At 64.1% G+C, this 110,897-nt stretch carries 112 protein-coding genes, 1 tRNA gene and 1 pseudogene (1 of these 114 running past the window's edge); 34 read left to right on the top strand and 80 right to left on the bottom strand.

Translation table 11 applies throughout. From position 1 onward, the window contains the following. The 6 genes from AC0L2O_RS16360 to AC0L2O_RS16335 form a co-directional block, all read right to left on the bottom strand. Nucleotides 1-310: the beginning of an energy transducer TonB family protein gene (locus tag AC0L2O_RS16360; RefSeq protein WP_473370424.1), read on the bottom strand. The gene continues 479 nt to the left of window position 1, outside the view; 310 of the gene's 789 nt are visible here — the first part of the coding sequence; it begins with the start codon at nt 308-310; its stop codon lies off the left edge, out of view. A 10-nt stretch (nt 311-320) separates the two neighbouring features. Next, the gene (gene exbD, locus AC0L2O_RS16355) at nt 321-785 is read right to left on the bottom strand and encodes a TonB system transport protein ExbD (RefSeq protein WP_473370423.1); all 465 of its coding nucleotides are present in this window, start codon (nt 783-785) and stop codon (nt 321-323) included. A 3-nt stretch (nt 786-788) separates the two neighbouring features. Next, the gene (exbB, locus tag AC0L2O_RS16350) at nt 789-1,757 is read right to left on the bottom strand and encodes a tonB-system energizer ExbB (protein WP_473370422.1); all 969 of its coding nucleotides are present in this window, start codon (nt 1,755-1,757) and stop codon (nt 789-791) included. After that, nucleotides 1,754-2,443, bottom strand: a complete 690-nt coding sequence (locus tag AC0L2O_RS16345) for a Fe2+-dependent dioxygenase (RefSeq protein ID WP_473370421.1) — start codon at nt 2,441-2,443, stop codon at nt 1,754-1,756. The genes exbB and AC0L2O_RS16345 overlap by 4 nt, the downstream gene beginning before the upstream one ends. Before the next feature lie 20 nt (nt 2,444-2,463). Further along, a complete protein-coding gene (locus tag AC0L2O_RS16340) occupies nt 2,464-5,025 on the bottom strand; it encodes a TonB-dependent receptor (protein ID WP_473370420.1) in 2,562 nt (853 codons plus the stop codon). A 226-nt stretch (nt 5,026-5,251) separates the two neighbouring features. Further along, nucleotides 5,252-5,491, bottom strand: a complete 240-nt coding sequence (locus tag AC0L2O_RS16335; RefSeq protein WP_409189158.1) for a hypothetical protein — start codon at nt 5,489-5,491, stop codon at nt 5,252-5,254. A gap of 392 nt (nt 5,492-5,883) precedes the next feature. Here AC0L2O_RS16335 and AC0L2O_RS16330 point away from each other — a divergent pair, with 392 nt between their 5' ends. The 3 genes from AC0L2O_RS16330 to AC0L2O_RS16320 all read left to right on the top strand — a co-directional run bounded on the left by AC0L2O_RS16330 (nt 5,884) and on the right by AC0L2O_RS16320 (nt 10,831). After that, on the top strand, nt 5,884-7,056 hold the full coding sequence (locus tag AC0L2O_RS16330) for an efflux RND transporter periplasmic adaptor subunit (RefSeq protein WP_369724519.1): 1,173 nt from the start codon (nt 5,884-5,886) through the stop codon (nt 7,054-7,056). Then, nucleotides 7,053-10,199, top strand: coding sequence for a multidrug efflux RND transporter permease subunit (locus AC0L2O_RS16325; protein ID WP_369724520.1), 3,147 nt, complete (start codon nt 7,053-7,055; stop codon nt 10,197-10,199). The genes AC0L2O_RS16330 and AC0L2O_RS16325 overlap by 4 nt, the downstream gene beginning before the upstream one ends. Nucleotides 10,200-10,267: 68 nt before the next feature. Then, nucleotides 10,268-10,831, top strand: a complete 564-nt coding sequence (locus AC0L2O_RS16320) for an invasion associated locus B family protein (protein WP_369724522.1) — start codon at nt 10,268-10,270, stop codon at nt 10,829-10,831. A 26-nt stretch (nt 10,832-10,857) separates the two neighbouring features. On the opposite strand, the gene AC0L2O_RS16315 is transcribed toward AC0L2O_RS16320, so the two are convergent. From AC0L2O_RS16315 to AC0L2O_RS16285, 7 genes and pseudogenes are all read right to left on the bottom strand, one after another. Continuing rightward, a complete protein-coding gene (locus AC0L2O_RS16315) occupies nt 10,858-11,577 on the bottom strand; it encodes an ABC transporter ATP-binding protein (RefSeq protein ID WP_473370419.1) in 720 nt (239 codons plus the stop codon). Next, nucleotides 11,574-12,341, bottom strand: a complete 768-nt coding sequence (locus AC0L2O_RS16310; protein WP_369724528.1) for an ABC transporter ATP-binding protein — start codon at nt 12,339-12,341, stop codon at nt 11,574-11,576. The genes AC0L2O_RS16315 and AC0L2O_RS16310 overlap by 4 nt, the downstream gene beginning before the upstream one ends. Next, nucleotides 12,331-13,302: a branched-chain amino acid ABC transporter permease gene (locus AC0L2O_RS16305; protein WP_409189162.1), complete on the bottom strand. Its 972-nt coding sequence runs from the start codon at nt 13,300-13,302 to the stop codon at nt 12,331-12,333. Before AC0L2O_RS16305 ends, AC0L2O_RS16310 begins: the two co-directional genes overlap by 11 nt. Beyond that, nucleotides 13,302-14,165 (bottom strand): branched-chain amino acid ABC transporter permease, encoded by an 864-nt coding sequence (locus AC0L2O_RS16300; RefSeq protein ID WP_369724531.1) that lies wholly within the window; start codon nt 14,163-14,165, stop codon nt 13,302-13,304. Before AC0L2O_RS16300 ends, AC0L2O_RS16305 begins: the two co-directional genes overlap by 1 nt. 66 nt (nt 14,166-14,231) lie before the next feature. Continuing rightward, nucleotides 14,232-15,485, bottom strand: a complete 1,254-nt coding sequence (locus AC0L2O_RS16295; RefSeq protein WP_473370418.1) for an ABC transporter substrate-binding protein — start codon at nt 15,483-15,485, stop codon at nt 14,232-14,234. Between the two features lie 131 nt (nt 15,486-15,616). Beyond that, nucleotides 15,617-15,841 (bottom strand): annotated as a pseudogene (locus AC0L2O_RS16290) (DUF1428 domain-containing protein); the annotation flags it as partial. Between the two features lie 65 nt (nt 15,842-15,906). Further along, nucleotides 15,907-15,980, bottom strand: a tRNA-Gln gene (locus tag AC0L2O_RS16285). Between the two features lie 444 nt (nt 15,981-16,424). On the opposite strand from AC0L2O_RS16285, the gene AC0L2O_RS16280 reads away from it, so the two are divergent. Both AC0L2O_RS16280 and AC0L2O_RS16275 read left to right on the top strand, forming a co-directional pair. Next, on the top strand, nt 16,425-17,156 hold the full coding sequence (locus tag AC0L2O_RS16280; RefSeq protein ID WP_369724533.1) for a DUF3750 domain-containing protein: 732 nt from the start codon (nt 16,425-16,427) through the stop codon (nt 17,154-17,156). A 40-nt stretch (nt 17,157-17,196) separates the two neighbouring features. After that, nucleotides 17,197-17,385 carry a hypothetical protein gene (locus AC0L2O_RS16275; RefSeq protein WP_473370417.1) on the top strand — a complete coding sequence of 63 codons (189 nt, stop codon included), beginning with the start codon at nt 17,197-17,199 and terminating at the stop codon, nt 17,383-17,385. Between the two features lie 50 nt (nt 17,386-17,435). Here the strand turns inward: AC0L2O_RS16275 and AC0L2O_RS16270 are convergent, their stop codons facing one another. Continuing rightward, entirely contained in the window at nt 17,436-18,446 is a 1,011-nt protein-coding gene (locus AC0L2O_RS16270; RefSeq protein WP_473370416.1) for a zinc-dependent alcohol dehydrogenase family protein, read from the bottom strand. Nucleotides 18,447-18,526: 80 nt separating this feature from the next. Between AC0L2O_RS16270 and AC0L2O_RS16265 the strand changes: the two genes are divergently transcribed. Continuing rightward, nucleotides 18,527-18,874, top strand: a complete 348-nt coding sequence (locus tag AC0L2O_RS16265; RefSeq protein WP_369724539.1) for a MerR family transcriptional regulator — start codon at nt 18,527-18,529, stop codon at nt 18,872-18,874. Nucleotides 18,875-18,891: 17 nt separating this feature from the next. On the opposite strand, the gene rnz is transcribed toward AC0L2O_RS16265, so the two are convergent. From rnz to AC0L2O_RS16225, 8 genes are all read right to left on the bottom strand, one after another. Beyond that, nucleotides 18,892-19,797 (bottom strand): ribonuclease Z, encoded by a 906-nt coding sequence (gene rnz / locus AC0L2O_RS16260; protein WP_473370415.1) that lies wholly within the window; start codon nt 19,795-19,797, stop codon nt 18,892-18,894. Nucleotides 19,798-20,033: 236 nt separating this feature from the next. After that, entirely contained in the window at nt 20,034-20,531 is a 498-nt protein-coding gene (locus AC0L2O_RS16255; protein ID WP_473370414.1) for a hypothetical protein, read from the bottom strand. 104 nt (nt 20,532-20,635) lie between these two features. After that, the gene (locus AC0L2O_RS16250) at nt 20,636-21,082 is read right to left on the bottom strand and encodes a MaoC family dehydratase (RefSeq protein WP_473370413.1); all 447 of its coding nucleotides are present in this window, start codon (nt 21,080-21,082) and stop codon (nt 20,636-20,638) included. Between the two features lie 481 nt (nt 21,083-21,563). Beyond that, on the bottom strand, nt 21,564-21,986 hold the full coding sequence (locus tag AC0L2O_RS16245) for a hypothetical protein (RefSeq protein ID WP_369724547.1): 423 nt from the start codon (nt 21,984-21,986) through the stop codon (nt 21,564-21,566). 12 nt (nt 21,987-21,998) lie between these two features. Continuing rightward, nucleotides 21,999-22,220, bottom strand: coding sequence for a hypothetical protein (locus AC0L2O_RS16240; protein WP_369724549.1), 222 nt, complete (start codon nt 22,218-22,220; stop codon nt 21,999-22,001). Nucleotides 22,221-22,332: 112 nt separating this feature from the next. Beyond that, nucleotides 22,333-23,151 (bottom strand): lytic murein transglycosylase, encoded by an 819-nt coding sequence (locus AC0L2O_RS16235; protein ID WP_473370412.1) that lies wholly within the window; start codon nt 23,149-23,151, stop codon nt 22,333-22,335. Between the two features lie 128 nt (nt 23,152-23,279). Next, the gene (locus tag AC0L2O_RS16230) at nt 23,280-24,095 is read right to left on the bottom strand and encodes a shikimate dehydrogenase family protein (protein WP_473370411.1); all 816 of its coding nucleotides are present in this window, start codon (nt 24,093-24,095) and stop codon (nt 23,280-23,282) included. After that, entirely contained in the window at nt 24,092-25,951 is a 1,860-nt protein-coding gene (locus tag AC0L2O_RS16225) for a flavin-containing monooxygenase (protein ID WP_473370410.1), read from the bottom strand. Before AC0L2O_RS16225 ends, AC0L2O_RS16230 begins: the two co-directional genes overlap by 4 nt. Before the next feature lie 313 nt (nt 25,952-26,264). Here AC0L2O_RS16225 and AC0L2O_RS16220 point away from each other — a divergent pair, with 313 nt between their 5' ends. Continuing rightward, nucleotides 26,265-27,383 (top strand): glycoside hydrolase family 172 protein, encoded by a 1,119-nt coding sequence (locus AC0L2O_RS16220; protein ID WP_473370409.1) that lies wholly within the window; start codon nt 26,265-26,267, stop codon nt 27,381-27,383. A 103-nt stretch (nt 27,384-27,486) separates the two neighbouring features. Here the strand turns inward: AC0L2O_RS16220 and AC0L2O_RS16215 are convergent, their stop codons facing one another. The 5 genes from AC0L2O_RS16215 to AC0L2O_RS16195 form a co-directional block, all read right to left on the bottom strand. Then, nucleotides 27,487-28,353, bottom strand: coding sequence for an efflux RND transporter periplasmic adaptor subunit (locus AC0L2O_RS16215; RefSeq protein ID WP_409189168.1), 867 nt, complete (start codon nt 28,351-28,353; stop codon nt 27,487-27,489). Beyond that, nucleotides 28,350-28,556 (bottom strand): DUF1656 domain-containing protein, encoded by a 207-nt coding sequence (locus AC0L2O_RS16210; protein WP_409189169.1) that lies wholly within the window; start codon nt 28,554-28,556, stop codon nt 28,350-28,352. Before AC0L2O_RS16210 ends, AC0L2O_RS16215 begins: the two co-directional genes overlap by 4 nt. Beyond that, nucleotides 28,553-30,604 (bottom strand): FUSC family protein, encoded by a 2,052-nt coding sequence (locus AC0L2O_RS16205; protein ID WP_473370408.1) that lies wholly within the window; start codon nt 30,602-30,604, stop codon nt 28,553-28,555. Before AC0L2O_RS16205 ends, AC0L2O_RS16210 begins: the two co-directional genes overlap by 4 nt. Before the next feature lie 179 nt (nt 30,605-30,783). Continuing rightward, nucleotides 30,784-31,695 (bottom strand): amino acid ABC transporter substrate-binding protein, encoded by a 912-nt coding sequence (locus AC0L2O_RS16200; RefSeq protein ID WP_369724561.1) that lies wholly within the window; start codon nt 31,693-31,695, stop codon nt 30,784-30,786. A 169-nt stretch (nt 31,696-31,864) separates the two neighbouring features. After that, a complete protein-coding gene (locus AC0L2O_RS16195; protein WP_409189171.1) occupies nt 31,865-32,284 on the bottom strand; it encodes a nuclear transport factor 2-like protein in 420 nt (139 codons plus the stop codon). A gap of 143 nt (nt 32,285-32,427) precedes the next feature. On the opposite strand from AC0L2O_RS16195, the gene AC0L2O_RS16190 reads away from it, so the two are divergent. Next, nucleotides 32,428-33,669 (top strand): amidohydrolase family protein, encoded by a 1,242-nt coding sequence (locus tag AC0L2O_RS16190; protein WP_473370407.1) that lies wholly within the window; start codon nt 32,428-32,430, stop codon nt 33,667-33,669. Nucleotides 33,670-33,880: 211 nt separating this feature from the next. After that, nucleotides 33,881-34,192: a hypothetical protein gene (locus tag AC0L2O_RS16185; RefSeq protein ID WP_473370495.1), complete on the top strand. Its 312-nt coding sequence runs from the start codon at nt 33,881-33,883 to the stop codon at nt 34,190-34,192. A 12-nt stretch (nt 34,193-34,204) separates the two neighbouring features. On the opposite strand, the gene AC0L2O_RS16180 is transcribed toward AC0L2O_RS16185, so the two are convergent. From AC0L2O_RS16180 to AC0L2O_RS16145, 8 genes are all read right to left on the bottom strand, one after another. Continuing rightward, on the bottom strand, nt 34,205-35,125 hold the full coding sequence (locus AC0L2O_RS16180) for a DUF1932 domain-containing protein (protein ID WP_473370406.1): 921 nt from the start codon (nt 35,123-35,125) through the stop codon (nt 34,205-34,207). Beyond that, on the bottom strand, nt 35,125-35,994 hold the full coding sequence (locus tag AC0L2O_RS16175; protein WP_473370405.1) for an ABC transporter substrate-binding protein: 870 nt from the start codon (nt 35,992-35,994) through the stop codon (nt 35,125-35,127). Before AC0L2O_RS16175 ends, AC0L2O_RS16180 begins: the two co-directional genes overlap by 1 nt. Before the next feature lie 24 nt (nt 35,995-36,018). Beyond that, on the bottom strand, nt 36,019-36,702 hold the full coding sequence (locus AC0L2O_RS16170) for a 4-carboxy-4-hydroxy-2-oxoadipate aldolase/oxaloacetate decarboxylase (protein WP_369724571.1): 684 nt from the start codon (nt 36,700-36,702) through the stop codon (nt 36,019-36,021). Beyond that, nucleotides 36,699-37,412 (bottom strand): PIG-L deacetylase family protein, encoded by a 714-nt coding sequence (locus AC0L2O_RS16165; RefSeq protein WP_473370404.1) that lies wholly within the window; start codon nt 37,410-37,412, stop codon nt 36,699-36,701. The genes AC0L2O_RS16170 and AC0L2O_RS16165 overlap by 4 nt, the downstream gene beginning before the upstream one ends. Before the next feature lie 42 nt (nt 37,413-37,454). Next, entirely contained in the window at nt 37,455-38,756 is a 1,302-nt protein-coding gene (gene dctA, locus AC0L2O_RS16160) for a C4-dicarboxylate transporter DctA (protein WP_473370403.1), read from the bottom strand. Further along, the gene (locus tag AC0L2O_RS16155; RefSeq protein WP_473370402.1) at nt 38,753-39,637 is read right to left on the bottom strand and encodes an amidohydrolase family protein; all 885 of its coding nucleotides are present in this window, start codon (nt 39,635-39,637) and stop codon (nt 38,753-38,755) included. Before AC0L2O_RS16155 ends, dctA begins: the two co-directional genes overlap by 4 nt. Then, the gene (locus AC0L2O_RS16150; protein WP_473370401.1) at nt 39,637-40,593 is read right to left on the bottom strand and encodes an amidohydrolase family protein; all 957 of its coding nucleotides are present in this window, start codon (nt 40,591-40,593) and stop codon (nt 39,637-39,639) included. The genes AC0L2O_RS16155 and AC0L2O_RS16150 overlap by 1 nt, the downstream gene beginning before the upstream one ends. A gap of 71 nt (nt 40,594-40,664) precedes the next feature. Then, nucleotides 40,665-41,372, bottom strand: coding sequence for a TetR/AcrR family transcriptional regulator (locus tag AC0L2O_RS16145; RefSeq protein ID WP_409189179.1), 708 nt, complete (start codon nt 41,370-41,372; stop codon nt 40,665-40,667). Between the two features lie 113 nt (nt 41,373-41,485). Here AC0L2O_RS16145 and AC0L2O_RS16140 point away from each other — a divergent pair, with 113 nt between their 5' ends. Further along, entirely contained in the window at nt 41,486-42,463 is a 978-nt protein-coding gene (locus AC0L2O_RS16140) for a tripartite tricarboxylate transporter substrate binding protein (RefSeq protein WP_369724581.1), read from the top strand. A gap of 47 nt (nt 42,464-42,510) precedes the next feature. On the opposite strand, the gene AC0L2O_RS16135 is transcribed toward AC0L2O_RS16140, so the two are convergent. After that, entirely contained in the window at nt 42,511-43,653 is a 1,143-nt protein-coding gene (locus tag AC0L2O_RS16135; protein ID WP_473370400.1) for a mechanosensitive ion channel family protein, read from the bottom strand. A 125-nt stretch (nt 43,654-43,778) separates the two neighbouring features. On the opposite strand from AC0L2O_RS16135, the gene AC0L2O_RS16130 reads away from it, so the two are divergent. Further along, entirely contained in the window at nt 43,779-45,029 is a 1,251-nt protein-coding gene (locus AC0L2O_RS16130; RefSeq protein WP_473370399.1) for a DUF763 domain-containing protein, read from the top strand. Between the two features lie 35 nt (nt 45,030-45,064). Here AC0L2O_RS16130 and AC0L2O_RS16125 read toward each other — a convergent pair whose 3' ends face one another. The 6 genes from AC0L2O_RS16125 to AC0L2O_RS16100 form a co-directional block, all read right to left on the bottom strand. Next, nucleotides 45,065-45,310 (bottom strand): hypothetical protein, encoded by a 246-nt coding sequence (locus AC0L2O_RS16125; RefSeq protein WP_369724586.1) that lies wholly within the window; start codon nt 45,308-45,310, stop codon nt 45,065-45,067. 35 nt (nt 45,311-45,345) lie between these two features. Further along, nucleotides 45,346-45,609: a hypothetical protein gene (locus tag AC0L2O_RS16120; protein ID WP_473370398.1), complete on the bottom strand. Its 264-nt coding sequence runs from the start codon at nt 45,607-45,609 to the stop codon at nt 45,346-45,348. Between the two features lie 15 nt (nt 45,610-45,624). After that, nucleotides 45,625-45,852, bottom strand: a complete 228-nt coding sequence (locus AC0L2O_RS16115; protein WP_473370397.1) for a hypothetical protein — start codon at nt 45,850-45,852, stop codon at nt 45,625-45,627. 159 nt (nt 45,853-46,011) lie between these two features. Then, nucleotides 46,012-47,283, bottom strand: coding sequence for a cytochrome P450 (locus AC0L2O_RS16110; RefSeq protein WP_473370396.1), 1,272 nt, complete (start codon nt 47,281-47,283; stop codon nt 46,012-46,014). Between the two features lie 75 nt (nt 47,284-47,358). Next, nucleotides 47,359-47,685, bottom strand: a complete 327-nt coding sequence (locus tag AC0L2O_RS16105) for a hypothetical protein (RefSeq protein ID WP_369724592.1) — start codon at nt 47,683-47,685, stop codon at nt 47,359-47,361. 178 nt (nt 47,686-47,863) lie between these two features. Then, nucleotides 47,864-48,637 carry a ferredoxin--NADP reductase gene (locus AC0L2O_RS16100; RefSeq protein WP_369724594.1) on the bottom strand — a complete coding sequence of 258 codons (774 nt, stop codon included), beginning with the start codon at nt 48,635-48,637 and terminating at the stop codon, nt 47,864-47,866. 157 nt (nt 48,638-48,794) lie between these two features. Between AC0L2O_RS16100 and AC0L2O_RS16095 the strand changes: the two genes are divergently transcribed. Continuing rightward, nucleotides 48,795-49,991: an amidohydrolase family protein gene (locus AC0L2O_RS16095; protein ID WP_369724596.1), complete on the top strand. Its 1,197-nt coding sequence runs from the start codon at nt 48,795-48,797 to the stop codon at nt 49,989-49,991. A 118-nt stretch (nt 49,992-50,109) separates the two neighbouring features. On the opposite strand, the gene AC0L2O_RS16090 is transcribed toward AC0L2O_RS16095, so the two are convergent. The 8 genes from AC0L2O_RS16090 to AC0L2O_RS16055 all read right to left on the bottom strand — a co-directional run bounded on the left by AC0L2O_RS16090 (nt 50,110) and on the right by AC0L2O_RS16055 (nt 58,343). Beyond that, nucleotides 50,110-50,565: a MarR family winged helix-turn-helix transcriptional regulator gene (locus tag AC0L2O_RS16090; RefSeq protein ID WP_369724598.1), complete on the bottom strand. Its 456-nt coding sequence runs from the start codon at nt 50,563-50,565 to the stop codon at nt 50,110-50,112. Nucleotides 50,566-50,579: 14 nt separating this feature from the next. Further along, on the bottom strand, nt 50,580-51,284 hold the full coding sequence (locus tag AC0L2O_RS16085; RefSeq protein ID WP_369724600.1) for an ABC transporter ATP-binding protein: 705 nt from the start codon (nt 51,282-51,284) through the stop codon (nt 50,580-50,582). Then, a complete protein-coding gene (locus tag AC0L2O_RS16080) occupies nt 51,281-52,072 on the bottom strand; it encodes an ABC transporter ATP-binding protein (RefSeq protein WP_473370395.1) in 792 nt (263 codons plus the stop codon). The genes AC0L2O_RS16085 and AC0L2O_RS16080 overlap by 4 nt, the downstream gene beginning before the upstream one ends. Continuing rightward, the gene (locus tag AC0L2O_RS16075) at nt 52,069-53,958 is read right to left on the bottom strand and encodes an ABC transporter permease (RefSeq protein ID WP_369724603.1); all 1,890 of its coding nucleotides are present in this window, start codon (nt 53,956-53,958) and stop codon (nt 52,069-52,071) included. Before AC0L2O_RS16075 ends, AC0L2O_RS16080 begins: the two co-directional genes overlap by 4 nt. A gap of 189 nt (nt 53,959-54,147) precedes the next feature. Continuing rightward, nucleotides 54,148-55,350, bottom strand: coding sequence for an ABC transporter substrate-binding protein (locus AC0L2O_RS16070; protein WP_473370394.1), 1,203 nt, complete (start codon nt 55,348-55,350; stop codon nt 54,148-54,150). Between the two features lie 39 nt (nt 55,351-55,389). Beyond that, nucleotides 55,390-55,974: an amino acid synthesis family protein gene (locus AC0L2O_RS16065; protein ID WP_409189185.1), complete on the bottom strand. Its 585-nt coding sequence runs from the start codon at nt 55,972-55,974 to the stop codon at nt 55,390-55,392. A 15-nt stretch (nt 55,975-55,989) separates the two neighbouring features. Then, nucleotides 55,990-56,889: a UPF0280 family protein gene (locus tag AC0L2O_RS16060; protein WP_473370393.1), complete on the bottom strand. Its 900-nt coding sequence runs from the start codon at nt 56,887-56,889 to the stop codon at nt 55,990-55,992. Further along, on the bottom strand, nt 56,886-58,343 hold the full coding sequence (locus tag AC0L2O_RS16055; protein WP_369724611.1) for a 6-hydroxynicotinate reductase: 1,458 nt from the start codon (nt 58,341-58,343) through the stop codon (nt 56,886-56,888). The genes AC0L2O_RS16060 and AC0L2O_RS16055 overlap by 4 nt, the downstream gene beginning before the upstream one ends. Nucleotides 58,344-58,608: 265 nt before the next feature. On the opposite strand from AC0L2O_RS16055, the gene AC0L2O_RS16050 reads away from it, so the two are divergent. Then, the gene (locus tag AC0L2O_RS16050) at nt 58,609-59,091 is read left to right on the top strand and encodes a (2Fe-2S)-binding protein (protein WP_369724613.1); all 483 of its coding nucleotides are present in this window, start codon (nt 58,609-58,611) and stop codon (nt 59,089-59,091) included. Beyond that, nucleotides 59,091-62,618 (top strand): molybdopterin cofactor-binding domain-containing protein, encoded by a 3,528-nt coding sequence (locus AC0L2O_RS16045; RefSeq protein ID WP_473370392.1) that lies wholly within the window; start codon nt 59,091-59,093, stop codon nt 62,616-62,618. Before AC0L2O_RS16050 ends, AC0L2O_RS16045 begins: the two co-directional genes overlap by 1 nt. Here the strand turns inward: AC0L2O_RS16045 and AC0L2O_RS16040 are convergent. Further along, nucleotides 62,615-63,583 carry a catechol 2,3-dioxygenase gene (locus AC0L2O_RS16040; protein ID WP_409189188.1) on the bottom strand — a complete coding sequence of 323 codons (969 nt, stop codon included), beginning with the start codon at nt 63,581-63,583 and terminating at the stop codon, nt 62,615-62,617. The two genes, AC0L2O_RS16045 and AC0L2O_RS16040, sit on opposite strands and share 4 nt — an antisense overlap. A 431-nt stretch (nt 63,584-64,014) precedes the next feature. Between AC0L2O_RS16040 and AC0L2O_RS16035 the strand changes: the two genes are divergently transcribed. From AC0L2O_RS16035 to AC0L2O_RS16025, 3 genes are all read left to right on the top strand, one after another. Then, nucleotides 64,015-65,754 carry an ATP-binding protein gene (locus tag AC0L2O_RS16035; protein WP_409189189.1) on the top strand — a complete coding sequence of 580 codons (1,740 nt, stop codon included), beginning with the start codon at nt 64,015-64,017 and terminating at the stop codon, nt 65,752-65,754. 203 nt (nt 65,755-65,957) lie between these two features. After that, the gene (locus tag AC0L2O_RS16030) at nt 65,958-66,539 is read left to right on the top strand and encodes a peroxidase-related enzyme (RefSeq protein WP_409189190.1); all 582 of its coding nucleotides are present in this window, start codon (nt 65,958-65,960) and stop codon (nt 66,537-66,539) included. A 258-nt stretch (nt 66,540-66,797) separates the two neighbouring features. Then, entirely contained in the window at nt 66,798-67,634 is an 837-nt protein-coding gene (locus tag AC0L2O_RS16025; RefSeq protein WP_473370391.1) for a hypothetical protein, read from the top strand. A 52-nt stretch (nt 67,635-67,686) separates the two neighbouring features. Here AC0L2O_RS16025 and AC0L2O_RS16020 read toward each other — a convergent pair whose 3' ends face one another. Continuing rightward, nucleotides 67,687-67,842 (bottom strand): hypothetical protein, encoded by a 156-nt coding sequence (locus AC0L2O_RS16020; RefSeq protein ID WP_369724622.1) that lies wholly within the window; start codon nt 67,840-67,842, stop codon nt 67,687-67,689. Between the two features lie 135 nt (nt 67,843-67,977). Next, complete coding sequence (locus AC0L2O_RS16015; protein ID WP_369724623.1) at nt 67,978-68,604, bottom strand: ParB-like protein; 627 nt, start codon at nt 68,602-68,604, stop codon at nt 67,978-67,980. Nucleotides 68,605-68,885: 281 nt separating this feature from the next. Between AC0L2O_RS16015 and AC0L2O_RS16010 the strand changes: the two genes are divergently transcribed. The 6 genes from AC0L2O_RS16010 to AC0L2O_RS15985 all read left to right on the top strand — a co-directional run bounded on the left by AC0L2O_RS16010 (nt 68,886) and on the right by AC0L2O_RS15985 (nt 73,672). Continuing rightward, nucleotides 68,886-69,227 carry a hypothetical protein gene (locus AC0L2O_RS16010; protein ID WP_369724625.1) on the top strand — a complete coding sequence of 114 codons (342 nt, stop codon included), beginning with the start codon at nt 68,886-68,888 and terminating at the stop codon, nt 69,225-69,227. 209 nt (nt 69,228-69,436) lie between these two features. Then, nucleotides 69,437-69,724, top strand: a complete 288-nt coding sequence (locus AC0L2O_RS16005) for an acyl carrier protein (protein WP_007592476.1) — start codon at nt 69,437-69,439, stop codon at nt 69,722-69,724. 10 nt (nt 69,725-69,734) lie between these two features. Further along, nucleotides 69,735-70,205, top strand: a complete 471-nt coding sequence (locus AC0L2O_RS16000) for a 3-hydroxyacyl-ACP dehydratase FabZ family protein (protein ID WP_369724628.1) — start codon at nt 69,735-69,737, stop codon at nt 70,203-70,205. After that, nucleotides 70,202-71,410, top strand: coding sequence for a beta-ketoacyl-ACP synthase (locus tag AC0L2O_RS15995; protein ID WP_369724630.1), 1,209 nt, complete (start codon nt 70,202-70,204; stop codon nt 71,408-71,410). The genes AC0L2O_RS16000 and AC0L2O_RS15995 overlap by 4 nt, the downstream gene beginning before the upstream one ends. Before the next feature lie 43 nt (nt 71,411-71,453). Then, a complete protein-coding gene (locus AC0L2O_RS15990) occupies nt 71,454-72,731 on the top strand; it encodes a beta-ketoacyl-ACP synthase (protein WP_473370390.1) in 1,278 nt (425 codons plus the stop codon). Between the two features lie 8 nt (nt 72,732-72,739). Next, nucleotides 72,740-73,672 carry a lipid A biosynthesis lauroyl acyltransferase gene (locus tag AC0L2O_RS15985; protein ID WP_473370389.1) on the top strand — a complete coding sequence of 311 codons (933 nt, stop codon included), beginning with the start codon at nt 72,740-72,742 and terminating at the stop codon, nt 73,670-73,672. A gap of 138 nt (nt 73,673-73,810) precedes the next feature. On the opposite strand, the gene AC0L2O_RS15980 is transcribed toward AC0L2O_RS15985, so the two are convergent. The 12 genes from AC0L2O_RS15980 to AC0L2O_RS15925 all read right to left on the bottom strand — a co-directional run bounded on the left by AC0L2O_RS15980 (nt 73,811) and on the right by AC0L2O_RS15925 (nt 87,986). Continuing rightward, complete coding sequence (locus tag AC0L2O_RS15980; protein WP_473370388.1) at nt 73,811-74,923, bottom strand: polyamine ABC transporter substrate-binding protein; 1,113 nt, start codon at nt 74,921-74,923, stop codon at nt 73,811-73,813. Nucleotides 74,924-74,930: 7 nt separating this feature from the next. After that, nucleotides 74,931-76,112 carry an aminotransferase gene (locus AC0L2O_RS15975; protein ID WP_473370387.1) on the bottom strand — a complete coding sequence of 394 codons (1,182 nt, stop codon included), beginning with the start codon at nt 76,110-76,112 and terminating at the stop codon, nt 74,931-74,933. A gap of 7 nt (nt 76,113-76,119) precedes the next feature. Beyond that, nucleotides 76,120-76,446, bottom strand: coding sequence for a rhodanese-like domain-containing protein (locus tag AC0L2O_RS15970; protein WP_369724635.1), 327 nt, complete (start codon nt 76,444-76,446; stop codon nt 76,120-76,122). A gap of 180 nt (nt 76,447-76,626) precedes the next feature. Further along, nucleotides 76,627-78,555, bottom strand: a complete 1,929-nt coding sequence (locus AC0L2O_RS15965) for a potassium transporter Kup (protein WP_473370386.1) — start codon at nt 78,553-78,555, stop codon at nt 76,627-76,629. Between the two features lie 142 nt (nt 78,556-78,697). Continuing rightward, nucleotides 78,698-80,596, bottom strand: a complete 1,899-nt coding sequence (locus tag AC0L2O_RS15960; RefSeq protein WP_473370385.1) for a potassium transporter Kup — start codon at nt 80,594-80,596, stop codon at nt 78,698-78,700. Nucleotides 80,597-80,769: 173 nt separating this feature from the next. Further along, nucleotides 80,770-81,600: a flagellar motor protein MotB gene (locus AC0L2O_RS15955; protein ID WP_369724637.1), complete on the bottom strand. Its 831-nt coding sequence runs from the start codon at nt 81,598-81,600 to the stop codon at nt 80,770-80,772. A gap of 22 nt (nt 81,601-81,622) precedes the next feature. Beyond that, the gene (locus tag AC0L2O_RS15950) at nt 81,623-82,396 is read right to left on the bottom strand and encodes a motility protein A (RefSeq protein ID WP_369724638.1); all 774 of its coding nucleotides are present in this window, start codon (nt 82,394-82,396) and stop codon (nt 81,623-81,625) included. Between the two features lie 204 nt (nt 82,397-82,600). Further along, on the bottom strand, nt 82,601-83,425 hold the full coding sequence (locus tag AC0L2O_RS15945; RefSeq protein ID WP_473370384.1) for an SDR family NAD(P)-dependent oxidoreductase: 825 nt from the start codon (nt 83,423-83,425) through the stop codon (nt 82,601-82,603). Between the two features lie 15 nt (nt 83,426-83,440). After that, entirely contained in the window at nt 83,441-84,160 is a 720-nt protein-coding gene (locus AC0L2O_RS15940) for an RraA family protein (RefSeq protein ID WP_473370383.1), read from the bottom strand. A 121-nt stretch (nt 84,161-84,281) separates the two neighbouring features. Beyond that, nucleotides 84,282-85,160 carry a CDP-alcohol phosphatidyltransferase family protein gene (locus AC0L2O_RS15935; protein ID WP_409189201.1) on the bottom strand — a complete coding sequence of 293 codons (879 nt, stop codon included), beginning with the start codon at nt 85,158-85,160 and terminating at the stop codon, nt 84,282-84,284. 87 nt (nt 85,161-85,247) lie between these two features. Next, entirely contained in the window at nt 85,248-85,952 is a 705-nt protein-coding gene (locus AC0L2O_RS15930; protein WP_369726793.1) for a phosphatidylserine decarboxylase, read from the bottom strand. Between the two features lie 78 nt (nt 85,953-86,030). Next, nucleotides 86,031-87,986, bottom strand: a complete 1,956-nt coding sequence (locus AC0L2O_RS15925; protein ID WP_473370382.1) for an ABCB family ABC transporter ATP-binding protein/permease — start codon at nt 87,984-87,986, stop codon at nt 86,031-86,033. A 201-nt stretch (nt 87,987-88,187) separates the two neighbouring features. Here AC0L2O_RS15925 and AC0L2O_RS15920 point away from each other — a divergent pair, with 201 nt between their 5' ends. Beyond that, on the top strand, nt 88,188-88,793 hold the full coding sequence (locus AC0L2O_RS15920; protein ID WP_369724645.1) for an LOG family protein: 606 nt from the start codon (nt 88,188-88,190) through the stop codon (nt 88,791-88,793). Between the two features lie 196 nt (nt 88,794-88,989). Here the strand turns inward: AC0L2O_RS15920 and AC0L2O_RS15915 are convergent, their stop codons facing one another. The 4 genes from AC0L2O_RS15915 to cysS form a co-directional block, all read right to left on the bottom strand. Then, nucleotides 88,990-89,367 carry a VOC family protein gene (locus AC0L2O_RS15915; protein ID WP_473370381.1) on the bottom strand — a complete coding sequence of 126 codons (378 nt, stop codon included), beginning with the start codon at nt 89,365-89,367 and terminating at the stop codon, nt 88,990-88,992. A gap of 108 nt (nt 89,368-89,475) precedes the next feature. After that, a complete protein-coding gene (gene cimA, locus AC0L2O_RS15910; protein ID WP_473370380.1) occupies nt 89,476-91,074 on the bottom strand; it encodes a citramalate synthase in 1,599 nt (532 codons plus the stop codon). After that, nucleotides 91,071-91,580, bottom strand: a complete 510-nt coding sequence (locus AC0L2O_RS15905) for a GNAT family N-acetyltransferase (protein ID WP_473370379.1) — start codon at nt 91,578-91,580, stop codon at nt 91,071-91,073. The genes cimA and AC0L2O_RS15905 overlap by 4 nt, the downstream gene beginning before the upstream one ends. After that, the gene (gene cysS, locus AC0L2O_RS15900) at nt 91,580-92,977 is read right to left on the bottom strand and encodes a cysteine--tRNA ligase (RefSeq protein WP_473370378.1); all 1,398 of its coding nucleotides are present in this window, start codon (nt 92,975-92,977) and stop codon (nt 91,580-91,582) included. The genes AC0L2O_RS15905 and cysS overlap by 1 nt, the downstream gene beginning before the upstream one ends. A 291-nt stretch (nt 92,978-93,268) precedes the next feature. Between cysS and AC0L2O_RS15895 the strand changes: the two genes are divergently transcribed. Together AC0L2O_RS15895 and AC0L2O_RS15890 are read left to right on the top strand one after the other, a co-directional pair. Continuing rightward, nucleotides 93,269-93,574: a hypothetical protein gene (locus AC0L2O_RS15895; protein WP_369724654.1), complete on the top strand. Its 306-nt coding sequence runs from the start codon at nt 93,269-93,271 to the stop codon at nt 93,572-93,574. 142 nt (nt 93,575-93,716) lie between these two features. Then, nucleotides 93,717-94,898 carry a DUF2865 domain-containing protein gene (locus AC0L2O_RS15890; RefSeq protein ID WP_473370377.1) on the top strand — a complete coding sequence of 394 codons (1,182 nt, stop codon included), beginning with the start codon at nt 93,717-93,719 and terminating at the stop codon, nt 94,896-94,898. A 174-nt stretch (nt 94,899-95,072) separates the two neighbouring features. Here the strand turns inward: AC0L2O_RS15890 and AC0L2O_RS15885 are convergent, their stop codons facing one another. From AC0L2O_RS15885 to AC0L2O_RS15875, 3 genes are read right to left on the bottom strand one after another with little or no spacing between them, the layout of a single operon-like run. Further along, entirely contained in the window at nt 95,073-96,830 is a 1,758-nt protein-coding gene (locus AC0L2O_RS15885; protein ID WP_473370376.1) for an NAD+ synthase, read from the bottom strand. A 23-nt stretch (nt 96,831-96,853) separates the two neighbouring features. Beyond that, nucleotides 96,854-97,207, bottom strand: a complete 354-nt coding sequence (locus tag AC0L2O_RS15880) for a diacylglycerol kinase (protein WP_369724658.1) — start codon at nt 97,205-97,207, stop codon at nt 96,854-96,856. A gap of 4 nt (nt 97,208-97,211) precedes the next feature. Beyond that, complete coding sequence (locus tag AC0L2O_RS15875; protein ID WP_369724659.1) at nt 97,212-98,600, bottom strand: class II 3-deoxy-7-phosphoheptulonate synthase; 1,389 nt, start codon at nt 98,598-98,600, stop codon at nt 97,212-97,214. A gap of 181 nt (nt 98,601-98,781) precedes the next feature. On the opposite strand from AC0L2O_RS15875, the gene AC0L2O_RS15870 reads away from it, so the two are divergent. After that, a complete protein-coding gene (locus tag AC0L2O_RS15870) occupies nt 98,782-99,678 on the top strand; it encodes an alpha/beta hydrolase family protein (RefSeq protein WP_473370494.1) in 897 nt (298 codons plus the stop codon). A gap of 3 nt (nt 99,679-99,681) precedes the next feature. On the opposite strand, the gene AC0L2O_RS15865 is transcribed toward AC0L2O_RS15870, so the two are convergent. Next, nucleotides 99,682-100,977 (bottom strand): ATP-binding protein, encoded by a 1,296-nt coding sequence (locus AC0L2O_RS15865; RefSeq protein WP_473370375.1) that lies wholly within the window; start codon nt 100,975-100,977, stop codon nt 99,682-99,684. Between the two features lie 8 nt (nt 100,978-100,985). After that, complete coding sequence (locus tag AC0L2O_RS15860) at nt 100,986-101,648, bottom strand: response regulator (protein ID WP_369724665.1); 663 nt, start codon at nt 101,646-101,648, stop codon at nt 100,986-100,988. 221 nt (nt 101,649-101,869) lie between these two features. Here AC0L2O_RS15860 and AC0L2O_RS15855 point away from each other — a divergent pair, with 221 nt between their 5' ends. The 3 genes from AC0L2O_RS15855 to AC0L2O_RS15845 all read left to right on the top strand — a co-directional run bounded on the left by AC0L2O_RS15855 (nt 101,870) and on the right by AC0L2O_RS15845 (nt 103,942). After that, nucleotides 101,870-102,619 (top strand): COG4705 family protein, encoded by a 750-nt coding sequence (locus AC0L2O_RS15855; RefSeq protein WP_473370493.1) that lies wholly within the window; start codon nt 101,870-101,872, stop codon nt 102,617-102,619. A gap of 60 nt (nt 102,620-102,679) precedes the next feature. Continuing rightward, nucleotides 102,680-103,081 (top strand): hypothetical protein, encoded by a 402-nt coding sequence (locus AC0L2O_RS15850; protein WP_473370374.1) that lies wholly within the window; start codon nt 102,680-102,682, stop codon nt 103,079-103,081. A gap of 69 nt (nt 103,082-103,150) precedes the next feature. After that, nucleotides 103,151-103,942, top strand: a complete 792-nt coding sequence (locus AC0L2O_RS15845) for a COG4705 family protein (protein WP_369724669.1) — start codon at nt 103,151-103,153, stop codon at nt 103,940-103,942. An 8-nt stretch (nt 103,943-103,950) separates the two neighbouring features. Here AC0L2O_RS15845 and AC0L2O_RS15840 read toward each other — a convergent pair whose 3' ends face one another. Next, a complete protein-coding gene (locus AC0L2O_RS15840; protein ID WP_369724671.1) occupies nt 103,951-104,214 on the bottom strand; it encodes a hypothetical protein in 264 nt (87 codons plus the stop codon). Between the two features lie 161 nt (nt 104,215-104,375). Next, nucleotides 104,376-104,948, bottom strand: a complete 573-nt coding sequence (locus tag AC0L2O_RS15835) for a hypothetical protein (protein WP_369724673.1) — start codon at nt 104,946-104,948, stop codon at nt 104,376-104,378. A gap of 160 nt (nt 104,949-105,108) precedes the next feature. Between AC0L2O_RS15835 and AC0L2O_RS15830 the strand changes: the two genes are divergently transcribed. Further along, a complete protein-coding gene (locus tag AC0L2O_RS15830) occupies nt 105,109-106,047 on the top strand; it encodes a LysR family transcriptional regulator (protein WP_473370373.1) in 939 nt (312 codons plus the stop codon). A gap of 110 nt (nt 106,048-106,157) precedes the next feature. Then, on the top strand, nt 106,158-107,126 hold the full coding sequence (locus tag AC0L2O_RS15825; RefSeq protein WP_473370372.1) for a helix-turn-helix domain-containing protein: 969 nt from the start codon (nt 106,158-106,160) through the stop codon (nt 107,124-107,126). Nucleotides 107,127-107,171: 45 nt separating this feature from the next. Here AC0L2O_RS15825 and AC0L2O_RS15820 read toward each other — a convergent pair whose 3' ends face one another. From AC0L2O_RS15820 to AC0L2O_RS15805, 4 genes are read right to left on the bottom strand one after another with little or no spacing between them, the layout of a single operon-like run. Beyond that, the gene (locus AC0L2O_RS15820; RefSeq protein ID WP_369724680.1) at nt 107,172-107,753 is read right to left on the bottom strand and encodes a TIGR00645 family protein; all 582 of its coding nucleotides are present in this window, start codon (nt 107,751-107,753) and stop codon (nt 107,172-107,174) included. A gap of 37 nt (nt 107,754-107,790) precedes the next feature. Continuing rightward, a complete protein-coding gene (locus AC0L2O_RS15815; protein WP_473370371.1) occupies nt 107,791-108,429 on the bottom strand; it encodes a TerC family protein in 639 nt (212 codons plus the stop codon). A 6-nt stretch (nt 108,430-108,435) separates the two neighbouring features. Beyond that, nucleotides 108,436-108,789 carry a hypothetical protein gene (locus AC0L2O_RS15810; RefSeq protein ID WP_369724684.1) on the bottom strand — a complete coding sequence of 118 codons (354 nt, stop codon included), beginning with the start codon at nt 108,787-108,789 and terminating at the stop codon, nt 108,436-108,438. Beyond that, entirely contained in the window at nt 108,786-109,262 is a 477-nt protein-coding gene (locus AC0L2O_RS15805) for a tellurite resistance TerB family protein (protein ID WP_409189215.1), read from the bottom strand. The genes AC0L2O_RS15810 and AC0L2O_RS15805 overlap by 4 nt, the downstream gene beginning before the upstream one ends. A 469-nt stretch (nt 109,263-109,731) precedes the next feature. On the opposite strand from AC0L2O_RS15805, the gene AC0L2O_RS15800 reads away from it, so the two are divergent. Together AC0L2O_RS15800 and AC0L2O_RS15795 are read left to right on the top strand one after the other, a co-directional pair. Continuing rightward, nucleotides 109,732-110,115 (top strand): hypothetical protein, encoded by a 384-nt coding sequence (locus AC0L2O_RS15800; protein ID WP_409189216.1) that lies wholly within the window; start codon nt 109,732-109,734, stop codon nt 110,113-110,115. Between the two features lie 228 nt (nt 110,116-110,343). After that, nucleotides 110,344-110,897 (top strand): hypothetical protein (locus AC0L2O_RS15795; protein ID WP_473370370.1); only part of this gene is annotated, 554 nt, incomplete at its 3' end.

Raw genomic sequence — 110,897 nt, 5'->3', positions numbered from 1 at the left:
CTTCGGCTTCCTGGGGTTGATCCTTCGGCAGATCGGTCTCTTTGACCTCGGCCTGCTGCTGCATTTGCTGCGGCTGGAATTGCGAGGCCTCACTGTCCGGGCCGGGCGGCAGATCCGTTTCCGGAAGCTTTGGCGAGGTCATTTCGACGGCATATTCCGCCCCGTTGGCCCCAAGGCCATCGTCTCCGTCGTCACTGCGCAGGTTCGCAAGCGCCAGCGCAGCCCCGCCAAGATGCAGGGCAAGCGCGGCGACAGCGGCCAGAATCCACAGCCGCCGGGATGGTTTCGCCTCGGTTAGAGGATCAGACATCGCGCCGCCATCAGGGCTGGGCTGCCCCTTGCGACGGCGCAGCCGCCGCAGGAGCCGCTTCGAGCGCCACCAGCTTGACCCTAGAATAACCGCCGGCGCGCAGGATTTCCATGACTCCCATCAACTCGCCGTAAGGCACGGCCTTGTCGGCGCGCAGGAACACATATTTGTCCTTGCTCATGTCGGCGATCCCATCGAGCGAGCTGACCAGATCGGTTCGCTTGACCGGATTTTCTCCGATGGCGAGCGTCAGATCGGGCTTGATGCTGACATAGGTCGGCTTGTCCGGCTTCTTCTGCGGCGTTGCGCTCGACGTCGGCAGGTCGATCGGCAGATCGACCGTCGACAACGGTGCTGCGACCATGAAGATGATCAGCAGCACCAGAATGACGTCGATGAACGGCGTGACGTTGATGTCATGCGTCTCGGCGAAGTCGTCGTCGTCGAGATCGTTATCAGCGATCGAAGTGCCCATCGTTTACTCCGCTGCGCGCGAATGCGCGCTGCCGTGGCTGCGGTCGAGATCGCGCGACAACAGCCGCGCCGACGCACCGGAGGCGCGGCTGACGAGTTCGAGATAGCTCTTCGTCATGCGCGCGAAGTGGTTATAGATGATCACCGCGGGAATCGCCGCGACGAGGCCGATCGCGGTGGCGAGCAGCGCTTCGGCAATGCCCGGCGCGACCACGGCGAGGTTCGTGGTCTGCGATTTCGAGATGCCGATGAAGCTGTTCATGATGCCCCAGACCGTGCCGAACAGACCGACGAAGGGCGACGTGGCGCCGATCGTCGCGAGCACGCCCATGCCGAAGCGGATGCGCCGCTGTTCCGCGCGCACGATCTCAGCAAAGCTCGAGGTCGCTCGTTCCTTGATGCCGGTATCGCTGGAGATGCCGGCTGACATCCGCGCCTCACGCAACGCCGCCGCGAGGAAGGACGGCAGGACGCCCTGCTTGGCGCCAATTGCCATCTGCGCTTCCGCGAGCGACCGCGCCTCGGCGATCTTCCTCAGCGCTGACCGCAGCTTGGCCGAGGCGACCGACAGCTCGATCGATTTCGCAATGAAAATTGTCCAGGTCGCGAGCGAGGCGAAGGCAAGCCCGATCATCACCGCCTTCACGATGATGTCCGCCGACATGAACATCACCCAGGGGGACAATTCCTTCATCCCCGGCGCGGTCGATTTTGGCGCCCGGCCGCCTGCGTCGTCGGACGCCGGTGCCACCGCCGGCGCATCGGTCGAGGCCGCGCCCGGCGCGGGCGTCGAGACTACGGGTGCAGCCGCCACCGGTGCTGCCGGCACTACCGCGCTCGGCTGCGAAGCCGCAGCCGGCCGAGGGGCGGCTGCCGCCGGCTGGGTTTGTTGCTGGGCGGAAACAGGGGCTGCGAGCGAGGCCATGAGCATCACGGCTGCGACAAGACTTGCCTGGAATGATGTGATCTTCATACTTCGGCCCAGTAGCGAATGAGGTTGTGATAGATACCCGTCAATTTGACCGTTTCGGGATCGTCACGCCCGAGCCGTGCCACCAGTGCCTGAATGGCGGTGTCGAGGTCAAAGATCATGCTGCGGGCTTGATCGTCCCGTATCATGCTCTGGAGCCAGAAGAAAGATGCAACCCGCGCCCCCCGGGTCACCGGGGTGACGAGATGCAGGCTGGTCGAGGGATAGAGCACGCAGTCCCCGGCTGGCAACTTGACTTGGTGCGAACCGTAGCTGTCCTCGATCACAAGTTCGCCACCATCATACTCCTCCGGCTCGCTGAGGAACAGCGTGACCGACAGGTCTGTGCGGATGCGAAGGCCGGTCAGCCGGTCGCCGCGGATGGCGTTGTCGACATGCAAGCCGAAATGATGGCCGCTGCTCGCCGCGTAACGGTTGAACAGCGGCGGGAAGATCTGGAGCGGGATCGCCGCCGCCAGAAACCGCGGGTTGGATGTCAACGCCGAGACGATGCGGTTGCCGAGTTTTCGCGCGATTTCGCTATCGGGCGGGAGCTGCTCGTTGCGCTTGACCATGGCCGACTGCGCGCCCGCGGTGGAACGGCCATCTTCCCATTCGCTGGCGTCCATGATGCGGCGGAACTCCGCTACATCATTTTTGCTCAGGACGCCTTCTATGCATGTCAGCATGGCACCTCGCTATTGCCCCATCAGTAGCGCGCCGAAAGAACCAGATAGGCGGCGCGTCCGGGGGCCTCCAGCACGAACGGCGTCGCGCTCTGGTACAGCGCGTCGTAGTAACGTTTGTCGAAGATGTTGTTGACGAACAGCTTCACGGTCCAGTGCTTGTCGATCTTCGCCTCGGCGAAGGCGTCGAAGCGCCAGTAGCCGGGGATCGACGTGCCCTGATTCGCCGCGAGCAACGTGCCGCCATAGATTTGCGAGCGATACACCGCCTGCCCGCCAAGCTCCCAGACGTCGGTGAGCTGGTACTTCGTCAACATGCTGAACGACTGATGCGCGACGTTGGCGAGCGGACGCCCGACATTGGTCGCATAGAGCGACGGCTGCGGCGAAGGCGCGAGCGACTTCGTCACCTCCGACTGCATCAGGACGAGACCGCCGAACACGCTCCATTTGTCGGTGATCTTACCGCCGATGCCGAGGTCGATGCCGCGGATGCGGTAGGCGCCGCCGGCCGTGAGACAGGAGATGCTGCCTGTCGTTCCGGTCGGATAGGAACATCCCAGCGCGCTTGCAGCTGCCTGGCTGCTGACATTCTGCGCTTCACGCGCGTTCTCTTTCTCGGTCTGGAACAGCGCCGCGGTCAGCAGCAGATGACGATCGAACAGCTCCCATTTGGTGCCTAGCTCGATCGCCTTGTTCTTCTCCGGTCCGAAGATCTGGGTGTTGGCGCCGTTGAGAACGGGCGAAAGTCCGCCATAGGCCGTGCTCGTGCCGTCAAACTCCGCACCCACCGGATTCGACGACGTTGCGTAGGCCGCATAGACGCTGCCATTCGGCAGCGGCTTCAGGGTCACACCGAGGTTGAAGTTAGGTAGTCCAAACTCGGCGCTCTGGGTGCCGAACGCCTGCGTTGTGCCGATGTTGCCGTAGCCGCTGGTCTTGACGGTGTAGTCGTCGTAGCGGATGCCGCCATTGAGAATGAGGAGATCGCGGTAGTTCGCGCTATCCATCGCATAGACGCTCTTGGTGTCGACCGAAAGATTGGTCGGCGCTCCCAGCATCCGCGGGCTGTCGAACGTGTTGAGGAAAGTGTATTGCGGTGCGAACACGCTGACGCCAGACGTGGAACCCCCCGGGGTGAACGACGGACCGGTCGTGACTTCCGAATTCAGTCCGGCGTACTTGTCGATGAAGGACGTCTCGCGCGAAATCTCGATGCCGCCGAGTGCCGTATGCCTGAAGCCGCCAGTGTCGAACTTGTAGGTCGCCTCGCTCTGGTTGGCGACGACGCTGGTCACCTGATAGCGGCTCTGCGGGTTGGCGGTGACGGTCGCGGCCGAAAGCGGAATGGTGGCGATTGGTGATTCCGCCAACGTTCCGATGTAGTCGTTCACGGAACGCGACACGCGGATCTTGTCGCTGAGCATGAGATCGGGCGTCATGTAGACCTCGGAGTTGATCGTCCCGATGTCCTGCTTGACCTTGAAGAAGTCGCGATTGACGAAGCCGTAGAAATTATTGCGGTTGGAGCCGAAATCCGGAAATGGACCGCCGGCGGTCGAGCTGTAGAGATTGCCCGCAGCCGGAGATCCCGGCCGATAGTACGGCACGCCGAAATCCGGGATGCCGTGCAGGTAGGTGTGGACGTAGTCTGCCGTCACCTTGACCGCATCGACCGGCTTCCAGGTCGTGGCAACGAACGCGCCACTGCGATCATCGGTCACGAAGTCGCGGCCCGCCACGCCCGCGTCCTGGAACAGGCCGCCGGCACGTATCGCCAAAGTCGGGCTGATCACCTGGTTGACGTCGAGCGTCACCCGCTTGGTCTTGTCGGTGCCAAACGAGGTGTCCATGTTGTAGAAGCTCTTCTCCGTCGTCGCCTGCTTGGTGACGATGTTGATCGCACCGCCGGTAGTGCCGCGCCCGGCGAAGGACGAGCCGGGGCCGCGCAAGATCTCGACCTGCTCGGTGAAGAAGTTTTCGCGGACGCTGACGCCGGGATCGCGCACGCCATCGATGAAGATGTCATTGCGGGCATCGAAGCCGCGGATGAAGAAGCGGTCGCCGAAGGCGTTTCCGCCTTCTCCCGTGCCCAAGGTCACACCGGCAGTGCTCAGGATCGCCTGCTTCAGCGTCGTGGCGTTCTTGTCCTCGAGCACTTCCTTGCTCAGCACGGTGATCGACTTCGGCGTGTCGACCAGCTTTTCCGGGAATTTGCCGCCGGCCTGAACGTGATCGACCTTGTACGGTGCGGCGGGATCGGCATACGGATTGCGGTCGGCAGCCGGTGCGCTCGCGTTGACCGCCGGCGTCTGCGCCGCCTGCTGCTGCGCCGCGCGTCGCAGCGCGTTGCGCGCGCGGACCTGGTCGGATGACGGCTTCGAGGCTGCGGGACGTGGACGCTCGACGGGCGCATCGACTGTCACCGGCGGCAAGCTCGACTGCTGCGCCTGCGCCCCGCTCGAGACTGACGCCGCCGCGATCAAGCCCGCGACCGCCGAGACCCTCCTGCCCGAACCGACCGCGGAGTTTTCATCGAACGCTGCGAGCGAACGCAGTGACTTCGGTGCAACCACCTGCCCCATTACAACTTCCCATTTCTTGTTCGCTCATTTGACTTCATTGCGATGAGCGATGGGGGTGTTGGTATCGGCCGCAAAATAGCGGGTCAATGCGAGCAGCCCGCGAGAGCCCTTGAATAGGTCCAGATCAAAGCGATTCTAATCTGAAGTTTGAAATCGTTCTAAGTTGGATTTGGAGTCGTTCTAAAGCAACGCGACGTTTTCATCGGGATGGTCCGTCCTTCGGCCGTTAGTCGCTGCTCGGCGGCTTCATCAGCGAGAACAATTCGTCGATGCTCTGCTGTGCAATTGCGCGTACGCGATCGGTGTTGTCCATGCCGGCGATGTTGACGCCCTTGACGACGGCTTTGATCTCGTCGCGGAAGTCGGTGAGGAAGCGCAAGGGGTCGCGCTGCTCGTTGGCGACGCGGGCGATGAGTCCCGTGATCAGAATCTGACACGCGATCAGCTTGGCGTTCAGCTCGTCCATCTCGCACTCCCGTTGTGGCGGCGTTGATATGAAGGAGAGTGGTTTTGCTGACAACCGAAACGCAGCGCCGCCGGTTTAGAACCGTTCTCGTCAAGGCAAATCTGTCTCTTCTCGGGAAGCGCGTCCGCTCGCTTCGCGCGTTTCTCCGCTCACGCGATCTGCGAGCACTGCCTAAGTTTTGCACGCTGCTCGCTCAGAAAGGAAAAATGCAACGCTGCACACAGTCGCGCCAAACCACTGCCTCCGGGGTGCAAAGCTTTCCAATTGTTTAGTATTCTCAACGGATAGTGCTGTTTACACTGGAACTTGGCGTGTATTATACAAGCCGTCTTGGAACCCTTTGATAGCCCCACAATTCGTTGTTTTGGGCCTACAAGCCGATACGATCAAAAATGAAAAAGTCACGGCCGATCCTGTGGATTGTCATCATCGCAGCCGTGGCCGGAAGCGGCTATTACGGCTGGCAGCGATTCTCGGCGCTTGAGGCCGGCAAAGCCCAGACCGCGCAGAAGGGTCCGCCGCGGGCGCCCGCGGTGCCGGTCAGCGTATCCCCGGTACAGCAGGTTGACTTCCCGGTCTATCTGACCGGGCTCGGTACCGTGCAGGGCTTCAACACCGTACAAGTCCGGACTCGGGTGGACGGCCAGATCGACAAGATCGCCTTCACCGAGGGCCAGATCGTCAAGCAGGGCGATCTCCTGGTCGAGATCGATCCGCGCCCGTTCCAGGCCGTCCTCGATCAAGCCAAGGCGAAAAAGGCGCAGGACGAGGCCAATCTCGCCAACGCCAATCTCGATCTTCAGCGCTACACCAAACTCGGCGAATTCGCGACGCGGCAGCAGACCGACACCCAGCGGTCCACGGTTGCCCAGCTCACCGCCCAGATCGCCGCCGACGAGGCGTCCATCTCCAACGCGCAGACCCAGCTCGACTACACACAGGTCAAGGCGCCGATCACCGGCGTGGCCGGACTGCGTCAGGTCGATATCGGCAACATCGTCAATTCCTCGACCCAGACCGGCATCGTCACCATCGCCCAGGTCGAGCCGATCACTGTGATCTTCACCGCGCCGGAAGATCAGCTTCCCTACATCAGCGAGGGCCAGAAGGCTGGCGAGCTCAAGGTGATCGCGTTCACCACCGACGGCAAGAAGACACTTGCCGAGGGCAAGCTTGCGGTCATCAACAATCAGGTGGACACGAGCAGCGGGACTATTCGGCTCAAGGCGGTGTTCGACAACAAGGAACATACGTTGTGGCCGGGGCAATCGGTGTCGACGCGCCTTCTGGTACGCACTCTGAAGGATGCGATCGTCATTCCCGATGACGGGGTCCAGCATTCGACCAATGGCCTCTACGCCTATACCGTCGGCGCAGACAACAAAGCCGAGGTCCACAAGATCAAGGTCAACTACTCCATCGACGGAAAGTCGGTGGTCGAGGAAGGGCTCAGTGCCGGACAACAAGTGATCACCGGCGGTCAATTCAAGGTGCAGCCCGGAAGCCTCGTCAGCACGGCCGTGGCCAGTTCGGATCCGGCCCAGAACAAGGTTCGACAGGAATGAGCGAAGGCGGGATTTCGGCACCTTTCATCCGTTATCCCATCGGCACTTCGCTGCTGATGGCCGGCATTCTCTTTGTCGGTCTCGTCGCCTATCCCCTGCTGCCCGTCGCGCCGCTGCCGCAGGTCGACTTCCCGACCATCCAGATCACCGCCAATCTGCCGGGCGGCAGCCCGGAGACGATGGCCTCCTCGGTCGCGCAGCCGCTGGAGCGCCAGTTCGCCCAGATTCCCGGCATCGCGCAGATGACCTCGACGAGCTATCTGGGCACCGCGTCGATCACTATCCAGTTCGACCTCAACCGCAGCATCGATGGTGCCGCCAACGACGTGCAGGGCGCCATCAACGCCGCCAGCGGCCAGTTGCCCAAGAACCTGCCCTCGCCGCCGACCTACCGCAAGGTGAACCCGGCGGACTCACCGATCCTGCTGCTGTCGGCGACATCGGACACGCTGCCGCTGACCACGGTCAGCGACTCGATCGACGCCCAGCTTGCCCAACAGATCAGCCAGATCTCCGGCGTGGCGCAGGTGTTCATCGGCGGCCAGCAGAAGCCCTCGGTTCGCGTGCAGATCGATCCGGCAAAACTCGTCGCCAAGGGTCTCTCGCTGGAGGATGTGCGCAGCGCAATCGCGATCACCACGGTCGACAGCCCCAAGGGCAATATCGACGGCGACAAGCGCGCCTACACGATCTACGCCAACGACCAGCTGTTGCAGTCCAAGGACTGGAACGACGTCATCATCGCTTACCGCAACGGCGGACCGTTGCGGATCCGCGATATCGGCCAGGCCGTCACCGGCGCCGAGGATGCGAAGCAGGCGGCCTGGGCCAATGGCAAGCGCGGCGTGTTCCTCGTCGTCTTCAAGCAGCCCGGCGCCAACGTCATCGAGACCGTCGACCGGATCAAGGCGACCCTGCCCCGGCTGGTCGCGGCGATCCCGCCCGCGATCAAGATCGAGGTCATCAGCGACCGCACCACGACCATACGCGCGGCCGTCGAAGACGTGCAGTTCACGCTGCTGCTGACCATCGCTCTCGTCGTCATGGTCATCTTCGTCTTCCTGCGCAGCTTCTGGGCGACCGTCATTCCCGCCATCACGGTTCCGCTGGCGCTGTTGGGCGCCTGCGCGCTGATGTGGGTGTTCGGCTATTCGCTCGACAATCTGTCGCTGATGGCGCTCACCATCGCGGTCGGCTTCGTCGTCGACGACGCCATCGTGATGCTCGAGAACATCACGCGTTACATCGAGGAAGGCGAAAAGCCGCTTGCCGCGGCCTTGAAAGGCTCGAAGGAAATCGGCTTCACCATCGTGTCGATCAGTATCTCGCTGGTCGCGGTGCTGATCCCGCTGCTCCTGATGGGCGGCATCATCGGACGCCTGTTCCGCGAATTCGCCGTCGTGTTGGCGATGACGATCTTCGTCTCGATGTTCGTCTCGCTGACGCTGACGCCGATGATGGCCTCGCGCTTCCTGCGCGCCCATGGCGAGGTGACTCACGGGCGCTTCTACCAATGGAGCGAGCGCGCCTTCGATGCGATGCTGCGCGGCTATGAATCCATTCTGGACCATGCGCTGGCATGGCGGCGCACCACGCTCACGATCTTTTTCGCAACGCTGGCGCTGTCGGTCTACCTCTTCATACTGATCCCGAAGGGGTTCTTCCCGCAGCAGGACGTCGGCCTGATCACCGCCACGTCTGAGGCGTCGCAGGACATTTCTTTCAAGGAGATGGTCAGGCGCCAGGAGAAACTCGGCACCATCATTATGGCTGATCCCGACGTCGCCAGCATCGCCATGGCGATTGGCGGCAGCGGCCGTGCCGGCAACAACGGCAATCTGTTCATTACCCTGAAACCTCGCAATCAGCGCGGAGCTTCGGCCCAGGAGATCATTGCGCGGCTGCGTCCCAAGTTCGACAAGGTAGAAGGCGCGCGCCTCTACATGCAGGCGGCTCAGGACGTTCGGCTCGGGGGCCGGCCGACGCGCACGCAGTTTGAATTCACCTTGCAGGACGCCGACCTCGGGGAACTCAACGAGTGGGCGCCAAAAATCCTCGCCAAAATGCAGACGCTGTCGGAGCTGCGCGACGTCGCGACGGACCAGCAGACACAAGGAACCACGGTTCAGCTCAAAATCAACCGCGATACCGCGTCTCGTTACGGTATCCAGCCCCAACTGATCGACGATACGCTCTATGACGCGTTCGGCCAGCGCCAGGTCGCCCAGTACTTCACGCAGCTCAACAGCTATCACGTGATCCTGGAGATCCTGCCGGAGATGCAGGGCAGTCTGGACAGTCTGAACAAGCTTTATCTCAAGTCGCCGCTGACCGGCGATCAGGTGCCGCTGTCCACATTTGCGACCTGGACCACTGATCCGGTCCGTCCGCTCTCGATCAGTCACCAGGGCCAGTTCCCGGCGATCACGATCAGCTTCAACCTCGCCCAGGGTGTCGCGCTGGGCCAGGCCACGCAAGCCGTGCAGAAGGCGATGGCTGATCTCGGGGCGCCGGCGACGCTCAACTCGAGCTTCCAGGGTACCGCGCAAGCGTTCCAGCAGTCGCTCGGCACCGTACCGCTCCTGATCCTCGCGGCACTGGTCGTGGTCTATCTGATCCTCGGCATCCTCTACGAGAGCTACATCCATCCGATCACGATTTTGTCGACGTTGCCGTCAGCCGGCGTAGGCGCGCTCTTGATCCTGATGGCGGCGGGCTTCGACTTCAGTCTGATTGCGCTGATCGGCATCATTCTGCTGATCGGAATCGTGAAGAAGAACGGCATCATGATGGTCGACTTCGCCATCGCCGCCGAGCGCGACGAGCACAAGACACCGGCGGAATCGATCCGTCAGGCCGCGATCCTACGCTTCCGCCCGATCATGATGACAACGATGGCGGCGCTGCTCGGCGGCGTGCCGCTGATGCTCGGCCACGGCACCGGAGCCGAGATCCGTCAGCCGCTCGGCTATGCCATGGTCGGCGGCCTTATCGTCAGCCAGGCGCTGACCCTGTTCACAACTCCGGTGGTTTATCTCTATCTTGACGAGCTCAGCAATTGGTTCTCCGGCTGGGGCCGTTCCGGTGAGGATGAGGGCCACGACGCCGCCGAGCAAGGGACCGTCAAGGAAGCCGCCGAGTAAGCTTGCGCCGCACCTCCCGCGACGCTACAGCGGCCCTCGGTTCATGTTACTGTGGTTTGGTCATCCTCATGCAATCCAGACTTGTTGCCCTCGCCGCCGTTGCCCTGTTGTCAATCGGCGCGGCGCACGCCCAGCAAAGCTCGAAGAAGAACGCGGCTCCGCCGCCGCTCGCGCAGCCCGCACCTGCTCCGACCCAGCCACAGGCCGATGGCGCAGCGGCGCAACAGCCCGGCTGGATCGCACGCTGCACCAGTGCCAGCCGCGACGCACCGCTCGAATGCGCGATCGAGCAGAACGCGGTGCTGACCAAGACCGGCCAGACCATTGTGCTGATCAATATCCGCATCGCGCCCGACACCCGCACGCCGGTGGCGCTGTTGCAATTGCCGCTCGGTCTCAATCTTCCCGTCGGCGCCAAGCTCCAGGTCGATGAGGGCAAGACGGTCGATCTCCAGATCCAGACCTGCGAGAATCGCGGCTGCTACGCCTCGACCCCGATCGCGCCGGACCTGCTCGCGAGCCTGAAGTCAGGCAAGCAGCTGAAGGTCTCCTTCCAGAACATGGCCAAGGAAACCATCGCGATCCCGATGCCGCTCGGCGATTTTTCTGCGGCCTACGACAAGATCAAGTAGCGAGCTTTGCTTCAGGCGGAGCTCGCTCACCCCACCCCGAGATAAGCCTTCTGCACCTGCGGATCGACCGCGAGCGCGGCGGCAGTGCCGGACAGCACGCTCTTGCCGACCTGGAGGACGGTGGCGAAATCGGAGACCTCCAACGCGAGCTCGATCGACTGCTCGGCGAGCAGGATGGTCAATCCCTCACGATGCAGGCGGCCGAAGGTCTCGTACATGGACTCGACCACCGCCGGGGCCAGGCCGAGCGAGGGCTCGTCCAGCATCAACAGCTTCGGATCGCTCATCAGCGCGCGGCCGACCGCGAGCATCTGCCGCTCGCCCCCGGACATGGTGCCGGCGCGCTGGTTGCGGCGTTCCTTCAGCCGCGGAAAGAACTCGTAGACGCGTTCGAGCAGCGTGGCCTTGCGCGATTTGTCGTGCAGCGGCGTTGCGCCGAGCAACAGGTTGTTCTCGACACTTTGCTGCACGAACAGCCGCCAGCCTTCCGGCGACAGCGCCAGTCCCTTGCGCACGATCGCGAAGGCCTTCTGGCGGGCGATGTCCTCGCCGCGAAAGCTGATCGTGCCGGAATGCACGGGAATGAGGCCGGCGATCGCGTTCAGCGTCGTGGTCTTGCCACCGCCGTTGGAGCCGAGCAGCGCGACAACGCTGCCCGCCGGCACCTCCAGCGACACATCGGAGACGCCGATGAGGTCGCCGTAGCGTACCTCGAGATGTTCGATCCGGAGGAGCGCGCCGCTCATAGGTCCGGTCCGCCCATCAGCTCAACCGGCGTATGGCCCGCGGCAGCTTTCGCTGCGCGGGTGCCGAGATAGGCCGCGATCACGGCGGGGTTGGACGTGACCTCGCGCGGCGATCCGCGTGCGATCTCCTTGCCCTGATGGAATACCATCACGCGGCTTGCAAGCGACATGATCACTTCCATGATGTGCTCGACGATCACGAGCGTGATGCCGGAACGATGGATGTCGCGCACGAGGTCGATCGCAAGCTTCACTTCATGCGCGTTGAGGCCCGCCATGGCCTCGTCCAGCAGCAACAGCTTTGGCTCGGTTGCAAGCGCCCGCGCGATTTCCAGCCGCTTGCGGCCGGGCGTTCCGAGCGAGCGCGCCGGCGCATCCGCAAGCCTGTTCATGCCGACGCGATCCAGCACCGCCCGCGCCCTCGCCTCGGCTTCCCTGCGATGCGAGGTGCGCAGGAACGCACCGATCATGACGTTCTCGATCACCGTCATGCCTTCAAAGGTCTGCGGGACCTGAAAGGTGCGCGCGAGCCCGAGCCCGGCGCGCAGCTCCGGCGCAAAGTCGGTGATATCGCGTCCCTCGAACAGTACCTTGCCCGCGCTGGCTTTCAGATCGCCGGTAAGGCAATTGAAAAAAGTGGATTTGCCGGCGCCGTTCGGCCCGATCAGGCCGAGAATGTCGCCCTGCTCGAGCGTCACGGAGGCGTCGTCCACCGCCTTGAAGCTGCCAAACGCCTTGGTGATCCCGCGCGCCTCAAGGAGCATGGCTTGCTCCCGCGTCAGTCTTGGACTTGGTGCGGCCCGTGACCAGGCTGAGCAGGCCGCCCGGCTGAAAGCGCGCGATCACAACGATGATCGCGCCGTAAAGCACGAAGGTCAGTCCCGCGCCCTTGCCGCCGAGCCAGCTGTTTGAGATTTCCTCCAGCGGCACCAGGATCGCGGCACCCACCAGCGGCCCGAACAACAGCCCTGCTCCGCCCAGCGCGGCCATGATCAGGATCTTGACGGAAATCAAAATGCCGAACCCGGACTCCGGATCGACGAAGCCGAACATCATCGCGTAGAGCGCGCCGGCAACGCTCGTCAGCGCCGCGCTCAGCATGTAGGCATAGAGCTTCGTGCGACTGGCGGGAGCGCCAAGCGAGCGCGCGGCGCGTTCGGAATCCTTGATCGCGCGGAGGTAAAATCCCATCCGGCTGTTGGTCATCCACCACGTGATCAGAAGCGTGATCGCGAGGATGGCAAGGAACAGATAGTAATAAGGCAGCGACGACAGGAACGAGAGATCGAAGATGTTGCGCGGCACGGTCGGACCGGAGAGCCCGACTGCCGCGCCGAGCCAATCGGTGTTGGTCACGATCAGCCGCATCGTCTCGGCGACTGCGATTGTCGCCATGCTGAAATAGTGGCCGGACAAGCGCAGCGTCGGCACGCCGATGATCGCGGCCAAGCCCACGGCGAGCACGATGCCGCCGGGGATTCCGAACAGCGGCGACAGCCCGAACTTGGCATAGGACCCCATCGCGGCGTAGGCGCCGCAGCCAAAGAACACGACATGACCGACCGAGACCTGGCCGGCATAGCCGCCGACAATATTCCAGGCCGAGGCGGCGATCGCATAAAGCAGCACCAGCGCACCGAGGCGCTGCTGGAATGGCGAGGACAGCAGCAGCGGATAGGCGATCACAATGGCTGCCACGGCCGAAAGCCAGATCCAGCGCCGCATCACATCTTCCCCATCAGGCCCTGTGGCCGAAACCAGAGGAAGAACAGGAACAGGACATAGACGACGATGTCCTTGTAGATCGCGCCGATCAGATAGCCGGACAGCGACTCAATCACACCAATCAGGAGGCCGGCGATCAGCGCGCCGGGCACGCTGCCGAATCCGCCGAGCGAAACCGTGACGAAGGCGACGATGCCGAGCGTCTCGCCTACGGTCGGCACGATGTAGAAGAAGTTCGCGATCAGCGCGCCGGCCAGCCCCGTCGCACCGGCCGCGATCGCCCAGGCGATGGCCTGCATGGTGTCGGGCCGGATACCCATCAGCTGCGCGGCGGTTGAGTCCTCCGCCACGGCCAGCATCTTGGAGCCAAGCGAAGTGCGGGTCAGCAACAGGTGCAGGCCAAGTGTGACAAGCAGCGCAACCACGCCCGCGAGCAGCCGCGAGGCCTCGATCCGCAGGCCAGCGACCGCAAAGGTGCCGCCGACGATGTTTTGCGGCATGGACTGGAAGTTGGCGCCGAACCACCAGAACACGGAATAGCGCAGCAGCAGCGCCAGGCCGAAGGTGCCGAGGATCTGCGCCAGCATCGGCCCTTTCATGATGTCCCGGATCAGGACGAAGTAGACGACCACGCCGAGGCTCGCGAGCACCAGCGTCGCCAGCGGCGCGCCGAGGATCGGCCCTGCTCCCATCAGCGTGTAGACGACATAGGCGACGTACATCCCGAGCATGACGAAATCGCCATGCGCGAAATTGACGATGTTCATCATGCCCCACACCAGCGTGAGGCCGGAGGAAAACAGGGCGTAGACGGCGCCAAGCAGAAGCCCGCCGACGATCACCTGCACGAGGACAAAGGACATGAGCCGCTTTGCTCTGATCAACTATTTTGGGAAAGGCGGGGCGTTCGGCCCCGCCCTCGAAAAATCTCACCAGCCCTTGTAGGGCACCACGGGCGCCTTCTGCGCATTGGCCTTCGGCCACACCGAGACGTAATTCTCGCCGTCCTGGAGCTGGATAATGAGGCCGGACGCAAGGGTGTTCTGGCCCTTGTCGTCGAATTTCACGCCCTTGTAGCCCATCATCAATTGCTCGGGCTTCAGGTCCGTCGCCTTCAGCGCGGCCTGGATCTTGGCCGGCTCGGTCGAACCCGCGCGGTCGATCGCATCGGCCAGCACGAAGAAGCCCTGCATCTGGCGTCCGACGGTGTCGTCCATCTCCTCACCGCTCTTCTTCTTGTACATGTCGGCGATGACGGCCGACGGCGAGCCGGCCGGACCCACCGCCCATGACGAGCGGTTGAAGACGCCCTGCGAGATCTTGCCGACCGCCTTGATGAAGGACGGATCGGAATAGCCGGCATCATCCGCAAGCAGGATCGCCGGCTTGTAGTCGAGCGACTGCATGGTCTTGGCGAACAGGATCGCATCCGACGTGTACGAGATCATGATAATCACGTCGGGCTTCTTGTCCTTGAGCTGGAGCACCTGGCCCTGCAAATCGGTCGCGTTGACGGGATAGGCGACGTCGAGCGCGATCGGCTGCCCCTTCTCCTTGAACGCGGTGCTGATGGTGTTGGCAACCGAGGTGCCGTACTCGGTGTTGTCGTGGACCAATGCGATCGCATCGGTCTTGGTGCCGGTCGCCTTCATGTCGGCGAGGAAATCAGTGTAGATCTTGGCAAAATCCGTCGCGATCGGCGTGGTGCGGAAGAACCATTTGAAACCGCGCTCGGTGAGATTGGCGGCGACCGACTCCGAATTCAAATAGGGAATGCCGTACTTCTCGGCGATCGCGCTCGAGGTCAGCGTGATGCCGGACTGGTAGGCGCCGAACACGGCCGCGACCTTGTCTTCCGTGATCAGGCGCAGCGCCTGGTTCTGGCCCGTCGCGGGGTTGCCCTGGTTGTCGGCGAATACGGCCTCGATCTTGGCGCCGCCGAGGCCGGCAAGGCCTGCGTTCTTGGCCAGCGGCAGATTGCCGAGCTCGGGATGAGCGTTGTTGATGATATCCATCGCGACTTCGATCGCCGCCTTGGCGTGCGCGCCGATCGAGGCGGTGCCGCCGGACATCGGCATGATCACGCCGATCTTGACCACCTTGTCCTCGGCGCCTGCGGCAGCGGTGAGCGCAAGCGACATCGCGGCCGCGCAAAGCAGCCTGGTGACGTGCTTCAATGACATGAAATCAGACCTCCCAAAGGGTTTTCCCCGACCAAGATTTTTTTGAAAGCTTTGAGCTAAGCGCCCGCTTCCGTTTGATTTTCCCTGGTCGCACGAGGATGGCATGCCAGCCGATGACCGGCAAGTGACGTGAGCCGCGGGTCGGCCGTCACCTTCTTGTTGAGAGGTCGCGGGTCTCGCGGTCTCGGTAGAGCCAGGAACACACGACGAGCTCGTCTTCCGTCGCCATCAGCGCGCGCGGAAACGAAGTGAGCTCGCCATAAGGAACATCGTCACCGATGCACTCGACGTAATCGAGCGCGCCGTCTTCGCTTCAGACGCACAGCCATTCACGCCAAGGCGTTGTTGGCCTCGATCCTGTCCTTACGCACCGCCAGCACGATGCGGGGCAAATTGCGAATTCGGCGAAGGGGCCCGGAATTGGCTGGGGAACCTGGATTCGAACCAAGACAAACAGAGTCAGAGTCTGTTGTGCTACCGTTACACCATTCCCCAACGGAATAGCCGAGCAGATTCAATGGCTTATTGACCCGTTCGGCTGTGGCCGGAAGCGCGTTTGGCGCAAATCACGGCTCAGGCGTGGCAGCGTTCTACCCGCTCGGCCTTGGGCTGGCAAGCGCTGCGGTGCAAGGGCCTGGTTAAGTCGCCGCGGGTCGGCCACGCCTACTTCATACTGATATGGCGGCCTCGATCACCTTCGTCCCCCATTCCGTCTCGGCGGCGATGTAGGTCATGAACGGCTCTGACTCGAGCGCGGTGGCGACGGCGCCGAGCTCGGCCGTCTTCGGCGTCGGTTCGACCGCGGCATGAAGGCGCGGATCCCGGCCGAGGAGCTTTTCGAAGCTGGACGATCTACGCCCGGGACATCATTGCGCGAGGGCTCTTGAGAATTATATCGCTAAGGTCCCTCTGAATCCTGACCTTCCCTTGAGAAAAGCCGTGCTCACGTTTCTGCTTCTCGTATTCGTACCGATCGGCGTGTCGGCAGCACGGTATTACTGGGTCGGAGATGGTCGCAGCAACTGGCAGACCGCCGACCGATCGAGTGCGGGCCTGTTGCCACCAGCCGGCTCCAATCCCGACGCCCTGATCCGAATTTTCGCTGCGCGCACGGTGCGATGGCGCAGCATCTTTGCTGTCCACACCTGGATCGTCGTCAAGGAAAAGCATGCGGCCAGCTACACCCGCTACGACTACACCGCATGGGGCGAGCCGATCCGAAGCAACGGGTTCGCTCCTGACGGCCGCTGGTTTGGAGCGATGCCGGAGGCGATCGTGGCTGTCGACGGACCACGGGCCGAATTGCTGATTCCCAGGATTCGCGACGTCATCGAAAATTACAAGTTTCGAACCTATGGCGATTACAGCGCCTGGCCGGGTCCGAATTCGAATACATTTGTCCAAGCCGCTTTGGATGCGGTGCCCGAACTTCGCGCGGTGCTGCCACCGACCGCGATCGGAAAGGACTATCCCTATTCGGGGCGATGGATCGGCCTGACCGCCTCTCGCACCGGGTTCTATGCCTCGCTTTCCGGTTATCTCGGATTGACGGTGGGATGGGTGGAAGGTTTCGAAATCAACTTCCTCGGTGCCGTGCTTGGCCTCGATCTCCGGCGCCCCGCCTTGAAACTTCCAGGCCTTGGCCGCCTTGGTTTGGCGGCCGGCGTGTGAGCCCGGTGATGGAAACAGAAGCCCGCAGTGGAGGACGTTGATGCCGACGCCGAAATCGTCGCACGACCTACCCAAATCCGCTGTCAGGAAAGACAAGGCACGCAGTTTGCGCGAAGCTCTCATCGCGGACGCCGATAAGACCGATGTTGCCGGCCGGGACCTTGAGCACGGCGACGGCGGCACCCTGGGCATGCCGACGAAGCCGAGCGATCTCAGCCAGGATGACTAGATGTCGATGCGATCGAAGCGCCATGTGATCGCGGCGAGAGGCCGCCATAGCTACAGCTTCACAACGACCTTGCCGAAATGCGAGCCGGACCGGAGATAGGCATACGCTTCGGGCGCCTCGTCGAAGCCGTAGACCCGATCGACGATCGGGTGGATCGCGTTCCCGGACAGGAAATTATTCATAGCCGCGAAATGTTCGCCCGATCCGACGGTGACACCGATGATGTCGGCATTTGCCCACTGCAGGCGCGCGAGGTCGGGTTTCGGGCCGAACCCCGTCAACACACCGATCTGGATGATCTTGCCGCCCGACGCGACCGATCGTAGCGATCGGTCATAGGTGCCGGGACCGCCGAGCTCGAGGATATGGGTCGCGCCTTCGCCATTCGTGGCCTTCATCAAGGCGGCATCCCAGTTCGGCGTGTCGCGGTAGTTGATGAGGATCGAGCCGCCCAGTGCCCTGGCACGGGCGAGCTTCTCGTCCGAAGAGGATATCACGATCGCACGCGCGCCAACCGCGGCCGCAAACTGCAGCCCGAACAGCGCAACACCACCTGTCCCCTGGACCAGCAGCGTGTCGCCGTTGCCCATCCCGCCGCGTGCGATGAGGCCGTGCCAGGCCGTCACGCCGGCACAGGGCAAGGTCGCGGCTTCAATCGAGGACAGCTGCGCCGGAACGGAGACGAGCGAACTTGCCGGCAGGACGACATACTCGGCCAGCATTCCATCCATCGTGTTGCCACCGAGAGCTGACGGAAGATAGCTCGCCTTGAACGGGCCCGTGACCCAGTCGCGAAAAAACGATGCAGCAACCCGATCGCCGAGTTGCCATTGCAGGACGTCGGAGCCAATGGCGTCAACGATGCCCGCGCCGTCGGAGAGCGGCACGCGGCCGTTGAGCGCGCCCTCACCCGCGCGATCAAGGATCATGAGGTCGCGGTAATTGAGACTTGCCGCTTCGACCCGGATGCGGACCTCACCCTTGTCGGGTTCGGGCTTGCTGACATCGGCTCGCACGACGCCACCGGCACCGGCACCGTCGCTCAAATGGTAGGCTTTCATCGTTGCTCCTCCGTCTATTCACATGGACGAGCACGGTCTGTAAGGTCTGACAGCGTTGTCAGGGTCAAGAGGTTTTTGCGATGAAGATTGGCGAGCTTTCCCGCAGGACGGGAGTCAGCGTGCGAATGCTGCGTTACTACGAGGCCGAAGGACTGCTTGCGCCGCAGCGTACGGATTCCGGTTATCGAGACTACGGTCCGCCTGAAGAGGAAACCGTTCGGCGGATCAAGATGCTCGGTGCGGCCGGGATGACGCTTGAAACGATTCAGCGGTTGCTTCCGTGCGTGAAGAACAACGATCCGCAGTTCACGCCGTGCAACGATCTGCGACGAATACTCGCTCAGCAGGTCAGTCTCATCGACGAACGGATCGAGACGCTCAGCCAAAGCCGGACGATTCTCGCCGGCTTCTTGTCGAGCGTGAACTGATCGAAAGATAACGGCGGCTAGACAACGATATGATCAAAATCGGCAGCGATCCGGCTGTTCGCAAAGATCTTTGTCGCCTCGGTCAATATCTCTTCGTCCGGATAACGTCCCGACAAATGGGTGAGCACGAGTTGCTTGACGCCATTTGCGGCCGCAAGGGAAGCGGCCTCTGCCGCCGTGAGATGGCCGTAGTCCCGCGCGATCGGCGCGTCGCGATCGAGGAAGGTCGCTTCGATCACCAGCATGTCGGCGTCAGCGACATATTCTGATAGCCCCTCGGTGGTTTCAGTGTCGCCGATCACCACAAGTTTCCTGCCGCCGCTTGGCGGCCCGAGAACATCCTCCGGATCGATCGTTCGGCCGCCTTGAATGATGACCGGCCGCCCTTCGGCCAATTCTCCGCGCATCGGACCGTCCGGGACACCAAGCGCCGCGAGAAGATCGGACCGAAGGTGACGGCGAGCCGGAGTTCGGAACGAGAAGCCAAAGCTGTCGGTATCGCGATGGCGTACCGGAAAGCAGTCGATGGTGAATTCGCCGCCGTCGACCACCCGGCCTTCCGCCAGCCCTGCGAACTCCAGCGGGATCGGCGCCCTGCCGGCGCCCCACAGGCCCGCGAGCATTTGGACGACGATATCGAGTGTGCCTGCCCCGCCATGGATGGTCATCACGTCGGCGCTTTGCCGCAACCGCAACGTCGAAAAGAGACCGGGGATGCCGAGCACGTGATCGAGATGACCGTGGGTGAGCAAGATGCGATCGAGACGCCGAAAGCCGGCACCGCTCCGCAGCAACTGACGTTGGGTCCCCTCGCCGCAATCGATCAGGATACGCTTGCCCGCAGCCTCCACCAGAAGGGCTGGATGATTGCGTTCTGCGGAAGGAACGCTGGCCGAAGTCCCAAGAAATGTCAGGGCGAACATGGTCGTCACTTGTTCATCGGGCCGGGCGGTGCTTAGCCCTTTGCAGACTGAGCCTCGATCGCCTGCACCGCAATGCTGGCGACCTGCCGCAGCGCTTCACGGTCCGCGCCTGAGGATGCCATCACGCTGCCCCTCAGGAGCCGACGTCGACCCTCGATCGGACGCCAGATACGATCTACTTTTCTGAACTCAGTTTTGTTCCGCCTTCCCCAATCTTGCGGCAAGTGCGCAGCACCTTACTTCCGGTTCTCCTCGCAGAACTTCAGCGCCGCGAGCGCCTCGCCGGCGCGCGGGACCTGCATCTCGATGCTGTCGTCGTCATCGTCCTCGAAGTCCAGCGTGAGGCGCTTGGCTTTCGACAGCCGTTCCATGATCGATTGATCGTACTCGAAGATGCCGCGCACCGTGGTCTTGTCCATGACCTCCCACTTCGCTTTCTTCATGATGTCGGCATCATCGGTGGCGACGTCCGCCTTGAGGATCTCGCCGACCTTGTCCCACTCCCAGCCGTCATAGATCATCACGATCACGATGGCCTTGTCGGAATAGGTGATCACGACGACGTAGTCGCGGTTCTCGTCGTCCTTGTCCTTATAGCCGCGGCTCGCATTGCAGTGCGTGTCCTGGGTACGCTTCTCGATGGTCCAGTCCCCGACCTTGGATTGTTGTGCGGCCGCAGGCCCGGCGCTCAAGGCGCCCGCGAGCAGCGCAGCAGCAAGAAAGATTTGCTTCATGTCAGCCTCCAGCGTTTTCCCGGGGCGAAGCTGACCACCTCTCCATGCGAGCCGCAAGGGCTCCCACCGGCTCAACCCGGCCAATGCTGAACGGCGCGAACGCCCTACCCGCGTCGCGGCACGATTGCGATCGGGGTGAAGGTATAAACCTCCTCGTCGTTCTGGTTGAACATCGTCCATTTCACCAGCGCGATGCCTTGCGGCTTCGATTTTGACGGCGTCAGGCTCAGGACTTCGCCAACCAGATGCAGTCGGTCATTGGGGCGCACCGGAAGGGTCCAGCGCAGCCCGTCGACACCCGCCCCGATCAGCGGGTGCGGCCCAAAGGGACGAGCCTGGATCGCGAGATTCATGGCGATGGCGGCGGTGTGCCATCCCGATGCAGCCAGCCCCTTGAACAGGGTCTGCTGGGCGGCCTCGTGGTCGAGGTGCATCGGTTGCGGATCGAACTCGGCCGCGAAGCGCTTGATATCCGCCTCGGTGACTTCAACGTCGGGGGATTTGAAGCGCATTCCGACGGTCAGATCATCGAACCACTCGATCCGTGCCATTCTCTTGCCTCGAAATATGCTGCGCCGCCCACGCGATGGGGCCGACGGAACAGACTGGACAGCGGATGTAGCGGTTCGACCGCTCACAGACCAGCCCCGGTTCCCCGCGAAACCCCTTTCCCAAATCCACGAAACACGCCTGAAACAAACGGCCGGCTATTGTCTTGTCAAAAGTAGACAGGGACGGCCAATATGCAATTTCTCCTCAACCTGATCAGCGAGTACGCCTGCTGCCAGCATCTCATCGCCCAGCCGCTTGGGGAGGATGCGCCATGATCGAATTGATCTCAGCCGTGCTCGCGCTTTGCGCCATCGGCGTCTTCGCGGCGCACGCGGTGGATGCCTATCGCACCACGCACTTCTGACCAGCGGGCGCGGCGCCCCAATGCGCTGAAGCGCGGTAACCGTCGTCACCGCGCTCCAAGCCATGGCTTGAGCGCAATCTTCCGGAAAACCGCAGCGGACTGTTCCGGATCGCGCTCTAGAACGGCCGCCGGTAAAAGTGCTCCGAATGCGTTGCCGGCGGAAATCGGTTGGCGAGCGCCAGCGCCCCCTTCTCGTCCGTCTCCAGCGCGATCTTCTGCGCGAGCATCACGTCCCCCGGCACGAGGAAGCCTGACGGGACGAAGCACCATCCCATTGTCGCAATCCCCGCATCGTCGATCTCGTGGACATTGGCCGCGGTGCCGTAGTGAATGCGGTATCGCTTGCCAGTCTCGCAGCCGATGACGTCAAAATGCCGGTGCTGCTCGAATTGTGCGCGCTGCTCGGGCGTCAGCCATTCGGACAAAAGCCGGCGGCCCCGGGCGTCGGGCGTGTTCTCGCCGAAGAAGCGCCGGTAGAGTTCGCGGAGCGCGTGCAGGCGCGCTCGCGCCGGCGCGCGGAGCCTGAATGCCGCGACCATGAGCGGTTCAGATCAACCGCCGACCAGGCGGGGATAGAACAGCGTTTCGTGCGCGGTCGGGTCGAACGATCTGATCCGGGTGACTTCGCCGGGCCCGGTTCGGAGCGCGGCGGTGAAGCCTATTCCGGTCAGCTCCCGAAAGCGCTGTTCGGCCCGCGCCAACGCTTCGGCATTGCCAGGATCAAACTCGTGGCGTGTATCGCCAGTCTGGTCCATCACGATCTGGGTAGCCATGTTGAGTCTCCTCATGCCCAGCCCTGAACTTGATCAAAGCAAACGTCGTGCCGTCGGTTCCCAAAAGCAACAACTTTCTGTAGTGCGGCCCGGTCACGCCTTGCGGAGCCAGTCAGCGCGCCGCAGCTGCCCCGCCACCCTGGTCGATCTGCCGGCCCATCAATGCGATCGCCTTCTGGTAGACGCCCGCCGCGTTCCAGGCCTCAATGGCGGCGAAGTTCGGCTCGCCCGGCTGGTAACCGGCTCCTGCACGCCAGCCATGGGCTTTCAGGAAATTCGCGGTCGAACTCAACGCGTTGGCGGCAACGTCCAGATTGCCCGTCCCGTAGGCCAGGATGTTCTTGGGCATGAACTGGGTCTGGCCGACCTCACCATGCATGGAGCCGCGGGTCGCCCCTGACAGGGTGCCGCGGTCGATCAGTTTCAGCGCCGCATAAAGCTGGTCGGTGAAGAATTCGGGACGGCGGCAGTCATAGGCGAGCGTCGCGATCGACGAGAGCATGTTCTGATTGCCGCCCTGGCTGCCGAATCCGGTCTCCATGCCCCAGATCGCGATCAGCGGCCCCGGCGGCACGCCGTAACGCTGCTCGATCGAGGCGAACATTGCGGCCTGCGACTGCTTCAGGGACCGGCCGCGCGCGACAATGGTGGTGGCCCCGCGCTTGGCCAGGAACTGGTCGAGCGACAGCGAAAAACTGTGCTGGCTGCGATCGGCGCCAATGGTGGCGCTGGCGTAATGGGTCTGCATCAGCGCCGAGATCGCCGCCTGGCCGATGCCCTTGCCCTGTGCCTCGGCGCTGAACTCGCGCTTCCAGCCTTCGAAACCGGCCGGCGAGCTACCGCATTGCGCGGCCTTGGCCGAGGACATCGGGGACAGCATGAGCGCAGTCGCGCCGATTATAGCCGCCGCAACGATCTTGCCCTTGGTCATTCCTGCGTTCCCTTCTCTCGAGTGCGCGACCCGGCTCGCGCGCCGCCATGATCCTACGGCAGCGGCACACGCTCAAGCCCCGACCAGTGCAATCAATGCAAGCAACGCGCTTAAGATGAACCAGAGGCTTATCCCCCGCCCTCCGTCCCGAGCAGGAAATCCACCATGATGCTCTGGTGCTGCCGGTACATGTCGGTGCCGGTCGCCGTAATACAGCCGCGCTTGCGGGCTTCCGCGATGAACGGCGAGGTTTCGGGCTTCGTGATGACGCAGCCGCAATAGGCCGACGGCGCCAGCCGCGTGACATCGACCGGCAGCGGGTCGCTGTCCTTCATTCCGGCGGGCGTGGCGTTGGCGACGAAGTCGAAGCCTGCGGGATCGGTGGTCCCTGCCCGCACGGGCGCCTTGCCGAGCCCGTTGAGCCGGCCGATCAGCGCGTCGCGGCGTTCGACCGCGCTGTCGTGAACGGCGAGCTCGCTCACACCGGCCTCGACCAGGGCCAGCGCGATGGCCGAGCCCGCCCCACCCGCACCGACGAGAAGCGCCCGCATTCCCCGCGGATCGATTCCCTTCGCCCGCGCGGCGCCAAGGAATCCGAGGCCGTCCACCATGTCGCCGTGCCACGCCCCATCGGCGCGCCGGCGCATCAGATTCACGGTGCGCAGAAAATGTGCCCGTTCCGTCGCGCTGGCACAGGCCTGATAGCAGGCAAATTTGTGCGGGATCGTCACCACGATGCCGTCGAGGTTCTTCAACCGGCTCACCACCGCGAGAAAATCAGGCAGATCGGCGCTCGCAATTTGAACCGGAACCAGAATGCCGTCATGACCGCGCGCAGCGAACTCTGCGGAAACGCCAGCAGGCGAACGCACCTGCGCGATGGGATCGCCGACGATGAGATAGAGCCGCGTCGCACCCGTAGGAGCCGGAATCTTGCCGTTCATGCCGGCACTGGAGAGCCGTCGGACTTCGCGTCCGACCCATAGGTCAATTCCAATCCGTCCAAGGTGCCCTCCTTGCGCCATTTGGCGAGCAGCCGGAGGAACGCCATCGGCCCGCGCCAGTATTGGCTATTGCGCGCCGCGATTGGATCGAACACGCCCTCATTGTTGTAATAGCCCGGCGTGCATTCGGCGAGGTAGGTCTGGCGGCCGATTGCGGCCTTCACGACCTCGTCGACCCAGGCATTCTCGGCGGCAAGCGTCGGCTCCAACGTTCTTGCGCCGCGCTTGCGCGCCTCTGCGATGACATAGGCGATGTGCTGCGATTGCTCGTCAATGATGTGCGGAAAATTCGCGCTCTGTCCGGCCTGCACCATCACAATCAGGAAACAGTTCGGAAAGCCGCGGCTGTAGAAGCCGTGCATCGTCTTGACGCCATCGCGCCAGCGCTGGGACAGGCTCATGCCGTCGCGGCCGTAAACCTCGAAACCCATGCGGCGCGCATAATCGGTGCCGACCTCGAAGCCGCTGGCATAGATCAGGCAGTCGAGCTCGTAGCCCTTGCCGTCGACGACGACCGCATTCTCGGTGATGCGTTCGACGCCCCTGCCATTGGTGTCGACGAGATGCACGTTGCGCCGATTGAACGTGTCGAGATATTCATCGTGAAAGCACGGCCGCTTGCAGAAGGCCTTGTACCAGGGCTTGAGCGCGGCCGCGGCTGCCTCGTCCTTCACCACCGCGTCGACACGGGCCCGGATCTCCTCCATCTTGCGATAATCGGCCTGTTCGATCACCTTCAGCGCCTCTTCCATCGAGGTCACCGGTTGTGGCTGGCGCCGCGGCGCGAGCAGTATCTCGCCGAGCAGGCCGGTCCAGCCGTCCTGCACCAAATCCCGTTCGAACGGCTCGCCCGAGATCACCGCGGTGAAATTGTCCATCCGCTCGCGCTGCCAGCCGGGCTTCAGGCTCTCCGCCCACGCGCTGTCGGTCGGCCGGTCGTCGCGCACGCCGATCGCCGACGGCGTGCGCTGGAATACGTAGAGCTCCTTCGCCGCGCGGCCGAGATGCGGCACGCATTGCACGGCGGTGGCGCCGGTGCCGATGATGCCGACGCGCTTGTCGGCAAGACGGTCGAGACCGCCCTCGGCGTTTCCGCCGGTGTAGGCATAATCCCATCGGCTGGTGTGGAAGCTATGGCCTTTGAAGCTCTCGATGCCGGGAATGCCGGGCAGCTTTGGCCGGCTCAACGGGCCTCCGGCGAGGATGACGTAACGCGCGCGGATGCGGTCGCCGCGATCGGTCTCGACCAGCCAGCGTTCCTCCTGCTCCTGCCAGGCCATGCGCGCGATGACGGTCTGAAACAGAGCGCGTTCGTAGAGATCGAAATGGCGGCCGATACGGCGCGAGTGTTGGTAGATCTCGGGAGCCCGCGCATATTTGCGCACCGGCATGTAACCAGTCTCTTCGAGCAAGGGCAGATAGATGTAGCTCTCGGTGTCGCAGGCGGCGCCGGGATAGCGATTCCAGTACCAGGTCCCGCCGAAATCGGCGGCCTTTTCCACGATGCGGAAATCATCGATACCAGCTTCGCGCAGACGCGCGCCGCACAGCAGCCCGCCGAAGCCACCTCCGACGATGAGCACCTCGGTCTGTTCGCTGACCGGCTCGCGCGCAAATCCGGCGTCGGCCCAGGGATCGTCGAGGTAGCGAGCAAAGCCGCCGGTCGCCTCAACATACTGCGCCTTGCCTTCGGAGCGCAGACGCAGGTCGCGCTCGTCGCGATAGCGCGCCCGCAAGGCCTGTATGTCGATGCTGGGCGCGCCGGCTGCGCCGGTCTTGTGTCCTTCCGCTGACATCGATCTCCTCCACGGCGGGCGCTGCTTGGCCCTTACGCTTGCGCCAGTTAGCCCTGAAAAAGTGACGCATGCAATCGCGTCCGCCGCATTTTGCGTGTACCGCGCGCAGCGTTCCGCTGACTTGCACGCAAGTGCAAACGCGAACCCGGCAAAGTGCTCAAATCGGCCGTACGCGAGAAATTCAGGGACTATCGCGCCGGCTGGGCCTCCGCACAATTGCACACGGCCCCTTCACTTGCGCGATCGTCTTCATCTTTTGGTAGATTGGGCAGCGCTATATCCGAGGTATCGCTAACTTCTTGTCGAGGACACGATGGCGTTTTCCGGATTGGGACTGCATCTCGGCAATCTGTCCCGCCTGTCGAATGCGCAGACGCGCTCGATCAGCCCAGAGAACTTGACCGGCGACAAGGGCAAGGGCGGCATGTCCACCGACGGGCCCGCGGCAGCCCAGGCCCGCGATCTCGGGCAAGGCTGGAAGGTCTCGCCCTACGTCGTCATCGAGCCCGGTGCGACGTTCACGCTTGCCGACATCGCGGGCCAGGGCGCGATCCAGCAGATCTGGATGACGCTCGCGCGAGGACGGCTTCGCCATTCGATCCTGCGCGTCTACTGGGACGACCAGGAGCAGCCGAGCGTGGAATGCCCGGCCGGTGACTTCTTCGCCTGTGGGTGGGAGGAGTTTGCGCAGGTGTCGTCGCTGGCGGTCTGTGTCAATCCCGGACGCGCGTTCAACTGCTACTGGGAGATGCCGTTCCGCAAGCGCGCGCGCTTCACGCTGGAGAACCGGAGCGAGGAGGCGCTGACCGTTTATTACCAGATCAACTACACGCTGACCGACGTGCCCGAGGATTGCGCCTATTTCCATGCACAATTCCGCCGTACCAACCCGCTGCCGTACAAGGACGTCTACACTATCCTCGATGGCGTCACCGGGCGCGGCCAATATGTCGGCACCTACATGGCCTGGGGCGTCAACAACAACGGCTGGTGGGGCGAAGGGGAGATCAAGTTCTTCATTGACGGCGACGGCGAATTCCCGACCATCTGCGGCACCGGCACCGAGGACTATATCTGCGGATCGTACAACTTCGATCCCTACGTCGCGCATTCCGGCCGCGGCGCAGTGCAGCAATCCCGCTACCAGGAATTCACCACGCCCTATGCCGGCCTGCCGCAGGTGATCCGCCCGGATGGCGTCTACAAATCGCAGCAACGGTTCGGCATGTACCGATGGCACATCCCGGATCCCATTCGTTTCCAGAGCGATCTGCGCGTGACCATCCAGGCGCTCGGCTGGCGATCGGGCGCCAAGGAGGCAAAATATCTTCCGCTGCAGGACGACATCGCGTCGGTTGCGTTCTGGTACCAGACGCTGCCGGCGGCGCCGTTTCCCACATTGCCCGACGCGGACCATCTCGAAATCGACTAACCCGGACCACGCTCGGCGTGCCCGACCGCGCCTCCGAGGTGGTCTTCACCGATGAGCGCAATCATGCGCGGCGCGACTCCATCAGCTCCCATCACCGCTTCAGCTAGTTCAACACCTCCACCGTCGCGGATCGGCCGGCGACGAGTGCCGTGCCCTCGGGGACGGGATCGAGCGCGATACGCACAGGTACTCGCTGCGCCAACCGCACCCAGCTGAAGGTCGGGTTGACGTTCGCAAGCAGGTTCGCGCCGTCGGCGCGATCACGGTCCTCGATGCCGGCGGCGATGCTCTCGACATGGCCGGTCAGCGTGACCTTCTCGCCCATCAGGCGGATACGCACCTTGTCGCCGATACGAATGCGCGCGAGCTTTGTCTCCTCGAAATAGCCTTCCACGTGCAGGGTGTCGCTGTCGACCAGCGCCATCACGCCCTTGCCCGCCGTGACGTAAGCGCCGGGACGCAAATCCATGTTGGTGATCACGCCGTTGACGGAGGCGCGGACCTCGCTGCGGTCGAGGTTGAGCTGGGCGACCGCACGGTCGGCGACGGCCTGATCGAAAGCGGCCTTGGCTTGGAGCTGGGTCGCGAGCACCTGTTCCTGCCTCTGCTGCGACACCGCGTCAGTGGTCAGCGCACTGTAACGCTTCAAATCGGCATTTGCCTGATCGAGCGTCGCCTGATGACCGGCCACCGCAGCATCGGCCTGCCGCAGCGCCAGCGCAAACCGTTCGCGGTCGATCCGGAACAGCACGTCACCGCGATGGACCTTCTGGTTGTCCTTGACCAGTACTTCCGTCACGAAGCCGGACACGTCAGGCGCAACCTGGACCACATCGGCGCGGACGCGCCCATCGCGTGTCCAGGGGGATTCCATATAGTAGACCCACAGCTCGCGGCCGACCGCGAGCGCGGCGACGACGACAATGACAGTCAGCGCGAGGCGGCCGAACCAGGCGAAATTCCCCTTCATGCGAGATACTCCGAGAGATAGACGACCACGCCGAGAAGGCAGACAAAAATCGAAAAATCGAACAGCGCGCGATGCCAGACCAGCCGGTACAAATCGAAGCGCTGCATGATCCGGCGCAAAATGGCGCTAAGAATGTAAGCGACGATGATCCACAGGAGCAGCGCAGGCACGAGCACACCGTAGATGTCGATCACATATCTCATGCCGCGACACTCTCGCCTGCGCGCGGCCGGTAGGCCGGCGCATCCGGAAACAGCCCGCGCCGGATACCGACGAGGCCGATCAAGGCATCCTCGCGCGCGCTGTCATTGGGATCCCTGACCGCCTGCGCCAGGGCAAGATCGACGTGCCGCAGCAGCTCAGCCGGCATTCCGCCGCCGGCATAGCTCCGGCACGCGATGGCGAGCTGATCCAACATGTCATCGATGGCGGAAATGGTCGATACTGCGAGGCCATAGCGGGCGCGGCGGAGGTCGATGATATTGATCCCGATGCGGAGCTGGACGAGGCTGTCGGCGTCGCGGCGATCGCTCTCCGAGAGGAACGCGATGCGCTGCACCAACAGCCCAAGCCGGTGTAGCATCAGGCCCGCGAACTCCGCGCGGTCGCGCCTGCCGCGCCGTTCGGCGGCCACCGCGATGGTTCTCCAGCTCGACAGCACCAGGCGATTGGCGATCCATTCCGCGCCCACCCCCCGCGCGATCCGCGTCACGAGCTCGGCGATCACGACGCCGACGAAGAAAGCGACCGCTGAATTGGCATAGGACGCAAAGTCCGCGTTGTAAGTCGATTGCAGCGCGAGCAGCGTCGCCGTATTGGCCGCGAGCGCCATGCCCGTCCCGGCCGTTGCCGGCCGCGCGATCAACAAACCATAGAGCAGGAAAGTCGGCGCGAGCGCGACGATCAAGACTTCGATATGGGAGATCGCAGGCACCAGCGCGAACAGATAGACAGCGACGACCACGATGGCGACCAGCGACCACAGGCCAAAGCTGCGGATGAAGCGGGCCGGCTCGTCCTGCGCGGCGAAGAACGAGCAGGCAACGGCGGCCATCATGGGAGCCGACGCGCCGTCCGGCCAGCCGGTCCCGATCCAGAACGCGCAGCAGATCAGGATAGCGATCGCGGCACCGACAGCCGACCACAGGGCGAGGCCGCGGTCGCGATGACGCACGGGCGCGGCGCCGGCTTCGGAGTGAAAGGCGAGATCGAGGGTCGAGACGACGCGGTTCTCTCCGATCGCCCGGGTCAACGCACGACAGTCGCGCGAGAGGTCGACGAGCTCGCGCAACCGCGACAACAGGCTCGTGGTGATGATCCGCTCCCAGGAGGAGCTATCATCGAGCACCGCCTGCCGCTCCGCAATCATGGCGCGGATCCGCTCGGCCGGCTGCCGCGCGCCGATGTCGCTCACGATCCACTGCGCCAGATCGTCCAGAAGCCGCTTCGGCTCGCTCTGCCGCCGCAACCCCTCCTCGCCCAGCGCGGCCAGCCTGTCCTCAAGAGAAGCGATCACCGGCAGCAGCATCAGCATGCGCAACCGGATTTCGCCGAGGCCGATCACGGCATTGCGGTCCGTCAACCGGTCATAGGCGAGATGGGCTGAGAGCGTGTCGATCTCGACAATGTCGGTCGCAAGCTTGAGGCGCTTGCTGCGGCGCATCTCGTTGGCGCCCTCGCGCAGCAACACGAGCTGACTGAGACGGCGCGCATCCAACAGCCAGCTGTCGATGCGGTTAGCGACCGCCGGTGCGACGCTGCGGGGAAAGACAATGGTCGAGACCAGACTGGCACAGATGATTCCGAGCGAGATCTCCTCGACACGCGCGACTGCGGTGTCGAAAATCGAGCCCGGTTCTGATACCGCGGGAAAGCCGATCAGCGCAACAGTGTATCCGGCCAGCATGAAGAGGTAGCTGCGTGGTGTGCCGTCGAGCAGCGAAACGTAAAGGCAGAGCCCGACCCAGAGCGAGATCGCGAGGCACAAGAGTTCGGGGGCATCGATCAGGTTCGGCACCAGCGCCACCGTCACGGTCGCGCCGACCAGCGTGCCCATGACGCGGAAGAAGGCCTTCGAGCTGGTCGCGCCGGCGAGCGGCTGAGAGGTGATGTACACGGTCGCCATCGCCCAATAGGGCCGCGGCAGGTCCATGGCGAGCGCGATGACGAGCGCCAGCATCGACGCGGCAAACGTCTTCAAGGCGAAAATGAGGTCCGCGTGGCGGACCAAAAACGGCTCTTGCGCGCGCATGATTATTGCGCCTCTGATGTCTTGGCTTCGTGCAGGCGGCTCGCCCGCTGCTCAATGCGCCGGAGCGTCTCAAACGTTATTGCAAGTTCCTCGGTTCCAATATCCTTCAGCAGGATCGCGCTGCGCGGCGCTCGCCGGCCAACTACTCCACGGACTGCGGACCGCGCCAGGCCCTCGGCTCAGTGCACCACGTACACATCCGGATCAAAGCTCGAGCTCGGCTTCTTGAAGGCGTTGCGCAGAGCCGGCGACATCGGGACGTTGTAGTTCAGCCCGTTCGGCGGCGTCGGCGATTCCAGCCACTTCCTGTACAACACCTCTATTTCCGGGCTGGCGTAGAGTTCAGCCGTGGCGCGATCGGCCAGCGCCTTGAACGGAGCATCCTCGCGCCGCAGCATGATCCCGTAGGGCTCGGGCTTGGAAAATGTTTCCTCGCTGATCATGAAGAGCGCCGGCTCCTTCGAGCGCGCGATCGCGACCGCAAGCTGCACGTCGTCAAGCGCGTAGGCCTGGGCGCGATCGGTTTCGAGCAACAGGAAGGCCTCGGCCTGATCCTTGGCCGGCATCAGGTTGATGCCGAGATTGCGCTCGGTGTTGATCTTGGCGAGTTGTGTCAAGTTGACCGACCCCGCCACCGCCGTGACGGACTTGCCCTTGAGATCGTCGATCGTGGTGATCTTCGCGACCTTCTTGGCGGCAAATCGCGTCGCACTGAGGAAATGCGTGTTGGTGAAGGCGACCTGCTTCTGGCGGTCGGCATTGTTGGTGGTCGCCGAACAATGCAGGTCGAGCGTACCGTTGACCATCAGAGGGATGCGATTCGACGACGTCACTGGCAGGAATTCGACCGCGATATCGGGCGTGCCGAGCTGCTTCTTCACCGCGTCCACGATCTTGAGGCAGATATCGATGGCAAAGCCGACCGGCTTCTGGTCGCCATCCAGATAGCTGAAGGGTACGGACGCCTCCTGATAGCCAAGCGTGATCTTCTTCGTGTCCTTGACCTTCTGAAGCGTACCCGACAGGTCGTCGGCCGAGGCGGCGCCCGCAAGACAAGTGACGGCTAGGAGAACGGTGGGTAGAAGACGCATCGGGAGCTCCTCGAGGGCTGCGCCTCCGTGCCGGGCGCAATCGAACGGTTGTTAGCGCAGACACCCGCCTGCCGCCAGACCAGCTTGCGTGTATCAGCTACAGCGGTTTCGATGCGATCAACGGCCCTTCGTCCCCGCACGCGGCCCGGCTCAATCGACGAGACGCCCGTTACGCGTCGATGCCTCGCTGCACCAGAATGCGCTCGGCACTGTCGTTCCAGACATCCATCTTCACGATCTGGCCGCTCCTGACCACGAAGCGATCGACATAGCGATTGCCCTCGAAGGGCGTGCCGTCCATCCACTCGCCATAGAGCGTGCCGATGCTGTAGACGACGGTCTCGACCGCGCCCGGACAGACGTCGAAGCGGTCCATCTTCTTCTTGACCCAGCGATAGCGCTTGGCGTTGAAGCCGGTCGGCCCGCGCGGGTGGTCGAACTCGCTCCCGCCGGTAAAGGTGATCACCGTGCCCGGCTTCATGTAGGCTGCCGCGGCGTCGGGATCGGGAATCATCGACGCCGTGAGATAGGCTTCCACGATCTCGGCGTCCGACGAGGGCGCTTTTTCGCTTTTCGCGGTGATGGACATGGCGGTATCTCCCGAAGAATTCGCGAAATACTACCGTCCATGTCAGGGAAAGCACGCATATATTTTGATCAAATCCCCCGCTACATTGCCGCCGACCCGAAGTCATCGCTGATTGCCACGAGTTGCACCCGAAGATTCATTGCATGACCACCGACACCGCCTTCGACCTTGTTTTCCGCAACGCCCTGTTGCGATCATCTACCACACCCGTCGATATCGGCGTGAAAGGCGGCCGGATCGCTGCGATTGAGCCCAGGCTTGCCTGCGACGCGGTCGAGATCGATGTGGGCGGCCGGCTGGCCCTGCCCGGCTTCGTCGACACTCACATCCATCTCGATAAGGCCTGCCTGCTCGAGCGCTGCGGGCACAATCACGGCAGTCTCGGCGATGCCATCCGCGCCGTGTCGGCGATGAAACGGGATTTCAGCGTCGAGGATGTCTATGCACGGGGCGCCAGGGTGATCGAGCGCGCGATCGTGCACGGCACGACCCGCATGCGCACCCATGTCGAGATTGATCCGCGCATCGGGCTGCGCAGCTTCGAGGCCGTGAAGGCCCTGAAGCGCGACTATGCCTGGGCGCTCGACCTCTCGCTCTGCGTCTTCCCGCAGGAAGGCCTGACCAACGATCCCGGCAGCGAAGAGCTGCTGGTGCAGGCGTTGGGCGACGGCGGTGAGGTGATCGGCGGCTGCCCCTATACCGACACCGACCCCAACGCGCATCTCGCGCGCATCTTCGATTTCGCGCGGGAATTCGACGTCGACGTCGATCTTCATCTCGACTTCGACCTCGACCCCTCCTGGTGCCATCTGGACGAAGTCTGCCGGCAGACCGAACGGCACAATTATCAGGGGCGCGTCGCGATCGGCCATGCCACAAAGCTCTCGGCGTTGCCGCCGGAGCGGCTGAAGGCGGCCAGCGCTCAACTGGCGCAAGCCGGCGTCGCCGTTACCGTACTGCCGGCGACCGATCTCTACCTGATGGGACGTGAGGCCACCCACAACGCGCCGCGCGGGCTGACGCTCGCGCACAAGCTCGCCGGCGACGGCGTCGTCTGCTCGGTCGCGACCAACAACGTGCTCAATCCTTTCACGCCGTTTGGGGACGCCTCGCTGCTGCGGATGGCGAACTTCTACGCCAACGTCGCCCATGCCTCGATCGGCGACTTCGACACCTGCCTTGATCTCGTCACCGAGCTGCCGGCACGGCTGATGAACCTCGTGGATTACGGCATCGAGATCGGCAAGCCTGCCGATCTCGTCGTGCTCGACATAAAAGACAGCCGTTTCGCCATCGCCGAACTGCCGGATGTCGTGATGGGCTTCAAGAGCGGTCGGCAGACCTTTGAGCGGCAGCGGCCCCACCTGTTCCGCCCCGGTCCCTGACCCGCTTCTCATGCATATCTGCATTGAAGCGTGGCGGATTGCCACGTCATTTCCGTTCGATGTTACCGCTGATCGTTCTTTTATTCCGAATCCTGTAGAACACCGGATAGTCGATCCGCACGGATTGCCGATAGCTGCACGCATTGTCAGTCCAGCGGCGCCGGTCAAAGCAGAACCTGCGCTGGCGCTTGCGTTTCGGGAAAGCATCGACGTGTTCAGCGCGTTCAGCAGCATCGACCATGACGCCATTCGAACGAGAACGCCGAGCGAGGCTGCGGTGAAACGGCTCGACGGCATCGGGCATGTCCTGTCCGAGCTCGATCTGGCCGGCGTCCGGACGCAGGATGACCTGACGCGCATGCTCCTGACGCTCGACACCGCCGACAAGTGCATTCGTGCGATCTGCGCAGAGTTCCGCGTCGAAGCCGTGAGCGATCGGCTGGCCCGCAAGGCTGAAAACCTGATGGTGCTGATCGAACGCGCGCGCGACGATCTCACCGGCTGTCGCATGTCAAAATCCTGAGCAGGATGCCGCCTACCCCTCGCGCTTGATCTTCGCCAGGATACGATCCGCCTCGGTGCGCCAATCGGCACTGCGGGCAAACTCCTTGGTCCCCTTCGCGCCGAACAGGCCTTCGTCGGCGAGATCGGCCACCCAGGCTTGCCGTTCGGCCGTGCCCTGCGCGGACCACGGCGTCAGCCCCACCTCGCGCACGGTCTCTGCGACCTCGCGCACCTCCTCGGCACGGCGGCGGCCGTGCTCGATCACCCGCTGAAAGAAATAGGCGCCCTGCTTTTCCCAGTTGATCGCGGGGAACGTCTCGGTCAGTGACGCAAGCACTGCGTCCTCGACGCCGTAGGCACGCGCCGTTGTAAAACTTTCGATGACCATGGCCTCGAGCCCCTTGATCATGATGCTGCGGCACATTTTGACCGCCGAGGACACCCCGAGCCGGTCGCTCGCGACCTTCGCCGCGAAGCCGATCGCATTTAGCAGAGGCTCGAGCTCCCTCGCGCCGGGACCGCCGAGCAGGAGCGGCACCTTGATGCGATAGGGCGGCACCGAGGTCATCACAGCGCCCTCGACGTAACGACCGCCGGCGGCGTCGATCAGCGCCGCGGCGCGCTGCTTGGCACCGGGCGAGGCCGAGTTGAAATCAAGGAACCAAGTGCCCTGGTTGATGGCACCAGAGCAGGCTGCTGCGACCGGCACGGCCTGGCTGGCAGTGACGGCAGAGACGATGAAGTCGGACTTTGCCGTCAGCTCGGCGTGAGACGCTGTCAGCTCGACGCCGAACTTCGCCGCGTGCTCTCTCAGCGATGCGCCCTGACCGCTTCCCAGCTTGATGTCGAATGCGGCGACCTTGACATCCTGCTGGCGCAAATCCTCGGCCAGAATTTTGCCGACTTCGCCATAGCCGACCAACCCGATCTGCCATCGTTTCGGATCCACCATCAGTTCAATCCTCGTGTGGTCTCGTCGAAGAGCTCCTCGACCGCATAGCGGCGCGGGATCAGCGCCTGCTGGAATGCATAGTCGACGATCAGCTCCAACGGCTTTCTGTTCGCCTCAACGCCGAACGGAACAAGGTCCGGCGTTGCGACAGGCCCCACCTGCAATTTGTTCTGCTTGAGCAGATCATAGACACCCGCGACCACCTTGGGATGCGCCTTCGCAAGTTTCCCAGTCACGACCACGAGATGATTGACCGGGACGACGCCGCGCCGCGCATACCATTTGGCGGCTTCTGCGGTCGGGTCGGGGAATAACGGTTTCAGCCGCGCATCGTTCGAGGCCTCGCCGAGGACCGCGTCGAGCTCGCCATCCAGCAGCATCTGCAAGATGTTCTTGTCCGCGGGCGCGCGCTCGGTGGTGTCGACATATTCGGCGACGTGCGGATCCTCAAACGTGACCCAGCGGATCTTATCGAGATCGACGCCGTAGTCGTTGGCGAGGATTCCCCTGATCCAGGCGCCCGTCGTCGTCGTGAAGGAGCGAATGCCGACGCGCTTGCCTTCGAGATCGGACGGCCGGAGCGTTCCCCGCGCGGGATTGTACAGCGCGTAAGCGTGCTGGAAGCGGCCGAGCATGGTCGCCGGCAGCAGCACCAGCGGCTTGCCGTGCGCCTTCGCCATCAGATAGGTGACGATCGCCATCTCGCAGACGTCGAACGCCTGCTCGCGCACCATGGGCTTGAACGCCTTATTGGTCGGCGTGTACGTGACGAAGTCGAGATCGAAGCGGTCGGAACGGAGTTCGCCACTCTTCACCGCCTCGACATGGGGATGATTGCCAAGCACGGCCTTCAGCCTGAGACGATCCATCCGCCCACTCCGCTTCTCTTCGCCCTAGACGTCCTCGGGATTGTCGACGTAAACGAGCCCGGCTTTCGCCAGGGCGTCGCGCATGCCGTACATATCGAGGCCAAGCTCGCCCGAGGCGAGTCGCTCGCGCTTGCCGCCCTCGTCCGCGTTGCGCTTCTTCGCCTTCTCCGCGACTTCGACGGCATCGCGCTTCCGCACCACCACGACGCCGTCGTCATCGGCCACGACGATGTCGCCGGGATCGACGTTGACGCCGGCGCAGACCACGGCAATGTTGACCGAGCCAAGGGTCGCCTTGACCGTGCCCTTGGCCGACACTGCGCGCGACCACACTGGAAATTTCATCTCGTGCAGCGCTTTGACATCGCGGCAGCCGGCATCGATGATCAGCCCCTGTACGCCGCGCGCCCTCAGCGAGGTCGCGAGCAGTTCGCCGAACATGCCGTCGGTATTGTCGGTGGTGCAGCCGACGACGAGAATGTCGCCCTTCCTGCACTGCTCGACAGCGACGTGGATCATCCAGTTGTCGCCAGGCTGCGCCAGCACGGTCACCGCAGGACCCGCAATCGCCGCGCCCGGCCACACCGGCCGCATATACGGCTTCATCAGGCCGATGCGACCGTAGGCCTCGTGCACGGTCGAAACTCCGTACTCCGCCATTCCAGCGGGATCGGCACGCTTGATGTTGCGAACGACGACGGGCTTCATGCCAGCTCCTCCGCGACCGTCGGGAACAGGCGCTGATAGGCCTCGCCATACGTCATGGGCATGCCGGTGTTGCGGCTGCCCTGGATGCCGCGGTTGAGCGCAACGCGCTCGTAATAGCCCCAGAGATGCTTTTGTGCGGCGAGGATCTGGAACGCCTCGTACTTCTCCTTCCAGACCTCGTCGATCTTGAGGAGCAGGTCCGGCTTGTAATTGCACTGCTCGGGCTGGTGCGGCTCGAACAGGAACACCGGCGGTGCCGAATATTTGTACTCCGCGCCGGGCTTGTGACCCATCGCCTGCGCGACCACGCGGGTCTCCTGCGCGAAATGCGCGGCATTCGGATGGTCGAAATTATAGGGGTCTTCCAGCGCGTGCGTCAGCACGAAACTCGGATTGAGCTCGCGGTAGATGTCGACCATGCGGTCGAAATGCGTTTCCGTCAGCTTTAGCGGATAGTCGCCGCAATCGAAGAACTCGATCTCGGCGCCGAGCAGCTTTGCGGCGCGCTCCGCCTCGTCCTTGCGGCCGGCCTTGACTGATTCCAGCGTCGCGCCCTTCTCCTTCCAGGCGAACTGGCTCTCGCCGCGCTCACCAAAGGACATGCAGACGATCTTCATGCGATAGCCCTTCTTCGCATGCAGCGCGATGGCCCCTCCAGCGCGCCAGACGAAGTCGCCGGGATGGGCCGTAATCACGAGACCTGTTTTCATGGGACAAACTCCCCTCTTCTGTTCGTAAGCGTCATAAGCTCATCAACCCGCGGCGGCGGCGGGCTCCTCGCCGTCGAGCACGCGCTTCAGGCGCTCGGCGTCGAGCGCGCCTTCCCATTTGGCAATCGCGATGGTCGCGACCGCGTTCCCGATCAAATTGGTCGGCGTCAGGCCCTGCGACATCAGGCGGTGGACGCCGAGCACGAGCGCAACGCTCGTCACCGGAATGCTGCCGGTCGCGGACAGCGTTGCCGCCAGCACGACAAAGGCGGCGCCCGCGATGCCTGCCGCGCCCTTGGACGTCACAAGCAGGATCAGCAGCAGCTCGATCTGCTCGGCGAGCCCCAGCGGCGTATTGGTCGCCTGGGCCAGGAACACCGAGGCGGCGGCGAGGTATAGACAGGTGCCGTCGAGATTGAAGGAATAGCCGGTCGGGATCACCAGCCCGACCACGCTCTTCTCGCAGCCGGCCTGTTCCAGCTTGGTCAGCATCCGCGGCAGCACCGTCTCGGACGAGGTCGTGGCGATGCAGATCAGCAGCTCTTCCCAGATGTAGCGGATCAGCTTGAGCAGCGAGAAGCCGCAGAGCCGGGCGACGGGGCCGAGCGCCGCGATGATGAAGATCACACAGGTCAGATAGAAGCCGCCCAGTAGCTTGCCGAGCGAGGCCAGCGAGCCGACCCCGAACTTGCCGACCGTAAAGGCGATGGCGCCGAACGCGCCGATCGGCGCCGCCCACATCACGAAGCCGACCACGGCGAATATCATCTTGGCGGCGACGTCGACGAGGTTGATCAGCGGTGCCGCGCGTTCACCGAGTTGCACCAGCGCAAAACCACACAGCACGGAGATGAAGAGGACCTGGAGGATGTTTCCCTCGGCAAAGGCACCAATGAAGGTCGCGGGCACGATGTTCGTCAGGAACGGCACGAAGCCGATCACAGCGGTCTGCTTTACATAAGGCTCGACCGCACTGGCGTTGATGCTGGCGGGATCGATGTTCATGCCGACCCCGGGCTTCAGCACATTGACCGCAACCAGGCCGATCACCAGCGCGATCGTGGTCATGATCTCGAAATAGATGATGGCCTTGACCGCGACCCGTCCGACACGGGCCATGTCGGCCATATGCGCGATGCCGTGCACGACGGTGCAAAAGATGATCGGTGCGATCAACATCCGGATTGCCTTGATGAAGGCATCGCCGAGCGGCTGCATCTTGGCTGCCGCCTCGGGACTGACGATCCCAAGCGCGATGCCGGCCGCCATGGCGATCAGCACCTGGATCCAGAGCTCCTTCCACCAGGCGCGCCCGCGCGGCTTGTCGATCGCCAGCGCCGTCATTCGCCAAACCCGAACAGGCGCGCCGGATTGCTGACCAGAATCTTCTGCTGAAACTCCGGCTCGGGCGCGAACAACGGGATCAGGTCGACGAGGTCGCCGTCATTCGGCATCGCCTTGACGTTGGGATGCGGCCAGTCGGTGCCCCAGATGACGCGGTCGGGCGCGGTCTCGACGATTTTTCGCGCGAATGGCACCGCATCGGTGAACGGCGGGCCAGCCGAGGACACGCGCTCGGAGCCGCAGATCTTCACCCAGCACTTCTCGTCGCGCTGCATCAGATCGATCAGAATCATGAACGGAGGCTGCTCAAGCCCGTCGGAGGCCTTCACCCGACCCATATGGTCGATGGTGTAGCTCAGCGGCAGCCTCGCAAGCATGTCGGCATATTCGGGCAGATCGATCGCATCGAAATGCAGATCGATATGCCAGCCGAACGGCGCGACCATTGCGATGACCCGGTTGAAGACGCTCTTGTCGGGAACGCCGCCGAGATGGCGGACGAAATTGAAGCGGCAGCCGCGGAAGCCGCCTTCGTGCAGCGCACGAAGCTCGCGCTCGGTGATGGTGTCGTCGATGTTGGCAACCGCGCGGTAGGCGCCGTTGCTTTGCGCGATGGCATCGAGCGCCACCGTATTGTCGGTGCCATGCACGCTGGCATTGACGATGACGGCGCGCTCCACGCCGAGTTTGGCGTGCAACGCCTTGAAATCCTCGAGCGGCGCATCCGGTGGCGTGTAGGAGCGATCCGGCGCGTAAGGATATTTCGCGCCGGGCCCGAAGATGTGGCAATGCGCGTCGCACGATAGTTTTGGCAGCTTGAATTTCGGCGTGCGCGTATTCGGATCAGGCGGCGGAATGGTGGGGATATAAGTCATTGTCATCAGCCGAACTTGAACAGGCGTGCCGGATTGTCGACCAGCAGCTTCTGCCGGACCGCGCTATCCTGCGCATAGAGCGGAATCAGGTCGACCAGTTCGCCGTCATTGGGCATGATCTTGACGTTCGGGTGTGGCCAGTCGGTACCCCAGATGACGCGATCGGGCGCGTTCTCGATCAAGGCCTTCGCAAACGGCACCGCATCGTGAAACGGTTTGCCGGTGGCGGACGCGCGCTCGAGACCCGTGATCTTGACCCAGCACTTCTCGTCCTTCTGAAGGTCGAGCAATGCGGTGAAGGCGGGATCGGCGAGCCCCTTCCCCGCCTGCACCGTCGCCATGTGATCGATCACGTAAGGCGTTGGCAGTGCAGTGAGGATCGGCGCGAATTCGGCGATCGTGCCCGGCTCGAAATAGACGTCGACATGCCAGCCGAGCTCGGCAACGCGATGCACGATGTGCTGAAATGTGGCCATGTCGCCGACACCGCCGAGGCGCTTCAGGAAGGCGAAGCGGCAGCCGCAGATGCCGGCCTTGTCGAGCCCGGCAAGGTCTTTGTCCGACATCTCGTCGCTGACGTTCGCGATGCCTTTGTAGGCGCCTTCACTCTGCGCGATCGCATCGGTTACGACACGATTGTCGGTGCCGTGCACAGTGGCATTGACGATCACGCAGCGCTCAACGCCGATTTTTTCGTGCACGCTGCGAAACGTTTCCAGCGGCGCATCGGCCGTGTTGTAGGGCCGGTTCGGCGAAAAGGGATAGCGCGCGGCCGGCCCGAAGATATGGGTGTGAGTGTCGCAGGACTTCGGCGGCAGCTTGAACGAAGGCACCTTTGGATTTGGATCCGGCGGGTCGATGGTCGGCATCGCCTTCGGCCCAGCGGTTTGCGCGCGCGTTTCGCTCGTGAACGCCGCGCCGGCCAATCCGGTCAAGAGATGCAAGCATTCGCGCCTGTTCATTTCCTCAACACCCAGTCACATGGTCCGCTTGCGAGAGGAAACGCTGAGCGCGTCCGCCTCGACGGTTTCTTTCAAGTCTTGCTTGTAACGGGCCGCCGTCGTGCCGGCGCGGCCTGATCCAGCGCCGGCGCCTGGAAGGCGGCAACCGTGGCCTGCACCAGCTGCTCGATAGCGCTGGCGGCATCGCTGCCATCGGCCTCGCCGCGCGACAGGCGCGAGACGCGATCCGGCGTCACCAGCGAATAATACAGCGCGCCGAGCAGGAAGTGGCTGCGCCACACGATCTCGGTGCGCGGAACATGCGGCACGCTCTCGTGGACCGCATCGATGAAAGCGTGGCTGGTATCGTCAAAGGTCTGCGCGATGATCTTCCGCGCGACCTCGTTGCCTTCCGCTGACATCACTGCGCGCAGCCGCGTGAAGCGCGCCCCGCCGCCGGCGAGATCGCTGCCCGAAGTGAAGGCCGGCACCACATAGGCGCGCACGATCGCCTCCAGCCGGTCCTGGAGATCGCGCACGCGCTTGGCGGCGGCCAGCAACTCCGAACGGCGGAGATTCATCGGCCCGCAATGGCGGCGATAGATCTCCAGCAGCAGGCCGTCCTTGGTCGTGAAATGATAGGTCACGCTGCCGGGATTGGCGCCGGCGGCCTGCGCGATATCGCGTACCGAGACGGCGTTGAAGCCGTTGGTGGCGAACAGCTCTTCGGCCGCAGCGAGGATCGCCTCGCGCATGTTCGGCTTCCGGGCCGTTTCCTTGCTGGTGGGCTTGCGTACCATATGATTTGTACTATCGTACAAAAGATCAGGTCTCGTCAACAAAAACCATGGGCAATGTCCGGGCGGCTCAGAAACGGGCGCAAGGACGCGAATGCCTCGAGGAGTGCTCCAGAATGCCGGGTTTGAACAAGACGATCGGCGGGTTCGCGGTCGTTGCGGGTTTGCTGCTCGCAGCGAGCGCCGCGCATGCCGCCAATTATCCCAGCAAGCCAGTTCACATCCTCGTGCCCTATGCGGCCGGCGGCGCCGTCGATGTGCTCGCGCGCACGCTCGGCCAGGCGCTGGCCAAGACCTGGGACCAGCAGCCCGTGATCGACAACCGCCCGGGTGCCGGCGGCATCGTCGCCTCGCAGGCGCTGACGCAGGCCGCACCCGACGGCACCACGCTGATCCTGGTCGCGAGCGGTCATCCGCTCAACCAGTTCATCTATCCGAGCGTGCCGTATGACACGTTCAAGGATTTTACCGCGATCAGCGAAGTCGCCTCGTCGCCGCTTGCCATCGTGGTGGCGAAGGACAGCCCTTACAAGACACTCGGCGATCTCCTGGCTGCCGCAAAGAAGGATCCCGACAAGCTCTCCTACGGCATGTCCGGCAATGGCACCTCGGCGCATCTCGCCGGCGAGCTCCTGAAGCACATGTCCGGCACGAAAATGGTTGCGATCCCCTACAAGGGCGGCGCGCCGGCGCTGACCGCCGTGATCGCGGGTGAAATCCCGCTCAGCATCAATCCGCTGGCTGAAGCGATCGGCCAGCTCGACGGCGGCCCGGTCCGCGCGCTCGCGGTGACCTCGGCCGAGCGCTCCAAGGTCCTGCCCGATGTTCCGACCGTCGCAGAGGCCGGCGTGCCCGGCTACGATGTCTCGGTCTGGTGGGGCGTGCTGGGCCCGGCGAAGATGCCGCCAGAGATCGTGGCAAAGCTCGAAACCGATTTGAAAGCGGCGCTACAAGATCCGAACGTCATGTCGACTCTCGGCAAGATCGGCGCCGCCCCCGTCGGCTCGTCTGCCAAGGACTTTGACGCCTACATGCACAGCGAGGCAACCAAATGGGAACCGGTACTGAAGGCCGCCGACATCCACGCGCAGTGAGGCGGCCCTGACGCTCCCCTGCCCTCGCCGGCTCGTCACGCCCTCGTTCAATTCCGCGCGTTCGCCCGCATCTTCTCCGGCGCGGCCGGGCGCCGCATGTAATCGGCGTCGTCGCCTCCTGCTGATGGAATCAGGATTGCGCGTTCGCGCGGCAGAGCCTCCGGCATCTCGTCGCGAATGAAGGCGATGAGCTTCTCCCTCATTTCGCAGCGCAGATCCCAGGATTGCGGCGCATTCCGCGCGCTGACCAATACACGAAGTTCGATGGTGCGCGAATCCGCGTCGATCACCTGGAGATTGACCACCGCGCCGTCCCAAAGCTTGGATTCCTTGACCGCCTCCTCCAGCCAGCGCCGGATGCGCGGCACGTCGGCGCGATAGTCGACATGAAACGCGATCACACCGATCAGGGATGCGGTATCGCGTGTCCAGTTCTGGAACGGTTTTTCGATGAAGTAGGACAACGGCACCACCATGCGGCGCCAGTCCCACAGCCGGATCACCACATAGGTCGAGGCGATGTCCTCGACCCACCCCCACTCGTTCTCGATGATCACGGCATCCTCGATGCGGATCGGCTGGGTGATCGCGATCTGCAGACCTGCAATCAGATTGCTGAGCAGCGGCCGCGCGGCAAGACCGACGATGATACCGGCTGCGCCGGCCGAGGCGAACAGGCTGACGCCATACTGCCTCACCGAGTCGAACGTCATCAGCGCGGTAGAGACCGTGATGATGACGATGATGGTGTCGGTCACGCGCTTGAACACGCGGATCTGCGTCACGTGCTTGCGCGCGATGAGGTTCTCGGTGACGTCGCGAAAGTTGCGCAGATAGCGCGCCGCGCTCATGTCCACGATCCGGATCGATATCCACCCCATCAGCGCGATGAAGGCGACCACGAACAGACGCATCAGCGGCGTCCGGATCGTGTCGTCGAGCGGCGCCAGCGGCAGCACGAGCGCAACGGCAGCCAGACACAAAGCGAGTTGGGCCGGACCGGCGGTACGCTCAATGAACACGCCGACGAGAGGAAGTGTGCCAAAGGCGCGATTGAGCAGCCATACCGCCAACCGATAGAAGACCAGGGCCAGCAAAATCGCACCGGCGATCAGGCTGAAGCCGATCAGCCACGACGGTACCCAGCCGAGCATCTCGTCGATGTCGGCCATAACGGCATGCAAATTCATCCATATCCCCGCAACGCATTCGCCTAGGGCGCTCAACGCATTCCCAGCGGCTTCGCTCCCCCCGCTCAGTGCAACGCAGCATCCCTCTGGTGCAACCGTCCCCGAACTGCGCTATCTCTAGATTCATGACTCGACGAACCGGCAGCGCCGACCTTCCCCTGCACAACGGCCGGGTTCCCCCCTGGCTCGCGACCCGCATGGCTTCACTTGGCGCGATCGTCACGCAGGCGATCGTGCATCACTACGGGCGCGATGCGTTCCTCCAGCGGCTGTCACACCCGTTCTGGTTCCAGTCGTTCGGCGCGGTGATGGGTATGGACTGGCATTCCTCCGGCATCACGACATCGGTGATTGGCGCGCTGAAGCGCGGGCTAGGTCCGCTCCAGGACGAGCTCGGCATCTATGTCTGCGGCGGCCGCGGGCAGCATTCGCGCAAGACACCGGACGAATTGGTGCAGCTCGGTGACCGCGTCGGGTTCGACGGCGCAAAGCTCACGCGGGCCAGTCGTTTGGTAGCCAAAGTCGATAGCGCGGCGGTGCAGGACGGGTTCGACCTCTATCTCCACGGCTTCTTTGTCACCGCCGATGCCAAATGGACCGTGGTGCAGCAGGGCATGAACGGCGACAAGCGGCAGGCCCGGCGCTACCATTGGCATTCCGAGGCACTGAAGAGTTTTGTCGATACGCCGCACAGCGCGATCGACGGCCCGCAGCAAGGCGAGATCGTCAATCTGACCGACCACCGCGCCGACGTCTCGCGCAATGCGCAGCTCGAGCTTTTGAGCGATCTCGGCCCCGATCGCATCGTCACCGAATTCGAACGGCTCAACGGCACGGCAGCCACGCCGGCGCAGGCGATGCTGCCGCATCTGATCATGCCGGCGCATCACGACGTGCGGCCCAAGGACGTGTTCGCGCGCCGCCTGCACGGCACGCTGGCGGCAGCCGCAGAGCGCGGCCCTGTCGACTTCCCGGATCTGCTGCTGACGCCCGGTGTCGGCGCGCGCACCGTGCGCTCGCTGGCGATGGTCGCCGAGGTCGTGCATGGCGCGCCCTATCGCTTCAACGATCCCGCGCGCTTCTCGCTCGCCCACGGCGGCAAGGACCGGCATCCCTATCCCGTCCCGATCAATATCTATGACGAGACCATCCGAGTGCTGAAGGACGCGATCCAGAACGCAAAACTCGGACGCGACGAAGAAATGCAGGCGATCAAGCGGCTCGACGATCAGGCGCGGCGGCTGGAGCGGACGGCGCGCGGGCCTTCCGTGCAGTCGTTCATCGCAGGTGAACGCGCGGCCTCGCCGGAGCTCGACGGCCGGTCCGTGTTCGGCTGGGAACGCGATCTCGCGCCAACAAAAAAGCGGACCGGCTGAACACCGGTCCGCGAGTTGCTCGGGAGGAACGTCTCTCAGGTCTCGTCGCCCGCTCCGTCTTCGTCTGCGAGTCGGTTGGCCGAGTGATCCTGATACTGATCGGTCTGGATGGCCTTTCCATCCATGCCGCGGATGTCCGAGTGCTGAGCCTTGTCGCGGTTCGACAGCACCATGTTGTCGCCGATCTTCTCCTTCGGGACGTCCGTGAGCCCGCCGGTGCCGTCGCCCTTGCCGTGCATGCCCGATCTGAAATGCGTCTTGCTGCCATGACCGCCTGGCATCGGTCTCTCCTGTTGCGTTGATCGTCCCTGCAAGTTCAGTGCTTCTCCTGCGCCGGCGTTGGCTTCAGCGGCTTGTGGCCGCTCTGGCCGCCGTCGTTGTGCTTGTTGTGGTCGCTCTCCTGATTGAGGCCACCCCAGCTCACCGGAAACTCGCTCTGACGTGCCTGGCGGTTGATCTGGTGAACGGCGTTGTCCTCTGGATTGTGCCCGATCGCCTGCTCGACCTGGCGCTGATCCGGAACATCGGCTTTCCGTTCGAGGATGCGCAGTTGCTGCTCGTGTGTCTTGCTGCCTTGCATGGGTGCCTCCAGTCTTCAGCGACCGCGCCGGTGGGCGCCGCTGCGCGCGACATCCTTGTCGATGCCTCCCGCCGCATTGACGTCGTTCTCGAGATCACCTTCGATCGTGTTCTCGCCCAAGACGTCTTCCAAATCGTCAGGCGATGCGCCGGCCATGGTGACACCCTTCGATCCGCCGATCAGCGGATTGTCGCGCATGTCTTTTTCGCTCGGGGTATATAGCTTTGGTTGCTTGTTGCTCATGATCTGTTCGCTCCGCTTCGCCCTCGGCGCCTCTGGCCCACGATGACGCTTCGTGCTCTCGCTGCCGGTGGTGGGAACCCTTCGGCGCCCGGCTCCCACTGACAACAGGAAGCGCCGGACGTCGTTCCTAGCGGTGGAGATTTCCAAAAAATCCGGATGTCAGTTTACCGCCGCGAAGGGCCGATCGGTCATCGCTTGCGTCTGACGCGCCGCAAGTGTTCCGCCTTCGTCTGCGACAACGGGAAGCTGCGCGATGGCGCGAATCCCGGGCCGCTTGCGCCATTGAATCTGCGCGGGATCGACGGCGAGGCTGAGCTTTGGCCAGCGCGCGAACAGCGCCTCGAGCGCGCAAACCGCCTCGATCCGCGCCAGCTGGTGGCCGAGACAGAAGTGAATTCCCGTCCCGAACGAGATGTGGCGGTTCGGCTTGCGTTCGAGATCGAGCCGTTCAGGCGCATCGTGGACCGCCGGATCCATGTTCGCGGCGGCGAGCATGACCATGACGCGATCGCCCTTCTTCAAGCGCACGCCTTCGAGCTCGACATCGTGCCGCACATAGCGCGGCTTCGAGAACTGCACCGGCGAGACGAAGCGCAGGAACTCCTCGACCGCGAACCCGACCCGGCTCCAGTCCTCCTCCAGCCAATCGCGCAGACCAGGATTTCGGAGCAGCTCGTAAACCGAACCGCTGATGAGATGCGTGGTGGTTTCCGAGCCCGCTGCGAGCAGCAGAAACAGCATCGACACCATTTCGTCCGGGGTGATCTGACCGCCTTCGCGTTCGACCTGGACCAGTTCGGCGATCAGGCCCTCACCGCCCTGTACGCGAGCAAGCTGCAACCGCTCTGCAAGATAGTCGCGCATCTTGCGGAATGCGAACAGCAGTCGGAAGAAGCTGACGACGTTCGTCAGCGACGACATGGCGTTGGCCCAGGCGATGAACCTCGGACGATCCGCCGCCGGAAGCCCCAGCAGTTCGGAGATCACCGACAGCGGCAGGATGCGTGCATAGCGCTGGACGAGATCGGCGGGGCGGCCTTCTGCAAACAGATCGGCCGCGAGATCATCGGCAATGGCGCGAATACGTGGCTGCATGTCCATAATCGCACGCCGGCGAAAGGCTTCGTCCACGATGCTGCGCAGCCTTGTGTGATCCGGCTCGTCCATGGTCAGCATATTGTTGGCGATGGTTGCGACGAGCCTTGGCATCCACCAGCGCAAGCCGGCGACTTCGCCATCCTCCTTGCGGAGCGTGAATGTCGCGCCGTCCTTCAGCACCTGCGCGGTGGCATCGTGCGTGGTGGTGACCCAGACATCGCCGACCAGAGGGAAATGTGTCACAACCACGGGGCCGGATGCGCGCAGCTTCGCGATCGCCTTGGGCGTATCGCGGAAGAAGGTCTCGCTGGTGAAATCGAGGCGCGGTGCCATGGGATCACCGGAGTGGCTGGGGGCGCCTCATCGAGATGGTGTGCGGGGAGTAACGCGCAAGGGTCGGAACCGACGCTATCCGCGCCCGGGCGAGCGCGGCCCCGGCTTGCGCTGCCGCTGGCCGGTGTAGGAATCCCAATGACTCCAGCTGCCGTTGCTCAGGCTTTGCAGGTCAGTGGTGAGCGGACGGCGCGTGCGCTTGTCATACTCGGCGATCGAGCGCTCCGATTGTGCGATCTTGCGCTTGAGTTCCGCAATCGCCTTCTGGGTCTCGCCGTTACGTTTCGACGAGGCGATTTCGCCCATCGTGAAGCGGGCGGTCTCGAGCGCCTTCAACTCGGCGCGGTTCCTCTTTAACTGGACCCGCTGCCAGGCGATGTTGCTGTCGCTGTCCGCAACCATGTGGGAACTCCGCTGATTCGCTCCCACAGTGTATCGCGCGCCGAATCGACGCCGCAACGCCCGTACGAGGGCGAAAATGCGGTGTTATTGCGCGACCAGCGCCCCGGATCGGGGCTCTAGATATTGTCTTGACGCGTTTTCTTTACGCGAACCGGTACCCGCTTCGCTCGAAAACGCTCTAACGTTCCGCGAAGGCCTTTTCGACCACGAACTGGGCCGGCTCGCCGTGATTGCCCTCGATGAAGCCGCGCTCACCCAGCAGCGAGCGGGTGTCGGCCACCAGCGCCGGGCTGCCGCAGATCATGACGCGGTCATGGGCCGCTTCCAGGTCCGGCAGGCCGATATCGGCGAACAGCTTGCCGGAGGTGATGAGGTCGGTGATACGGCCGCGGTTGCGGAACGGGTCGCGCGTCACGGTCGGATAGTAGATTAGCTGAGCACGGATGTAGTCGCCCAGCAGTTCGTCGTTCGGCAGCTTCTCGGTGATCATCTCGCCATAGGCGAGCTCCTTGACGTGGCGGCAGCCGTGCAGCAGCACCACCTTCTCGAAACGCTCGTAGGTTTCGGGGTCCTTGATCACGCTCAGGAACGGCGCGAGCCCGGTGCCGGTGCCGATCAGATAGAGGTTGCGCCCCTCCTCCAGATTGTCGATCACCAGCGTCCCGGTCGCCTTGCGGCTGACGATGATCTCGTCGCCTTGCTTGAGGTGCTGGAGCCGCGAGGTCAGCGGGCCGTCCGGCACCTTGATGGAGAAGAACTCCAGCGTGTCCTCGTAATTGGCGCTGGCGACGCTGTAGGCCCGCAGCAGCGGCTTCTCGCCGACCTTGAGCCCGATCATGGTGAATTCGCCGTTGCGGAAACGGAAGGTCGGGCTGCGGGTGGTCTTGAAGGAGAACAGCGTGTCGGTCCAGTGGTGGACGCTCAAAACGCTTTCCTGATTGAAATTGCTCATCTCACCCTTCCGTGTCGCTTCATTGCGGTTTTCGAGGCGGTCAGCTATGCATCATTCGTATACGATCATTCGTATACAAATGAATAATCCAGCTTGATCCCGCGGTCAAGGCTGCCCAAGATCGAAAGCGTTGCAGTTAAGGACAAGGACCCCTTCCATGGCGCATGACGCACCGCAGGCCGCCGGACCCTCGAAGCTCGTGATCCGCAATATCGGCCTGATCCTGTCGGGCGCGCTGGAAAAGCCGATCCTGGACGGCGACACCATCGTCGCCGAGAACGGCAAGATCAGCGCCATCGGCCGCTTCAAGGACCTCGACACGGAAGGCGCGACCACGATCGTCGACGCCAACGGCACCACCGTCGCGCCCGGCCTGATCGACAGCCACGTCCATCCCGTCGCCGGCGACTGGACGCCGCGGCAGAACCAGATCGGCTGGATCGACAGCAACCTGCATGGCGGCGTCACCACCATGATCTCGGCCGGCGAGGTTCACATGCCAGGCCGCCCGCGCGACGTCGTCGGTCTCAAGGCGATGGCCATCTTCGCCCAGCGCGCTTTCTGGAATTTGCGGCCCGGCGGCGTGAAGGTTCATGCCGGCGCGCCGGTGATAGAATGCGAAATGGTGGAAGAGGATTTCAAGGAGTTGGCCGCAGCCGGCGTCAAGCTGCTCGGCGAAGTCGGCCTCGGCGGCGTCAAGGACGGACCGACCGCGCGCAGAATGGTCGGCTGGGCCCGCAAATACGGCATCCAGAGCACGATCCACACCGGCGGCCCCTCGATCCCCGGCTCCGGCCTGATCGACAAGGACGTGGTGCTGGAAGCCGATACCGACGTGGTCGGTCACATCAATGGCGGCCACACCGCGCTGCCCGACGACCAGATCCGCTGCATCTGCGAGGGCTGCAAGCGTGGGCTCGAGCTCGTTCACAACGGCAATGAGCGCTCCGCTTTGTTCACGCTGCGCACCGCGCGCGAGATGGGCGATTTGCATCGCGTCATCCTCGGCACCGACGCGCCGGCCGGATCGGGCGTGCAGCCGCTCGGCATTCTGCGCATGGTCTCGATGTTGTCCTCGCTCGGCGACCTGCCGGCCGAACTCGCCTTCTGCCTGGCCACCGGCAACACCGCGCGGATGCGCGAGCTCGATTGCGGCCTGATCGAAATCGGCCGCTCCGCCGATTTCGTCATCATGGACAAGGCGCAGCATTCACCGGGCAAGAACATCCTGGAGAGCGTCCAGCTCGGCGATCTCCCCGGCATCGGCATGACCATCATCGACGGCATCGTGCGAACGCAGCGGAGTCGGAATACGCCGCCGGCGGGGAGAGTGCCGGAGATGGTGGCGAAGTAGGCCGGACAGACGGTGCCGTAGGGTGGGCAAAGCGTAGCGTGCCCACCAATACTCTCGCACGCGATGAAAGATGGTGGGCACGGCGCTTTGCGCGTTTGCCCACCCTACAAGACCTGCATCACCTCAGCTTATTAAGAAGCGCCATCAACGTCTCGCGCTCCTTCGCGTCGAGCGGGGCCAGCGTCTCGCGGCTGATCGCCAGCGCATTCGGCGCCAGCTTTTCGGCAAGCTGCTGCCCTGCGCGCGTCAGGCTGACCAGCAGCCGCCTGCCATCGCCGGGATCCTGGCTCGTCTCCGTCAGGCCGCGCACCGAGAGCCGGTCGATCACGCCCTTGATGGTCGCGACATCCATCGACGTCAGCCGCCCGAGCTGGTTCTGCGAGCACGGCCCGGTCTCGGCGAGTTTTGACAGCGCCGCCCATTGCGTGGGCGTCAGATTGGTGCCGATGTCGCGGGAGAAGATCGAACTGTGGCGCTGCCAGACCTGGCGCAGGATGAAGCCGACCTGCTCGTCGAGCACATAAGACGGCTTTGTCTGTTTGACGCTCTTCTTCGCCGCCACACTTCTCGCCATCCGCTCCCCGCCCCTCACAACGACAGATGCGCGTCACGGATGTCCGGACGCGCATCGAGCTCGGCCATGGTGCCGCCGAAACAGATGCGACCACGCTCGATGATGTAGGCGCGATCGGAAATCAATCGCGCAAAATGCAAATTCTGCTCGGAAACGACGATGCTGACGCCCTCCTTCTTCATGGTCAGGATGGCATCGACCATCTGCTCCACGATCTTCGGCGACAAGCCCTCCGACGGCTCATCGAGCAGCACCAGCGACGGATTGCCCATCAGCGTACGCGCGATCGTCAGCATCTGCTGCTCGCCGCCGCTCATGCGGCCGCCCGGACGGTGTTTCATCTCGCCCAGATTTGGAAAGAGCGCGAACAGTTTTTCCCGGGTCCAATATGGCGCATTCGGACGCTTCGGCTGGCGGCCGACCTCGAGATTCTCCTCCACCGTCAGGTCGGTGAAGATGCGCCGTTCCTCCGGTACATAGCCGAGCCCGTCCCGCACGATCTCGTGAGTGGGACGTGCCGAGACATCCCTGCCTTCGAACATGATACGTCCCGTGCGCTGCGCAACCAGGCCGACGATCGAGCGGAACGTCGTCGACTTGCCGGCCCCGTTGCGACCCAGGAGCGCCACGACCTCGCCGTCTCCGACCTCGAAGCCGATGTCGAACAGGATATGCGCCGGGCCATAGTGACTGTTGAGGTCCTGCACCGTGAGCTTCATGCCGAGGCTCCCTCGCGGTGCTCTGCATCGTAAAGCAGGCCCTCGCCGAGATAGACCGCCTGGACCTGTGGGTTGCCGCGCACCTCGGCCGGCGAACCCTCGGCGATCAGCGTGCCGCGGTTGAGGACGATGATGCGGTCGGCATGCTCGAACACCACGTCCATGTCGTGCTCGGTAAAGAGCACGCCGATCGACTTGTCCCGCGCAATGCTTGCGGTGAGCCGCATCAGGTCGACGCGTTCGCGCGGTGCCATGCCGGCGGTCGGCTCGTCCATCAACAGCAATCTTGGCTGGTTGGCGAGCGCGACCGCGAGCTCGAGCCGCTTGAGGTCGCCATAGGCGAGCTCGCCGCAGGGGCGATCCGCGTAGCCGCTCATGCCGACCAGCTCGAGCAGGCGACCGGCCTCGCCGCGGTCGACATTGGGCGCCGAGCCCCAGAGGTTGAACAATTGCTGGCCATGCGAAATCAGCGCGACCTGGACATTCTCGCGCACCGTCATGGTCGCGAACGTTGCCGTAATCTGGAAAGTGCGCCCGACGCCGAGCCGCCAAACCTCCCGCGGCTTCTTGCCCGTGGTTTCCTCGCCAAGCAGGCGGACATGGCCCGAATCCGGCCGGTTCTGGCCATTAAGCATGTCGAAGCAGGTGCTCTTGCCCGCGCCGTTCGGGCCGATCAGCGCCAGGATTTCGCCGGCGCGGAGCGAGAACGAGACGCCGCGCACCGCATGGATGCCGCCATAGGACTTGGTCAGACCTTCGACCGCGAGAAGTGGGGGTGCAACGCTCATTCGGCGGACTCGATCGGCTTGGCCAGCAAGGGTGATCCCGGCGGGGACGTCTTCCTGCGCCGCTGCGCCAGCATTTCCAGCATGCCGACGATGCCTTTGGGGAAGACAACGACGATCAGCACGATGAAGCCGCCGAGCACGAGCTTCGAGAGATCGGTCTGGCTGATCAGCCAGATGCTGAGCGCCTTGTAGACGATGGCCCCGATCACCGCGCCCGATACCGTCTCGACGCCGCCGAGCAGCACCATCACCAGCGCGTCGACCGAGAGCGAGATGCCGAGATTGTCGGGGAAGACGCTGCCTTTGAGGTAAGCGAACAGCGCGCCGCCGATGCCGGCGGTCGTTCCGGCAATCACGAAGGCGGTCCACTGCATCCGCTTGGCATTGATGCCGATCGCCTCGCTGCGCAGCACCGAATCGCGCGTGGCCCGGAGCGCGTAGCCGAACGGCGAGAACACCGCGATCCGCAAGGCGATCGTGACCAGCGCCGCGACGCCGAGCGCCAGCCAATAAAAATGGGACGGGCTCGCCGCCCAGCTCGAAGGCCAGACGCCGAGAATGCCGTTATCGCCGCCGGTCACGCTCACCCACTGGAACGCGATCGACCACACGATCTGCGCGAAGGCCAGCGTCAGCATCGCGAAATAGACGCCGGAGAGTTGCACGGCGAAGAAGCCGAACACGGCGGCACCCATACAGCCCAGCAACGGCCCGAGCAGGAGACACACGATCATCGGCAGCCCCGCCATCTTGGCGAGGAAGGCGACGCCGTAGGCGCCGAGCCCGAAATAAGCAGCGTGGCCGAACGACGCGAGCCCGCCGACCGACATCAGAAAATGCAGACTGACGGCGAAGATCACGAAGATCGCGATCTCCGAGCCGACCGTGAGCGCGTAATTGCCGGCGAACAATGGCAGCGTCGCCGCGATGACCAGCGCTGCCAGCGCAGCCAGCCGCTCGTTCGACGTCAGCGGGCGCCAGGGATTGACGGTCAGGCCGGGCGTTTTGCGTGCGGGCGCCTCGGGCTTGCCGAACAGGCCCCAGGGCCGCACGATCAGCACCGCCGCCATCACCAGAAAGACCAGGATGATCGAGATCTTCGGAAAGATCAGGATGCCGAAGGCGTTCAATTCGGAGACTAGTACCGCGGCGACGAACGCGCCGATGATGCTGCCGAGGCCGCCGATCACGACGACGACGAAGACCTCGACGATGATGCGCAGATCCATCGCGTGATGCACGGCGTCGCGCGGGATCTGGAGCGCGCCGCCGAGCGCGGCCAGGAACACGCCGACCGCAAACACAGAGGTGAACAGCCATTTCTGATTGACGCCGAGCGCTGCGACCATGTCGCGATCCTGCGTCGCGGCGCGCACCAGCACGCCCCAACGGGTGCGCTGGAACAGCAGCCAGAGAACGCCGAGCACCACCGGGCCGAGCACGATCAGGAACAAATCGTAGCTCGGAATGTTCTGGCCGAAGAAATCGATCGCGCCCTTGAAGCCCGGCGCCCGGCGCCCGACGAGATCGTCAGGCCCCCAGATCAGGACAACGAGATCCTCGACCATCAGCGTCAGGCCAAAGGTCGCGAGCAGCTGGAACAGTTCGGGCGCGTGATAGATGCGCCGAAGCAGGACCATCTCGACCAGCACGCCGATCAGCGCCACGGCGAGCGCCGCAATCACGATTGCGCCCCAGAAGCCGAACGCGCCGGACAGCCGTTCGGTCAGCGTGAAGGCGATGTAGGCGCCGATCATGTAGAACGCGCCATGCGCGAAATTCACGATCCGCGTCACGCCGAAGATGATCGACAGGCCCGACGCCACCAGGAACAGCGACGCTGCGCTGGCGAGACCGGTCAGAAACTGTACGACGTAAAAGGCCATCGGCGGTCCGGGTTGGGTTTCAACGCGCTCCCCACGCGGAGAGCGGGAACTTCGTAGGGTGGGTTAGCCTTGCGACTGCGCGAAGCGCAGTTCGCTGGGCGTAACCCACCATTTTCCTTCATCGCGGAGCGACCGCGGTGGGTTACGCCTTCGGCTAACCCACCCTACGGCAGCGGTGGAAAGTCGCGATCAATCCTTCGGCCGCAGCTTCTCGACTTCGGCGTCACCAGGCAGATAGTCCGAGCCCTTCTTGTAGGTGGAGTCGACCATCACGCCCTTGCCGTCCTTCAGCGCGGTCTTGCCGACATAAGCACCGAGCGTCGACTGGTGGTCGATCTTGCGGAAGGTGATTTCACCGAACGGCGACGGCACCGACAGCCCTTCCGCAGCAGTGATCAGCTTCTCCGGATCGGTCGAGCCGGCCTTGGCAAGGATCGCCGCCGCCGACTTGATGGTCTGGTAGCCGACGATGGAGCCAAGACGCGGATAGTCGTTGTACTTGGCCTGATAGGCCTTCAGGAACGCGTCATGCTCGGGCGTCTTGATCGAGTACCAGGGATAGCCGGTGACGATCCAACCCTCGGGCGTCTCGTCCTTGAGCGGATCGAGATATTCCGGCTCGCCGGTCAGGAACGAGACGACCTCGCGACCCTTGAACAGGCCGCGGGTGTTGCCTTCACGCACGAGCTTGACGAGATCAGCACCGAAGGTGACGTTGAGGATCGCTTCGGGATTGGCGGCGGCAACGGCCTGCACCACCGGGCCGGCGTCGATCTTGCCCTGCGGCGGCCATTGTTCGTCGACCCACTGGATGTCCGGACGCTTCTCCGACATCAGCTTCTTGAACACCGCGACCGCCGACTGGCCGTATTCATAATTCGGCGCGATCGTCGCCCAGCGTTTTGCCGGCAGCTTGCTGGCGGCTTCCACCAGCATTGCCGCCTGCATGTAATTGGAGGGACGCAAGCGGAAGGTGTACTTATTGCCCTTCGACCAGGTGATGGCGTCCGTCAGCGGCTCGGCCGCGAGGAAAAACACCTTTTTCTGGTTGGTGAAGTCGCTGACCGCAAGGCCGATGTTCGACAGGAACGTGCCCGTGAGCATCGCGACGCCCTCGCTCGAGACGAGCTCGTTGGCCGCGGTCTGCGCATCGGCCGGCTTGCCGCCGTCGTCCTTGGAGATGACGACGAGCTTCTTGCCGTTGATGCCGCCGGCAGCGTTGATCTCTTCGACCGCGAGCTGCCATCCCTTGCGATAGGGGTCGGTGAAGGCCGGCAGCAGCGAGTAGCTGTTGATCTCGCCGATCTTGATCTCCTGCGCCAGGGCCGAATGAGCCATGCCGCCGGCCAGAAGCGCGAAGGCCGCGCCGACAAAATAGGTTCTTGCTCGCATCCCAACCTCCAGTTTTGAACTCACTACCTCAGACCGTCTTTATCTCAGACCGTCTTCGCCCTTGATCTCCGCAACGGTCAGCCCGCCAACACGCGGCAGCGGACGGCCGCTGTCGGTGACGGCGACCGCGACCATGATTTCGTTGGCACGCGGGGCGTCGTTGATCTGGACTTCCATCCCGTCGAAATGGCTGCGCACGAACGCCGCATCCTTGTGGCCGAGGGGAATGTCGAGCGTCGTGCCCGGGCCGCTGCGCTTCTTCGAGGACGGGATCAGCGCCGCGCCCTTGCTCAACACCTTGCGCACCGGCGCGCCCATTTTGGGGTGAAGAATCGCGGCCGCATGTTCCAGCTCGCCATTCTCGCCGACGGCCGCAGCCTTGCCATAACTCTGCGCCTTGGAACCGTCGATGCCGAGTGCCGCCACCGCGCGCTTCGACAGGAGTTCGCCCAGCTCCTCGCCGATCGCGATCAGCGGCGAGAGATCCTCGACATATTGTCCGGCAAAGGGATTTTCGATCACGGCGATCGCCGCCGCGCGCCGCGTCGGCGGCGACACCTGGCGGCCCATCTCCATCTGCGTCTCTTCGACGACGGTGACGATCTTGCGAATGATCGCGCTCATGTTCCACGTCCCTGCTCAGGCATGAATCGCATTTTCCAGCACAGCCGGGCGCGATCGTTGCCGCTCAATGTCCTTTGTTCCGATGACAAGCATATCACCACAAAGCTGCAACACGGCACCTTCGATCAATCCACGGTCGAACAATTCCCGTGCACATTCCGCGCCAGATTCGAGCGCCGTGGCGATCTCGGCCCGCGACAATTCACCGACCTCGCGGGTCACGAGACGTGCGCCGAGATCGCTGTCGGGCTGAAGCGCGTTCGCAGGCTGCCGGATGATCGCGGGATGCCCGGGCAGATCGACAGCATTGGCGATGATCGTCGCCGCCGCATCAGCCTGCGACGCGGTCAGGGCCAGCACCGTCACGGCATCCGCAATTCCGAGCGAAAAGCTGCGGCCGTGACGTCCGCTGGTCGCGATGCCGCGCACGGGATCGTTTGCATTGACCTTCATCGTTCGCATCACGCCGCTGCGATCGGGGCGGTCCATCAGGCCGACCGAAAAGTGCTCGCCTTCGCCGAGATAGATCGCGATGTCGCCGCCGTTGTTGACATAGGCCTGATCGAGCGATGCCGCCGCCAGCATGGCACCGAGGATCTCCTCCGCCACGCTTCCGGCAACCGCCGCCATCGGCGTGATGAAGCAATCGCCGGCGTGGGGCGCGACGGCTGCGTGCATGCGCCGTGCAACAACGCCGTTCAGTGCGCACGCCCCGGGTACCACCGCCGAGCGCAATTCCGTCAGCTCAGCGCAGAGTTCATCGAGCAGGCCGGTGAAACGGCGCGCCGCCGCCTCGTAAGCCGCACGCACATGGTGCCCGAGCCCCCTCGCCTCCACGATCAAATCAATCGGTCCATCCTGCAAATGCAGCCGCCGGCCATCAGACAGCAATGCGATTTGCGGGAGCCTTGTCATGCTCGCCGTCCCGGAATCGGGTTCTGCCAGGGCAACTGGCGGACATCGTCACCGCCCCTGACCTCGGACAGCGGCTTCACGTAATCCATGTGCCCGCCGAGCGCGGCATAGTCAGTCAGTTTCATCGTGAACTCGATCGGCGCGACCAGCGCCGGGGTCGGCACGTAGCCGAACGCGCCCGAAGGCATCTGCGTCACGTCGACCATGTAGGTGATGCCGCCGCCCGGCCAGACGTAGACCGGCGCGCCACCGCTGGTGACGCGCGTCAACGCGTCTTTCACCGAGCGCGTCAGCCGCACCGGGTTGTCGGTGACGCCTGCGCGCAACGAGCCGCCGGCACCCGCCATGAACAGCACCGTGCACAGCGCCGGCTCGCAATTCTCCTGGATACGCTCGACCGAGAACTTCAGATCCGGCGGCATCTCGGTCTCGACCGGCTTCAAGGCCGCGTCGAGCACATAATAAGACGAATGCTCGCCGGTCGTGGAGACCATCAGGATCGTCAGCCCAGGCCTGGCTTCCTTGGCGTCGAACGGTCCGAGGATCGCCAGCGGATCGGAGATGTTGGTGCCGCCCCAGCCCGTTCCGGGATCGGCGACCTGGAAATAGCGGCCGGGCGTGGAGCGCCGGCCCTTCATCTTGATGCCGGTATCGGCGATATCGAGCAGCTTGCCGGCCTGGTGCTCGCTGAGCACGCCGGTGATGTGGTCGTCGACCACGACGACTTCGTCGACCTTGCCATGCCATTGCTTGGCGAACATGCCGATGGTCGCCGAGCCGCAACCGACGCGCATGCGCTCTTCCTTGGCGCCGTTGACGACCGGCGGCTGGCCGGCCTGCACCACCACGGTCGCACCGCCGTCCACAGTGAGTTCGACGGGCTTGCAATTGGCGAGGTCCATCAGCGTGTCGCAGGTGACCCGGCCCTCTTTCTTGGAACCGCCGGTCAGATGATGCACTCCGCCGAGCGAGAGCATCTGCGAGCCGTATTCGCTGGTGGTGACGTGGCCGACCGCTTCGCCCTGCGCGCGCACGGTCGCGGTTTCCGGCCCGAGATAGCGGTCGGTGTCGATCTTCACCTTGATGCCGCAATAGGAGAAGATGCCTTCGGTGACGACGGTGACCATGTCGACGCCGTCGACCTCGGACGACACGATGAACGGCGCGGGCTTGTAATCGGGATAGGTGGTGCCGGCGCCGATCGCGGTCACGAAGGTCGAGGGCTCGTGGACGATCTTGCCGTCCCAATCTTCGGTGCGGCTGAACGGCACCAGCTTGCCGCCCTGCGACACCGTGCGTTCAAGGATGATGTGCGGATCGACGCGAACGAGCTTGCCGTCGTCATTGGCATAGCGGTCGCAGGCGCCCGCCGCGCCTGGCTTAATGTAGCACATCACCGGACAGGCATCGCAGCGGATCTTGTCGGTGGCGGCGCTCGTCGTTTCAGTCACCATGTCAAAGCCAGCGGATCGCGACGGTTTATCATTCGTATACGAACGATGTTGCGCGCGCTCCGGATAGCTGTCAAGCGGCGCCGCAGGCGAAAAGACGCCGCTGCCGAATAAAACCCCATTTGCCTCCCGGCGCTGTCCACAAAGCGGGCAGTTGCGCTGCACTGCGGGATGGCGGCTTGCACGTTTGTGTACAAACGGTATCGTCGCGACATACGACTTGCGACCGCGGTCGCCAGAGCTTGAGAACCAGAGCTTGGAAACGAGGATGACGCAGACACCGAGCCGCCTCACCGTGAACGGCAGGATCCACGACGTCGCGGCGGCGCCGCAGACGCCGCTGCTCTATGTGCTGCGTAACGATCTTCAACTCAATAGCCCGAAATATGGCTGCGGCCTCGGCGAATGCGGCACCTGCACTGTCCTGATCGACGGCGCCCCGGCGCGCTCCTGCGTGATTCCCGTCGGCGGCTGCACGGGACGCGACATCGTCACGCTCGAAGGACTCGGCACAAGCGACAAGCCGGATGTGGTGCAGCAGGCCTTTATCGACGAGCAGGCCGCGCAGTGCGGCTACTGCCTCAACGGCATGATCATGACCACGAAGGCGCTGCTCGCGATCAATCCGCGGCCGACCCAGCAGGAGGCACTGGCGGCGCTACGCTACAATCTCTGCCGCTGCGGCACGCATGTCGAAATCCTCCGCGCGGTGATGCGCGCATCGGGCCAGCTCGCCGGGGCCTGTGACTGATGGCCTCCGCTGTTTCGAACGGAGCTGAGCGGGCATCCGGCTCGCTTGTCGTGGTCCGCACCGCGGACGAGGTCACGTCCGAGACCTTCGTGCGGATCACCGCCGACGGCTCCGTCGCCGCCTATAATGGCCATGTCGATCTCGGCACCGGCATCCGCACTGCGCTCGGCCAGATCGTCGCCGAGGAACTGGACGTCTCCTTTGCCCGCGTCGTGGTGGTGCTCGGCGACACCGCCATTGTGCCGAACCAGGGCGCGACGATTGCGAGCGAAACCATCCAGATTACCGCTGTCCCTCTGCGCAAGGCCGCAGCGCAAGCGCGGCACTTCCTGATCGCGCGCGCGGCGGAGCGCCTAGAGCTGCCGGCGATCGACCTCGAGATCGAGGACGGCCTCGTCCGCGGACACAATCGCAGCGTCAGCTATGGCGAGCTGATCGGCGATGCGACCATTCGCCTCGAGCTTGATGACGACGTGCACGTCAAGGCCGTCAGCGACTACGCCATCGTCGGCCAGTCGATGCCCCGCGTTGATCTCCCAGCAAAGGCCACGGGCGAGCTGACCTTCGTGCACGACATCCGCGTGCCCGGCATGCTGCACGGCCGCGTCGTGCGTCCACCCTATGCCGGCGTCGATGCCGGTCCGTTCGTCGGCAGCAGCCTGATCGCCGTCGACGAATCATCGGTGCGCGACATTCCCGGCCTCACTGCCGTCGTGCGGGTCGGGGATTTCGTCGGCGTGGTCGCCGAGCGCGAAGAGAATGCGATTCGCGCTGCCGAGCAGCTCAAGTTGAGCTGGAAGCCGACACCGGCGCTGACCGACCTCGCCGACGTCGAGACGGCGCTGCGCGCCAATCCGTCGACGCCGCGCACGCTGATCGACAAGGGCGACGTGACCATGGCGATTGCCGGGGCGGCCAAGCCGATCCAGCGCACTTACGTCTGGCCGTATCAGATGCACGCTTCGATCGGCCCCTCCTGCGCGGTCGCCGACTTCCAGAACGGCAACATCCGAGTCTGGTCGGGTACCCAAAATCCGCACCTGCTGCGCGGCGACCTTGCCCTGCTGATCGAGCGCCCGGAGAGCGAGATCGAGGTGATCCGGCTCGAGGCCGCCGGCTGCTATGGCCGCAACTGCGCCGACGATGTCACTGCGGATGCGCTGCTGCTGTCGCGCGCGGTCGGTCGTCCCGTGCGCGTGCAATTGACACGCGAGCAGGAGCACGCCTGGGAGCCCAAGGGCACCGCGCAGCTCATCGATGTCAATGGCGGCCTGAATGCCGACGGCGGCGTCGCGGCTTACGATCTCGCCACGCGCTATCCGTCGAACGCGGCGCCGACGCTGGCGCTGTTGCTGACGGGACGGATCTCGCCCGAGCCCGCCGTCCTCCAGATGGGCGATCGCACCGCGATCCCGCCCTACGATTACGACCATATGCGCGTCGTCGCCCACGACATGGCGCCGATCGTACGCGCGTCCTGGCTTCGCGGCGTCTCGGCGCTGCCGAACACCTTTGCGCACGAATCCTACATCGACGAACTCGCCACCGAGGCCGGCGTTGATCCCATCGAATATCGCCTGCGCTACCTCAGGGACCAGCGCGCGGTCGATCTCGTCAATGCGGTCGCCGAGCGCGCGGGTTGGACGCCACGGCCGGTGCGCGAGGAGAAAGACGGCGAGGTCGTGCACGGGCGCGGCTTTGCTTATGCGCTCTATGTCCACAGCAAGTTTCCCGGCTATGGCGCGGCGTGGTCGGCCTGGGTGGCCGACGTTGCCGTCAACAAGACCACCGGCGATGTCAGCGTGACGCGTGTGATCGCGGGACAAGACTCCGGATTGATGATCAATCCGGATGGCGTGCGCCACCAGATCCACGGCAATGTCATCCAATCGACCAGCCGCGCGCTGATGGAGGAAGTCTCGTTCGAGCGCGGCGCGGTGGCGGCGCGCGAATGGGGCGCCTATCCGATCATTCCCTTCCCCGACGTACCCAAGATCGACGTGTTGTTGCTGCCGCGGCCGGACCAGCCGCCACTCGGCGTCGGCGAGTCCGCCTCCGTGCCGAGCGCGGCGGCGATTGCCAATGCGATCTTCGACGCCACCGGCGTGCGCTTTCGCGAACCGCCGTTTACGCCGGAGCGTATCCTGAGGGGACTGCATGGCGACGCAGCGGCCACGCCGCAAGCCCTGCCCGCTCCGCCCACGCCACAGCCGTCGCACATCCGGCAAAATCCGTTCGCCAAGCGCACCGGCATGTTCGCGACGATTGCAGCCGTCTGCACCGCTGCGATCGGTATCGGAACAGCGCTGCTGCCCGGTCGCGCCATCGCGCCGATCGCGCAGCCGGATGCGTCAGTCTATTCCGCGGCGACGATCGCGCGCGGCCAGCAGCTCGCGGCGCTCGGCAATTGCGCGGAGTGTCATACCAATGTCAGTGGCCCGCTCAATGCGGGCGGCCGCGCGCTGGAGACGCCGTTCGGCACGATCTACGCAACCAACATCACGCCCGACGTTGAAACCGGAATCGGTGCCTGGTCCTATCCGGCCTTCGAGCGCGCGATGCGCGACGGGCTGCATCGCGACGGTCGGCAGCTCTATCCGGCTTTTCCCTACACGCATTTTTCCAAGACGAGCGATGCCGACCTTCAGGCGCTCTACGCCTATTTGATGGCGCAGCCTGCGGTGCGGGCCACGGCGCCTGCGAACACGCTGGCCTTCCCGTTCAACCTTCGTCCGCTGCTTGCGGGATGGAATGCGCTGTTCCACCAGACCAACGAGTTCAAGCCCGATCCGGCAAAATCCGAGCAGTGGAATCGCGGCGCCTATCTGGTCGAGGGCCTCGGCCATTGCAGCGCCTGCCATTCGCCGCGCAACGCGCTCGGAGCCGAGCAGCGCAACGCCTATCTCGCCGGCGGCTTCGCCGAGGGCTGGGAGGCGCCGGCGCTGACCTCGCTCTCGCACGCGCCGATCCCGTGGAGCGAGGACGAGCTCTTCGCCTATTTGCGCACCGGGCAGTCGCGCTATCACGGCGTCGCCGCCGGCCCGATGGCCCCGATCGTCAGGGATCTCACGGCGCTGCCCGACCACGAGATCCGTGCGATGGCGGTCTATCTCAACTCATTCAGCGATGCTGCGACCGACCGGCAAACGCAGGATGCGCTCGCTGCGAAGCTCGAAGCGGCGACGCAAGTCACCGTCGCGGCGTCCACCGGCGCGCGGCTCTATCGGGGCGCCTGCGCGGTCTGCCACGAGGTCGGTGGCCTGCCGCTGTTCGGCAGCCGGCCCTCGCTCGGGCTCAACAGCAATCTGCACAGCGCGACGCCGGACAACCTTGTGCAAGTCATCCTGCACGGCATCACCGAGCCCGCCTCCAGCGATCTCGGCTACATGCCCGCCTTCAGGAACAGCATGAGCGACGCGCAGCTCGAAGCGCTCGTCACGTTCCTGCGCCGGCAGTTTGCGCCCGACAAGCCGGCGTGGAGCGGCGTCCGCGAGACGATTGCGCGCGTGCGCACGTCAACTCACTAAGCGTGCTTCTTCGCCTCCACGGGCGGCGTGCCGTGGGTGTGGAACGACTCGATCGTCTTCAATCCCCAGGCCTGGCCCTTCTTGCGCTCCTCCTCCGTCCATACGATCGGCTTCCAGTCGGGCGCCAGGATCAGCCGCGCGCCGGCATTGGCGACTTCGATGCGGTTGCCGCCGGGCTCGTAGACATAGAGGAAGAAGGTCTGCTGGATCGCGTGCTTGTGCGGCCCGGTCTCGATGTGCACGCCGTTCTCCAGGAAGATATCTGCGGCGCGAAGAATCTCCTCGCGGCTGTCGAGCGCGTAGGTGACGTGGTGGAAGCGGCCGGGGGTGCCCGAGTGGTCGAGAGAATAGGCGAAGTCGTAGCTCTTGTTCGACATCGTCAGCCACATCGCGGCTTCCCGGCCGTCATTGAGCACGATCTGCTCGGTCAGCCGGCAGCCGAGGTAAGTCTCGAAGAACTCGCGGTTCGCTTTAATGTCGATCGCGAGGCAATTGAGATGATCGAGGCGGCGGACGTTGACGCCGCGCGCGGGAAAGCGCTGCGCCTGGTTCTTCAGCGCCGGCTTCAGCTCCGGCGGCGCCTGATACCATTCGGTCTCGTAATAGAGCTCGACGATGTGACCGTCGGGATCGCGGCAGCGGAAGGTCGGGCCCTGCCCCATGTCGCCATCGATCCAGCCGAGGTCGAAGCCGGATCCCTTCAGCGCGGCGACGCGGCGCTCCAGCGCCTGCTGGCTGCGCGCACGCAGGGCCATGTGCTCCATGCCGGAGGTTTTCGAGGCTGTGAGCTTGAGCGAATAGCGCTCATAATCGTCCCAGCCGCGCAGATAGACCGACTCGCCCTTCTGCCCGCTGACGGTCATGCCCATGACGTCGACGAAGAATTTCAGGCTCTCGTCAGGCTTCGGCGTCAGCAGTTCCATGTGGCCGAGATGGGCGAGATCGAGGATGGGTTCGGGCTGCATGCTTCCTCCAACGCGTCGCTGCGATCCGCTTCTGCGGAACGCGCAAATCGGGCAGCGACGCCATCATTGTTGGCGCGCCTGGGCTGGCGCTGACGCCGGGTACATTTGTACTAATGTACAAATGATTAGCTCCCGTCAACAAACCAGACCTCCGCTGCCTGCCGTGGGGCTACCGGCCCGCGAGCTGCGAACCCGCGCGCATTCGGCCGACTGCCCGAATGGTAAAATCTTCCTTAAGTACTTTCGAGCGACCGGGTCTGGAAAAGCAGGCATTTTCGGGCGGTTGCCCGTCAAATAGGCATTAGGAACAAACCTGTTAGCCGAATTATCGCGGATTTAACAAAGCGCCCGCGCCTGCCGTTTAACCGTTTGTCCAGCCGCAGCTTGCATAGTCAGGGCCAGATTCCTCGCTCTTGCCAGGTTCATCCATCGTGACATCCTTTGGACGCGTGATTTCGGTACGCGGGTCGCTCGCCCGGGTCGGACTTCTGGCGGAAAGCCGGATGCCGGTCTCGGAGGTTCGGGCCACCGTTGGCCGCTTCGTCAGCATCCGCGGCGCCAGCTCGGTCATCGTCGCGATGATCACCGAGGTATCCTGCGAAAACCTCTCGAGCACCGACAATCTGATCGCGATCGCGTCGGTCGACCTGCTCGGCGAGATCCACAACGCCGCCGACAAGGCCAAATTCCAGCGCGGCGTCACCAACTATCCGACGATCGGCGATTCAGTCGACCTGATCACGAGCCAGGAGCTGCGCACGATTTACGCGCCGACCGGATCGGACCAGATCAATGTCGGTTTCCTCCAGCAGGACCGTTCCGTCATCGCCTATGTCGATATCGAGGAAATGCTGTCCAAGCATTTCGCGGTGCTGGGATCGACCGGCGTCGGCAAATCCACCGGCGTGTCGCTGCTGCTCAACGAGATCCTCAAGGCACGGCCGAACCTTCGCATCTTCCTGCTCGACGTCCACAACGAATATGGCCGCTGCTTCGGCGACCGCGCGCTGGTGATCAACCCGCGAAACCTGAAACTGCCGTTCTGGCTGTTCAATTTCGAGGAAATCGTCGACGTGCTGTTCGGAGGCCGCGCCGGAGTCCCCGAGGAGCTCGACGTTCTCGCCGAAGTGATCCCGATCGCCAAGGCCATCTACACGCAGTACCAGAACACCGACCGCCTCGGCCTGAAGCGCATTGATCCCAAGCAGGTCGGCTTCACCGTCGACACGCCCGTGCCATACCGCTTGGTCGATTTGATCTCGCTGATCGACGAGCGCATGGGCAAGCTGGAAAACCGCTCCTCGCGCATCGTCTATCACAAGCTGATCTCGCGCATCGAAGCGGTCCGCAATGATCCGCGCTACGCCTTCATGTTCGACAACGCCAATGTCGGCGGCGACACCATGGCCGAGGTGATCAGTCATCTGTTCCGCCTGCCCGCCAACGGCAAGCCGATGACGGTCATGCAGCTCGCCGGCTTCCCGGCCGAGGTGATCGATTCCGTCGTCTCGGTGCTGTGCCGCATGGCCTTCGACTTCGGCCTGTGGAGCGACGGCGTGTCGCCGATGCTGTTCGTCTGCGAGGAAGCCCACCGCTATGCCTCCGCCGACCGCAATGTCGGCTTCGGGCCGACCCGCAAGGCGGTGTCGCGCATCGCCAAGGAAGGCCGCAAATACGGCGTCTATCTCGGCCTCATTACGCAGCGCCCGGCCGAGCTCGACGCCACCATCATCTCCCAATGCAACACGCTGTTCACGATGCGTCTCGCCAACGAGCGCGACCAGGCGCTGCTCCGCGCCGCGGTGTCGGACGCCGCCGCTAATCTACTCTCCTTCGTGCCCTCGCTCGGCACCCGCGAGGTGCTTGCGTTCGGCGAAGGCGTCGCGCTGCCGACGCGCCTGCGCTTCAAGGAGGTGCCGCCGCACCAATTGCCGCGCGGCGAAGCCACCATCAGCAGCGTTCCTTCCGTGACATCGGGTCATGACATGCATTTCGTCGGCGCCGTGCTCGAGCGCTGGCGCGGCGCGACGTCGCAGCGCGACGTGCCGAACGACCCGGTGTTTTCGGCGCCGCCCGCCAGGACGCTCGCCCCCGCCGAAGTCCCGATGCTGCAACCGTCGATGGGGCTCGATCCGGACCGCTTCTCGCTGCTGAAAAAGCCACTACGGTAGGCGGCGGACACCGCTTCCGCAAACTCCGCCGTCATGCCCGCGAAAGCGGGCATCCAGTACGCCGCGGCCTCTCCGTATCCCATTGCTGTCTCTGGAATACTGGATCGCCCGATTAAATCGGGCGATGACACTGAGCGTGCGGCACGTTGAGCCCCGCGCCCGCATCGACTATGTTTGCCGGCTGCAATCCGGAAAACATGCCAATGACAAATCCCGCCGCACAACGCTTCCCCGCACCCGCCCTCGACACGTTGCCGGAGGACATCCGCACGAAGCTGTTCGCCGTACAGGAGAAGAGCGGCTTCGTGCCGAACGTATTTCTGACGTTGGCCTATCGCCCCGACGAATTCCGTGCCTTCTTTGCCTATCACGACGCGCTGATGGAAAAGGACGGCGGCCTGACCAAGGCCGAGCGCGAGATGATCGTGGTGGCGACCTCAGCAGCCAATCAGTGCCAATATTGCGTCATCGCGCACGGTGCGATCCTGCGCATCCGCGCCAAGAACCCTCTGATCTCCGACCAGGTCGCAGTGAATTACCGCAAGGCCGACATCACGGCGCGCGAGAGGGCGATGCTTGATTTCGCGATGAAGGTGTCGGCGGACGCGCAGCGGATTTCCGAGGACGATTTTGCCGCGCTCGCCCCGCACGGCTTCAGCGACGACGACATCTGGGACATCGCTGCGATCTCCGCCTTTTTCGCGCTGTCGAACCGGCTGGCGAATTTCACGGGCATGCGGCCGAACGAGGAGTTCTATCTGATGGGACGCCTGCCGAAGAAATGACCGGCCGCCGTCACCGGCGACGAGTTCCCGTTTGACGGGAACTCGGGTTTTTTGCAATCGCACACGTTTTGTTAAGAGACTCACCCTCAACTAGCACAAACGCTTTGGCACAACTTGCACAGTTTCCATCATCGGAGACGCGGATGAGTCGTGCCTTGAGAGGGCCGTCTCATGAACGTGCGGGCATTTCTTGTCGCAACCAGCATCGGCGCGGCATTCTTCGCGGCCGGATATGTCTGGAATTATCAGCCCGAGGTCATGGAGGCCAGCAACATATGGAGCATGCTTGAATCGGAGCACGGCAAGGCGCGGGCCGCCGTCTCACGTGTGCTGATTGCGCCGAATTCAGCTCATTTCAACGGCCTGCGAACGGTCGATGCAGACAAGGCCAGATATGTGTGCGGCGCCGTGAAGGCGATGGATCAAAAGGGGCAGTATGTCGAGACCGCCTTCGTCTACACCGTCGCAATCGATTTTGCCCGTATCGACGACGACGGCCGGATCACGTCGCAGCGTTCGACATACAGGCCGTGCCCAACCGCGACTGACGACAAGATAGCCGACCGGAACAAGTTGATATCGCCAGGCGCGCTATCGGTGATCACGACCGTTGAAAACATCATCCCGAAGTCCAGCGGCGGGACCATGGAACAACAGCTTAGCCAACTCGCTGGACAGACAGCAGCCGTCGCGCCGAAATCGGCGGGCTCGTCAGGTTCGACGGCCTCGGCAGGGTCAGGATGGGCGCCGGCAACGCAGCACTCAGGTTCGAGCGTCGCGGCCCCCTTGGGAGACGAACAGATCTGGCCTATCGACCAGCCGCCGGCCGCTTGGCCAACGTTCCCCTCCGGCCATGCGCTGGCGAAACCAACGCAGAAGCGGACGAGCGCCGAAGCCATGGCTTTCGCGAAAGATGTCGAGGCTCGTTGGGAGGAAGCGAAATCATCCGGTATTCCGACCCGGCGTCCTTCGCCCGAGGAGATCAAGGAAGCATGCCGCGCGCTGCTCGCGATTGATCCCAAGGATAACGAATATCCACGGGCCTGGGCCGCCTTCGTGCGCTTGCGGAAGATCGACCGCGATACGGCTGCTTGAAGCGGAACGGCGAGTCCGCGCCGCGACAGTTTAGCGCCGATGCACCGGACCGCTAGCGCTTCGCCATCAGCTCGACCGCCGGGGCAAAGCGTTCGGAGAAAGTCGCAGCTTTGGTCGCGTGAGCAGCAGCAAGCGAGGCGGAGACAAAACTGTAACCCCCGACTGAGGCGACTGCGAGCAAAACGGCGGCGAAGACCAGACGACGCATTTCATCCTCCTTCGTGGGTGACAGCGACGAAGCATCGAACCGCTTTGTTTCAGGACGTTTTCGTGCGGCAGAAGAATGACTTCGCTCAAGCGACTGTGATGTGCCGCAGTTCGCAACGCCGCCCGAGCGTTGCGCCTAATCGTCCGACGCCGGCCCGCACCAGCCCGGCAGATAGATCGCATCCTTGCTCTTGGCCGCGGCCAGCCCCTTCTCCAGCGCCTTGTCGAAATTGGCGTCCACCGCCTTGCGCGATAGCTTTCGGCGCAGAAAATCGGCCCACAAGAATTCGGAGAACGGTGTGGTGTCCTTGGCGAAGCCGCCCATGCGGCGGAGCTCGCCGGCGAGACTGCGGAACGGATCGTCCTTGAGATCGACGACAGATTTCGGCAGGTCGCGAAATGGACGGCGTTCGCCCTTGGCGTCGTAAGGATAAACCCAGCGCTTGTTGTCCATCACGCCCCAGAACGCTTCGCGCTCGACCATCCTGAGATCGCCGACGACGGTCACCAGCACCTCCTTGATGCCCTCGTCATGCAGCGCGCGGCCGAGATGGTGATGATCGATCACGTAGTAGCGCTCGTCCGGCCCATGCACGACCGGAATCATGTGGGTGCCAAGCAGGTCGGACTGCTTCTTCTTGCCGTGCTCGCGCCAACGCTTGCGCTTCTCCTTGACCTCGCGCATGCCCACCGTCATCTGCGTCGGCCGGAGCGACAGGATCGGCACCGGATGCACTCTCGGCTCGCGCGCGTTTGTGGTCATGATGGAAGGGCCTCTCGTCTGGTTGCAAGTTGGTGGTCCAGGGTTCCCTATTATGCCATGGGCGTTGCGACGGCAAAATGCGCTCGCGCAAGCGCTATCGCGAGTTGTGCAGCGCAACGGGTGCATTCCAGACAGCGGGACCACAACCAGTTCGGCTGGTCTTCGCGGCGCCCCGTGCCAGATCATGCGGACGCGCAAGGCACGTGCTGGTCGCGAATATTTTCTGCAACCCCGGTGTCCCCTATGCTATTTAAAAGCTGCTTCGGAGAAATCCCCGCGCCATGACATCCCAGCGGCCCATAACCTCGGACGAGGAGCACCGGGTGCTCCAGTTCAGGCCGCGCACCACGCCGTCCCCGGTGGTCCACCGGGGCAGCGGCATCGTGCAACCGCTGCACGCAGTTCCCGAGCCGCTCGATCTGTCACGCTATGAGCAGCCCCGCGAGGAGCCCGACGATTTCCGCCATCGGATGCTCGCCAATATCGCGGCGCTGGCCTTCACCATCGCGCTGACCGCGATCGGAATCTGGCTCGCCGTCAGCATTGCCGACCTGCGCCGGACCCAGGATTGCGTGCTGATGGGCCGGCGGGACTGCGTCAGGATCACGACACCGCATATCTAGGCGCGGCCCCGGGCCGGAGGCGCTGCAACCGGCATCCCCAGCCCTGTCCGCGCCCTGTCCCGCTCCATTGAACTCAAGGCGGCGCTCCGATATACGGGCTTCCGACCCAACCAGAGGGGGTTTGAGGGCGTCATTCGGGGCGCGATGCCCACCCACCCTGCCACTCTGGAATATCTGACAAATACCCACAATATATCAAAGGCTTAGTGATGTCCTCCACATTCGATCAGGTCGCTACGATCATCGCTGAAACCTGCGACATCCCGCGCGACACGATCACGCCGGATAGCCATGCCATCGATGATCTCGGCATCGACAGCCTCGATTTCCTGGACATCGCGTTCGCGATCGACAAGCAGTTCGGTATCAAGCTGCCGCTCGAAAAGTGGACCCAGGAGGTCAATGACGGCAAGGCGACCACCGAGCAGTATTTCGTGCTGAAGAACCTGTGCGCCCGCATCGACGAACTGGTTGCGGCCAAGGGCGCGAGCGCCTAATCGGGCGGTCATGCAACTCGAATACTTCCACATGATCGATCGCATCGTCGACCTCAAGGTCGACGAGAGGAAGATCGTCGTCGAAGCGCAGGTCCCGACCGAAAGCACCGTCTTCGAGGGCCACTTCCCGGGCTATCCGCTGATGCCCGGCGTGCTCCTGATCGAAACGATGGCGCAGGCCTCGGGCTGGCTGCTGCTCGGCGCCCTGAAGTTCGAGCGCATGCCGATTCTCGCCGCCGTCAAGGAAGGCAAGGTCCGTGGTTCCGTGTTTCCGGGCGATCTCATGAGCATCGAGGCAACACTGGCCCATGAGGGCTCGGGCTACGCCATGACCGAGGCCAAGATCAGGGTCGCCGGCAAGCTGCGTGCGAACTCGGCGCTCACCTTCACACTGATCCCCTTTCCCAATCCGGATATGCGCGGATACATGGAGGCGGTCGCCAAGCGCGTCGGCTTTCCGCAACAGGCCGTATCGCCATGACTGACACTGCTGCTTCGAAGCCCGGCCAGACAGAAGTCTGGATCACAGGCATTGGGCTCGCCACCTCGCTCGGGGAAGGGCTCGACGCCAACTGGACCGCGCTCCAGGAGAGGCGCATCAACGTCGACGAAAAGGGCTTTGCGCCGTTCATCGTGCATCCCTTGCTGCCGGTGTCCTTTGACAGCCAGATCCCGAAAAAGGGCGACCAGCGCCAGATGGAAGCCTGGCAGCGCATCGGCGTCTATGCCGCGGGCCTTGCGCTGGATTCCGCAGGCATAAAGGGCAACAAGGACATCCTCTCGAAGATCGACATGGTGGTCGCCGCAGGTGGTGGCGAGCGCGATCTCAACGTCGACACCGGCGTGCTCACGGCCGAGGCCAAGGGCGCCAACGCGCCTGGCTTCCTCAACGAGCGGCTGATGAGCGATCTGCGGCCGACGCTGTTTTTGGCCCAGCTTTCCAATCTGCTCGCCGGCAACATCGCCATCGTGCATGGCTTGGGCGGCACCTCGCGCACCTTCATGGGCGAAGAGGTCGCGGGCGCGGATGCCGCGCGTATTGCCCTGTCGCGCATCGCCTCCGGCGAGAGCGACATCGCGCTGATCGGCGGCTCGCACAATGGCGAACGCAAGGACCTGATGGTCCTCTACGAATTCGGCGACTTCAACCTGAAGGACAAGTTCGCACCGGTCTGGGCGCGCAACGATCACGCCGGCTTCGCGCTCGGCTCGGCCGGCGCCTTCCTGGTGCTGGAATCGAAGGCGCATGCGGAAGCGCGCGGCGCAAAGCCATTTGCAAAACTGTCGAGCGTGGTGGCCGATCTCGCCCGGCGCAAGCAGGATGGCGACATGGCCGCGACCCTGGAGAAGCTGTGGGCGAAGCTGCCCAAGCGCGAGGGCAAGGGTGCGATCATCACGGGCGCGACCGGCGCGGAGCCGGCGACCACGGAAGAGCGCGGCTTCCTGAACAACCATTCCGAATTCCCGGTGCGCTCGACCGGCACGATGTTCGGCCACACCATGGAGACGCAATTTCCGCTCGGGATTGCGCTTGCAGCGCTCGCGATCTCGCGTGGCGCGCTATTCCCGCCGAACGATTCGACGGGGACCGAGATTGAAATGCAGGGCGCGCCCACCCAGATTGTGGTCGTGGGAGCCGGACACTGGCGCGGCGAAGGCATGGCGCTGGTCGAGGCGGTTCGCTAAAGCGCGTCGCGCTTTGGCAGGTTGTTGATTGAGCGGGGACTCCATGACTGCACCACGCGACAAACTCGGACGTCCCGTCGTCGTCGTCACCGGCATGGGCATCATGACCTCGCTCGGCGCCGGCAAGACCGACAATTGGGCGAAGCTCGTGGCCGGCGAGTCCGGCATCCGCACCATCACGCGCTTTCCGGTCGACGGCCTGAAGACCACGATGGCCGGCACGGTCGATTTCGTCAGCGTCGATCCGTTCTCCTCCACCGGCCTGTCCGAGCGGATGGCCGAGCTGGTGACGGAGGAAGCGCTGGAGCAAGCCGGCATCGGGGCCAAGGGCGATTTTCCGGGCCCGCTGTTTCTCGCGGTCGCGCCGGTCGAGGTCGAATGGCCGCAGCGGCGCGAGCTTGGCCGCGCCGTGGGCAGGCCGGACTTCACCTATGACGATCTGCTGCGCATCTCGGGCGGCGGCAAGTACAGCGCCTATCATCACCGCTTCATGTTCGGCTCGGTGGCCGCCTACCTCGCAGAGACCTTCGGCACCAAGGGCTCGCCGATCTCGCTGTCGACGGCCTGCGCCTCGGGCGCGACCTCGATCCAGCTCGGCGTCGAGGCGATCCGCCGCGGCGAAACCGACGCTGCGCTTTGCGTGGCGACCGACGGCACGGTGAACCCGGAGGCGCTGGTGCGCTTCTCCCTGCTCTCCGCGCTGTCGACGCAGAACGAGCCGCCGCAGGCGGCCTCCCGTCCCTTCTCCAAGAATCGCGACGGTTTTGTCATGGCCGAAGGCGCAGGCGCCCTCGTGCTGGAGAGCTATGAAGCCGCAATCGCGCGCGGCGCAAAGATCCTCGGCGTCATCGCGGGCTGTGGCGAGCTCACCGATTCCTTCCATCGCACCCGCTCTTCGCCTGACGGCAAGCCGATCATCGGCTGCATGAACAAGACGCTGGCCGATGCCGGCATGACGCCGGACCAGATCGACCACATCAACGCACACGGCACCGCGACGCCCGAAAACGACAAGATGGAGTACAATACGACATCGGCCGTATTCGGTGATCTCGTCTCCAAGATTCCGGTCACGTCGAACAAGTCGATGGTCGGCCACACCATCTCGGCCGCGGGCGCGGTGGAGGCGATCTTTTCGCTGCTCACACTCGAGCATCAGCGAATTCCGCCGACGATCAACTACGACACTCCGGATCCCACGATCCTGTTCGACGTCGTCGGCAACAAGGCGCGCGACGCCCGCGTCACCGCTGTCATGTCGAACTCGTTCGGCTTCGGCGGCCAGAACGCCTCGCTGATCCTGACCCGCGAACCGGCCTGACCGGACGCATGGCGCTGCTTCCTGCGAGCATGAAGGCCCGCGCGCGGGAGGCGGCCAAGTCGATCGGCGGCAGCCTGATCGGGGCCGCCACCGTCGGCATGCTGCGCACCACGCGCTACTTCGATCCGGTGAAGACCTCGGACTTCTTCGCGCGCGTCACCAAGCTGATCGGTCCGCGCCTGCGCGAGCATCGTATCGGCCGCGCCAACCTGATCGCTGCCTTTCCCGAGAAGTCGCCGGAGGAGATCGAAAGCATCTTGATGGGCGTGTGGGACAATCTCGGCCGCGTCGGCGCCGAGTTCGCCCATATGGACCAGGTCTGGGATTATGATCGGGAGCACCCCGAGCGAAGCCGCATTACATTGTCGCCGCGCAGCATCGAGCTGTTCGACCACATCAGGGACGACGGCAAGCCGGCGCTGATTTTTGCAGCGCATCTCGCCAATTGGGAATTGCCGGCGCTCGCCGCCGTCGCGCATGGGCTGGATACCGCGATCCTCTACCGCCGCCCGAACATCGCGTCCGCCGACCGCATCATCCAGGAGATGCGCCAGGTCAACATGGGCACGCTGATCCCGGCGGGGCGCGATGCGCCACTGCGGCTCGCGCAGGCGCTCAAGGACGGCAAGCACGTCGCCATGCTGATCGACCAGTATCTCACCGGTGGCGTCGAGGTCACCTTCTTCGGCCGCAAGACCCGCGCCAATCCGATGCTGGCGCGGCTGCTGCGCCAGGTCGAATGCCCCATCCACGGCGTCCGCATCATCCGCCAGCCCGGCGGCCGCTTCACTGCGGAATTGACGGAAGAGGTCAAGCCGGTGCGCGATGCCGGCGGCAAGATCGACATCCAGGGCACGACGCAGGCGGTCACCAACATAGTGGAAGGCTGGGTGCGCGAATATCCGGAGCAATGGCTCTGGCTGCACCGCAGGTGGCGGTAGCGGACGCAACTCTTTCCGTCATGGCCGGGCTTGTCCCGGCCATCCACGCATCGCCACGCAGCAGGAAAGACGTGGATGCCCGGGACGAGCCCGGGCATGACGAATGAGCAAGGTGAGCGTCCGCTTCCTCTCAGCCGCTCACCGTCCCGTCTTCACTTTGGTCCACAGCCGATTGATGACGCGCTGGGTCGCCGGATCTCGCGCCGTGATGACGAACAGCTTTGAAAGCGTCGCCTCGTCCGGATAGATGTTCTTGTCGTTCAGGATTTTCGGATCGACCAGCTTCTGGCTGGCGAGGTTGCCGTTGGCGTAGGACAGGAAGTCCGAGTTCTTGGCGGCGACGTCGGGGCGGTAGAGATAGTTGATCAGTTCGTAGGCTTCCTTGACGTTCTTGGCGTCTGCCGGGATCGCGAGATTGTCGAAGAACATCTGCGCGCCCTCCTTCGGGATGGTGTAGCCGATCTCGATGCCTCGCTTGGCTTCGGCAGCGCGAGCACGGGCCTGCATGATGTCGCCGGACCAGCCGACCACGAAGCAGATCTCGCCGGTGGCGAGCGCGCTGAGATATTCGGAGGAGTGAAATTTTCGCACGTAAGGGCGGACCTTGGCCACCACGTCGGCCGCCTTTTCGAGGTCCGCCTGCCTGGTCGAGTTCGGATCGAGCCCGAGATAGTTCAGCGCCGCCGGAAAGATATCGTCGGCGGAGTCGAGCATGTGCACGCCACAATCCCTGAACTTGGCGAGGTTCTCCGGCTTGAAGACGATGTCCCAGCTGTCGATCTTGGCGTCGGGTCCGAGGACCTGCTTCAGCTTCGCAACGTTGTAGCCGATGCCGGTCGTGCCCCACATGTAGTTCGCGGCGTAGAGGTTGCCGGGATCGTAGATGGCAAGGCGATCGGTCACAACCGGCCAGGCGTTGGCGAGGTTCGGCAGCTTCGACTTGTCGAGCTTTTGAAAGATGTTGGCCTTGATCTGACGTTGGAGGAAATACGCCGTGGGCACCACGACGTCATAGCCGGACTTGCCGGCCATCAGGCGCGTCTCCAGCGTCTCGTTGGCGTCGAAGGTGTCGTAGACCACCTTGATGCCGGTCTCCTTGGTGAAGGCCTCCAAGACATCCGGCGCCATATAGTTGGACCAGTTATAAAAGTTGACGACGCGTTCCTCGGCGGCCGCCTTTTGCGAGGAGAATGTCAGCGCTGCGGCGATCGCGAGACCAAGGCCAAAACCGTAGCGGCGGACATTCGTCATCTTGGTCCTACCTCTTGCGTCCGCGCACCGCGTCCGACAACCGCTCCAGCGCAGTGTCGAGCGTCTGGTCCTTCTTGGCAAAGCAGAACCGCACCACCGAGCTCACCGGGTCCTGCTCGTAGAACGCCGAGACCGGGATCGCCGCGACCTTGTAGTCCTTCACGATGCGCCAGCAGAACTCGGCATCACTCTCGTTGAGCCCGAGCGGCGACAGATCGACGGTGAGGAAATAGGTGCCCTGCGACTTCAGCACGGGGAAACCGAGGCTCTCCAATCCCCTGGTGAGACGGTCCCTGCTCCGCGTCAGATCCTTGCGCATCGACAGGAAATACTCGTCGGGCTTGCCGAGCCCGTAGGCTACTGCGGCCTGGAGGTTCGGCGCGGTGGTGAAGGTCAGGAATTGGTGCACCTTGGCCGCCACCCGAAGCAACGGCGGCGCGGCGCAGACGAAGCCGATCTTCCAGCCCGTCAGCGAGAAGATCTTGCCGGCCGACCCGACCTTGATGGTGCGCTCCCGCATGCCGGGGATGGTGATCAGCGGGATGTGCTTGTGCTCGTCGAAGGTGACGTGCTCCCAGACCTCGTCGGTGATCGCGACGACGTCGAATTCCTGGCAGTAGCGCGCCAGCAGTTCGAGGTCCTCGCGCGGATACACCACTGCCGACGGATTCAGGGGGTTGTTGAAGAGCACCGCCTTGGTCTTCGAGTTGAACACGCTTTTCAGCATGTCCTCATTCAGCCGCCAGCCCGGCGGCTCGAGCCGCACCAGGCGCGGAATGCCGCCGGCCTGGCGGATGATCGGCAAATAGGAGTCATAAACCGGCTGGAAGCAGACCACCTCGTCACCGGGCTGCACCACCGCGAGGATGGCCGAGGTCAGCGCCTCGGTGCCGCCGGAGGTGACCATCACCTCGCTCATCGGATCGAGCTTCAGGCCATGCCAGTGGCCGTAATGGGTCGCGATCGCCTGGCGCAGCTCCGGGATGCCCATCATCGATGGATACTGGTTGTAGCCGTTGAGCGAGGCATCCGCCGCGGCGCGGCGGATGTCCTCAGGACCCGGATCGTCGGGAAAGCCCTGGCCGAGATTGATGGCGTTGTTGTCGCGCGCGGCCTGCGACATCGCCTCGAAGATGGTGACGGGAAGGTCGGCGAAGACCTTGTTCAGGGAAGCGCTCTTGGTCGTCATCGCCGGGCTAGCCACCGACCTTGCTGGGAAGACCCGCCGCCTTCCAGCCCAGCATGCCGCCGGCCAGATGCTTGTCATAAGGCAGGCCCGCCGCCTGCGCCGCGAGCGAGGCGGTCACCGAACGCTTGCCCGAGCGGCAGGCGAACACGACCTCCTTGCCGGCGGGATCGGGGATCGCGTTCGGATCGAAGGTCGAAAGCGGCACGACCACGCCGTACGGATAGGCCTCGGCCTCGACCTCGTTCGGCTCGCGCACATCGACGAGCAGATACCGCCCTTCAGCGATGCCCTTGGAGACCTCGTCCGGGGTCAGATCCTGTACCTGGTTCGCCACATCATCCTCCAACGTCGCAGCCACTCGCCGGCGATCCCGGCCGGCCGCAACCTCGCCTCTCGGCTCACGAAAATCAAGCGCTACAAAGGCTTGGGCTGCGCGGCGTAAGTTAAAGCTAAATCGCAGGGACTTGAAGCACCGCTTTCGGAGCAACCCGAATCGTCAGCCTAGATCGTGAGCCTAGATCGTAACTTGCGTGCCGACCTCGACGACGCGGCCGCTCGGGATCTGGAAGTAGTCAGTGGCGTCGTTGGCCGAGCGGCTCAGCGAGATGAACAGCCGGTCCTGCCAGCGCGGCATGCCGGAATGGGCCGCGGGCTTCAGCGCCCTCCGTGACAGGAAGAACGAGGTCGACATGATGTCGAACTGCCAGCCGAGCTTGCGGGCGATCGCCAGCGCCTTCGGCACGTTGGGCGATTCCATGAAGCCGAACTTCAGCGTCACCTTGGAGAAGGTCGGTGAGATCTGCTCCAGCTTGACGCGCTCGGCCGGATTGATGCGCGGCGTTTGCGCGGTCTCGATCGTGAGAATGACATTCTTCTCGTGAAGCACTTTGTAGTGTTTCAGACTGTGCATCAGCGCGGTCGGCGCGCTCAGGGGATCGCTGGTCAGGAACACGGCGGTTCCGGGCACGCGCTGCGGAGGCCGCTTCTCCAGCATCGTCACGAGGTCGGCGAGCGGGAATTCGAGCTTGCGCGACTTCTCGAACAACAACCGGCTGCCGCGCCGCCACGTGTACATCAGGAGAATCATGAGCGAGCCGAGCGCGAGCGGCACCCAGCCACCCTCGAACACCTTGAGCAGGTTCGCGGCCAGGAAGGTCAGGTCGAGGAACAGGAACGGCGCGATCAGGGCGGCGGCAGCCAATGGCGACCACCGCCACACCTTCCAGATCACGACAAAGCCCATCATCGCCGTGACCACCATCGTCCCGGTGACCGAGATGCCATAGGCCGAGGCCAGCGCGCTGGAGGAGCGGAACAGCAGCACCAGCAGCATCACCGCGACCAGCAGCAGCTGGTTGATGCGGGGGATGAAGATCTGGCCGGAATGGGCTTCCGACGTATGGCGAATTTCAAACCGCGGCATCAGCCCGAGCTGGATCGCCTGGCGCGTCAGCGAATAGGCGCCGGTGATAACGGCCTGGCTCGCGATGACAGTGGCGGCGGTGGCGAGGACGACCATGCCGCCGCGAGCCCAGCCTTGCGGAAACAATTGGAAGAACGGGCTTTCGATCGCCTGGGGATCGCCGAGGACGAGAGCGCCCTGCCCCAGATAGTTGAGCGCCAGCGACGGCAGCACGATGAACAGCCAGGCGGTCTGGATTGGCCGTTTGCCGAAATGGCCGAGATCGGCATAGAGCGCCTCGGCGCCGGTGACCGCCAGGAACACAGCGCCGAGCGTCACGAAGCCGATGATGCCGTGATGGAGCATGAACGACACCGCGTATAGCGGGTTCAAAGCCAGCAGTATTTGCGGCTGTTGAACGATGGGATGGATCGCCGCCGCCGCGATCACGGCGAACCAGACGCACATCACAGGGCCGAAAAAGGCAGCGACGCGGGCGGTGCCACGCGATTGCACGGCGAACAGGCCAACCAGGATGATGACCGTCAGCGGCACAACATAAGGCTCGAACGTGGCGGTGACGTCCTTCATGCCTTCGACGGCCGACAGCACCGACAGTGCCGGCGTGATCACCGCATCGCCGTAGAACAGGGCGCCGGAGATGATGCCGAGCAGGACGATGGTCGCCCCGCCGGTGCCGACCGCGCGTTGGGCCAACGCCATCAGGGCGAGCGTGCCGCCCTCACCATTGTTGTCGGCGCGCAGCAGGATGACGACGTATTTGAGCGTCACCACGACGATCAGCGCCCACAGGATCAGGGACACCACTCCGAGCACAGCCGCGGCGGTGGGCGCGCCCTCTGCACCCGACGCTGCCGTCACCGCCTCCCGGAACGCGTACAGCGGGCTGGTGCCGATGTCGCCATAGACCACGCCGATGCTGCCGAGCGTCAGCGCGCCGAAGCCAGCGGTGGTGTGGGCGTCGCCATGCCCGTTGCCCGCCGCCGTTTCCGGGGCGGGAATTGCTACGTCACTTGTCATGGGAGAGCCTGGTGGCCTCTAAAAATGCTTCACTGCACAACGGCGGAGGAGCGCGCGCGGCTTATAGTCTTGCGCTGGCGGCATAGCCTAGGCCGATTCTGGGCCCGCGGCATGCAAATTTGCATAGGTGCGCCGATTGCGTTCAGATGGTGACTTGGGTCCCCACTTCAACCACCCGGCCGGTCGGAATCTGGAAATAGTCCGTGGCATCGTTGGCGGACCGGCTGAGCGCGATGAACAGATGGTCCTGCCAGAGCGGCATGCCGGACTGCGCCGACGCCTTCAGCGACCGCCGCGAGACGAAGAACGACGTCGACATGATGTCGAACTGCCAGCCCTGCTTGCGCGCGATCGCCAGCGCCTTGGGGACATTCGGCTGCTCCATGAAGCCGAAGCGCAGGCGGACCTTCGAGAGCTTGTCGCTGATCTTGTCCATGCGGAAGCGCTCGGACAGATCGACCCGCGGCGTTTGCGCGGTCTCGATGGTCAGGACCACATTGTGCTCGTGCAGCACCTTGTTGTGCTTGAGATTGTGCAACAGCGCGGTCGGCACGAAGGCGGGATCGCTGGTCAGGAACACCGCCGTGCCCTTGACGATGTGCGGCGGCCGCTTCTCGAGGCTACGGATGAGATCGTCCAGCGGCACCTCGATGCGGCGCGTCTTCTGGATCAGGATTCCCGAGCCACGCCGCCAGGTCCAGATCGTTGCCGCCATCACCACGCCGAACAGCAGCGGCACCCAGGCGCCTTCGAGCAGCTTCAGGAGATTGGCGCTGAAGAAGGTGATGTCGACCATGACGAAGGGCAGGATCACGATCGCAGCCGTGGCAACGCGCCAATTCCACAATTTCCAGATCACGATGAAGCCCATGATGCCGTCGGCGACCATGGTGGTGGACACCGCGATGCCGTAGGCCGAAGCGAGGCCGCTCGGCGTCCGGAACAACAGGACCAGCAGCATCACGCCGATCAGGAGCAGCCGGTTCACCCGGGGCAGATAGATCTGGCCGGCATGGGTTTCAGAGGTGTAACGCACCTCGAAGCGAGGCAGCAGCCCGAGCTGCACCGCCTGATAGACCAGCGAATAGGCGCCGGTGATCACGGCCTGACTCGCGATCACAGTCGCCGCAGTCGCAAGCCCGACCAGCGGCAGCACCCAATGCTCGGGGACCATGCGATAGAAGGAGTGTTCGATTGCGCCCGGATCGGACAATACCAGCGCGCCCTGCCCGAAATAGTTGATCAGCAGCGACGGCAGCACGAAGAACATCCAGGCCGACTGGATCGGCTTGCGGCCGAAATGACCGAGATCGGCATAGAGCGCCTCACCGCCGGTCACCGCCAGGAAGACGGCTCCCAACGTCACGAGACCGATCGTACCGTGCGACAGCAGGAATTGCAGCGCATAATACGGATTGATCGCGGCCAGCACCGAGGGGTCGTCGGCGATGTGGACGACGCCCAGCACGGCGAGGCAGGTGAACCAGACCACCATGACCGGCCCGAACGCGGAAGCCACCAGCGCCGTCCCCTTGCTCTGGACCGCGAACAGCAGCGCCAGGATGAAGACGGTGAGTGGCACGACATAGTGCTCGAACGCAGGCGTCGCGAGCTTGAGGCCGTCGACCGCCGACAGAACCGAGATCGCCGGCGTGATCATGGAATCGCCGATGAACATGGAGGCGCCAACCACGCCAAGGGCGAGCAGGAACCAGCTTCGGCGCCCGAGCGCGCGCTGGCCGAGCGCCATCAGCGAGAGCGTGCCGCCCTCCCCGTTGTTGTCGGCGCGCAGCAGCAACAGCACGTATTTGGCGGTGACGACGATCAGCAGCGCCCACAGGATCAGCGAGAGCACGCCGAGCACCATGATCCGCGTAACCGGCTCGCCGTGAGCCGCGCCCCTGACCGCCTCGTGGAATGCGTAGAGCGGAGAGGTCCCGATGTCGCCGAAGACAACGCCGATGCTCCCCAGCGTCAGGGACCAAAAACCGGAGGTGACCGGCCCCTCATGGGTCTCGGTCGATGTGATGCTCGCCGTCATGAGGGTGGAGAACGCTTCGTCCCTGGAATTGATCCGGCGCGTTTCGACGCTTCCGGCGCGCCTGTCAATCGGCCTGCCACCATAGCAGGCAACACGGCAGATGCTGTGACGGGGCGGCCACGTTCGTCGTCATCACGACGATAGACCCCAGGTAAAATGGTAGCGCAAGGGATTTATGGCTTCAAGTTCGGGGGCAACGGCGGATCTTCGCGCATCAGGGTGATGGTGACGCGGCGGTTGGCGGCCAGCGAAGGGTCGTCCGGAAACAATGGCTGGGTATCCGCCTTGCCGGAGACGGCGAAGACGTGCGCCGGCGGCAGGCCCTCGCGCTCGAGGATCTGGCGCACAGCGTTGGCACGGTCGGCCGAGAGATCGAACGCGCCGTAGTCGCTGCGGGTCGGCACGAATCCGGCCGCAGTGTGGCCGGCGATGGAGACACGCAAGGGCGTCGCCTTCAGCGGGATCGCGAGCTTCTCGATGAGGCGGCGGGTGCGGTCGTAGGGCACCTTGGAGCCGTCGGCAAACATCGAGCGGCCATCCTGATCGACGATCTCGAGGTTGAGACCCTGCTTGGTCTCCTCGAACATGATGTGCTTGGACATCTCGGTCAATTCCGGCATGTCCTGCAACGCCTGCCGCAGCGAGGCTGCCGCCAGCGCGAAGTTGCGGTCGACCTTGATCTTCGCCCCCGAGGTGCGGTCGCGATCCTCCTGGTCGGGAGTGGGCGTGTTGGAGGCATCCTCGGGCTCGATGTGATCGACGTTCTTGAGCCGCGGGCGGGTCGGCAGGCCGTCCGACTCGACGATGCCGGCGTAGCGCGCTTCGCTCTGGACGCCGAAAGCGTCGCGCATGGAGCCTGCGACGACCTTCAGCTTGTTGGCATCCTGGGTCGAGAACGCGACGAGCATCACGAAGAAGCTCATCATCAGGCCCATCAAGTCGGCGAAGGTCACGAACCAGCCGTGACCGCCTCCATGTGCATCGCCGCGCTTCTTCTTGGCCATCTTTCAGATCCCGGCGGCGGCGTTAGGCCGGCACCGGCTCGCCTTCGGCGTGGCGGTGCTTCTCGGGCAGATAGGCCAGCAGCATTTCGCGCACCAGCGTCGGGCTCTTGGAGTCACGGATCATCAAAATGCCGTCGATGATCAGCGTGCGGTTGGTCTCCTCGTCCAGGAGCTTGCCGTGCAATTTGTCGGCAATCGGGATGCAGAACAGATTCGCGACCAGTGCGCCGTAGAGCGTCGCGAGCAGAGCAGTCGCCATGAACGGGCCGAGCTTGGACGGGTCGGTCATGTTGGCGAACATCTGCACCATGCCGATCAGCGTGCCGACCATGCCAAAGGCAGGGGCGCAGTCGCCGACGGCGCGGTAGATCTTGCTGCCTTCGTCCAGATGCATCAGGAAATTGTCGCGGTCGCGCTCGAGATTGTCGCGGATGAAATCGAGGTCGTAGCCGTCGGCGACGTAGCGGATGCCCTTGGCGAGAAACGGCTCGTCGGTCTCGACTTTTTCCAACCCCACCGGGCCCTGCTTGCGGGCGATCTCGGCGATGCGGGCGAGTTCGTCGACCAGATCGTGCGCAGACAGACGGCTCATGGTGAAGGCGAATTTGGCGCCGAGCGGCAGGCCGTGCATTAGCGCCGAGAGCGGAAAGCGGATCATGGTCGCGGCCGTCGAGCCACCGAAGATGATGATCATCGCATGCTCGGAGATGAACATGTGAAGATCGCCGCCCAGCAGCATCATCACCGCGATGACGATAATGCCCGCCACGAGGCCGACGCTCGTCATGATATCCATGGGAGACTCCAACGCGAACGCAACAACGGCCGTCCTGGCCGATGGCGCAGTCCAACCCCGAACCGCATCGAAAACCCTAGTGGCGCGCGATTAAAGACGCGTAAAGGTTAAGTCCGGACAGTGCGGCACGCCGCCGCTGAACGAGCCGCGATTTGCCGTCAAGCGACAGGAATTTCAACGCTTCGCTAACCATAACCGGATGGGCTAGGACGACAGGCCGGTCAGCTCCAGGCTGAGCGCGCGCAGGCGCTTGCGCGCGTCCGCGTCGTAGGCCTGCGGATTGGCGCGCATCTCGTTCATGCCGTTGAAGAACAGGCCGCTCTTGCCCGCGACGTCGTCGCCCTCGACCAGATGCAGGATCGCAGCACCACCCTGTTCGACGGTCGACATGGGCGTGATGCCGCCGGCCCGCACCATGGCCGTATTCATGTAGGTCGCCGGATGCAGCGCGTTCACCGTGATGCCGGCATCCCTAAGCTCTTCCGCGAGATCGATGGTGAACATGATCTGCGCGAGCTTGCTCTGCGCATAGGCGCGCGAGCCGCTGTAGCCCTTGGTGATCATGACGTCGTCGAAATCGATCGGATGCTGGCCGAGGGACGCAACATTGACGATCCGCGACGGCGCCGCACTCTTGAGCAGCGTCAGTAGCAGACGAGCGAGCAGGAAGCCCGAAAGATAGTTGACGGCAAAGCGCAGCTCGTGACCGTCGCGGCTCTCCTGCCGCTGCGGCCCGTCGTTCTGCGAGCCGATGCCGGCATTGCTGACGAAGACGTCGAGACGCCGGTGGTCGCGGATCACGGCTGCGGCGAGCTCGCGGGTGCTCCAAATCGATGACAAATCGGCCTGATAAAACGTCGGCGCGGCGTGGCCGGCCTTCACGATCTCGTCGATCAGCGTTTTCGCCCGCGCCGCATCGCGGCCGTGGATCAGGACGTGCGCACCCTCGGCGGCAAGACGACTTGCGACATAGCGCCCGACACCATCGGTCGAGCCCGTGATCAGCACCGTCTTGCCGCGCATGTCCATGGGATCACTCCGTACTCAGTGAATCTCCGCCGAGCGCTTCAGCGCGGCCTTCAGCTTCTCCAGCGAGAAGTCGGGGCTGCGGGCGATCTCGAGGATCGGCGTCTCGCGGCGCCCGCAAAGCTCGGCCGCCTCAGGCAGTGTCGCCGCGATGTCGAGCGGGATCACGATGGCGCCATGCTGGTCGGCATGGATCAGGTCGTCCGATTTCACGGTCATGCCGGCAACGCGCACTTCGCCGCCGAAGCTTTCCGCATGCACCCATGCATGCGACGGGCCGATCGAGCCGGCCAGCGCCTGGAAGCCGGGCGCCCATTGCGGGATGTCGCGGATCGAGCCGTCGGTGATGACGCCGAGGCAACCGAGCGCCTTGTGCACGTTGCTCTGCACCTCGCCCCAGAACGCGCCGTAGCCGACGTCAGGACCGTCGATGTCCTGGATCACCGAGATGCGCGGGCCGTGGCCGGTGCCGACATATTCGTAATAGTCGATGCGGCGCCTGGACTGCTCGTCCGGTGCAAGCGAGGACTTCAGCACCGAGCGGATCGCAACGGTGCGGGCATAGCCGACGATCGGCGGCAGATCGGGGAACGGACAGACCAGCGGCTTGGTGGTGTAGCCGATCAGCCGGCGCTCGGGCGCCACGATCTCCATCGCGTTGCAGATCGTGGGCGTATCGTAGCGACCCAGCGCTTCGAGCACGGAAGCAGGCAGCGGCCTGGTTGCGGTATCAGTCACGGCATTCTCCCCCAGGTTGGCGGCTGATTGACGCGATGCCGCCGGCACAGGGCGATATAGCCGAGATCGGGCCTCAACCCAACTCAGGAAGCTCTCATGGCAGATATCCGCGATCTGCCGTTCAGTGCAGCCGATCGGGCCGGTCGTCGCGCGGCGGCTCCGACAGGTTGGCCAGCGTCGGCGCCGAAGGCGGCGACGAGACCTCGCCCGCCACGGGCGCGGCGGCTTCCATCGCGCGCGCCTGGTCGCGATAGGATTTATAGCCGAGCGGCAGGGCGAGCAGATACAGCACCGTTCCGATCGTCAGCACATGCCAGGGATAGGCGATCACAAGCGCGATGAACACGACCACCGCGACGAACGCCGGCAGCACCAGTTCGGGTGGCACGCGCATGCGCTTGGTCTTGCCGGAGAACACCGGCAGGCGCGACACCATCAGGAAGGCGATCAGCAGCGTGTAGGCGGCCGTCAGCGCCGCGGGCCAGCGGCCGAGGTCAAGAAACGCGACATAGATCGGCAGCAGCACCGTGATCGCGCCGGCCGGCGCCGGCACGCCGGTGAAGAAATTGGCGGCGAAGGCCGGCTTGTTCGGATCGTCCATGGTGGCGTTGAAGCGCGCGAGCCTCAGGCCTCCGGAGATCGCAAACACCATCGCGGCGATCCAACCTGCATTGCCGAGCTCGTGCAGCTGCCAGAAATACAGCATCAAGCCGGGCGCCACGCCAAAATTGACGAAGTCGGCGAGGCTGTCGAGCTCGGCGCCGAATTTCGACTGGCCCTTGATCATGCGGGCGACGCGGCCGTCGATGCCGTCGAGCGCGGCTGCAAACACGATGGCGTAGACGGCGAGCGTCATCCGCCCTTCGATCGACAGCCGGATCGCCGTCAGCCCGGCGCAGATCGCCAGCAGCGTGATGACGTTGGGCACCAGCATCCGCACCGGGATCGGGCGGAACCGCCGGCGGCGCACGTCTGGATCTTTGAAGTCGTAGGGCGTCATGGCTCGTCCTCACGTTAAGACGAGATATAGCAAGCCGCGTTGCCCTCCGCCATTGCGGCGGAAGACCCCCGGCCTGGGCCCCAATGGTTAATTGGCGCGATAGGCGCGGGCCGTATCATCCGAAACGAGATCGGCCAGGATGGTTTCGCCGGCAATCGCGGTCTGGCCTTCGGAGACCAGCGCCTTGGTGCCGAGCGGCAGATAAACATCAAGCCGCGAGCCGAACCGGATCAGGCCAAACCGCTCGCCGGCGCCGAGCGCCTGCCCTTCCCGGACGAAGCAGACGATGCGTTTGGCCACGAGGCCCGCGATCTGGATCACGCCGATGCGGCCTTGCGGCGTCGAGATGACCAGCGAATTGCGCTCATTGTCCTCGCTCGCCTTGTCGAGCTCGGCATTGATGAAGAGGCCCGGCCGGTAGGCGATGCGGTCCACCCTGCCCGCCACCGGGCTGCGGTTCACATGGCAGTTGAACACGCTCATGAAGACGGAGATGCGCGGCAGCGGCCGGTCGCCGAGCCCGAGTTCGGCCGGCGGCAGCGCCATGGTGATCATGGAGACGCGGCCATCTGCCGGCGACACCACGAGGCCGTCGCGCACCGGCGTAACCCGCACGGGGTCACGGAAGAACAGTGCGCACCACACCGTGAGAATGGTGCCGATCCACCCGAGCGGCGACCACAGCCAGAACAGGACGAGGCTTGCCAGCGCAAAGCCGCCGATGAAGGGATAGCCCTCCTTGTGGATCGGCGGGATCTGCCGCTGGACCGAATCGAGAATGGACATCGCTATCTGCCGCAAAAAGGGGTGATGGCGCGAGTGGTCTCGCGCACGGGGTTGTTTAGGCCAGAGTTGGGACCGGAGACAAGCTCACTCCGCGGCGACAGGCGTCGTGAGGACGTCCTCGACCGGCGGCGGCTCCCGGTTCGGCGCCTCGCTGGTATCGGCCATCTTGGCCAGCTTCTCGCGTGCGGCCTCGGCCTCGCGCTGCCTGTTCCACATGCTGGCATAGAGGCCCCCCTGTGCGAGCAGCTGAGCATGCGTGCCTCGCTCGGCGATGCGGCCCTGGTCCAGCACGATGATCTCGTCGGCACCGACGATAGTGGAGAGCCGGTGTGCGATCACCAGCGAGGTCCGGTTCTTGGCGACGCGGTCGAGCGCGCCCTGGATCTCGTGCTCGGTGTGGGTGTCGAGCGCCGAGGTCGCCTCGTCCAGCACCAGGATCGGCGGCGCCTTCAAGACAGTACGCGCGATCGCGACCCGCTGCTTCTCGCCACCGGACAGTTTCAGGCCGCGCTCGCCGACCTGGGTCTCATAACCCTTCGGCGCCATGCGGATGAAACGGTCGATCTGGGCCAGCTGCGCCGCCTCTTCGACCGCGGCGTCATCAGCGTCCCAGCGGCCGTAGCGGATGTTGTAGCGGATGGTGTCGTTGAACAGCACCGTGTCCTGCGGCACCATGCCGATCGAGGCGCGCAGCGAGGCCTGCGTGACGTCACGGATATCCTGGCCGTCGATCAGGATCTTGCCGCCCGAGATATCGTAGAGCCGGAACAGCAGCCGCGAGATAGTCGACTTGCCGGCTCCGGACGGGCCGACGATCGCGACCGTCTTGCCGGCCGGCACCTCGAAGCTGATGCCTTTGAGGATCGGCCGCGCCGGCTCGTAGGCGAAGCGCACATCCTCGAAACGCAAATTGCCCGCGGAGACCACCAGCGGCTTTGCGCCGGGCGCGTCCTTGATCTCGGCCTCACGGCCGAGCACGTTGAACATCTTCTCGATGTCGATGATCGCCTGCTTGATCTCGCGATAGACCATGCCCATGAAGTTCAGCGGCTGGTAGAGCTGGATCATCATGGCATTGACCAGCACGAAATCGCCGACCGTGTTGGTGCCGTTCCGCACGCCGATCGCGCACATCAGCATGGTCGCGGTCAGGCCCAGCGTGAAGATGACGGCTTGCCCGGTGTTAAGCACGGCGAGCGAGGTATAGGCCTGCACGCTCGCCTCCTCGTAGCGCGCGACCGAGCGGTCGTAACGCTGCGCCTCGCGTGCCTCGGCGCTGAAATATTTCACGGTCTCATAGTTGAGCAGCGAATCGATCGCCTTGGTGTTCGCCTCGGTGTCCGAATCGTTCATCTTGCGGCGGATGCCGATCCGCCACTCGGTCGCGACGTAGGTGTAGTACATATAGACGGCGACGGTGATCAGCGTCGCGACCACGTAGCGCCAGTCGAACTGCCACAGCAGCACCGCCAGCAGCAACGAGACCTCGACGATGGTCGGGATCAGCTGGAGGATCACCATGCGCACGATGACTTCGATGCCGGAGCGGCCGCGCTCGAGCACGCGCGTCAGGCCGCCGGTCTTGCGCTCCAGGTGAAAGCGCAGCGAGAGCTCGTGCATGTGGATGAAGGTGATGGTGGCGAGCTTGCGCACCGCGTGCATGGCGACGCGCGCAAAGATGCCGTCGCGCCACTGCGTCAGCACCGCCATCAGGATGCGCATCACGCCGTAGCTCGCCGTCAGCAGCAGCGGCGATGCGATCACCCAGAGGTGCCAATTGTCAGGCTGCACCGGTGCGGTGTTGGCGCCGGTCAGCGCGTCCGTCGCCCATTTGAAGCTGAAGGGAACCGTCAGCGTGATTAGCTTGGCGGCGAGCAGCAGCACCATCGACCAGACCACGCGCATCTTCAGGTCGAAGCGGTCGCCGGGCCAGATATAGGGCCACAGATGCGCCAGCGTGCCCATCAACGTGGCCCGCTCGAGCGCTCCGCCGGCAGGATCAGGAACGTCGGCGCCGCCGAGCGATTGAGGTTGGTCCATCAAGAAGCCTGAAGGCCCGCCGGATGCGGGCAGCGTTACGATTTGCGATTTTCGACCGACATATAGAGACTTCCAGATGCCAGTGCACCCCGCCAGATGGCGAATCTTCGATTGTTTGTCGCCATTTACCGGTAGATTTCCGGTGGGCCCGAATCACCGATTGGGCTTGACGCATCTTCGCTGCAATGCATCATGGCACCAATGAGCACGATCAAAACCGTCTGTGTCTATTGCGGCTCCGGCCCCGGAACCAATCCCCACTTCACCGAAGGCGCCAAGGCGTTCGGCAAAGCGCTCGCCGAGAACAACATCCGCCTGGTCTATGGCGGCGGCTCGCTCGGCCTGATGGGCTCGGTCGCGACCTCCGTGCTCGACCACGGCGGCACCGTCACCGGCATCATTCCCGAATTCCTGCGGAAGCGCGAGAACGCGCTGACCCGGGTGCAGGAGATGATCGTCACGCCCGACATGCACGAGCGCAAGCGGCTGATGTTCGAGCGCTCCGACGCCTTTGTGGCGCTGCCGGGCGGCGTCGGCACGCTGGAGGAGCTGGTCGAGCAATTGACCTGGAAGCAGCTCGGGCGCCACGCCAAGCCGGTGCTGCTCGCCAATATCGACAATTTCTGGGAGCCGCTGTTCTCCTTGCTGTCGCATATGCGCCAGACCGAGTTCATCCGCGCCGGTCTGTCCGTCGACATCATCAAAGCCGATCGGATCGAGGAGATCTTGCCGAAGCTGAAAGCCGCGGCGACACAGATCGCCGAGTCGGAAAAGCAGATGGCCCCCGAAGTGGCGCGCAGGCTCTAAGGATTGGCTGATTCGATATAGCCGCGGGCTCGGTCACCTCTCCCGCTTGCGGGAGAGGTCGCCGCGCAGCGGCGGGTGAGGGTTCTCTCCTCGTTGGAATCTCTTTGCAGAGACATCCTCTCCCCAGCCCTCTCCCGCAAGCGGGAGAGGAGCGCACCTCCTTCGCGTTCGATAGTTAGCAATTGATCGTAACGCTCTACTCTGCCGGAAACGTCACCGCCTCGATGCGGTTGCCGTCGGGATCGACGACGAAGGCCGCGTAGTAGCGCACGCGGTCGTGCGGACGGATGCCCGGGGCACCATCCGATGCACCGCCGGCCGCAAGCGCCGCGGCGTGAAAGGCATCGACTTCGCCCGTCGTCCTCGCCCGCACGCAAATGTGCACGCCGCTCTCCGGCAGCACAAGCGGCATGCCCTCGCGCAGATTGATCCAGAATTCAGGATAGGCCTTGCCGAAGCCAATCGTGCGCGGCCGCGTGACCAGGCGCGTCAGGCCGAGCGCGGCGAGGGTTGCTTCGTAGAATTTCGCGGAGCGGTCGAGCTCGCTGACGCCGACGGAGATGTGGTCGATCATTGGTCGCGTCCCTCCCCCAGTCATTCCGGGGCACGCGAAGCGTGAACCCGGAATCTCGAGATTCCGGGTTCGGTCCTGCGGACCGCCCCGGAATGACAAGGCAAAGCCCTACGCCGGCGCGCCCGACTTCACCAGCTTGTAGATCACCGAATCCATCAGCGCCTGGAACGAGGCGTCGATGATGTTGGGGGAAACGCCGACCGTGGTCCAGTTGTCGCCGTTCTCGTCCTCGCTCTCGATCAGCACGCGCGTGACCGCGCCGGTGCCGCCGTTGAGGATACGCACGCGATAGTCGATCAGCCTCAGGCCTTCGATGTATTTCTGGTACTTGCCGAGATCCTTGCGGAGCGCAACATCGAGCGCGTTGACGGGGCCGTTGCCTTCGGCGGCCGAGATCAAATGCTCGCCGGCGACGTTGACCTTGACCACGGCGAGCGCCACGGTGACGCGTTCGCCGAGCGCATTGTAGCGCTGCTCGACATTGACGTCGAACTGCTCGACCTCGAAATATTGCGGCACCTTACCGAGCGTGCGGCGCGCCAGCAGCTCGAACGAGGCGTTGGCGGACTCATAGGCGTAGCCCGCCGCTTCGCGCTCCTTCAATTCCTCGACCAGCCGCGTCAGCTTCGGATCGCTCTTCTCGTAGGCGATGCCGGCGCGGTCGAGTTCGGCGATCACGTTGGAGCGGCCGGCCTGGTCGGACACCAGCACCTTGCGGTGATTGCCGACCAGTTCGGGCAAGACGTGCTCATAAGTGTGCGGATCCTTCATCACGGCGGACGCGTGAATGCCGGTCTTGGTGACGAAGGCGCTCTCGCCGACATAGGCCGCATGCCGGTTCGGCACGCGGTTGAGCATGTCGTCGAGCGTGCGCGAGACCTGGACCAGGGTCGCGAGCTTCTCCGGCGTGACGCTGATCTCGAAGGCGTCGGCAAACTCCTGCTTCAGCTTCAAGGTCGGGATCAGCGAGCACAGATTGGCGTTGCCGCAGCGCTCGCCAAGGCCGTTCAGCGTGCCCTGGATCTGCCGCGCGCCGGCACGCACCGCCGCGAGCGAATTCGCCACCGCCTGCTCGGTGTCGTTATGGGCGTGGATGCCGAGATGATCGCCAGGGATATGCTTTGTCACCTCGGTCACGATGGCCTCGATCTCGTTCGGCATGGTGCCGCCATTGGTGTCGCACAGCACCACCCAGCGCGCACCGGCCTCGTAGGCGGCCTTCGCGCAGGCGAGCGCAAAGCTCGGATCCTCCTTGTAGCCGTCGAAGAAGTGCTCGCAATCGAGCATCACTTCGCGGCCGACGGCTTTCGCAGCCGCGACGCTGTCGCGGATCGAAGCGAGGTTCTCCTCCTTCGTCGTCTCCAGCGCGACCCGCACCTGATAAGCGGAAGACTTCGCCACGAAGCAGATCGCGTCGGCCTTGGCCTCCAGAAGTCCGGCTACGCCGGGATCGTTGGAGACGGAGCGCCCCGACCGCCGTGTCATGCCGAAGGCGGTAAAGCGCGCATGGTTCAGCTTCGGCCTGGTGCCGAAAAATTCCGTGTCGGTCGGGTTGGCGCCGGGATAGCCGCCCTCGACATAGTCGATGCCGAGCTCGTCGAGCATCGCGGCGATGATCTGCTTGTCGGCCAGCGTGAAATCGACGCCGTTGGTCTGCGCACCGTCGCGCAGCGTGGTGTCGAAGAGATAAAGACGCTCTCTGCTCATTGCAGCGCTCCCGACGCGGGATTGGCCCCGAGCGTCTTTTGCATGGTGGTGTTGGCCAGCCACTCGTCGTTGACGGTGATGCTGTTGCGCTGCATGGCGACATAGCCGCGCTTCGCGAAAAAACCCTGCGCGTTATCGCTGGCGTCGACCGTCAGCTTTTCCGCGCCGCGACCGCCGGCAAGCTTTTCCAGCGCATCGACGAGCATCGTCGCCAGCCCCTGCCCGGCCACGGCCGGATGCACATAGAGCATGCGGATGTGATCCTTGCCCCGCAGCGAGGCGAAGCCAACGGGCGAGCCCTCCAGCGTCGCGATCAGGGTCAAATCGGCCGCGAGCCGCTTGCCGAACTCGTCGTCCTCCGCCGCGGCCATCCAGGCCTGCTGCTGCGCCTCGTTGTAATCGTCGCCGGTCAGTTCCTCGATGCTGGCCGTGAAGATCGCGGCGAGCACCGGCACGTCATCCGGCAGGAACGGCCGCAAGCCCGCTTTTGGAAGCGCTTGTGCCATCACGCCAGCTCCCATGTCGTCACCGGCTTGCCGTCGGCATCCTTGCCGTCCTTCAGCACGACGCCCTTCGCGACGAGCTCGTCCCGGATGCGATCGGACTCATTGAAATCCTTTCGCGCTCGCGCAGCCGCGCGTTCGGCAATCAGGCGATCGATCTCGCTTGCGTCCACGCCGCTTGCCTGTTGCTTGCGGCCTTCCCATTGCGCGGCGCTCTCGGAAAGAAAGCCGAGCAGACGTAGCGACGCGGCGAGGCCACTCGCGTCGGAATTGTTGCGCAGGCCGTGCAGCGCGGCGATCGCCAGCGACGTGTTGAGGTCGTCGAGCAACGGCTCGACCACCGTCGCCGCCGGCTTGCCGGGCTCGGCGTCCGCCGCAAAGCGATACCAGTCGTTGAGCGTCTTGGCGCTTTCCTCCAGCGACTTCATGGTCCAATCGATCGGCGAAGTGTAATGCGACTTCAGCATGTTCAGGCGCAGCACCTCGCCCGGCCAATCCGCGAGCAGTTCGTGGATGGTGACGAAGTTGCCGAGCGACTTCGACATCTTCTCGCTCTCGACCTGCAGGAAGCCGTTGTGCATCCAGTAGTTCGCCATCCGCTCGCGATGGAAGGCGCAGCAGGTCTGCGCGATCTCGTTCTCGTGATGCGGAAACACGAGATCGATGCCGCCACCGTGGATATCAAAATGCTCCCCGAGATGCTTCCAGGCCATGGCCGAGCACTCGATGTGCCAGCCCGGACGGCCCTCTGCCTTGATGCCCGCCGGCGACGGCCATGACGGCTCGCCCGGCTTGGACGGCTTCCACAACACGAAGTCGGTGGCGTCGCGCTTGTAGGGCGCGACGTCGACGCGGGCGCCGGCGATCATCTCGTCCAGCGAACGTTTGGACAGCGCACCGTAGCGCGGCAGCCCGGAGTTGGCCGCGTTCATGGCCTGCGGCGAGAACAGTACATGGTCCTCGGCGACATAGGCGAAACCGCCGGCGATCAGCTTTTCGATGATCTCGCGCATCTCGCCGATATGCTCGGTCGCGCGTGGCTCGACGCTCGGCCGGAGCGCGCCGAGCGCATCCACGTCGGCGTGAAACTGCCGGCCGGTCTGCTCGGTGACCTTGCGAATGGCCTCGTTCAGCGGCAGGCCGGGGAAATCACGCGCCGCGCGGTCGTTGATCTTGTCGTCCACGTCGGTGATGTTGCGGACATACGTGACGTGCGCCTCGCCATAGAGATGGCGCAGCAGCCGAAACAGCACGTCGAACACGATCACCGGCCGGGCGTTGCCGATATGGGCGAAGTCATAGACGGTCGGTCCGCAGACATACATGCGGACATTGTTCGGATCGAGCGGCACAAAGGCGCGCTTTTCCCGGCTCAGCGTATCGTAAAGACGCAATTCCATATGACACCCGTCGGCTGTTGGCCGGGCGTCCAGTGCTCTCAATGTTTTTGAGAAAAGACGGCTCCAGCCAGCGAATCGCTAGCTCGTAATCTCGCGGCAAATGGCGCAAATGACGAGGAGACCGTTCATGGCGGAACATATGGGCTATGAGCCGGCCCCGCGTCAAGAGAGCCGCGGAAAAGCCGTGTTATCTCCGCAATGCGCAGGCCACCCGCCTTGATGGTTCATCATCCTTAACTATTTGGGCCCATTCTTGAACTGGCAGTTCCCCTTTTTGCCCCCGGTGTTTTCATGCGATCATTGCTCGCGCTCATGTCCTGCGCCTCCATCCTTGCGGCATCCAGCGCCGTCGCCGAGACCCGCGTCTTCATCATTCCGAATCAGGCGGAGGGCTACGGCGTCGACCAGTGCCTGGCCAAGGGCGACAAATGCGGCGCGCAGGTCGCCCGCAACTACTGCCAGTCACGCGATTTTGCCCAGGCTTCCGCCTATCGCCGGGTCGATCCCGACGAAATTACCGGCTCTGTCCCCAAATCCGGCGCAAACTGCTCCCATGGCCATTGCGACGAATATGTCGCAATCACCTGCCAGCGCTGAATTCGCTCGGAACTGGCGGATCTTAGGACCAGTCTTCGGCCCCTGAAACGACGTGACGCTGCCGCAGGAAGCGGCTATTGGAGGGCGCGTTCGGCCCCTCGAGTCACATTGGAAAGTCACTTGGGGCCGTGACCTCGCTAGAATGGCGGATATGCCTGAATTTTTGTCTCTCTCCCGTCCCCGCTCCTTCCTTGCCTGTGCGGTGCTCCTGAGCACGATCGTGCTCGCCGGCGATGCTCTCGCGCAGGCTGGCCCTCCCGGACCACCGCCTCCGGGTGCGCAAGGCGGGCCCGGATCGAACCCGATGTGTGTACGCCTGGAAGGACAGCTCGCCGGGCTCGACCGTGGGACGAACGGCGACCCCGCGCGCGACGAACAGATCCGCCGCTACCAGGACTCTCAGGCCAAGCAGCAGGCCGAGCTCGACCGCGTCACCATGCAGGCCAAGCGCATGGGTTGCGATTCCTCCGGCTTCTTCTCGCTCTTCAGCGGCCAGTCGGCGCAATGCGGTCCGGTCAACACCCAGATCCAGCAGATGCGCGCCAATCTGGACCAGATCACCGGCAACCTCGAACGCCTGCGCGGCGGCGGTGCCGGCGGCGCCAGCCCCGAGCGCGACAGCCAGCGCCGTTCGGTGCTGATCGCGCTCGCGCAGAACAATTGCGGACCGCAATATGCCAACGCCGTGCAGTCGCAGGGTGGCAACTTCCTGAGCAATCTGTTCGGCGGCGGCAACAACCCCAACAATCCGCAAGGGGTGCCGCCCGCCGACCTCGGCCCGCAATCCGGCACCTATCGCACCGTGTGCGTGCGTACCTGCGACGGCGCCTATTTCCCGATCTCGTTCGCCACCGTGCCGGCGCGCTTCCCCGATGACGAGAGGACCTGCAAGGCGTTGTGTCCGGCGGCCGAAGCCGTGCTCTACGCCCACCGCAATCCGGGCGAGGACATGAACTCCGCGGTCTCGATCAGCGGACAGCCCTACACGGCGCTGCCGACCGCCTTCAAATTCCGCACCGAGTTCAACCCGTCCTGCTCCTGCAAGGCCGCCGGCCAGAGCTGGGCGGACGCGCTGAAGTCCGCCGACGACAAGGCCAGCGTCGAGCAGCAGGGCGACATCATCGTCACCGAGGAAAGCGCCAAGAAGATGCAGCAGCGGCAGCTCACCAAGGGCGCGACCGGCAAGAAGGGCGCCGCACCCGCGCCAACGGCGGCCAACGCGCCAGCCGCAGCCCCGCCTGCCGATACCGGCACGGCGGCTAGCTCGGAGAACAAGCCGATCCGCTCGGTCGGCCCGACTTTCCTGCCGCAGCAACAGAAGTAGAGGCGTTCTCCGCTGTCATGCTCCGCGAAGGCGGGGCATCCAGTACTCCGCGGCGCGGATTGGAACAGGTCTCGCAGGGTGGGCAAAAGCGCGCAGCGCTGTGCCCACCATTTTTACGGCGATTGGAAAAGAAGTGGTGGGCACGCTTCGCTTTGCCCACCCTACTCGATCAACTCACCCTTCGAACGCGTCGATTGAGGCCTGATTGCCGCGCGACACGAGTGTCTCGTCCGCCGCGGCCAGCGGCTCGCCGCTGTCGCGAAAGCGGTTGGTGATGGGATAGCGGCGGTCGCGGCCGAAATTCCTGGGCGTCACCTTGACGCCGGGCGCGGCCTGGCGTCGCTTGTATTCGGCGACGTTGAGGAGATGATCGACACGCACCACCGTCTCGCGATCGAAACCGGCGGCGATGATCTGGTCGAGCGGCTGTTCGCGTTCGACCAGACGCTCGAGGATCGCATCGAGTACCTCATAGGGCGGCAGCGAGTCCTGATCGGTCTGGTTCTCGCGCAACTCTGCGGTCGGCGGGCGCGTGATGATGTCGGGCGGAATCACCTCGCCCGCGGGCCCAAGTGCGCCGTCGGGCTTCCAGCTATTGCGTAGCGCTGCCAGCCGAAACACCTGCGTCTTGGAGATGTCCTTGATCGGATTGAAGCCGCCGTTCATGTCGCCATAGAGCGTGGCGTAACCGACCGACATTTCCGACTTGTTGCCGGTGGTCACCACCATCAGCCCGGTCTTGTTGGAGATCGCCATCAGCAGCGTGCCGCGGGTGCGGGCCTGAAGATTTTCCTCGGTCATATCAGGCGGCAGATTCTTGAAGATGCCTTCGAGGATGGCCTCAAAACCGTTCACGGCTTCCGCGATCGGCAGCACCTCGTAGCGGATCCCCAAATGCCCAGCGAGCTCGCCGGCATCAGCGATCGAGCTCGCCGCCGTGTAGCGGTAAGGCAGCATCACGCCGTGGACCTGATCGGCGCCGAGCGCATCCACGGCGATCGCCGCGCACAGCGCGGAATCGATGCCGCCGGAAATGCCGAGCAGCACACCGGGAAAGCCGTTCTTGCCGACGTAATCGCGCAGGCCGAGCACACAGGCGGCATAGTCGGCATGGTCGCCCTCGGGCTGCTCGGCGATCGGCCCGGCGCAGCGCCAGTCGTCACCGGTCCTGGTGAACCGCAGCGTGGTGATGCTCTCTTCGAATGCGGGCAATTGGGCAGCAAGCGAGAAATCGCCGTTGAGCGCGAACGAGGCGCCGTCGAACACCAGCTCGTCCTGGCCGCAGACCTGGTTGAGCCAGACCAGCGGCAGGCCGCTTTCGGTGACCCGCGCCACCGCCACAGACAGTCGCACGTCGTTCTTGTCGCGGGCATAGGGCGAGCCGTTCGGCACCAGAATGATCTCGGCGCCGGTCTCGGCCAGCGTCTCGACCACGTTCTCGTAGTCCTCGGATTCTTCCAGCCAGATGTCCTCGCAGATCGGTACGCCAATCCGCACGCCGCGCACGGTGACGGGCCCTGAGGCAGGTCCGCGCGAGAACAGCCGCTTCTCGTCGAACACGCCGTAGTTCGGCAGGTTGCACTTGAAGCGCAAGCTCGCGATGCGGCCGCCATCGAGCAGCGCGCAGGCATTGTAGAGCTTGCCGTCCTCGACCCAGGGCGTGCCGACCAGCATGGCCGGCCCGCCATCGGCGGTCTCGCGCGCCAGCGTTTCAATCGCGGCGCGACAGGCGGCCTGGAACGCCGGCTTCTGCACGAGGTCCTCCGGCGGATAGCCGGCGATGAACAATTCCGGAAACAGCACGAGATCGGCGCGATCGGCGGCTGCCTGCGCACGCGCAGCCCGCGCCTTGGCGGCGTTGCCCTCGATGTCGCCCATGACCGGATTGAGCTGGGCGAGCGTGACCGCGAATGCGTCGAGACGTTCGGTCATGTGCGCCTTGTCCGATGTTGTCGCTAAACGAAACCCAACCGCTCGACGATGGCAAGGATCCAGAATGCCCCGGCCATCAGCAGCGCGACGCCGACCGCGGCTGAGCCCATGTCCTTGACCCGCCCGATCTGCTTGTCGTGATCCAAGGTCAGGCGGTCAGCGAGCTTCTCGATCGCGGTGTTGAGCAATTCAACCACCAGAACGAACGCCACCGCACACACCAATTCGACCGCGCGCATCGCGGTCGCGGCGACGAACCAGGCCAGCGGCAGCGACAACAGGAGCGCAACAATCTCCTCGCGGACGGCCTGCTCCGAGCGGAACGCAAAGGCCAGACCGTTGCGGGAGTTGATCGTGGCCTTCCAGATCCGCAGCAAGGTCCTAGAGCCCCGCTGCGGCCGGCATCGGCCTGACCTTGCCGGCGCGTTCCTGCTTGAGCAGCTCCGCGACCAGGAAGGCCATATCTATGGATTGCTCGGCATTGAGGCGGGGATCACAGACCGTGTGGTAGCGGTCGTTGAGATCCTCGTCGGTGATGGCGCGGGCGCCGCCGATACACTCGGTGACGTCCTGACCGGTCATCTCCAGATGCACGCCGCCGGCGTGGGTGCCTTCGGCGGCGTGAATCGTGAAGAACGACTTCACCTCCGACAGCACGCGGTCGAACGGCCGCGTCTTGTAGCCCGAGGTCGAGGTGATGGTGTTGCCGTGCATGGGATCGCACGACCAGACCACCACCCTGCCCTCGCGCTTCACGGCGCGGATCAGGTTCGGCAGGTGGTCGGCGACCTTGTCCGAGCCAAAGCGGTTGATCAGCGTCAGCCGGCCGGGCTCGTTGTCGGGATTGAGCACGTCGATCAGCCTCAACAATTCGTCCGGCTTGAGCGAGGGGCCGCATTTCAGGCCGATCGGGTTCTTGATGCCGCGGAAATATTCGACATGGGCGTGATCGAGCTGGCGGGTGCGGTCGCCGATCCAGATCATGTGGCCTGAGGTCGCGTACCAGTCGCCGGTGGTGGAATCGACCCGGGTCATGGCCTGCTCGTAGCCGAGCAGCAGCGCCTCGTGGCTGGTGTAGAAATCGGTGGCGCGCAGCTCAGGATGAGCTTCAAGATCAAGGCCGCAGGCGCGCATGAAGTTCAGCGCGTCCGAGATTCGGTCGGCCAATTCCTTGTAGCGGCGGGATTGAGGTGAATCCTTCAGGAACCCGAGCATCCATTGATGCACGCTGCCGAGATTGGCGTAGCCGCCGGTGGCGAACGCGCGCAGCAGGTTCAGCGTCGCGGCCGACTGGCGATAGGCCATCAGCTGACGCTGCGGGTCCGGCACGCGCGCTTCCTTGGTGAAGGCGATGTCGTTGACGATGTCGCCGCGATAGCTCGGCAGCTCGACACCGTTGATCTTCTCGGTCGGCGAGGAGCGTGGCTTGGCGAATTGGCCGGCGACGCGGCCGACCTTCACCACCGGCACCGCGCCGGCATAGGTCAGCACGACGGCCATCTGGAGCAGCACGCGGAAGAAATCGCGGATGTTGTTGGCGCCGTGCTCGGCAAAACTCTCGGCACAGTCGCCGCCCTGGAGCAGGAAAGCCTCGCCGGCCGCCACGCGCGCCAGCGCCTTTTTCAGGTTGCGCGCCTCGCCCGCAAACACCAGCGGCGGAAAGGTCGCAAGCTGCGCCTCGACGTCGGCCAGGGCCTTCGCATCGGGATAGTCCGGCACCTGTAGCACCGGCTTGCTGCGCCAGGACTCGGGCGTCCACCGCTCGGACATCGCAATCTCTCCGTGAAGCAAAAAGTGCAACCTGATCTGTGGGTTGCGAGGGCCGCCTTATACACAGGCTGACCACGGGCCGCCAGTTGTAAATCCGTTTCGCACTGCAAACCCTTGCGGGGAAAGCTGAATTCGCATTTGCTGGGAGCCAGGGGAAACTCAGGCCAGACAGCTGGTGCCCATGGACGCGGCGCGCGACGACGTTTTCATCGACGAGATCAGCTTCCCGGCGACCGACGGGTATGCGCTGAGCGGCACCCTGTTCCTGCCGCGCGGCACCAAGCGCCATGCCGTGCTGATCAACTCCGCCACCGCTGTCCCGCGAAAAATCTACCGCGGCTTTGCCTCCTATCTCGCCCACCGCGGCTGCGCGGTGATGACCTATGACTATCGCGGCATCGGCGATTCCCGGCGGCCCGCGATGGTCGGCTACAACCAGCCGAAATCGCTGGTCGGTTTCAAGGCCTCGATGTCGGACTGGGCCGCACTCGACGTCACGGCCGCAGTGCGCTGGATGCGCGAGCGGTACACCACGCTGCCGTTTGCCTATGTCGGCCATTCCTTCGGCGGCCAGGCTCTTGGGCTCCTCGAAAACAATTCGGAAGTTTCGCGCGCCATGTTATTGGCCTCGCAGGCCGCGACCTGGCGGCTGATGACGTCGCCGGAAAAGTACCGCATCTATGCCTTCATGAACTTTGTCGGCGTGCCGCTGGTCCAGGCGCTCGGCTACGCGCCAGGCTGGGCCGGCATCGGCGAGGATTTGCCCAAGGGCGTCTTCCTGCAATGGGCCGAATGGGTCTCGAGCCCGCACTATCTGTTCGATTCGAAGCTGCCGGCGCTGGAGAATTTCGCCAAGTTCAAGGGTGAGCTGCGCGCGCTGTGCTTCTCCGACGATCCATGGGCAACGCGGCCTGCGGTAGAATTGCTCTCGAGTGGCTTTACCGCGATCAAGCCGGAGGTGCTGACCGTCAAACCATCCGACGTCGGGGCCAAGGCGATCGGCCATTTCGGCTTCTTCCGCCCCGAGCACCGCGACACGCTCTGGCGCAGCGTGGCCGAATGGGTCCAGGGGGAGTGATCGTCAAACGGCTGCGGGCAATCTGGCGATGATCCTCAATCCGGTTCGCCCCGCTTCAGTGATGTTTACAGCTTCAATCGATCCGCCAAGCCGATCGACCATCCGCTTGACGATCGAAAGGCCAAGACCGACGCCGTCGCCCTCCGGATGCTGGCCGCGGAAGAACGGCTCAAATATCCGATCGATCTCGTCCGGAGCCACGCCGGACCCGGTGTCCTCGATCTGAAGGATCGCCGCCGCGCCGTCCCGGTACACACACGCATCGATCCGTCCGCCTCGCCGGGTGAAGCGCAGCGCATTGTCGAGGAGATTGCGGACCAGCGCGGCAAGCATCACCACTTCACCGCGAACCGCGACGGGTTCGACGCGCGCGAAGCCGAGATCGATGCCGCGATGGGCTGCTTCGGGCAACGTATCGGCGACGACCTCTTTCGCCACGCCATCAAGCGCCACGAGTGGCATCGTCACACGGTCGTATGGTCCCGCCTCCTGCCTTGCGAGCGCGAGCAATTGCTCCAGGAGATGTTTCGTCCTGCGAATTCCCTCCTGGAGCACCGCGACGCGATCGCGCGCGCCCGCGGGCAGATCGACCGGATCAAGATTCTCCGCTTGCAAGCTCAGCGCGGTGATCGGCGTACGCAATTCATGCGCCGCATCCGCAACGAAGCGCCGCTGCTGGTCCATCAAAAGGCGCACCCGTTGCAACAGCCCGTTGATCGACGCAATAAACGGATGCAGCTCGCTCGGCATCTGCGCCGTCGGCAGTGGCGTCATGTCGTCGGCACGTCTTCTGTCGAGACTGCCGGCAAGGCGAACCATCGGCCGCAGCGAGCGCGCGATAACGATGGCGGTGACCAGCAGCAGGCAGGGAATGAGCGCCGCGATCGGCAGCACGGTGCGGAATCCCATGTCGCTTGCGATCTCGTCGCGCACCGAGGTGCGTTGCGCCACCGCAAAGCGCGTGCCGTCCGGCCGCGTTCGCAGCAGCACGCGGATGGGCTGTTCCCTTCGCGTTGCGAGCGCAAGACCGTCCTTGAGGCCCCAGAGCTTGAGCTCGCCATTGTCATTCGGCCGCGTGGCGGACTGTTCGATCAGCCACACTTCGGCGTCCTCATCAACGCCGTGCAGCTCGCGACCGCCGGTGAGGTTCGCCGACTGGACGAGAGCCGCGATCTGGATCAGGACGGAGTCCTGCATCTCGATGGCCTCGTCAAAAGCCCAGCGATGAGCGAACAGGCCGCTGGCAATGCCGGTCAGCAGGATGATCGCGGTCAGGCCCGCGAAAAGACGCCCTCGCAACGACCTGATCATAGGCGCCGATCCACCATCCAGCCGACGCCACGTACGTTGCGGATCGCATCGGTGCCGAGCTTCTTGCGCACCGCATGGATCAGGAATTCGATCGCGTTGCTCGCAACCTCCTCGTTCCAGCCATAGATCTGCCGTTCGAGCTCGCCGCGCGACAGGATCGCACCTGGGCGCGACAACAGCGCCTGGAGCAGTGCAAATTCGCGAGCGGTGAGCACCGCGGATTTCGTGAGATACGTGGCCTTCCGGCTCGCAGGGTCCAGGTTGAGCGTTCCATTGCCGAGCTGCGCCGGCGAGCCGCTGGCCTCGCGGCGGGTGACCGCACGCATCCGCGCCAGCAGTTCGCGGATCTCAAACGGCTTGACGAGATAATCGTCGGCACCGAGGTCGAGTCCCTCGATCCGGTCGTCGATCCCATCGCGCGCGGTCACAATGATGACGGGAAGCTTGCGGCCGCCCGCGCGCAACCGCCGCAAAATGTCCCGGCCGTCCATGTTCGGCAGGCCAAGATCGAGCAGCAGCACCTCATAGGCCTCGCTCGCGGCTGCAAGCAGCGCGGCCTCGCCGTCCCTGACCCAATCGACGGCATAAGCGGCGTCCTTCAGCGCCTGCTCGACGGCGGCCCCGACCATCCTGTCGTCCTCAATCAGCAGAACACGCAAAACCCGATCCTCAAAGTTCCCGGCCATTCGGCCCTCAGATCATGACCCTTCCGACTTAGCCCGGAGTTAGGGAGCCTCAGCGGGCCCGAATTGCGGCGAAGGCCGCCCTGCGCCGAAAAATCCCTAAGCCGGGCCTAAGTTGCCTGCACCACGGTCCGGCATCGCTTCGGCTTTGGGAGATTTTTGGCGTGTCGCAATATTCGGTCTATGGCGCAAGACAGATGCTGAACAAGGTTCCGGAGGTCACCGCGATTTTCTGGGCCATTAAGATTCTCTCGACGACGGTCGGCGAGACCGGCGCCGACTATCTTGCGGTGCATGTCGGCCTCGGCGCCAGCCTGACGGCCATCTGCATGAGCGCCCTGCTGGTTGCCGCGCTGCTCATGCAACTGAGCCGCCGCGCCTATGTGCCCCGGATCTACTGGCTCACCGTCATCCTCGTCAGCATCGTCGGCACGCAGCTCACTGATCTCCTCACCGACAAGCTCGAGATCAGCCTCTATGTCAGTACCGCCGCGTTCGCCTGCGCGCTCGCAGCGACCTTTGCGATCTGGCACGGCGCAGAGCGCACGCTGTCGATCCACACCATCGTGACGAGGCGGCGCGAATTGTTTTACTGGACCGCGATCCTGTTCACCTTCGCGCTCGGCACGGCCGCGGGCGATCTCGCGACCGAAGCGCTCGGCCTCGGCTTCCAGCTCGGCGTCGTCGCGTTTGCCGCGCTGATCGCCGCGGTAGCGTTCGCCTTCTACCTCGGCGCCAACCCCGTCTTGACCTTCTGGCTCGCCTACATCCTCACCCGTCCGCTTGGCGCCTCGCTCGGCGATCTGCTGTCGCAGTCGCACGAGTATGGTGGCATGGGTCTCGGCACGGTCCACACCAGCATCGTCTTCCTGACCGTGATCGTCGGCCTCGTCGCCTGGGTGACGTTCGAAGGCGGTGGCGCGCGCCGTGCCGATCAGGCGCAATGACTCCAATCGGAACTTCAACGCTCCCTGAAGGAAAGCAGGAGCCGCAACAGGAGAAATCACATGATGAAACTCATTGCCGCCGTCGCCGTTTGCCTGGTGACAACCTTTTCCGGCGGGCCGTGGATGAATGCGAGTCAGCACATTACCTTCGTGCCGCTCGCGGAGGCCGCGACGACTAGGCTCGGCGACCTCACGCCGTTCCGAACCATCGCGGTCGAAGTTGCCGCGATCATCGACAAGGGCGACCTTCCTGGCGCCAAGACCCGGATCAAGGATCTCGAGACCAAATGGGATGAAGCCGAGGCGGGACTAAAGCCGCGCGCGGCCGCCGACTGGCACTCCGTTGACAAAGCAATCGACCGCGCGCTGGAGGCGCTGCGCGCGGGAACACCGGATGCCGCAAAGTGCAAGCAGGCTGTCACCGATCTGCTTTTGGTCATGGATCGCGTCGCCAAGGCGTGACCCTGTCCGCGCGCCGTCATCCATCAGCCGCAGACCACGATTGGCGGCTGACGTAGCGAAGAGGATTCCATGAAAGATCACACGAATATCCGCATCGTCAGCGAGAGCAAGGTCCCGGAAGTCACGCTCGGCTTCTGGATCATCAAGATCGCCGCCACGACGTTGGGCGAAACCGGTGGCGACACCGTCACGATGACGTTGAACTGGGGCTATCTCGCGGGGACCGGCCTGTTCCTCGCCGCGATGGTCGTCCTGGTCGCAGCGCAAATCCGCGCGCGAAAATTCCATCCGGCGCTGTACTGGGCGACGATCGTGGCATCGACGACCTTCGGCACGACGATGGCCGACTTCGCCGACCGATCGCTCGGCATCGGCTACACCGGCGGCTCGACGCTGCTGCTGACCTGTCTCGTGCTGGTGCTCGGCCTTTGGTATCGCACCGAGGGAACCATTTCGGTCGACAGCGTCAGTACACCGCGCGTCGAAGCTTTCTACTGGGCCGCCATCACCTTTTCGCAGACGCTAGGCACCGCGCTCGGCGACTGGCTCGCCGATACTGGCGATATGGGTTACCGCGGTGGTGCGCTGATCTTCGCGGCGGCGCTCGCCGTTGTTGCCGCGCTGTATTTCTGGACGCGCGTCTCGCGCGTTACGCTGTTCTGGGCGGCCTTCATCCTGACGCGTCCATTGGGCGCGACCGTCGGCGACTTTCTCGACAAGCCGCTCGACCACGGCGGCCTCGCCTTGAGCCGGCCGCTGGCCTCGGCCTTGATCGCGGCTTTCATGGTGACGTGCGTGTTGCTGTTGCCGCAACGCGCGGGACGGCATCCGGGTGAGAACCCGGCCGCGGAGCGAGCCTGAAAAGCCGACTAGCGGATGATCGTCGTCAGCGACGAGTAGCGCCTGTTCGACCTGGATTCAGCCGGCGAAAACTGCGCAAAGGCGGCGCTGACGCGCACCGCCGGCGGTGTGTCGCCTGCGAAGCGGAATTCCTTCGGGCGCGGCGCGTAGAAGCCGGCGCTGTAATAGGCGTCGTCGAAACGCGCCTCGCCGACGCCGAACACCGCGTCGCACGCGAACAGCAGCGCGTAGACACCCGCCACCGCAACGACGATCTCCCTGAGAACTGACATGCTGATGCCCCACTCTTTGCCGGGAAGCATGCACGTCGGTTCCAAAACCGAGGTTTAAGGCTGGTTGAATCTTGTCCGCAGGGTTTGCTTGGGCTGAGCGGAATGCAGACAATTTTACCGATCTCGATAGTGAGAGGCGGCCTGAGCAGGCCTTCCTGATCTCAGATCGCCAGCTCGTCCTTGAGCGCGGAGATCACCTGCTCGCCTTGAGTGGTGAGCCGGTAGGTCACCAGCGGACGGCTCGAGGGCGGCTTGCGGTCGAGTTCGACGATGTAGCCGCGCACCATCAGGGCTTCAAAGCTTCCGTAATAGCCGAACATGCTGATCTGGTTCTGCTTGAGCACCTTGAACTCGCGCAGCAGGCTGATCTCGTTGCCTGAGAGCAGCGACCTGCGGACGCGCTGAACGAACCGCGCCCGTTGCTCGAACCAGGCCTGGTCGGGCAGCTCGCGCGACGCTGGCGCGGGGTCCCGTTCGCACGGACGCGCTTCGGCGACGGCAACAACCGGCGGCAGGCTTGGGATGCTGCTGCCGACCGTTGCTTTCGCGACGTCGAGCAAGGCAACGGGCCAGCGCCGCTTGTTGTCCACCATCACCGGCGGGGGCACGACGCTGTCACGCACCAATTGCTCGAAGCGGCCGGCGGTCACGCCGACATAAGCCGCCGCGCGGCGACGGTCGACCAGAGCGGCGTCACGCCCGTGCTCCGGCTCGCAAGCGATAGTCTCGTCCACCCCGAAATCCCCTGCCGCATCGTTGCGGGCGCGCCATCGCGCGGGCCCGACAGGCCCGTCCCCGCATGACACTAGGGTGAAAACAGCGCTCTCAAAAGGCAGAGAATTTCGCACATATTGCTGCCGTTTCGGCAACAGCTATAGTCGGGTTGGGGGTCCCATGCGATTTCACTCACCGGCCATCCAGTACTTCCACGCCGTCCGCCGCACCGGCTCGATCCGGGCTGCGGCGCGGCTCCTGAACGTCGCCTCGTCCGCCGTCAGCCGTCAAATTCTCAAGCTGGAACAGGAGGTTGGATCACCATTGTTCGAGCGCAATGCGCGCGGCCTGACACTGACGACGGTCGGCGAGATGCTGGCCCGGCACGTGATGAACGTGCTGCAGGACCTCGATCGCTTCCGCTCGGATGTCGCGTCCCTGTCGGGCGCCTGGCACGGCACGGTCAGCATCGCCTGCATCGAGTCGCTCACAGAATCAGTGCTGCCGGACCTGATCGCCGCGCACCGCGGCCGCGCCCGGCGCGTCAGCTTCACCACGGAGGTGATGGGATCCTCGGGGGTGCTGGAAGCCCTCAGCCGTGGCGAGACCGATGTCGGCATCGCGATCGCTCTCAGGCATCCGCCCGACCTGCGGCAGGTTGCGCTGAAACGGTTTCGCCTCGGCGCACTGGTCGCACGCGAGCATCCGCTGGCGCGCCGCAAGACGGTCACGCTGGAGCAATGCCTCGCCTTTCCCGTCATCAACGCGTTGCCGGAGCTGTCGATCTATCATTTGCTCCAGCCGCTGATCGCGCAGCTGTCGGAGACGCCTGAGCCTGCGATCCAGGCCAACTCGATCGACCTGATGCGTGAGCTCGCCGCGCGCGGCGTCGGCGTCGCATTCCAGACCCAGCTTGGGATCGGCCGGCTGTCGCGCGAGGGCCAGCTCGTGTTCCTGACGCTGGACAATGCCGGCAGCCCGGTATGGTCGGATCTCGGCATTTATGTCCGCGCCGAGCGTACCCTGCCCGCCTACACCGAGTCCTTCCTTCAGGAGCTCGTGCGCGAGCTCGGCGAGCGCGAGCGTCAGGAGAACGCGGCCTATCCGCATGTTGCGTGATGACGCGTCGCCGCCCCCCAGTACTTATCCGGAATATGGCCGATGACAGGCTATCTGATACCTTTCCTGGATTGAGCCGCCATCTCAGACTACCCCTCGAGGATTCCAAGATGCCGCTCCATCGGCTGAAGCCATCGCGCGTCCTCGCCATCGAGCGCTTCTCGGAGTTCGGCCAATTTCGCGCCAACGAGGTGCTCGGTCTCGGCACCAGTACGCCGCTTCGCCCGCGCGATTTCTCGCTGTCGCGCGCCATCCTGCCGCTTGAGGACGGGCTGTTCGTGCTCCAGCGCGCCTTCGCCCGCCAGCTTGACGTCGATGTCGGCACCGACCATGGCGTCGGCCTCGTCGTCCCGTTCTGCTTTCACTCGATCAGCAACGGCCGCGAAATCGACAATTCGACGGTGAACGTCGTTCGCGGCAAGGTCCCCGTCAAATCCGTCGAGCAGAATCCAAACACCTATCTGATGATGCGCTTCAACTCCGACATGCGCCATCGCGGCTGGGCGGATTACGACAGCGGGCTCGGATTCTTCCGGCCGCATGACGAGACGATGGCACGCCTGCGCGCCACGATCCTGAACATGTTCAGCCTGGCCGCCGAAGCCAACGATCCCCGGCAGTTCGAAGCGCTGAACCGGCCGATCCAGGAGACGCTGCTCGCCTGCCTCGACGCAACGCTGGTGCCCGCCGACGCGCTGGCCCCGCGACGCGGGTCGTTCGACAAGCACCGCAGGCTGATCGCGAGTCTCGATGAAGTGGCCGCTCTATGCGGCGGCAAACCGCTCTACAGCGACGATCTCGCGAACGCGCTCGGCGTCTCCGTGCGCACGCTCCAGACCGCGGCGCGCGCGGTGCATGGCATCAGCCTGCATCACTATCTGCGGCTCAAGCGCTTATGGTCGGTTCGCATGCAGCTGATGTCCGCGGGCAACGGGGCGACCATCAAGGCTGCGGCGCTCGCGAACGGGTTCTGGCACATGGGCGAATTTTCAAACGTCTACAAGACGATGTTCGGCGAGATGCCGTCCGAGACGCTGGCAAACGCCCGCCATTTTGCGGGCGCCACGCTTCGCTTCTGACCCGGGCGCGACGGCAATTCCCGCCAGTCGCGTCGTGTTCAGCCCTCAGCCGTGGCCGGCTTTGCGCTGCCCGCTCTCGCTGATGCGGTCGACCCAGGCGATGCCGACCGCGGAGATGATGAAGGTCAGGTGGATCAGCACCTGCCACATCACGCCGGTCTCGGTGAAATTGCTGCGGGTCGTGCCGAGATTGCCCGCCTCGATGAAGGTCCGAAGCAGCGAGATCGAGGAGATGCCGATGATCGCCATGGCAAGCTTGATCTTGAGCACGCTGGCATTGACGTGGCTCAGCCATTCCGGCTCGTCGGGATGACCGTTCAAGTTCAGTCGCGACACGAACGTCTCGTACCCGCCGACGATCACCATCACCAGCAGGTTCGAGATCATCACGACGTCGATCAGCCCGAGCACGATCAGCATGATTTGCTGCTCGCTGGCGTCGAACGAGTGCGCGACCAGGTGCCAGAGCTCCTTCAGGAACAGCAGCACATAGACTGCCTGCGCGATGATGAGGCCGACATAGAGCGGCACTTGCAACCACCGCGAGCCGAAGATGAGCTGGGCAAACGGCCCGATCTGCGGCGGTGGCGCGGACAGCGCCAAACGTGCTTTGGGTTCGGACATCATTGATCACTCCGGATTGCGGACAGGGACGCGCCTCTGCTCAGAGGCTCGCGATGACCGGCGCGAGCTCGAGCGAGCCGCGATAGATCATCTGGAAGGCGACGTAGACGATGATGGCGAGGCCGACATAGGCGATCCAGCGCTGCTTCTGGAGCACGCGGCCGAGCAGGTCAGCGGCGATGCCCATCAGCGCGACCGACAGCAGCAGGCCGAAGACGAGGATGTAGGGATGCTCGCGCGCGGCGCCTGCGACCGCCAGCACGTTGTCGAGCGACATCGAGACGTCCGCGGCGACGATCTGCGCCGCGGCTTGCCCGAACGTCTTGCGCGGCACCGATGCCGTGCTTGCGCCGTTACCATGGCCGAACGCGAGCGCGCTCGAATGCGCAGCCTGCTCACGCAGCTCGCGCCACATCTTCCAGCAAACCCACAGAAGCAGGACGCCGCCGGCCAGCAGCAGACCGATGACCTGCAACAATTGGGTCGCAATGCCGGCGAAGACGATGCGCAAGCCAGTGGCGGCAACGATGCCGACGACGATGGCGCGCCGGCGCTGCTCGGCGGGCAGGCCCGCCGCGGCAAGGCCGATGACGACGGCGTTGTCGCCGGCCAGCACAAGGTCGATCAGGACGACCTGGAGCAGCGCGGTCAGCGCGTCGACGGCGATGAATTCAGTCATGTTCGATCATTTTTGAGATGCGGACGGATCGAGCCAATGCGGCTTGCGGCGCTCGATCCAGTCGAAGACCTTTGAACGGGACGAGCGCAGCGCCGGCACGTCCTCGGCGAGCAATGCAAGCCCAAGCGGCAGCATCCAGATGCCGAGCACCGGCAGGAACGACAGCACGCCACCGACGACGAGCAGCGCGCCGGAGGGAATTCTGACCCAGCGACTGGATGGTTTCAGCAGATAGGTGACGGCGCCCGCAACGCGCGGCGGAAGCCGATGGACGAGCGCGTCGAGCCGCGGGTCACCGCCGGCTGTTTCGCCAGCGGCTTCCTCGGGTCTCGTCCTTTGCTCGTCGGAAGCGGCACTCATGCTTCCTCCGCGGAGACGACGCGCTGTTTCGAACGCGCAGTCGAGACGACTGGCTTTGCGCGCGGCAACACCAGCGTCAGCAGGCGCAGCAGCTTGATCGCCTGCACCTCATGCGGATGCACGTCCTCGTCCGCGGCCGCGACGCGCTCCGACAGCTCGACGAGATGGGACGAGAGCGGCAGGTCCGCGATCGGCCGCAGCTTCTCGATCACCACATTGGCGAAGTCCGGCTCTTCGAGCCGCTCTGCAAGCTCGTCGAACATCGCGAACAGGCGCTCCTCAGCGAGGTGCGGCGCCAGTCCGCGCTCCCTGATGAAGCGGATCACCTCGTCGCGCTCGACCGGCGAAACGCGCCGGTCGGCAACCGCGACCAGTGCGCCGGCAATCACCAGGGCCACCGCAGCCTGCTCATTGAGACCGGACGGTTCGGTGATATCGAGTTCGATTGGATTTGAGTATTTGGCGTCAGTCATCGTTGCTCCTCAACTTTGCGAAATGGCCGCACGGAGCTGCGATGGGGACGATTGGGTCGGAGGCAACACAGAAGGCCCGACGATCGGCCGATCCATCGCATTCGCGCGGGACAGGTCATCCGACATCGCGAGGTTTGACCGACATTGTCGGCGTCCTCGCCAGAGGGGCCCGGATTCTTGTTGTCCTAGCAGATAAAGCCGAGACCATCGGAATCAAGACGGAACCAGTGCGACCAGCCGCCGCATCGGTTTCCTTGTGGCGGTGTATCCGCCGTGTGGAGTCGGGAATGAAACGTTAGATCGGTGCGCCAAAATGCAGTAAGCCGACCTCACGCCACTTCGCACCACGGACCATCGAGATGCGGCCAGAGCAACGCCTTCGCCCATGAGCCCTCAGGTCGCGAGAACCTGCGGAAGCTGCACGGCCTGCTGCGATGGCTGGCTCCGGATCGAAGTGCGTGGACACAAGGTGAGCAAGGGGCAACCCTGCCCGTTCAGCGTGGCGCAGCGATGCGCGATCTATCCTGAGCGCCCACAACATCCCTGCCGCGAATTCGTCTGCGGCTGGCTGGTAGGGTCCAGCCCGCTGCCGGATTGGATGCGGCCGGACCGATCCGACATGATCATGCTGGCTGCCAATTTCTTTTGGCGCGGCCTGCCTGTCGATGTCGTGGTGCCGGTCGGCAGGCAGCCGAAGCAGAAGGCGCTGGATTGGCTGACCGGGTTTTGCACCGAAAACAGGCGCCTCCTCGTCTACCAGATCGGTGAGGAATGGTTCGCGTTCGGCCCGACCGCCTTCCAGACCGACATCGCTGGCCGTCTCGGACGTGGCGAAACGCCGTGGGGCGATTGACACAAGTCGCGGAAGCTATTCGCCTTTTCAGGCGGAGATCATTGGATGTGCTGCAATGCGACGCATCGCCGCGCGACACATTTTGTCAGGAATAGTTGCGATTTGGCCACACGCGCCGGGAAAGCGCGCGCGGCGCTATCGCGAGCGTTGTATGTGGCATCTGGCATACAATAGGCTCCACTTTATCCCGGGCGGATCAGACGGCCCGCGGCATAAAGGGGAAACGACATGAGGAAGGCCTTCCTGCTTGGAACAGGCTTCGCGGCGCTGTGCGCAACGGCTCTCAATCAACCGCTGCGAGCTGCAACACTTGACGACGTCGTCGCGCGCCTCGATGCCCTCGAGCGCAACAACGCAAAGCTCGCGAAAGAGAACGCGCGACTTCGCGAACGCGTCAATCACGTGGGCGAGACGAAGTCAGCGGTAACCGCAGTCGCGCCGGCATCGCCCAAGGGCAATCCGGTGCTGCATGCGGCGGTCGCGCCATCGCCGGCACCTGAGCACACCGTCGTCAGCGTCGGCGGTGCTCCGCTCTACAGCAAGGCGCCCGGCACGAATCCGTTCATCGATAACACGACGGTCACGCTCTACGGCCACGTCGATCTCTCCGGCGACATCTTCAACGCCGGCGTTTACGACCAGGGCACCAAGTTCGGCGTTTCCTCTAACCTCACTTATTTCGGGGTGCGCGCGCGTCACAATCTCGATCCCTATGGCTATCCGGGATGGGCGGCAATCGCACAATTCGAGTCGCTGGTGGAGGTCGCAGCCGTTCCGACCGA

Source organism: Bradyrhizobium sp. Kon10 (genome assembly GCF_055807395.1).
This window is presented reverse-complemented; position numbering and strand designations above follow the sequence as displayed.

Excerpts from the sequence above, each read along its gene's own strand:
- AC0L2O_RS15980 (WP_473370388.1), bottom strand. The coding sequence starts at position 74,923 with ATGACGAATGTCCGCCGCTACGGTTTTGGCCTTGGTCTCGCGATCGCC.
- AC0L2O_RS16135 (WP_473370400.1), bottom strand. The coding sequence starts at position 43,653 with ATGAATTTGCATGCCGTTATGGCCGACATCGACGAGATGCTCGGCTGG.
- AC0L2O_RS15915 (WP_473370381.1), bottom strand. The coding sequence starts at position 89,367 with ATGATCGACCACATCTCCGTCGGCGTCAGCGAGCTCGACCGCTCCGCG.
- AC0L2O_RS15885 (WP_473370376.1), bottom strand. The coding sequence starts at position 96,830 with ATGACCGAACGTCTCGACGCATTCGCGGTCACGCTCGCCCAGCTCAAT.
- AC0L2O_RS15975 (WP_473370387.1), bottom strand. The coding sequence starts at position 76,112 with ATGACGACCAAGAGCGCTTCCCTGAACAAGGTCTTCGCCGACCTTCCC.
- AC0L2O_RS16315 (WP_473370419.1), bottom strand. The coding sequence starts at position 11,577 with ATGAGCGGCGCGCTCCTCCGGATCGAACATCTCGAGGTACGCTACGGC.
- AC0L2O_RS15870 (WP_473370494.1), top strand. The coding sequence starts at position 98,782 with ATGGACGCGGCGCGCGACGACGTTTTCATCGACGAGATCAGCTTCCCG.
- AC0L2O_RS15925 (WP_473370382.1), bottom strand. The coding sequence starts at position 87,986 with ATGGACCAACCTCAATCGCTCGGCGGCGCCGACGTTCCTGATCCTGCC.
- AC0L2O_RS16080 (WP_473370395.1), bottom strand. The coding sequence starts at position 52,072 with ATGAGCGTTGCACCCCCACTTCTCGCGGTCGAAGGTCTGACCAAGTCC.
- AC0L2O_RS16170 (WP_369724571.1), bottom strand. The coding sequence starts at position 36,702 with ATGAAGCCCGTCGTCGTTCGCAACATCAAGCGTGCCGATCCCGCTGGA.
- AC0L2O_RS16325 (WP_369724520.1), top strand. The coding sequence starts at position 7,053 with ATGAGCGAAGGCGGGATTTCGGCACCTTTCATCCGTTATCCCATCGGC.
- AC0L2O_RS16055 (WP_369724611.1), bottom strand. The coding sequence starts at position 58,343 with ATGGTGACTGAAACGACGAGCGCCGCCACCGACAAGATCCGCTGCGAT.
- AC0L2O_RS16060 (WP_473370393.1), bottom strand. The coding sequence starts at position 56,889 with ATGACAAGGCTCCCGCAAATCGCATTGCTGTCTGATGGCCGGCGGCTG.
- AC0L2O_RS16005 (WP_007592476.1), top strand. The coding sequence starts at position 69,437 with ATGTCCTCCACATTCGATCAGGTCGCTACGATCATCGCTGAAACCTGC.
- AC0L2O_RS16240 (WP_369724549.1), bottom strand. The coding sequence starts at position 22,220 with ATGGCTACCCAGATCGTGATGGACCAGACTGGCGATACACGCCACGAG.
- AC0L2O_RS16175 (WP_473370405.1), bottom strand. The coding sequence starts at position 35,994 with ATGGATCGTCTCAGGCTGAAGGCCGTGCTTGGCAATCATCCCCATGTC.
- AC0L2O_RS15965 (WP_473370386.1), bottom strand. The coding sequence starts at position 78,555 with ATGACAAGTGACGTAGCAATTCCCGCCCCGGAAACGGCGGCGGGCAAC.
- AC0L2O_RS15875 (WP_369724659.1), bottom strand. The coding sequence starts at position 98,600 with ATGTCCGAGCGGTGGACGCCCGAGTCCTGGCGCAGCAAGCCGGTGCTA.
- AC0L2O_RS16130 (WP_473370399.1), top strand. The coding sequence starts at position 43,779 with ATGACTCGACGAACCGGCAGCGCCGACCTTCCCCTGCACAACGGCCGG.
- AC0L2O_RS15855 (WP_473370493.1), top strand. The coding sequence starts at position 101,870 with ATGCTGAACAAGGTTCCGGAGGTCACCGCGATTTTCTGGGCCATTAAG.
- AC0L2O_RS16265 (WP_369724539.1), top strand. The coding sequence starts at position 18,527 with ATGAAGATTGGCGAGCTTTCCCGCAGGACGGGAGTCAGCGTGCGAATG.
- AC0L2O_RS16100 (WP_369724594.1), bottom strand. The coding sequence starts at position 48,637 with ATGAGCAATTTCAATCAGGAAAGCGTTTTGAGCGTCCACCACTGGACC.
- AC0L2O_RS16305 (WP_409189162.1), bottom strand. The coding sequence starts at position 13,302 with ATGCGGCGCTGGATCTGGCTTTCGGCCGTGGCAGCCATTGTGATCGCC.
- AC0L2O_RS16050 (WP_369724613.1), top strand. The coding sequence starts at position 58,609 with ATGACGCAGACACCGAGCCGCCTCACCGTGAACGGCAGGATCCACGAC.
- AC0L2O_RS16155 (WP_473370402.1), bottom strand. The coding sequence starts at position 39,637 with ATGACAATGACTTATATCCCCACCATTCCGCCGCCTGATCCGAATACG.
- AC0L2O_RS16110 (WP_473370396.1), bottom strand. The coding sequence starts at position 47,283 with ATGGCACCGCGCCTCGATTTCACCAGCGAGACCTTCTTCCGCGATACG.
- AC0L2O_RS15985 (WP_473370389.1), top strand. The coding sequence starts at position 72,740 with ATGGCGCTGCTTCCTGCGAGCATGAAGGCCCGCGCGCGGGAGGCGGCC.
- AC0L2O_RS16200 (WP_369724561.1), bottom strand. The coding sequence starts at position 31,695 with ATGCGTCTTCTACCCACCGTTCTCCTAGCCGTCACTTGTCTTGCGGGC.
- AC0L2O_RS16025 (WP_473370391.1), top strand. The coding sequence starts at position 66,798 with ATGGAGGCCAGCAACATATGGAGCATGCTTGAATCGGAGCACGGCAAG.
- AC0L2O_RS16220 (WP_473370409.1), top strand. The coding sequence starts at position 26,265 with ATGGCGTTTTCCGGATTGGGACTGCATCTCGGCAATCTGTCCCGCCTG.
- AC0L2O_RS15905 (WP_473370379.1), bottom strand. The coding sequence starts at position 91,580 with ATGGCACAAGCGCTTCCAAAAGCGGGCTTGCGGCCGTTCCTGCCGGAT.
- AC0L2O_RS16275 (WP_473370417.1), top strand. The coding sequence starts at position 17,197 with ATGCCGACGCCGAAATCGTCGCACGACCTACCCAAATCCGCTGTCAGG.
- AC0L2O_RS16010 (WP_369724625.1), top strand. The coding sequence starts at position 68,886 with ATGACATCCCAGCGGCCCATAACCTCGGACGAGGAGCACCGGGTGCTC.
- AC0L2O_RS16140 (WP_369724581.1), top strand. The coding sequence starts at position 41,486 with ATGCCGGGTTTGAACAAGACGATCGGCGGGTTCGCGGTCGTTGCGGGT.
- AC0L2O_RS16245 (WP_369724547.1), bottom strand. The coding sequence starts at position 21,986 with ATGGTCGCGGCATTCAGGCTCCGCGCGCCGGCGCGAGCGCGCCTGCAC.
- AC0L2O_RS16020 (WP_369724622.1), bottom strand. The coding sequence starts at position 67,842 with ATGCGTCGTCTGGTCTTCGCCGCCGTTTTGCTCGCAGTCGCCTCAGTC.
- AC0L2O_RS16320 (WP_369724522.1), top strand. The coding sequence starts at position 10,268 with ATGCAATCCAGACTTGTTGCCCTCGCCGCCGTTGCCCTGTTGTCAATC.
- AC0L2O_RS16255 (WP_473370414.1), bottom strand. The coding sequence starts at position 20,531 with ATGAAGCAAATCTTTCTTGCTGCTGCGCTGCTCGCGGGCGCCTTGAGC.
- AC0L2O_RS15920 (WP_369724645.1), top strand. The coding sequence starts at position 88,188 with ATGAGCACGATCAAAACCGTCTGTGTCTATTGCGGCTCCGGCCCCGGA.
- AC0L2O_RS16115 (WP_473370397.1), bottom strand. The coding sequence starts at position 45,852 with ATGAGCAACAAGCAACCAAAGCTATATACCCCGAGCGAAAAAGACATG.
- AC0L2O_RS16015 (WP_369724623.1), bottom strand. The coding sequence starts at position 68,604 with ATGACCACAAACGCGCGCGAGCCGAGAGTGCATCCGGTGCCGATCCTG.
- AC0L2O_RS16065 (WP_409189185.1), bottom strand. The coding sequence starts at position 55,974 with ATGAGCGCGATCATTCGCAAGATCGTCACCGTCGTCGAAGAGACGCAG.
- AC0L2O_RS16180 (WP_473370406.1), bottom strand. The coding sequence starts at position 35,125 with ATGGTGGATCCGAAACGATGGCAGATCGGGTTGGTCGGCTATGGCGAA.
- AC0L2O_RS16300 (WP_369724531.1), bottom strand. The coding sequence starts at position 14,165 with ATGTCCTTTGTCCTCGTGCAGGTGATCGTCGGCGGGCTTCTGCTTGGC.
- AC0L2O_RS16105 (WP_369724592.1), bottom strand. The coding sequence starts at position 47,685 with ATGGTTGCGGACAGCGACAGCAACATCGCCTGGCAGCGGGTCCAGTTA.
- exbB (WP_473370422.1), bottom strand. The coding sequence starts at position 1,757 with ATGAAGATCACATCATTCCAGGCAAGTCTTGTCGCAGCCGTGATGCTC.
- AC0L2O_RS16145 (WP_409189179.1), bottom strand. The coding sequence starts at position 41,372 with ATGGTACGCAAGCCCACCAGCAAGGAAACGGCCCGGAAGCCGAACATG.
- AC0L2O_RS16070 (WP_473370394.1), bottom strand. The coding sequence starts at position 55,350 with ATGCGAGCAAGAACCTATTTTGTCGGCGCGGCCTTCGCGCTTCTGGCC.
- AC0L2O_RS16095 (WP_369724596.1), top strand. The coding sequence starts at position 48,795 with ATGGCGCATGACGCACCGCAGGCCGCCGGACCCTCGAAGCTCGTGATC.
- AC0L2O_RS15815 (WP_473370371.1), bottom strand. The coding sequence starts at position 108,429 with ATGACTGAATTCATCGCCGTCGACGCGCTGACCGCGCTGCTCCAGGTC.
- AC0L2O_RS16195 (WP_409189171.1), bottom strand. The coding sequence starts at position 32,284 with ATGTCCATCACCGCGAAAAGCGAAAAAGCGCCCTCGTCGGACGCCGAG.
- AC0L2O_RS15830 (WP_473370373.1), top strand. The coding sequence starts at position 105,109 with ATGCGATTTCACTCACCGGCCATCCAGTACTTCCACGCCGTCCGCCGC.
- AC0L2O_RS15955 (WP_369724637.1), bottom strand. The coding sequence starts at position 81,600 with ATGGCCAAGAAGAAGCGCGGCGATGCACATGGAGGCGGTCACGGCTGG.
- AC0L2O_RS16270 (WP_473370416.1), bottom strand. The coding sequence starts at position 18,446 with ATGAAAGCCTACCATTTGAGCGACGGTGCCGGTGCCGGTGGCGTCGTG.
- AC0L2O_RS15935 (WP_409189201.1), bottom strand. The coding sequence starts at position 85,160 with ATGACGCCCTACGACTTCAAAGATCCAGACGTGCGCCGCCGGCGGTTC.
- cimA (WP_473370380.1), bottom strand. The coding sequence starts at position 91,074 with ATGAGCAGAGAGCGTCTTTATCTCTTCGACACCACGCTGCGCGACGGT.
- AC0L2O_RS16165 (WP_473370404.1), bottom strand. The coding sequence starts at position 37,412 with ATGAAAACAGGTCTCGTGATTACGGCCCATCCCGGCGACTTCGTCTGG.
- AC0L2O_RS16235 (WP_473370412.1), bottom strand. The coding sequence starts at position 23,151 with ATGACCAAGGGCAAGATCGTTGCGGCGGCTATAATCGGCGCGACTGCG.
- AC0L2O_RS16150 (WP_473370401.1), bottom strand. The coding sequence starts at position 40,593 with ATGAACAGGCGCGAATGCTTGCATCTCTTGACCGGATTGGCCGGCGCG.
- AC0L2O_RS16120 (WP_473370398.1), bottom strand. The coding sequence starts at position 45,609 with ATGCAAGGCAGCAAGACACACGAGCAGCAACTGCGCATCCTCGAACGG.
- dctA (WP_473370403.1), bottom strand. The coding sequence starts at position 38,756 with ATGACGGCGCTGGCGATCGACAAGCCGCGCGGGCGCGCCTGGTGGAAG.
- AC0L2O_RS16030 (WP_409189190.1), top strand. The coding sequence starts at position 65,958 with ATGACAAATCCCGCCGCACAACGCTTCCCCGCACCCGCCCTCGACACG.
- AC0L2O_RS16090 (WP_369724598.1), bottom strand. The coding sequence starts at position 50,565 with ATGGCGAGAAGTGTGGCGGCGAAGAAGAGCGTCAAACAGACAAAGCCG.
- AC0L2O_RS15805 (WP_409189215.1), bottom strand. The coding sequence starts at position 109,262 with ATGACTGACGCCAAATACTCAAATCCAATCGAACTCGATATCACCGAA.
- AC0L2O_RS15850 (WP_473370374.1), top strand. The coding sequence starts at position 102,680 with ATGATGAAACTCATTGCCGCCGTCGCCGTTTGCCTGGTGACAACCTTT.
- AC0L2O_RS15820 (WP_369724680.1), bottom strand. The coding sequence starts at position 107,753 with ATGATGTCCGAACCCAAAGCACGTTTGGCGCTGTCCGCGCCACCGCCG.
- AC0L2O_RS16310 (WP_369724528.1), bottom strand. The coding sequence starts at position 12,341 with ATGCTCCTTGAGGCGCGCGGGATCACCAAGGCGTTTGGCAGCTTCAAG.
- rnz (WP_473370415.1), bottom strand. The coding sequence starts at position 19,797 with ATGTTCGCCCTGACATTTCTTGGGACTTCGGCCAGCGTTCCTTCCGCA.
- AC0L2O_RS15945 (WP_473370384.1), bottom strand. The coding sequence starts at position 83,425 with ATGGACATGCGCGGCAAGACGGTGCTGATCACGGGCTCGACCGATGGT.
- AC0L2O_RS16230 (WP_473370411.1), bottom strand. The coding sequence starts at position 24,095 with ATGAACGGCAAGATTCCGGCTCCTACGGGTGCGACGCGGCTCTATCTC.
- AC0L2O_RS16330 (WP_369724519.1), top strand. The coding sequence starts at position 5,884 with ATGAAAAAGTCACGGCCGATCCTGTGGATTGTCATCATCGCAGCCGTG.
- AC0L2O_RS15960 (WP_473370385.1), bottom strand. The coding sequence starts at position 80,596 with ATGACGGCGAGCATCACATCGACCGAGACCCATGAGGGGCCGGTCACC.
- AC0L2O_RS16075 (WP_369724603.1), bottom strand. The coding sequence starts at position 53,958 with ATGGCCTTTTACGTCGTACAGTTTCTGACCGGTCTCGCCAGCGCAGCG.
- AC0L2O_RS15840 (WP_369724671.1), bottom strand. The coding sequence starts at position 104,214 with ATGTCAGTTCTCAGGGAGATCGTCGTTGCGGTGGCGGGTGTCTACGCG.
- AC0L2O_RS15810 (WP_369724684.1), bottom strand. The coding sequence starts at position 108,789 with ATGAGTGCCGCTTCCGACGAGCAAAGGACGAGACCCGAGGAAGCCGCT.
- AC0L2O_RS16250 (WP_473370413.1), bottom strand. The coding sequence starts at position 21,082 with ATGGCACGGATCGAGTGGTTCGATGATCTGACCGTCGGAATGCGCTTC.
- cysS (WP_473370378.1), bottom strand. The coding sequence starts at position 92,977 with ATGGAATTGCGTCTTTACGATACGCTGAGCCGGGAAAAGCGCGCCTTT.
- AC0L2O_RS16340 (WP_473370420.1), bottom strand. The coding sequence starts at position 5,025 with ATGGGGCAGGTGGTTGCACCGAAGTCACTGCGTTCGCTCGCAGCGTTC.
- AC0L2O_RS15950 (WP_369724638.1), bottom strand. The coding sequence starts at position 82,396 with ATGGATATCATGACGAGCGTCGGCCTCGTGGCGGGCATTATCGTCATC.
- AC0L2O_RS16205 (WP_473370408.1), bottom strand. The coding sequence starts at position 30,604 with ATGCGCGCGCAAGAGCCGTTTTTGGTCCGCCACGCGGACCTCATTTTC.
- AC0L2O_RS16085 (WP_369724600.1), bottom strand. The coding sequence starts at position 51,284 with ATGAAGCTCACGGTGCAGGACCTCAACAGTCACTATGGCCCGGCGCAT.
- AC0L2O_RS15825 (WP_473370372.1), top strand. The coding sequence starts at position 106,158 with ATGCCGCTCCATCGGCTGAAGCCATCGCGCGTCCTCGCCATCGAGCGC.
- AC0L2O_RS15890 (WP_473370377.1), top strand. The coding sequence starts at position 93,717 with ATGGCGGATATGCCTGAATTTTTGTCTCTCTCCCGTCCCCGCTCCTTC.
- AC0L2O_RS16215 (WP_409189168.1), bottom strand. The coding sequence starts at position 28,353 with ATGAAGGGGAATTTCGCCTGGTTCGGCCGCCTCGCGCTGACTGTCATT.
- AC0L2O_RS16295 (WP_473370418.1), bottom strand. The coding sequence starts at position 15,485 with ATGTCATTGAAGCACGTCACCAGGCTGCTTTGCGCGGCCGCGATGTCG.
- AC0L2O_RS16125 (WP_369724586.1), bottom strand. The coding sequence starts at position 45,310 with ATGCCAGGCGGTCATGGCAGCAAGACGCATTTCAGATCGGGCATGCAC.
- AC0L2O_RS16225 (WP_473370410.1), bottom strand. The coding sequence starts at position 25,951 with ATGTCAGCGGAAGGACACAAGACCGGCGCAGCCGGCGCGCCCAGCATC.
- exbD (WP_473370423.1), bottom strand. The coding sequence starts at position 785 with ATGGGCACTTCGATCGCTGATAACGATCTCGACGACGACGACTTCGCC.
- AC0L2O_RS16345 (WP_473370421.1), bottom strand. The coding sequence starts at position 2,443 with ATGCTGACATGCATAGAAGGCGTCCTGAGCAAAAATGATGTAGCGGAG.
- AC0L2O_RS15845 (WP_369724669.1), top strand. The coding sequence starts at position 103,151 with ATGAAAGATCACACGAATATCCGCATCGTCAGCGAGAGCAAGGTCCCG.
- AC0L2O_RS15990 (WP_473370390.1), top strand. The coding sequence starts at position 71,454 with ATGACTGCACCACGCGACAAACTCGGACGTCCCGTCGTCGTCGTCACC.
- AC0L2O_RS16000 (WP_369724628.1), top strand. The coding sequence starts at position 69,735 with ATGCAACTCGAATACTTCCACATGATCGATCGCATCGTCGACCTCAAG.
- AC0L2O_RS16210 (WP_409189169.1), bottom strand. The coding sequence starts at position 28,556 with ATGAGATATGTGATCGACATCTACGGTGTGCTCGTGCCTGCGCTGCTC.
- AC0L2O_RS16045 (WP_473370392.1), top strand. The coding sequence starts at position 59,091 with ATGGCCTCCGCTGTTTCGAACGGAGCTGAGCGGGCATCCGGCTCGCTT.
- AC0L2O_RS15995 (WP_369724630.1), top strand. The coding sequence starts at position 70,202 with ATGACTGACACTGCTGCTTCGAAGCCCGGCCAGACAGAAGTCTGGATC.
- AC0L2O_RS15895 (WP_369724654.1), top strand. The coding sequence starts at position 93,269 with ATGCGATCATTGCTCGCGCTCATGTCCTGCGCCTCCATCCTTGCGGCA.
- AC0L2O_RS16190 (WP_473370407.1), top strand. The coding sequence starts at position 32,428 with ATGACCACCGACACCGCCTTCGACCTTGTTTTCCGCAACGCCCTGTTG.
- AC0L2O_RS16040 (WP_409189188.1), bottom strand. The coding sequence starts at position 63,583 with ATGCAGCCCGAACCCATCCTCGATCTCGCCCATCTCGGCCACATGGAA.
- AC0L2O_RS16335 (WP_409189158.1), bottom strand. The coding sequence starts at position 5,491 with ATGGACGAGCTGAACGCCAAGCTGATCGCGTGTCAGATTCTGATCACG.